We start from the raw sequence: 99,350 nt of genomic DNA on the forward strand, positions 1-99,350 counted from the left end.
CTAAGTGTTCAATGACCTCATCAACGGCTGGGCCTGGAGTATCACCTGACTTCTTAGTCGCAATCATCGAGACGCTCGAAGCGGATGTGGGCTGGCCTGGGATAAGCGTCAATTGTATGGCTACCTCAACACAGAAGACTGTGAGCGCTGTCGGCAAGCAGCGGCAGTTGATCAGCAGGCGCAACGAAATCTTCGGGAACTTGAGCGTGCGAAATCAGTCGCCGAAACAACAGGGAACGATCCTAACGTGGAGGTGCTAGAATAGTGAGCCCAAACAAGCACGAACCGGATCCCTCTGACGCTCTTGGATTTGACAGGGTGATTGGTCTCGATGATCAAGTTCTTGGCGTCGAATACGGCAATCAAGGATACCGCCCAAAACAGGAAGCTACCGATGGTGACCACCCACCTATCGACGACCTCCACGAGGTACTCCTTGAAACCAGAGATAATCTTCAACAGCTCGAAGAGCAACTCCCAGACCCGCTGACGCTCACGGACTCGATCAATGAACTAAACGAGACTGCAGCTGCCTACAGTCATCTCGAGTCAGATAATCAGTAGAAAACTAGGAAGACGTACTCTGTCGCAGAAGTGGTCAGGCAGTCGACACGGATCAGCGAGGAAATGAAAGTCGGCTTTGAGAGCGGTCGTTGAGAAGGAGTTGACTGAGAAGGTGCATCACTATTGGGACGTTACGAAAACGATGTTGGGCATTGTCAGGTTTAGACGCGGAGCAACAACACATTCCACTTGGTAATAGCTCTACGAATTAGTTTGCCAAGTGAATTGTACTTCTGGCATAGGAATCACCACGCTTATTGAACTCTCAACGGGATTGTTGACTATGAATACCATCGTGAGAGGGGTGATTTCGGTCGTGCTTGCGTTGTTTCTCGGGTTTTCAATCTCATTTACCGTCAGTCTAGATCCGACGGGAACTACACCGATAATCCTTGGACTCGTTCTGACCGGTGTACTGATCCCAGCCTTCCATTTCGGACTCTGCAGAATTACTTCAGACCAGCAGATTTCTTCCTAATCAGGACACCGTCTAGTTAGCGCGGTTTGAGAAATGAGCAGGTCGTAGAGTTGGTTTGGAATGATGCTCTCAGACCCGCTCAGAAAGGGATATACGGCGGAATTTGATGAATATTGGGGGCGTAAGCCGGATTGTGTTTAGTTTGTAGCATTCCGCCGGACGGCGAAGGCCTATAGTAGCCATTAGAAGTAATTGCTCACTTTTGGAAGAGAGAGTTGATCAAGAGCGGTATCAATCGCTGTTGTGAGTTCAGGAAGTGAGTCAAAGAACCGGTTGCTAAGTGCTGATTGAAGTTGTCTCCAGCACTCCCCGACCGGATTTAGTTCAGTGAATACGCCGGTAACCTCACGAGGGCGAGGTCGTCACGGGCCGCTAGGTCCGTGACGGCCGACGCCTGAAAATACGGCGCTCCATCCAGCACGATGATCAGATCATCTTCGAACTCTTTGCATAACGCAAGAATGAAATGTTTTGCGTGGGCGGCGGTAACGTACTCTTCGAATCGAGAGAAAAAGCGATCACCGTCCTCGGTGATCGCGCCCAACAGACACGTCCAGTCGCGTTGCCCAGACAGTTCGACGGACGGCCGCGTGCCGCGTGGAAACCACGCGGCACGCGGCTCAACTTGCACGAATTTCTTGGTTTGATCGATACAGACTACTGTGTCGTCCATCTCCCGCCGCTTTTTTTGAGTTCCTCACGGAACGTTTCTTGCTCCTCAGCATCTGATTCGGCGGCTGTAGGACGTGGTTTTTGGTAGCTCAATCCCGCTTCTTTGAGCAACCGTCGGCAGCTCGGGATTGAGTACTCGACATCGTAGGTCTCGTCGAGATACTGCTGGACGAGCGCCGGCGTCCACGCCGGCGCGTCTACCCCAACTTCTTCGGGAGATTCGTGGACTGTTTCTTCGAACTCTTGTTGCTCTTTTTCTGAAAGCTTTCGCTTTCTCCCAGATCGGTGAGCATCAGTAACGGCCTGCTCAAGCGACTCGTCAGTGTCGAGTCGCTTGATCCAACTGTAGATTGTTCGTCGGCCGGTGTTGTGCCACTCGGCAAGTTCGGTCTGCGTGACGCCGTTTTTGTACGCAATTGCCGCTAATAGCCGTTGTGTTGGCTTTTTTCCCTCGACGTTGTCGAGTGCGCCGTGAAGTTCTTCGACGGAGATCTCGTCGAGATGGTCCATTACAAACAGTGACAAACGATGGGCGGAAAATTCTAACGGTTACTATAGAGTCACGATTCTGCGGTTGATAGTTTGATATGATTGAAAGACTGACTAATCGCTGATCAGGTGGCGGATGTCGCGACGATTACGCCGACCGCCGCTGGCGAGTATATCGTGGATTCCCGCGAGGAGTTCCTCGCGAGCGAGGTCAAGCCGTTGAAGCAACAACTTGAGGCCACGTATGAAACGTTCCAGCAGGAACACGAACGGGAGCTCGCCGAGGCAGTCGACGAGGCAGCCGCACCAGAGGACCTCTCGCCCGTCTACTACAAGGTCACAATCGTTGTCCTACTGTTGTTGGTCATCACAGGCTTTGGCTGGGGGTGATCTAAGCGTGGCAAACGACCCAGGAATCCACGACCGGCTGAATCGCGTCGAGGAAATCGTTGGACAACTCGATGTGGACAAGTATGATCTGGATGAATGGACGGCGCTCTACGAGGAAGGCCAGCAGCTCCTCGATGAAGTTCGCTCTCTTCTTGATGATGGAAGTGGAGACGTTGTTCAAATAGAGTAGCACGGTTTTATTTTGAAATTTCATTCTTATGTAGAACTGTGGAAAGCTCCGATAACGAGACAATCAATGATTGACTCGGTGGATTCGCCGGCTAGAGTGAGCGAACGATGCCGAAGGTGTGAGCGGCCTGTTCCAAGCCCTGCTTGGACAGGCCACGGAACTTCCGCAGCCACGGCTGGACGAACGAAAACAGGCACTCCGCTTGGTTAATGTGGATGCCTTCGGGCGATACGTACGTTTCTTTGTGTACGACCGTTCGGTGGTCACGCTCCATCTCTCGGTAGGCTTGGTGGTCGTCGGTCCAGACCTCTCTCAGTGGCTGGGAAAGTTCTTCAGCCTCCTGAATTACTGGTTCAAGATCGCCGCTGTAGTCGATGCCGAGTTGGCCACGAATCACGCGAAGCGAGTCGCGGCACGCCGCGACGAGCGTCAACTGATCACCGTGATGCCTTCGCCAGCGTGATCGGCCAGACTGGGACAAGCCGCCGCGAGAACGGCTGTTCCGCGGCGGCTCTCCTTTGTAGCCCGAACAGACCTTGCCTGATTCGTCTACTTGTGTCGGTCCGTCTATGGTCTGGTCAAGCAGACTCCAGACGACGGGGAAGCCGCGCTGAACCGCGGCTTCCACCTCTCGAATGGCCGTATGAACAGTTCTGTAGGCCCGACCGAGGAACGGCGCGATCTGGTTGATACTGAGCAACGTGTCCGCGTAGAGCGTGAACGCGAGAAGCACCTCTCCTGCGGTGAGGTGCTTCTCGTGGAATGGCGTTCCGTAGGTGAAAACCGGCTTAAAATTGCAGTCACGGCACCAGATTCGGTCGAGTTCCTCCCACGTCACAATGCTCTGGTGGCCGCACTGTGGACAGGACATACTCTCCCAAAATTCCTTGAGTCGCCGCTCGATGCCCGCATCGAGCGACTCCGTATTGATTTCCACGACGCCCAGCTCAATCAGCTGCCGAAACATCGTCCCGAACGCTGGCTGAGCAGAAGACATATCGCCAAATTAGCCTCGGCTCAGTGTAACTATACGGTCTTTCCGCAGCTTTGCATAAGAGCGTGAGATTTTAACCAACACATAGATGATAATACCCAATTCGTTGGTTAAGTCATATCGGGGGATCTGCGAAGATTATTCCGAGATGATTTCTATACCTAATCCCAATCACTAATAACCAAAAAATATTTATCTATTTTCAAGATAGTCAGCAAATATGTGCCGAAACTCAGCCGGTGCATACCCATACCCGCATGTATGATTACGAGGTCAGTCACCATCGAGGACATCGATGGTCTGTACCTGATGTGGAACGACCACATCAACGCCTCAGCCCTCTATCGCCGCGCCCTCCGCGAGGAAATGGAATCCGCGTGTTGACCCCGATAAACTTCGCGACCTCTTCAAACGGGCCCGCGAGCAGGGCTACATGCTCGACAAGATCGCAGAGGACACCAACCGGTTCGATGATCCAGTCGCTCGTCGAAGAGCAGCAGAACCAGCCAACAGCTGGAGACGCCACAGATGATTGACCCGCTATGTCACAGGACAAGACTCCCTCCGACCCTGAGCGTAGCACCGACACCAAGTCACTGCTGACCGGGAAAATCTCTCGGCAGGCAGCACTCACCGTCGTCATCCTGAGCCTGTTTGCTGTCCAGCCAGTCGCCGCCCAGAGTAACGCCGTCTGTAGCGCAGATAACCTCCCAAGCATGATTGAGGGGTTCTTCCAGCTGACCACCGCGCTGGGAATCGTCGGCCTCGCCATCGTCTGGCAGGCCGACTCCCTTATTGAGATGTTTACCCTCAATCCCGAGCAGAAGAAGGGCCTCAAGCGACACAAGCGCTCCGCGATGAAGTCTGCGGTCGTCCTCGTCGTGCTCGGGCCGCTGTATACCGTTGCCGGGTCGATGATGGGCCTCCCGCTGGCGCAGTGCGTCGACCTCGTCCCCTGGTAAGTACCCTACAATCCCCGTTGCGAGTCCTATGAACCATCGAGAGCTCTCTGTGCTTATGGTCGGCTTGCTTGCGACGAGCCTAGTCACTGGTATCGTCGCCGCTGACCCGCCGAGACCAGGGACGGAGGGGAACGGGCTAACCGAGAACGAGTCGGCAACGCTGTGGTCGCGTGATGTGGATAGCTACATCACTCAAGAGGAGTACCGCCAGCGCTACGGCGAGAACCGCTCTGCTGTTCATCAGGTCGCCAACGGGACGGACGTTACGTTCAAACGGCCGCCCGCGACCGCGGCGACGTGGACGCGAAACGACTTTGAGGACCTCGACGCCGGCGGCCCAGATACGTCCGTGTATCCGCCGCATGCGGACCTCGAGGACGGCGTCTTCATCGAAGACGCACACGCCACAATCTTCGCAGTCCAGCCCTCGACGCGGGGGCATCTGGAATCCGGAGAGACACCGTTATACATCGCTCCGGATGGGACGATGCGCGGGTTCGTTGACTACCACGTTCGCGTGCCCAACGGGAGTTCCTCCGGCAACACGACTATCTCGTGGTCGCTCACGGAGCACGAGATCGAAGAAGTCCAGTTGAAGAAGAACGGGGAGACCATCGCGACGCAGGACGGGACCCATACGCCCGCCCTCGATTACCAGATCAAAGATGACTGGAGCGCGAATCTCACGCTTGAAGCGGAGATCAGCGTCCGTCTGAAGAAGACCACCCGAACTAACCAAGGCAATCAGACGGACGTGGATATCACTTATCGGACGGAATCACGCAACGTCTCGGACGCGATCGATGTCGAGATCTACGACCTCTCGGCGTATCCCTACTACGCCGTGTACCCCAACGGCGACGCCGGCGTGGCCATCTTCCAGTCGCGGCCGTGGCAGGGGTACAAGCTCACAGAGGACGGCGAGACGCGGGTCCGTGGCATATGGCGGTTCTACACTGCTCGGAACACCAACTGGGATACGCTCGTTCGGTCGAACCGGACAGATAGCGCCACCATCGAGTCGGATGCGATTCCCGTGTACGTCCACGCATATCCGTCTCGCATCGGGCCGCGTGCCGAGCCGGTTCGAGATGGCCCTGAACTCATCGAGACGTGGGGGACCGACCGCCCGTCGCCGGTCGGCACCATCGGGGAGAACATCAACATCGACATCGTCAACCAATCGTACACGACGACGTACGGTGTCGCCGTTCAAGCGGAGACCGTCGACCGTGAAGCACTTCACGTTGCGGGTATCGTCCGTGGCGTGAACGCCTCGATCATCGAGCCGGACGGTGGCTCCGAGCGACAGCTCCGTCGCAGTAACCTCACCGTTGAGGTACTCGAGCAGAACCAGTCACAGGCGACACTCCGGATTGAACTGCGGGACAATCAGACCGGCGCTCCCATCACGCTCGACGATAGCCGCCAGTACCCGATTGGCGGAACCACCCGGAATGGGTATATCACCGTCGCAGATCAGCGCGTTGAGACCAACGAATCGGGCGTGGCAATCGTGACGATCGATGAACCGGGGATCTACACGGCCCGCTACCATCCGGGTTCGTGGCTCGGCCATAATCCCGCGTACGTGAGCGATTCCGCGACGGCCCGCTGGCATCCACTCGGAACGATTGAAGGCTGGTTCGCCCTCATCTTTGAGGTCGGCTGGCAGCTTCTGCCGTTCTTCGTGATGTTCTACGCTGGCAAGCGCCTCCTGCGGATGCTCGGCCCAGAAGACATCTTCCAGCAAAACCCATGACTCAGGATAATCCCCACCTCAGTAGACGGACCGCCCTCCAAACAGTCGCCGGCGCCGCTCTCGTGAGCGTGGCCGGATGCCTCAATAACGGCGATTCCCCGAGTAGCGGGAACTCTACCCCGTCTGATGAAGAGGGAATCATCCAGCAAGTCACCGTAGAGGGGACAGAACTCGTCATTGAATACACGTCAGAGGAGGGAATCGATCAGATCAACCTCGTCCAGCCGAATGGGGAGCTGTGCGGTCAACGAGAAACCGCTGCTGGGTCACAACAGGTCTCCTTCGAGATCGGAACGTCCTACAAGCCTGGAGAGTATACTGTCGTGGCTCTCAGCGGTGAAGAAACGATAGCTGAGAGTTCCTCACTGATTCAGCCGGAAATTGGAATTCAAGATGTCGGTCTTTACCGGAATAACCCGGAGAAGTCGTGGGATGAAGTCTACGGAAATACTGAGACGGATCGGCTAAAGAACGGGGAAGCGTACGTCACCGTCGAGAACACCGGAAGCGGACCAGAAGCGGTTATTGAGTTGATTTTCTCTGGTGATGTACCAAACCCGGTTGAAGATCCCAGAGGTGGCGGGATGTATGAAACCGAGCAGGTGGTGATCTCACCGGGAGAAACTACCGACCTGTTCAGTAGTTCGTTCCCGTTTGGTTCCGAATCTGAAGAGGGAATGGGATGCTCTCCGGACGGAAACAGCGGCCAGTTCACCGTCACAGTCCGAACCCAAGTTGGCGGCGACCAGATACCGAAAACCTTCGATGTACAGTACTCCGGATCCACGGAGATGAGTGACTGCAAGGTTTCAATCACGGAGGCCTAACGATGGTGGATCTGATAGATATCGTTCTTGAAGGGTTCAAAGACGTCGTTAATTGGTTCATCGGTCTGTTCATGGACGGGCTTCGGTCGGGGTATCAGACGCTGACCGAAGAGATGTTTGGCACTCCAACTCCCCAGACTGACGGGACGTTCATTTTCGGAGAACCAAGTAACGCCCCTTGGCCAGCAATCCAAGAAGGGCTCATTGGCGGCGAGATCATGTTGATCGCTCTGCTGCTGCTCGTGATGAGCGTTCAGGGTCGACACACCATCCGGATCTTCAATATCGGGAGTGCGTACGAGGCTCGAAAGACCAAGAAGACTGCCTGGGTCGGTGCTTTCCTGATTATTACCTGGTACTGGATCGGAGCGCTCGCACTCTACCTTGTCGATGGGTTCACGATTGCCCTGATGCCGGAGCTGTCCTCGCTGGGCTCTGCTATGCTGCAGTTCATAACGGGGTCGATTACCAATCCCGGTCTTGGTCTCCTGTTTGCCCTAATTGGAGGAATTTCGATGTGGGCGTTGGAGGCGCTGTTCTACATCCGGCAGATTCTCCTCTACGTCTACCTGTACGGGATGCCCATCGCGTTCGCCATTGCGTATGGCAATATCCCTGTCCTCTCTGATGTCGCGATGGGATTCAGCAAACGGTTCGTCCCGTTGGCCATCCTACCCCTGCCTGCAGCGATAGTCCTCAAGGGATACGACTTACTCTACTCTGGAGGGGCGTTGACGCCGGGAACAGCGTTCCTCAAGTATCTCGTCGCGTCTTCACTTCCACTCGTTGCGCTCTATGTCACGTGGAAGACGTTCAAATACGCGACTCCGCTGACCGCGAAAGTTCTCGGCGGTGCAACCAAGGGAGCGGCTCTCATCGGCGGCGTGGCTGCTGGAGCATACATCGGCGGCGCCGGCGTCGCGACGACCGCCGCCCGGTGGGGCCCGAAAGCCGCCGCCGGACACGCCGTTGCCCAGAAGGCAGCGGCCCGAGGTTCGAACAGCGACGAAGATAGCGGGACGCCGTCCTACCGGCGGACCGAGAACGACCCTGGAAGCTACTAACAATCTATGTCCACCGATCAAGACGCAGCCGCACGGCGAATCATGGACCAGTTCGGTGAGGAGAGCCGCATTCCCTACCTCAACATCGAGGAAGGCGACGTCGGCGTCCTCATCGCCTTCCCGATCGTTGGCCTGTTCATTGCCGGGGTCACCGGCATCGAATCACTCGCCCTCCCGTTCGTCGCAGGGGGCTTCGGGTTCGGCGTCGCGATCGTCTACGTCTCACCCGACCACCTCAACGCGTGGACGTGGACGAAGGACGTCTATCGTTACGTCAAGCGTCCCCAGATAACCTTCAGCGCCCCCGAAGAGGCCGACAGTACCACCAACGAGACGGAGCGGAATGAGGGCGGGCTCGCGAACTACACGCCGTTCAAGCCTGACGAGCGAACGCAGGACCTCACGAACATCGAACGGGCGTGGCCAGGGGCTGGCGCGATCCAGCGCGCCGACGGGACGATGGAGGCGTTCATCGAGATCGACCCGGACAACATGGACTTCGCGATGTCCGATGACTGGGCCCAGCTCCAGGACGCCGGCGAGGAGTTCGCCAACAAGGAACTCGACTCCAAGCTCAAACTCCACGCGACAACCCGCTCATTTCCGGTGGAGCAGATCACGGAGAACATCGAAGACCGCCTGAACGACGAGGACGTCAAAGAAAATCCGATCTTCCGGGAACTCCTCGAAGAGTATCGAGAGACGCGGCCGAAAGAGATGCGCGACCGTGGAATCCAGCAGGTGCGGTACTACATCGGCGTTCAAGTCACTCCCCTGGAGGTCTATGACCGCTTCCGAGACGAGGGGACGCCGGCCGAGAAGCTGACGCAGTTCCCCGTCATCGGGTTCCTGTTCAACCCGTTCGTGACCCGCCGAGAGGACCTCACGGACGTCGAGCGCCGCGCACAGATGTTCGAGAAGCTGGATAGCCGGGTCAACGACGTACGGTCGGAGTTCATCCAGCAAGCCTCAGGGTGGTCGGCTCGGCGGCTCAGCACGGTCGAGCTGTTCGTGTTGAACATGGACTTCTGGAACGGCCGCGAACACGATTACGACGAAGCCGAGCGCGTCGTTCGCGAACAACCGATTATCGGCCATTCGCGCCGGGAGGATGCCCACGATGCGTAACCTCGTCCTCCAGACGAGCAGCGGAGCCGTCGCCCAGCTCACGGAGTGGCTCACGAATCCGACCTCAGCTGAAGGGGCGGCCCTCTATATTCTGCTCGCGGTACTGGTTGGGATCGGCGGGAAACTCCTCTGGGACTGGTACACCGAAGACGACGAGGAAGAGGTCGAGTTCTCGGATCTCCTCGAGGAGGAGACCATCGAACAGGGCGCGGCCGAACGCCAGCTTCTCGACGACATCGCCGAGTCACACAAGACGGTGACTGCGCCGGCGGCGATCGAGTGGGAGACGCGTGCGGCACGGGTCGGCGAGCAGTGGACGACGACGCTGTACATCGCTGACTACCCGGACTACCCCAACGACGGCTATCTCTCCGAGCTCTTCGAGATGACCGACGTGCAGTTCGACCTGACGGCCCACATCACGCCGAAGAACCAGGAGCGGGCCCGGAACGAACTGCAGGATATCGCTGACGACCTCCAGGTCGACGCCGACCTCGAACAGAGCGTCCGGAGCGCCTACCTGCAGGAACGTGCCAACGAGGCCGCAGCGACGTACAAGGCTGTCGAGAACGGCGCGAACGTATTCGACCAGGGGATGTTCATCACGGTCAGAGCCGACGAGAAGGATGACCTCCAGGACGCTGTCCAGAAGGTCAAGAGCGCGCTCCGTGACGACCCCGCGAACCTCACGCCAAAGACGGCGATCTGTCGGCAGGACCTCGCCCTTCAGTCCGCCGCGCCCATCGGCGACAACGAGTTCGGACGTTCGTCGATTGCACTCGGCGGCGCCGTCGGCGCGTTGCTGTCCTCGCCGCACAACGCGACAATTCTCGAGGAGGGCGGCGTCGAGTTCGGGATTCACAAGGACAACCAGAGCCCGGTGGTCATCGATCCGTTCGCTCGGGACAACGGGTACGCGATGTTCACCGTCGGCGATACCGGGTCGGGGAAGTCGTTCAGTTCGAAGCAGAACTTCATCCGCTCCATCGAGCAGAGCAAGGACCGTATCGGCATCATCCTCGAGCCGTTGAACAACTGGGCCGGCGTCTCGGAGGCGCTCGATGCCAAACGGATCACGGTCGGCGGGACCCTCGGCCTGAATCCGCTGGAGATCCGGGAGACGCCCGAGCACGTCCAGCGGGCGATGGGTGAGGATGCCAGCCCGTTCAACGAGAAGCTCGACGACGCGATGAGCTTCCTCACGAACTTCTTCGCGCTCCGGGGCATCTCGCTTGGCGACCGCCGGACGACGCTGGAACTCGGGCTCAAGCAGGCGTACAAGCGCAACGGGATCACCGACGACATCTCGACGCACGACAACCCGAGCCCGACGATTCGGGATATGATGGACGTCTTCGAGGATATGGTCAACGACCCCGAGGAGTTCGTCGTCCGGTCCGACGAGGAGGCTGGGAAGATCAAGGAGGACGCGACGTGGCTCCTCGACCAGCTCCGTCCATTCGAGGCGGACGGCCGCCACGGGAATCTCGGCCAAGAGTCGGACTTCGACATCCGGGACGAGAAGGTCATATACCTCGATCTCGCCCAGCAGGAGGGTAGCGTCGACAGCAGCACGGCGTTGACGATGCAGTTGCTCATCTCGCTGGTGTACGAGCGAGCGAAGGTCTCGGACAAGGAGGTCGTGTTCTACATCGACGAGGCCCGCTACATCATGCAGGACGCCGCGAGCCTGGCGTTCCTCGAGACGGTGTTCCGCCACCACCGGCATCACGACCTCTCGATCCGGCTGGTCACCCAGACGGTTGACGAGTTCTTCGAGCACGCCGAATCAGAAGCCATCTTGGACCAGTGTGCGGTCAAGCAGTTCCATCGCCTCGACGGGATGGACGAGGAGTGGGCCGACGAGTTCGGCTTGAACTACGCGCAGATGCGGTTCGTCCAAGACGCTGTTCCCGGCAACGAGGACGCCGGCTTCTCCGAGGCCCTGGTGGGCGTCGACGGTGAGTGGCGCGGCATCCAGGTCAAAGCGATGCCCAAAGAGAAGCAGGTCATCGACTTCGATCCGACCTCCCAAGTTCGGTCTTCACTGCCCGGCGCCGGCGATGAGGCCGTCGATACCGAGATGGAGGAGTTCCAGGAGGAGCTCGACCATCGAGCAACGAACGGAACGAACGAAACGAGCGAACTGAACGAGAAATCAGACGCCGTCGAAGCTGAGCCAGACGGCGGGTCTACGGAGGGGACCAACGATGGCTGAGTACCTGTGCGTCACACCGACATCCGAACGACTCGATTCGGAGAGTATCCCCCGAGTTCTCGACAGCCTCCACAAACTGACCACGCCCGGCTCGTCGGGCCTCGGGGCGAAGCTGAACCCGCTCCACAGTGAGACACCACCTCGATTCGAGTTCCTCGCGATCAGCGATGGCCCGGATGACCCGGTGGAGTTCTTCTACGGGGCCGACGCGCACCTCGATACGCTCGAGAAGCGCCTCCGCTCCATCTATCCGGCCACGTTCGACATCGAGCGCGTCGACGTCGATGTCGCCGCCCGGCTCATCCAGCCAGTCGAGTTCACACCGCAGGAATTCGGCGACCACTACGAGGCCGGGCGGCTGCAGTACGAGTTTGGCCCGGCAGAACAGTACGACATCGTCGACGAGGAATCAGTGGACGCCGAGTCAGCCGAAACAGACCCCGTCGTCGACGGCGGTACGGCATCCACGAGCGTCCCCGATCATCACGTAACTGTCGGGGACCCAGCCCTCGAACTAGCGCCGCCCGATGCACTTCCAGACGACGAGGAAGAGCGACGGGCCATCGAGAAGCCAACGATGACACCGGCAGGAACGATTCTAGCTCGCCCGGCCCAAGACGCTGTCTCGCCGCTCGGTGTCCGGTGGTGTGGCTCCGCGTCGCGGAAGCAGGACTGGATGACCTCGCTGACGCCGTTCACGGCAGAAGAAACGGACGGCGACCTCTCGTCCGTCGACGAACCCGGCGCGGCGCTGGCGTCGCTGATCGACCACCTGATGGAGGCGACAGCGCCGACCGCGTTCCAGGTCGTATTCCAGCGGCGTGCCAGCTGGCAGTCCGACGCGGAGGTGCGGAAAGAGGACCTCGTCGACGGCCGCGACACGTTCTTCCAGGAAGTCGTCGGGTCATTGTTCGAGGTCGAGGAGCAACGGAGCGATCAGGACGACCGGCAGCTCAGCGAGGGCGTCGAGAAGCGGATCGAGTACATCGACGCGAAGAACGCCAAACGGTCGTTCACGGTCAACATCCGGGCCATCGGCGTCCCCATCGACGATACCCACAACGACCTCGATGGCCGGATGGATTCGCTTCTCCCCGTGTTCGACCCGCTTGATGGCCCGTTCTACGAGGTCGAGGGACAACGCCTTCGGGACAGCGGCTTCCGTGAGAAAACGAAGGAGAAGAAGGCACGGGGCGCTCTCCAACGCCTCCTCAATCGCGAGTTGACGACGGGTCGGGGGAAGACCCGCCCCGAGTTGGTCCTCTGTGGGACGGAGCTCGCGAACTTCGTCCTCGTCCCCTCTTCCGAACAGTTGACCGTCGAAGGGACGCGGGGAACCAGAGCCGAACAGCAGAGCCGCAATCCGCTTCCGTGGCCGAATCCCGACCTGATCCAGCAGTTCCAGGAGGGGATGGAGATCGGGTACGCCCTCGACGAGAACGGTGAGCCACGGCCGGACCCGATCCGGATCCCGCCGGACCTGTTGCCAACGCATTATGGGCGGTTTGCGTCGACTGGTGGCGGGAAGTCGAAGGCCATCATCAACGACGCGCTCTCGCTCCGCGAGTCGACTGGTGGCCCCGTCGTCCTCGTCGATCCGAAGGGGGACGGAATGTGTGAGAACTACCTGCGCTGCCACTACGATCGGTTCGAAGGCCTCGACGACGTCTACCACTTCCGCGTCCCGGAAACCATCCCTGCGTTCTCGTTCTTCGACATCCGTCCCGCGCTCGAGGCCGGTCGCAACCGTGAGGACGCGATTCAGGACAAGGTCGACCACTTCCACGACATCCTCCGGATGATTATGGGCCGCGAGCAGTATGGCCAGGCGTTCGTCGCGAACGAGATCCTGAGCTACCTGATCAAGGCGCTGTTCGACGAGGAGTACGGGAGTGACGTGTTTGGGCTGGACGACCTCTTCGCCGCCGCGCTTCGAATGCAGCGCGAGCAGACGATTCCCCCGGTCTCTGCGGACAACCAGAACATCGAGGAATCGCTGACTCGCCACTTCGCGAAGGACAACCACCAGTTCCAGGTATCGATGGACGCGGTCGGGAACCGCCTCGACAAGCTCAAAGAGGACGCGCACCTCCGGCGGATCTTCAGCCACGTCCCCGAGCAGAACGACGCCGGCGAGTACGTCGACAACCGCTTCGACTTCCGCGAATTCCTCGATGAAGATGCCACCATCATCTTCGATCTGGGCGACCTTCGCCCGGAGGCACAGCGAGCGATTACGCTGCTCCTGTTGAGTAACCTCTGGGACGCCGTCCAGGTGCGCCGACGCGACGGCCAAACCGATTACGAGAAGCTCACGAACCTCATCATCGAGGAGGCCGCACCGGTGGCGTCGACGAAGCTCGTCTCCGAGCAGCTACTGCCGCAGGGCCGGTCGTTCGGCCTGAGTATGGGGCTCGTGATGCAGTTCCCAGAGCAGGTGCGGAACCGGAACGAGCGGGCCTACGACGAGGTGTTGAACAACATCAAGACGAAGCTCATCGGCAACATCTCGATCGAGCGTGATCTCGCGGAGTCGCTTGCCCACGAGGACCTCAGTCCGACCGAACTCCGTAACCGAATCAACACGCTTCCGAGCGGCGAATGGATCGCCCAGCTCCCGAGTCCCTCGTTCGGAGAGACTGGGCCGCCGCCGTTTTCACTGAAACCGCTCCCGATTGCGCCGGGGCATCCAGAAAGCGACCAGCCGCTCACAGAGCCCCAGGAAGACCATTTCGAGTCCGTGTCCCGGCCACGGATGGTCAAGCGGACACAGGCCCAGTATGGGCTAGCAGAGGCGACTGAGTCGAACACTGCTTCGGAGGAGACTGGCTGGGGGAGTACGGGAGCCGACACGACAGGCTCGACTGCCGACGGCGATGCAGCAACCGACCCGACGCAATCCGCGTTCATCAGTGAATCGACGACCGAGGACGCATCGACATCAACTACGCAGCCCGAGACGGACAGTGCCCGAGGTGCAGACGAGTCAGAGATGAGCCCCCTGTTCGGGCAGGCTACCGAGACGAACGGGGAATCAGCTGGTGACCAAGCAGCGGAGCCGAAGAACGGGGCAACGCCCGTTCAGGAAAGCAGCGTGCCCGTTCCCGATGATGAGCTCCGACAACGCGGGCTCAGTCGAGACGACGTCCGGTTCCTGAATCGCGTCCTCGATGTGATGAACAGAGAAGACGACGAGTACACGCTGCTGGACAGGATGAGCCAGCTTCGGGACGAATACGAGGATCTCCACATAGAGCGGCTCACGGAGCAGGACCTCCTTGAAGCGGACTCCGCAGCAGGTCGCAAGTACTACACTGTCCTCCCAGACGGTCGAGACCTCCTCGGGAGAGAATTGAAAGCGGGCCCAGGAGCAGGCGATCTCGGCGAGAAAACGCCACACAAAGTGGGCGTCCGCCTCCTCGAGCAGTGGCTCCAGCAGCGGAACGACGTCGTTCGCGCGGAACCGTACTACGAAACCGACGACGGCACGGTACTGGACGTGGCCGGCTTCAACAAGGACGGCGATCTCCTCTGGGCTGGCGAAGCAGAGCTCGCAAGTAACAACCGGCACGCCCCGGTCGAGGATTACGACAAACTCAGCGCGGTGGACGCCGAGGCGATCTGGGCCTTCAACAATCGCAAGACGGCCGTCGAAGTTCTGGACAAGCTGTCTGACGCGGATCGGATCGAGGAGAGCGTCAGCGGACGTGACGCACGGTCGTTCTCGACGATCCAAGACGCTGTGGCGGACTTCGATACAGCGGGGATGACCACCGTTCGAGCGTTCAAGAATCTCGACCAAGAGGTCAGGCAATGACGTGGCGACAGGCTACTCGTGAGGAGATCTACGCCTACTACGCCGAGGAGTTCCCGCGCTACATCGGCGACCTCCCCGAGTTCATCTCGGTCGATGGGCCAAAGCAGTACGCCGTGGCCTTCCGAGATCCCCATCCGGTTCGTAAAGACGAGGTACCTGACAAGGACTTCATCCGGCGGGATACGTGGCAGACAGATAGATCCGGGGAACGAACGACACCCGAGTTCGGCAGCTTCGAGAACGTTGTGGAGTTCATTCGCCACCCTGCCAGAAACGATCCACTTGGGCGCAGCGAATTCGCGCTTGCTGATCCGGAGGTACTGGAGCAGCCGGACCCACGGCCCGACGCCGTTTACTACGCGCTGGATCACTGGGAGCGACCGTGGGTCCTCCTCGTCGATATCGACGCCAAGGAGATCGCTCGAGAACGAGCCGCGGATGCCGTCTCGGACGACGTCGACGATCGAGATGAAGAGGCGGTTCTTGACGCCGCCGGCATCCTCGACGCCGAGCCAACCGGGTATCCGTACGCCTTCAAAGACGTTGACCGCGCCATCGAGTACGGGTTCGAGGTGCGAGACATCTTTGAGGACGATTTCGACGCCGAGGAGACGATGGTCGTGTACAGCGGGCAGGGCGTCCACGTCTACCTCCTCGATACGGACACGGCACACAGGTACGATGAACAGAGTCGCGAAGTGTTGAACGACCTCCTTCTCGAGACGTACGACATCCCGATCGACCCCGTCGTGACGGCCGACCGCCGGCGGGTCGCCCGCCTGCCCTACTCGCTGCACGCCGACGTCTGTAGCATCGTTCAACCCATCGAGAGCCCGGAGTTCGACGTTCGGTCGGCGACACCCGAGGTGATCGACGAATGAGTCCGAGTACCCCCACCGACGACGAGGGAATGGCGTATCGAGTTGCGGCACTCCCGCTGGAGTACGGTGAGACCCGCATCAACCAGCTGTTTACGCGTGGTTACAATCGATACGTCGTCGACGGCGAGGACCAGCCCGAGGACCTCGTGAACGACATCGAGCGGTTCGGGACAGCGGCGTTCAAAGAGCAGGTTCGTGCCGACGCCACCGAGGAGCCGTTCGTCGACGAGCCGGGCACGCTCGCCGTGCTCGCGACGCTGAGTGCGATCTGTGTGAAAGAACACCCGAAGTTCGAGCACGCGTCGCCCCGGAACATCCAGGTCCTCTACGACATACGGGAGCTGTACGTCAACAATCTCGCCTCACTCATCCGCGCCCACGGTGATGGCTCGCTCCAGCAGGACATCGCCGACGTGCTGTACAGCAAGGAGCCCGGCGAGGATGGCCCACACCCTGGTCGGGTCTGTACGGACATCACGGAGATGCCGGAGTTCGGGGATGGTCTCTACCTCGAAATCCCGATGGCGGCGGCGTCACGGAAATGTCTCGTTCGGGAGGACGAGGCGTCGACGGGGAGTAACGATGGCGGGGAGATACTGACGCGAGTGAAAGACAACAAGCTGTACGTCCCGGTCGGTGATTTCGACAGCAAGTATCGGGACTATGCTGAGCGGGCGTTCAAGAAGCTCCTGCGGGTGCAAGAAGACGGGCTCTCCGACGATCAGCTGACGTGGCTAACTACGAACGAGTCGGCGATTACGGAGCGGATCGACCGCTTCCTCGAGACCGGCCACCACGAGCGGATCTGGCGGAACTGGGACCGTGGCGAACGGACGATCCGCGTCCTCCGCCGGGCCCTAAGTGACGCCCCGGACGACGTCGCGCAAAAGGGTGAATTTCACACGGCGAAAGAACTCTATCGAGCGGTTGCGGCGTACGACGCTGAAGATGACTGGGAATCCTCTGTAACGGACTGGATCTCGAGCCCGAGCAGTCTCGCGAAGACGCTAGCCGACCATGAGTCCCACTCGGCCGTCACGATTGACCGCGACGGGCGCGTCAATACGTATCGAATCGGGCGAGCCGGGACTGGCGCCGAACAGATCGAGGTGCGAGAGATCGAGGACCTCTTCGAACTCCCCTGTATGGCGAATATGGAGGAACGGCTACACGAGAAGAAGCCCGTCCGGAAGGACCTCTACAACTTTGCGCGGATGGTGATGTGGCTCCCCCAGTATCAGGACAGCAGCCTCAACGAGATCGTCGCGGACCTCAAGGACGTCTTCTCTCGGTGGCCGTGGTACGACGGGCAGGAGACCGAATACCAGGTTCGCTACGAATTCTCGAACACAATCGACGGCGACACGCCGTTGCCGATGAACTGCGATAACGACGATCTACAGCGCTACTGTATCGGCCAGGACCAGTGTCCCTACTCGATCTGGGGGAGTCTCCCGTTTCCGGATGAGATGTACGAGCAGGTTGAGGAGGAATCAGCTGGCCCCGCTGAGCAGTTTTAATAGACAGATATTATGCCCTATGCCATTGGAAAACCATCTATGGAATGTGCCGACTGCGAGACTTCTCTTGATGATTTTATGGTTGACCAGTATGAGTTGGGTCGCCTCGATCTGGCCCTTTGCTTCTCGTGTTACCTTGCCCGCGACGAAACGGCGTTCGACTATAGTGATTATGAACCGTCAGGGCGGTTCGGGAACCACAATGACGTCGTCAAGACCGCGCTTTCACAGAATAATGAGTTCAAAATCGAACTCCTGATAGAAGGCTACGAAAGCCAAGGGATAGTTCTGTTTGCCTCCACACGGAGCGATGCAGACTCGCTCCTCAGCACTATTGCTAATTCAGAGCTAGGCGATTATATATCTCAGACTGCTGTGTTGCCTCTTCGTGAAGTCTATTCCGAGGAATATCAGCAGCTTTGCTGGAACGCAGCCAACTGGAGATACGACCCATATAGTACAGCCCGAGGAAGGGGCCCAGCTAGTGTCTCTGTCGTTCAGGGAATTCCGTGTATTGTGGATGGATACCGATATCTTGGCGATGAAGCTGAGAGTGTGATTTTTGATGGACTCCTTGAGGAATATCTGAGTGAAGTGGATATCAACCAGCTCGATTCTCTAAGTGATGCGAGGGCTGCTGCTGAAGACTGTTTCCCGATTGTCTCCGAGCTCGGTCTATCCTTCCCGATCCGTGTCGAGAAGTATTTCCGTCGAAACCCAGATTTGTTATCAACTCATTTTGCAACGCTAACTAGTGATGACTCTCAATACATTCCTCATAAGCGGACATCTCTTGACGAGTTGAAACAGCTCTATGAAACTGGAGTTGAGGAGGCGGCGACTGCTAAGGAGGAAATACTGGCATTATTGGAAATGGCAGAGGGGGCTGCATCGAAGGATATTGCCAACGTTGTTGGCTGCTCGGATAGCTATGCCCGCCGGTTCAAATACGACCCTGAAAAAGAGAGAGCCGTCGAGAAAGCCTGGTCACAATCTGCTCAGGAAGAAAAAGTCTCGCCTGGAACGAGAGACAGGATCATTAGACGCGACGGTTCGTGCCTCCGATGCAATCGGGAGGAAGAATTAACGGTACACCATATTCTCCCGATTTCAGAAGGAGGTGAATCCTGTGATGAGAATTTGGCCACTCTTTGTGAACCGTGCCATAAGGAAGCCCATGGGGGATCGTACTATCCCCCCACAACCGAATACGACGGAGATGATGGGTTTGAATCTTGGTTGAACCAATAGCATACAGAGTATTTCGATAGTAGAGCGGTAATTTGTCTGTGCCTTCTTTCAGAGGTGGAAGGCCTCAACATGATAAAGATATCTAGACTATTATTCTTCTGCTGACTGTAGTTTGATTCTGCCTCCTTGAAGCACGTCGAGCCGTTTCAGAGCCTAATACACCCAAAACCACTCGGTATAGGTGATATCAGACCTCCTGACTGATTCCAAAGAGAGACTTCCTATACCAAGGTTGTAGGGCTAATCCATCTATGTCAGATTCAATCCCCTATTTTGAGGGAGTAGAACCCTCCGTCGAGCAATTTTTCCGTCTCACCGCAATCTATAGTCTTTGTCGAGGTATTTTCTACCGCCTCAAATCGGCCCGACGGAGTTCTTCTCCGATTTGAGACCGTCATATTGTCTTGCATATCGCCGTTTTCGTCCAAAGAAAGAGGCGATATGCAGTGTGCGAAGGCCGCCGGCTCTCTCAGGCCGAGGGGCCATCACAGGGGTAGCGGAACTATAGAAGTGTCAGAGTTAGAGCATAGGTTGACAGGGTGTGTTTCGGTGGTGTCTATCGCCCCCACGAGGGGGTGGCGGGGCGCATCACGTGCCCCCGATAGACGATGGCTTCGGAACAACGCAGAAGGGAACGAGCAGTGGATCACGCAGCAAGTACCCTCGACGGTCACGCGCCGTGGGCAGACCTCGAGGTGGTGGTCCCGACCGACCGAGATCACGCGTCGGTCGTTGCCCTCGTGGAGTGTGCTCTCGTCGAACTCACGCACGAGGCCGTGGGCGCCGTCTTCGTCTCACGGCAGGTCGGGCGGTCGACGCGGACGCAATACGTTGCAGCCGACGACGTCGGCGAGCAGTTCCAGAAACGGCACTTCGACGACCGGCTGGGCTGGCACGAGACCACCGTCCCCCGAGGAACCGTTCGCGACGAGCTCATCGCCCAACTCACACAGTCGCCCTCGACGACGGCGGAACAATTAGGTGAGCGAGCAGCTGGCGAGCCGGATACCTTCGTCGTGAAGCCAGTTCGAGATCTTCGAACCCCGTAGCGGCTAGACTTAACCAACAGTCCCGGCCCAAACCGGCACCGTGTTGGTTAACGTTGAGGGTGGGTCCACTCCCTCGTCCCCGCCCGCCGCCCTGATACTCGAGTGAGTGAAGCCTGGCGGCCGGTCGACTCGAATGGCCGTCGCGACGGGTTTTATCGGGCCGCTGTTCGTCGAGAGCGAGTATGGTCGTCGTCGAGGAGGTCACCAAGCTAAGCGAGCGCCGCACCCAAACCTCGTCCGAGGCGTTTCCGGATGAGTCGCTGGCGTCGATTCAGGCGGCCGTCGAAGCCGTCCCAGCAAGCGTCTTCGACGGCTCGACGAAGCACACGGAGGTCGGCGCGTTCGATGCCGCAATCGCTGACGGGCTCTCGCAGTACGAGTACGAAGGGGACGCCGCCGGCGGCTACAACCCGAACTGTAAGCTCTGGTCGCATCAGGGGTTCAACTACAGCGTTGACCTCTACGACGCCGACGCTCGCATCGCCATCGAGGTCGAGAAAAGCGAGCGGAAGAACGTCAGCGACGACCTCCTCAAGTTCCAGAAAGGGTACCGCACCCAGAAGGATGGCCGGCCGAAAATCGAGTTCGGCTGTCTGGTGGTGCCGGTGAACTACCTTGGNCTCAAGTTCCAGAAAGGGTACCGCACCCAGAAGGATGGCCGGCCGAAAATCGAGTTCGGCTGTCTGGTGGTGCCGGTGAACTACCTTGGCCGGCATAACCTCTACCAGCACAGTCTGACGAAGCTCGACTTCATGAAGGGCGTCTTGTTCATCGACGATGTCGCCGTCATCGGCTATCGCGACCCCCGACCGGACTGACGCTTCTCGCGCAGACTGTTTATCGGCGCCGGGAGGCGTGCAGCGCGCGACAGTGTGCGCGCCGTGACTCACCATGCCTGGTCCCGATCCTCACGACGACACGAGTCGTGACTACGAACAGTTCGAAAAAGCACAGCTCGCCCAGGACCGCGACGCCGCCGGCGTCGACACGGCGGACATCGACGACGCGACGGCCCAACGGCTGGTCAACGACCTCGTCGACGCGGAGGTCGTCACTCCGGTTCCCGAGGACCACGTTCTGGTTCACGAGCCGAGCGGCGCCGCATTCGACTCTTCGACGCAGCTGGCCGTCTTCCACCGTGGCTGGACGGCCGGCCGCGACGCCGACGCGGAGGGAGAGTGATGCAGCAAACGCTCGTCGGCTGTGCGTTCTGCGACGCTCCGCCCGGTACCGAGACTGGCGAGGCCCATACCTGGGGGCAAGACGAACGGGTTACCCACCCGATCTGCGTCGACTGCGCGATTCAGGCGGAGCCGGATCCCGACGAGCGCGATCACGTCGCCTGTGACGGCTGTGGGCTGGTCGTCGACACGCTCGCTGCGCTCACGCGGTTCCGCGTGGAACTGGGGCACCTCGAAGGCCCGTTGCAGCTGTGCGCCCGCTGTAGTCCGGGCGGGCTCGCGACGTACTGGACGCGTGACCTCGAGGAGCATCTCGTCACGAGGCCGGCGGAGTGACCCAAACACTCTTTACTGATTCGCTGTAAACTGTAATCAAGAACGANGTACTGGACGCGTGACCTCGAGGAGCATCTCGTCACGAGGCCGGCGGAGTGACCCAAACACTCTTTACTGATTCGCTGTAAACTGTAATCAAGAACGAACCGTGTCACGCACTTCAAACCGGGCCGACGGCGACATTGTTCGCGACTTCCTCTCGGTCGCGGACCTCCTCGAGGAGCCACAACTGGCTCAGTTGTATGCGTACCTCGCTCGGGAGGGCGAGGCGACGGTCCAGGACGTGATGGACGACCTCGAACTTGCCCAGGGGACCGCCTACAGCTACGTCAACCGGCTCGTCGACGCCGGTGTCGTCGACGTCACCGACGACGGGCAGCCTCGTCGGTACGCCGCCCGCCCGATCGACCTGACCGTGACGGCGGCTGCTGGTGACCGTGAGTACACGATCACGCCGGCGCTCATCGACGCTGTCGGCCGTCGCGAGACGAACGCCGACATCGACACCTACATCGACCGCCACGGCGTCGCCGGGCTCGCGACGGCGCTCACCTACGCCGTCGCTCGGGAGCGCGGCGAGGTGACCCACCGGCTGATGGCCGAGGACCTGGACATCTCGCCGCTGGCCGCGGAGATGATTCTGCAGGCGCTGCGGCCCGTCGTCCACGAGCACTACGACATCGAGGAGACTGGGGCATCTCTAGATGAGGTGAACGTCGGCGACGGCGACACGGTCGACGACGCGTGAGCCGGCTCCACATCGCCGACACCGGCCTGTTCGTCGCGATGGGGCAGCCGTCGAACAGTCGGTACCAGGCCGTTCGGGGGTTCGCTCGCCGGAACGACATCACCTTCGTCCTTCCCGAACGGGTGTACGAAGAGTTGACCGTCGACGACCCCGATGTCGAGAAAGTGCCGATTGACACCGCGATCGACGAGGGCTGGGCGACGGTTGCGGCGCCGCTCGAGTTCTCCGAACCGGTTGTCTCGCGGGTAATGGACGGCGTCTAGCGGTACATCGCGAACGCCGACGACCGGCCCGCAGACGAAGTTGAACGGGCGGACGCTGCCCTCGCCGCCCTCGCTGCCCAGCATCTCAGCGCGGGGACGGCGACCAAGGTGTACATCTACACAACCGATTTCGCGGCCGGCGAGGGGGCCGAAACCGTCCTCGCGAGCGAGGGGTACGGGGACTCGGTGACGTACGTGAACGGGTTCCGGTTCATCGAGGACTTGGTCGCCGGTAACAGCTGACTGGTTGCTAATCTGATTCGGTGGGAGAGGACCCTCGAAAGCCCTCGGCCGCTCGATGTCTCCCGACCACCGCTGCGCGCCTCGTGCCTGCGGTGCTTGCGGGGTCGGGGGACGACCGAGGCGGCCTCGCCCTTTCTGAGTCCGCCAGGACGGTAGATGGCTCACCGAGCGACGTAGCCGGCTGAACAGGTGTGTACGTAGCGGCCCGCCCCGCTCGCCGCTGCCGCCCTCCGCGTCGCTCGCGACCGACCATTCCGGGCTGCCTGCCTGCAGTAGCGGGCGGGCTGCCGGGCTAAAGTGCATGTGCCCTCGGCGCCAGCGGGTATCCCCGTCGGTTGCGCCCCTCGCGGGCTTTCGCGTTCCAGCGCTTGGTGCCGCCTGCGCTGTCGCGCGCCACACCGCGGCGCGCGTTCTCGGCGACAGTCGCACTGGACACGGACCCGCAGTCCGGGCCGGACACGAGCGGGCATATCCCGCTGGTCGCTCGCTCCGGGCGGGTCGGCGCGCGGTGCTGGTTGGGGCCACCTCATGCAGGCGCGCTCTCGCTCGCGCCCGGTAGGGCGCTCGCGAAGGCGCGAGCGAGAGCGCGCAGATGGTTCTGTCGGTCGTTGTCGTCGGAAAANCACCTCATGCAGGCGCGCTCTCGCTCGCGCCCGGTAGGGCGCTCGCGAAGGCGCGAGCGAGAGCGCGCAGATGGTTCTGTCGGTCGTTGTCGTCGGAAAACCGCGATGTTGGAGCATCGCGGTGTCGGCGCGTGAGCGCCTTCGGAACTTGGTGAAGTTCCAATGTCAAGTAACAGCTCTAGTAGCAAGGTCGTTACGGTGGATGAACAGGCATTCGAGAAAGCGGGCGGTCAGGCGGTCGATGAGGACGGCTTCCCGGTCGTCGACGAGACGCCGGAGTTCGAGGCCGCGGTCGAGCAGGAGACGCAGGCGAAGGTGGATGCGAACCACCCGGACGGGATCACGGACACGAGCGAGGACCGGATTCACGGTGTCACCCTCGAACAGGAGGAGCGCATTCGGGCGCGGGAAGCCGAACTGGAGCGCATCAGTGCCCCGGCCGAGCTGGGAACGCAGGACGGTCGCGAGCAGCGCACGCGGGAGGTCGCCGCGCAAGGGAGCACGAAGCGCCGGCGGAAGTTTCAAAAGCGTGCCGCGAGCGTGGACCCGATGGCCGACCCCGAACGGGATGATCCCCGAGCGGAGCTCTCCCAGAATGAACTGGCGACAGTGAATACGGAGGCAGACCGACTCGCGACGCGGTTGGATGGCTGGTCGCGTGCGGCGGTCAGTCGACGCCTAGCCGAAGCGGTCGTCGACGGCACGGACATAACGAGTGCGGTCGTGCGGGTGTTCGAGGAGTTGCAGACGGCCCCAGGGGGCACCGTGCCCATCGACGCCCTCGAGGACGTCGATCGCGGCACGGTCACGATCGAAGGCCGTGTGAAGACCCTCTGGGACAGTGATTCACCGGCCATCCAGCAAGTCGGACTGATCGCGGGCGAGAGTGGGCAAACGAAGGTGACGATCTGGAAGGCATCGGACGCGCCGTGGATCGAGGAAGGCGAGAAAGTACGCATCCACGAAGCGGCCACGAACTGGTACGAGGGCCGGGTCTCGGTGGCCGTGACGGGGTGGAGCATCATCCACTTCCCGGAGCGCGGCCGGTGGTGGGAAGCATAGCCAGTCGGAGCTGCCTTCTTTTTTGCTGTGTGCCGGACCGACCCAGAACCCACCGCCCCACCCTCCGCTCCGTGCTCGCTCCTACCGTCGCTGCGCGCGCAGCCACGACCTTACGCACCAGTCCAACATTTATCCGGGAAACCGCGGGAAGGGATGCGCGACCCGAGCGGGTTTATCGAGCCCCAGAGGGGTGCGGGCGCGACAACATCGCGCTCTTGAATCAACCATGTCCAATGATTCGCATGAGTACGTCTGTGAATTCTGTGGGGAAGACTTCGAAACAGGGAGCAAGAAAGCCGGACATATCTCGTGGTATCACCGCGATGATCGCCAAGAAGAGGACTTGATAACCGAACTCCAACGGCTTGCCACCGAGAAAGGGCATCCGCCGGAGATGAGTGAGATGGACACCGAGGGAGAGTACTCGCGAAGTACGTATCTGAGCCACTTTGGAACGTGGAATGACGCGCTACGGGCAGCAGATCTCGAAGTCAAACGCCCCACAAACGTCCCAAAAGACCGGATCATCGAAGCCATTCAGGCGCTTGCTGATCAGCTCGGCCATCCACCAACGGTCGACGAGATGAACAACCACGGAAAGTACTCGCGGAAAACTGCCAGCAAGCGGTTTGGTAGCTGGAACGACGCCCTACGGAGTGCTGGATTCGAACCACACAACGAGGAAATCCCACGAGAAGAACTTCTTGCAGAAATTCATCGACTCACTGAGGAGCTCGGTCACGTCCCAGCGATTGCTGATTTAGACGAACACGGCCAATACTCGATCAAGGGCTATCTTCGGGAGTTCGGTGGGTGGGATGCAGCAATCACGACGGCAGGTTACGAGCCACATACCCCGTTTCGTGGCTCTGACCATCCGCGGTGGGTCGGTGGCAAAGAGCGGGAGTGCTTGTGGTATGGGCCAAAATGGAGTCAGCAGCGTGAACGAGCGATACAACGAGATGGGTTCGAGTGTCAGCGACCGAACTGTGACCACACACGAGCAAGCCACCAAAACCAATACGGACGTGACCTCCACGTCCACCATATTGTCCCGCTGCGGTCATTCAGAGACGAAACCGGTGAGATTGACTATGAGCAAGCGAATGCACTCGATAATGCAGTCACGCTCTGTATTGAGCATCACGCTCGATGGGAGCAGATCTCACCACTACAGCCTGATGTTCGACATTCATAGACAGCAACCACGTTAGAACTCCCCCAGACCCTTGGTCCATATCTGCGATTGACTTGTGGTGAATCTACATCTGGAGATGTTTTTCCGCCCTCAGGAGGCCTGGAGGGCAATCTGTTTCGTCCTCCGGAACTCGTTATGAACGACCAGCATTCAACGACAAGCCGTGAGCGGCTACGAATGCATCTGATACAGGCATTAACCCGTGCAGAATCGGACGCTGTCCAGCAGCACCTCAAAGCCGCGTTAGAAGAATGGAAGCGGCAACCACCGACGCCGCTGCAGGAGTGCCCGGTCTGTGGGAAAGTCGGGTTGCCGGAACGAATTCAGCAGCATCGGTGTAGGTCGAGAACATAGATCATGCAGATTCTTAGTCGCTGTAATCCGCCATAGAGACCTGCTTCCCGCCCTGCTTCTCCAAATACTCTTGAACAGTAATTTCGCGGAGATGGTCTTCCACATCATAGAGCTCGGAGATTTCTTCGCGACTGAACGAGTACTCGTATTTCCCGATGTCGTCGCACGTGCCTCTATGCCGAAGGTATTCCAGAGTCTTCCTCACCATTTCAAGATCCATATCTCGATCATAGTAGTGAGGCACCCTACGAGGAGTCATCTTCACGGTCTCGTTGTGTTTGAACTGCTCCGGCAGGATGACTTGGGCAAGCGATACTGCCAGGCTCTCAGGTTTGATCTCTCCGGTTAGAAGGAACTCTTTGCTCGGTGTCGGAGGCAGGTTGATCCCGGTGGAAACGATACTGTGGAAGGAGTCGTCTTGTGCTAATCCGTCTTCGAAGCGGAGTTCTCCACCTCTGCTTTGAGATAGAATACCGCATTTGTCCTTGATGTCGTCATAGATATCGGCACCCGGTCCACCTGCTTTAGCTGACTCTACAGCGTCTTTATCGAAGACAAGATGGTGTTCGAAATGATTGAGGTCACGGGTGGAGAGATTAACTTCCCCTGCTCGACCTTTCTTCCGGATGAAGTCCTCGACAGCCTCCAAGTTCAATCGTTGGTAGGCTTCTGCTCGGCGGCGGTGTTCTTCGGTGACTTGGTTGTCAGGTTCTACATTGACGAAGATGATAGTGTCGCCGCTGTAGAACGTAAATTCTGGCCGTGTGAACACGTCGTTCCGGTTGTCAGGAACGGGTAGAAATGGGCCGACGAGTTTGAAACCGCGGGACGCGATCCCTCGGTTGCTGGTATCGCTTTTTATGGCTGAATGGAAGAGGTTCAGGGCGTTAATTTTCTCTTTTTGTTCCAGCCATCCCATGGTTAGACTGAGATCTTCTCCGAGTGCTTCTTCACCTGATAGTTAGTGCTGAGTTCGTTGTGGATAATGGAATAGAAGTCGCTGAGGCTGTCAGCTGTCGTGGTTGCCTTAGCATGGAGTAGGATGTTCTTGCCTTGTATCGTGATTTCGAAGGGTTCGTTCCGCTCTCCGTCGAAGACGAAAAAGTTGCCTTCTTCCCACTCTGAGAAGTCGTACCGGTGTTTTTTGTCGAGGATGTTTTCTCGAAGCCCCGCCACTAGTTGCTCGAACGACGGGGATTCCTGGTCCGGATCTGTTTTTTTATTCGGTATGTGTTCGACGAGTTCGACAGTGGTGTAGCCTTCAATAGAGAATCCGCCGTCGACGGCTACTGAATCCGGGGTGTCATCGTCGGCGGGTTCAGGAGCGTCTTTCGAGTCCTCTATATCGTAGTCGGAGATCTCCTGAATAGCTTGCTCGTCCTTGTAGGACAGTTTTCTCGGAGCGTATTCGACTTCGAAGTTCTCCTGGTCCTTTTTGACGTACTGGTTTGTGAGTTCTAATGTGGTGTCGTTCCCGAAGCCGGGTTCCGACTGTTGGACTCGGGGGATCGATCCATATCCGTCCCGGTTGGCTGTTCCCTCGATTCTCGGGCTGTTCGTTTTGTTGAACTCAAGACGGGTGGGTTGAACCCCGTAGTCTTCTTCCAAGTCCGTGAGATAATGTTGTTCTCCGCCGTGGAGCTGAATGCTCATATCCCGATCGTCGAAGACGGTGTCGTATTTTGCGGTGAATCCGTCTACGTCGCCTTCGACTTTGTTGACGATGTCGACGAGGTCTTCTGAGGAGAGAAAGACTCTGTCCAGCGAGGGGAGGTACCGGATCAACTTCTCGACGGTTCGTTTGGTCCAGTGACGTCGTTCGACTGTGAAGACCCGAAGGTAGCTATCCTTGAGGTAGAAGATGAAGTGATCGTGCCGGTCGTATTCCGGTGTGCTGATCCGGACGTAGGAGGTGTCCTCGTTCAGTTTTTGTTCTTCGAACAGATGTTCCTCAAAGAAGGTGTATTCGTAGTCTTTCAGGGATTCATCTCGGAGCTGGGTTTCCACAATCTCTTCTAGATTGCCGAGTTCGTATTCGTGGCCGCGGGCGATGAAGAACTTCAGCTCCGGGGTTTTCGTCGTTTTCTGCTCTTTTTCCTCAGATATCTCTTCGTCGGTGCGTGTTACGAAGTCCACAAGCTCCCCGACGATGGTGTCGATATCTTCACCGGTCAGGTTTTCCAAGTTTGGTTTCATAGTGGTAGGAGGGCTAACCTGTGGTTTTTGTGGTATTTGGGGAGGGAGTGCGGACTGCCATTAGGCGAGACTCTTTCCGCTGGGGTCAAAAAGATGCATGATGGCTTATGGGGGAGGGTATGACGGGTTTTCAGGCTTTGATGGTGTCGACTTTGTCTGATTCTTTGGAGTTTCTGACGGCTCTTTCGTTGGCGGCTGAGGACAGTTTTAAATCCGCGTCTCCGTTGGATGATTTGATGGTGTAGATTGTGAGGTCGATTTCTTTCTGGTTGCCTTTGGCGTCTTTGTAGTGGAGTTGTGTTGCGATTTCTATTTCGTCGATGTCGTCTTCTGTTTCGAAGATGTCGTCGATGGAGTCTGCGATGTCCACGGGTTCGGATCGACCGTTCTTTGTATCGGTAACTTTCGCTGGGATGGAGAACTCGACCTCGTCTTCTTCGGGGGATATGCTGCCGCCGGATCCGGAACTCCACCATACTCCGTTTTCTGTTCTTCTGAGTGGGTCGCTGTGGTTCGTGTAGCGTTGGTTGTCGGTGTCGTAGGAGATCAGAAAGTGGAGTTGGAGGTCTGTTGCTAGGGAGTCATCCGTCTTCAGTTAAGCAAGAAACCGTGTAACTGCGGTGGCTTATCGGGACATCTTTCGGAAGGAATGAGGAAGTCCAGTCTGNCATCCGTCTTCAGTTAAGCAAGAAACCGTGTAACTGCGGTGGCTTATCGGGACATCTTTCGGAAGGAATGAGGAAGTCCAGTCTGTGCACGACAAGGACTCCTCATCTCGAATTATGCGTCGGCTCACTACACTGTTTCCCTCTGAGTTCCTCAAAGAGCACGCCGAGGAACTCGGCGTGGTCGAACGTGACCGAAAGCTTCAGATTCCTGCCTTCGTCTGGACATTCGTGTTCGGCTTCGCCGCAGGCGAAAGCCGAACACTCGCCGGGTTTAGACGCTGTTACAACTCGACTGCCGATGAGACGATCTCACCGAGTGGGTTTCATCAGCGGTTGACTCCGACGCTTGCGGAGTACCTCCGCGACCTCGTCGAGCACGGTCTCGACGAGGTCGCTGTTCCCGACGCTGTTGACGCTAATATCGACCGATTCAGAGATGTAATGATCGCCGATGGAACGGTGTTGCGGTTGCACGAGTTCCTTTCCAACGAGTACGAAGCCCGCCACGAGGAGCAGGCTGGAGCGAAGCTCCACCTGCTCCACAATGCCACCGAGCAGACGATTGAACGGATCGATACTGCTGACGAGAAAGCACACGATAGCACGCTGTTCAAGACAGGGCCGTGGCTCGAGAACCGCCTCATGCTGTTCGATCTCGCCTACTTCAAGTACCGCCGGTTTGCGCTGATCGACGAGAACGACGGCTACTTCGTGAGTAGGCTAAAACAGAACGCGAACCCAATGATTACGTCGGAATTACGGGAATGGCGCGGCCGCGCCATTCCCTTAGAGGGCAAGCAGCTCCGAGCTGTTCTCGACGATCTCGACCGGAAGTACATCGATGTAGAGGTCGAAGTCGAGTTCAAAAGAGGACCGTACAACGGGACGCAGTCGCTGGATACGAAGCGGTTCCGCGTCGTCGGCGTCCGCGACGAAGACGCCGACGACTACCATCTGTACATGACGAATTTGGTGAGAAAAGAGTTCTTCCCGGCTGATTTAGCACAGATCTACCGATGTCGGTGGGAAGTTGAGTTGTTGTTCCGTGAGCTGAAGACGCAGTACAACTTGGATGAGTTCAACACGAGCGACGAACACGTGATGAAGATCTTACTATACGCAGCACTGCTGTCGCTGCTTGTAAGCCGCGAGTTATTGGATCTGGTGACTGAGCAGGCGGATGATGAGCTCGTGTTTCCGACAGAGCGCTGGGCGGCGACCTTCCGGTCGCACGCCCAGCTTTTCCTCCACAAACTCGGTGAGTATCTCGGCTACTCACCCCCGCCGCTGCTTGAACGACTGACCGAAGACGCTCAAAAGATCCACAAGCAGCGACCGATCTTACAAGAGACGCTCGCTACCGCTACACAACCGAGGTGTGAGTCTTAACTGAAGACGAATGNAAGATCCACAAGCAGCGACCGATCTTACAAGAGACGCTCGCTACCGCTACACAACCGAGGTGTGAGTCTTAACTGAAGACGAATGGCTAGGGAGTTCCCGCGGTTGACTACTGTGAGTTCGAGTGCTTCGGTCTCGGAGGTTTCGGGGTCGGTGCTTTGGTCTTCGATGGTTTGCTGTGTGACGCCGATGAGCGGGGTGTATCCGGCATCCATGATGTGTTTTTGCTGGTCCATCAGGATTCGTTGCCGGTCTTGGGTTCGGAATTGTAGGAGGTAGGCGAAGAGTAGGCCGGCAGAGAGGATTAGTGAGGCGAGTCCGTCATTGGTGCTGGCCCAGGATGTGACGCCATTTACGAATTGTTCTCCGGCATAGGCGGCGAGGTCGATTGCTATGGCGGTGAGGAAGATGAGGCCGAGGAGCTCGACCCAACGTGTTTTGATGAAGCTCCAAGCTTTTGTTCGAAGGGTATTGGAGCTGTCATTGTCCATTCTTATCTACATCGGTTCCTTCTATCGAGAATATAATTTTCGGAGTAGTTATTCGATTCTGTTGTAGAGGGGGGGACAATAGTGACTCAAGAACTATCGCCTGAGCTCCAATCCAGCTGAACCGAGGCCCGTACGCAATAGCGTTTATTGACCCCTAAATGGGCGAGGGGCTCGCTGTACTGGCGGGTTCCCTGAACACGGTGAGAACGATGGCAACCAGAGACATCTACGAGAGCGGATTCGACGAAAACGTCCAAACGGAATCGAGTGCGAATCAGTGTCCCGAGTGCGACGGCCGAGTCACCACGAACGCGGTCGAAACGGTCTGCGAGGACTGTGGCCTGGTCATCGACGAACAGCGTATCGATCACGGGCCGGAGTGGCGGGCGTACGACGACGAGGAGCGCGAGCGAACGGGTGCTCCACTCACTGCGGCCCGCCATGATCGCGGCCTGTCGACGGAGATCGGTCGCGGTACCGACGCGAAGGGGAACGAGATCTCTGGGCAGAAGCGACGGCGACTCACGCGGATGCGTCGTGAGCAGACCCGTGGTCGCTGGCGGTCGAAAGCAGAACGGAATCTCGCACACGGGTTGGGCGAAGTGCGTCGGTTGGCGAGTGCCCTCGAGCTCTCCGATTCGGTTCGCGACCAAGCGTGCCAGCTCTTCCGGAGCGCCCAGAACGAGGATCTGCTTCGTGGCAGATCCATCGAGGCCATCGCCGCGGCCAGCGTGTACGGAGCCTGCCGGTGTAACGGCCGCTCGCGGTTAGTGGACGACGTCAGCGAGATGGCCCGCGTCGCGGAGTCTCGAGTCACGAACGCGTACAAAACGCTGAACGAAGCGCTGGGCCTTCCCGCTGAGCCCGTCTCCCCCAGCATGTTCGTACCGCGCCTCGCCTCGGACCTCGAGTGTCCGGACGAGATCCGACAGCGGGCCCGGGCCCTCGCGGAGGAGGCCGAGGAGCGCGGCGTCACGACGGGCGTCCATCCGGCTGGGTTCGCAGCGGCCTGTCTCTACAAGGCCGGTCGCGAGGAGGGCCGATGGCTGACGCAGTCCGAGGCCGCGGACGTGGCGAACGCCTCGAGGGCGACTGTTCGGGCACACCGGGATACGTTGGAGGAACAGGTCGCCTGACGCAGTCCACTGTCTCTCCGTCTGTACTGCACATCGTTCTATCCACGCTACGATTTAAACACGAAGACGAGCCATGTTCTCTGTAGACAGCTCTATGAACGGTCGTTACTCCGACTTTGAGGAACTGCGGCCGACCGGCGAGGCGTCCCACATTCCGGACACGAGGCTGGACGACGGGTGTGAGGGTGCCCCTCGGCGGGAACGCGTCGCGACGAGCTCTGGTGGCTACCCCGATGCGCCGACGGTAACCGACGGCGAGTGCCAGTCGTGTGGGGAGTCAGTCCCAGACGGCCAGACGAAATGCCGGTTCTGTCTCACCAACCATCTCGGAAGTGACGCCACTAGCACGAACGAGTCAGCATCGACGACGTTTCTCGGCATCGTCCACCTGGTCGTCGAGTCGACGACGTTCTACGGCGCCGTCGCGAAGGGCGGCGCCGCTGCGAACCTCCTCTCCGCCAACGAGGCGGATCCGTCCGTCGACGACTACACGCTCATCTACGACCTCGACGAGGCGCCGGCGCGCCAGCTGGTCGAGCAATGGCCCTCACTCCCCGATGCGGTACAGGTGTCGTCAGAGGAGGGTGAGCGGCTTCTCAGTGCTGCCCGTGACCGGGCTGGGTGGCACGGGCAGGGAGCGTCGGAGCGTCAGGATCAGGCCCCGACGCGGCTCTACGACCAGCGGGGGGACGGCATCCGCGACGCGTCGCGGCTCACTGACATCCTCGACGACGCCGACGACGCGGTGTGGCTGGTTCCAGCGATGGCGCTGACCGAATCTATTGGCGAGGCTGCGGCTGATCGCCAAGTGTCGTCGGTACCGACTACGCAAGAACTCGACTGTCAAACCTGTGGACGGGCGACCGACCATCGATTCAAGACCCACGAGTCGGTCCCGGATGAGGCCTGGACGGGACAACCCATCTGGGAGTGCCAGGTGTGTGGCTCGGCTCGCTACGGCTCCAGTCTCGAGTAGGGCCAGTGCTAGCCGTCGATTAACCAACACCCTGCGAGGAGTGTCGAGGTCCGTTGGTTAAGGCCGCGAACTCCTGCAAGCCAGACGCTGGTCTCGATGGGGAGTCTTTCCGCGCCGGCGAGCGGTGAGGCGCTTCCGATGGAGCAAGAGTTCAAACAAGGGTACCAGATGCATCGTATACTCAGCAATCTCAACCGACTCGACGTCGACCGGTTGGACGCCGCGGATCGAGAGCGAGTCGAGACCGCGAGAGACCTCTTGGAAGAGGTGAGCCTTCTCACGCGGCCGGCCGACGGAGCCGGGGCGGACGCCCACGCAGACTCCTAACTGGAGGCGCCGACCACGCCTCGGGAGACACCTCTCGCGTCTGTTTTTCGCCCCCGACAGGGGTACGGGGGCGACCCCGTGAAGTCCAGACATGGCGACACTGCAAGCTGCGACGACGTCGACCGGCGCGATTGTATCGGATCCACAGGCAATCCGCGAGCTCTGTGAGAGCTACTGCTTTGGGACGCTCGACTGGGAGGTTACCGAAGAGGGAGAGCTCACCATCTGGGGGTACGATGACTTCGAGGTGTACGAGGCGCGGGAGAACGGCCTCCCGGACTACGAGGGCGGTATCGTGACCCACGAGTTCTTGCGAGAACTCGCCGGCCACCTCAAAGCCGACGAAGAATTCGATATCCAGACGGCGGGGTTCACCAAGTGCCGCTTCCCAGTCCTGGCCAAGCGGTACGTCGTTCGCGAGGGCGAAGTCCTCCACGCGGACCTCGGTTCCCCCGACCCGATCGACGAGTAGCGTTGTTCGTCCCCCGGAAGGGGTGCGGGGCGATCCAGTTGCGGTCGCCCCGTGAGGTGATTGCTCGATGGGACACCGCGCACTCGTTGCGTACGAACGTACAGACGGACAGTACACGCTCCACTACAGCCATTGGGGCGCAGCGAACCTGAAGCTCAAGCACCGAATCTCGGCTGAGTCGCCGTTCGGTGGCGACGACACCGACTCCAAGTGGGCGAAACAGCTCCTCGCAGAGCTGGCCGATGGCCTCGAGGCAGATGCGGTCGACGGCTACCTCGCCGAAGAGGATCGACCGTCGACGGTCGTCGAGCCGAAGCCCCGCGCCACCGGGCTCACCCTCGACGAGATCGTCGCTGACCATCTCGACTACCTCCACCACGAGGCGTTCTTCGTGGTGTCGACGACGTTCGAAGTAACCGCCTATCGGACGCTGTGGTTCGGGCTGCAGTACGACTCGGAGACGGTCGAACAGGGAGAGACAGTCGGGAACGGCGCGCTCGCGACGGTGCGCTGGTACGACGGCGAGCCGGTCGGTGACGGCCACCTGCAGGGGCAGTTCGCGGCCCTCAAAGACGTCGTCGGCGATATGCTCGACAAAGGCGTCTTCACGTCGTCGACGGCGAGACAGTACCTGAAACGGAAGCTGGCCGAGCGAGTCGGAGACCAACAGGAGCTGCTCATTCCGACCGGGGAATCACCCTTCGAGAAGGCGAGTCTGAACCACTCCTAGTTCGATCTGTTTCGTGGCAGCTGCTGTTTTTCAGGGGACAGAATGGGTGAGCCCCACGTAGGCTCGTGAACAATCACGAGTGGCGTTCGACCACAGACACCCCTGAGATCGGGACAAATCCCAACGAACTGCGCATAAACCCGTAAGTCACTTTCGTGGACCTCCGCGTCCAGGGTAGAGGGGGCCTCGGTAGGAGATGGATGTCAATACGTTTCGTTTGACGAGGTCAAGGGGATTACCCAATTCAGGAATATCGACACTATTGGACTAAGAGGGTAGATTTTCAAGGATTATTTGCTGAAATAGCTACTCAGTTTACTTGCAAATGTGCTCTCGCAGTTAGTTAGTCACATCTTGTCGGTACGAATCTTTTGAGGAACCCATTGAGTCAACATATGCTGTGATATCAGTAGAATGAGCAAGATAGAACCGATGAAAAGCAAGAAGCTCCCGAGTACGTAGGCGAGGCCAGTTGCGACCAGAGAGAGAATAATAGTCGAAATCACGACTTTTAATTTCGACGAATTATATTGATCACTTAGTTCATCGTACTGCTCTCGATTAGCAGGAAGGCGATATCCTTTTTCGTATCCCGCTTTGAGAGCATCAGGCACGACATGGAAGCCTTCGATGTCGTATGGGCTTGAGACGACTTCTATATTGCTGGGTGAAGCAGCCCACTCTGTTCGGCAATCGCCACAGCGTGAGACTGCTATCGTTACATCACCGTTGAAGTATGACAAATTTGTATTATTGAGTTCTTCGCCACAGACTGGGCAATGATCAGGCCGATTAGCGAATGGCTTGGACTTTTCCTCAATATAGGATATCTCATCACGAATTGTTTTCAGAAGATCAGCAACGATGTCTTCGACAGTGTCGATGTACTTCTCAGCAGTGTTTTCCACGTCACTACTAATCACGTCGAGATCAGCGATATCGGCATTCTCGATTGTTCGAGCATCCTTAACACGGATTGATAAATCTCGATAGGATCGAACTGCGTCGATGAATTCAGACGCCTCATCGAATAGTTTTCCGTAGTTATTTGATGTCTCAGATGTAGTGGTTTCGCGGGTTGCCATGACGTGCTCCTCGAAAGACCCCAGTTCTCTATTTACGCTCTCCTCTGCCTCTGAAAAAGCTGCCTGGAGTTGATTAGTCTCGTCTTCGTCATCAAGCGTAGCGAAAAATTTTGCGTGTTCGGCTAATTCTTCCAGATTATCAGCGACCAACTCAATAGTGTCAACACTTTCAACAAGATGGTTCCCGAGATCCACTTCGTCAGATACTGCATAAGGGTAGTTAGATTCTGAGAGGGGGAAAGAAAGCGAAGAAGAATGATCAGGCTGCGTATTAGTATTGGAAGGGGCCATGTTACTACCGTGAATTGAGTTGTGGCACTCCTTACAGACCGTTATGAGGTTACTTTTGTTGTGAGTGCCACCTTTGCTCTTCGGGACGATGTGGTGAGCGTGAAGTTCGGCATCTCCGACTTGGCCGCCACGGGCACCACAGTTTTGGCAGGNTTTTGTTGTGAGTGCCACCTTTGCTCTTCGGGACGATGTGGTGAGCGTGAAGTTCGGCATCTCCGACTTGGCCGCCACGGGCACCACAGTTTTGGCAGGTGTACTCGTCACAACTGTAGACATCCTTTCTTCGAGTATCCCAATCCGATGGGTACTCCTTTGTCATCATGAAGTACAATCTGAAGGAAGGCTATATTTGGTACGATCCTGAAATATCTGATAACGCTCCTACTCTGATGGCTCTCAAACGCTGAAGAGCTGTCAAGCCAAGCCTCGTTGAAACCACTGCCTGCGGCATATGACTTACAGACTGTCGTACGTATTGGATGCGCCGAGTGTGTAATGAGAACGTGATGTTCTTTGGCCGGTGTTCGATACACAGCGCAAATACAGCGATGTCCGAGAGTCAGCCATGGTGGAATACAATAAGTGGCAACAAATCGGCGAGCGAATTGATGTCCGACATATTGGGATCGCGCGTCTCCCGAGCCTTCTACAAGCCGCTAAGCCATTTCGGAAACTGCCGCATCTAGAGTCAGCATTAAGAATAGCATCGATAGAAGCGCTATATCTCTATCAAGATGCGCTGAAGTCGGAGAACCATGAACGATAGCATTCCGATGATCGTAGAAATCTTGATATGGTGGAATGATGTCCCCTGTCTCTATTCCGTCATACCCTGCGTTGTCGTAGGCCTTCGCGAACGCCTTTACCTTATCTGACCGTTCATAGTATCCATCAGAGTTGGTGGAGAAACCAAAGTAGTCACACAGCATCGACATAAGCCCGTCCTGCACACTAATGAAGTAGAAAGTGGCTGCACCGTAATCTGCATCTCTGGTATGTTGTCGGCCAGCCTTGAGTCGGTCAAGGTATACATTTAAATCGCTATATCCACCGGATTCAAGCTCATCAATCAAACTGTCTGTTGAGTTCTTAGCGAATTGTTCCGCTATGGGAGTGACCGTTATTTCGCTAGGGTCGTAATCTTCCGGCGACTCCAACCCGTCAATATCGTTTACGATGACTTCTGCAACTTCCTCAAGATACGACTCAACCGCATTATAGAGGCTTCTCCAATCAATAGAATCTCGAATGGTCTTACGGGAGTCTTCAACGGCTTCCGCAGCCTCATACATACTAATGAGCGTGTCTTCTGAGAGGTTGACTTCTAAATCAACTTCAGTAAGAGCTTGTGTGGCGGCAGATTCAGCCTTGTCGACTATCGAGGAGCTCGTTTTCTCCGAGTTATCTCCATCATCTAGGGGCATATCTTGCTCGTCAAAATCCACCGACGTAGAAGTACCGGTGAAAATACGTTCAAATATTATTTAAATCTGTTAGTATATCCTAGCGATTGAACGCTACATTACGCCCCTCTCGAGTGTATGATTTGTTGAATATATTTTCTATACTGAACAGATCTACCACAACGTTCCGGATTTGAAACCTATTACATGAGAGAGTCTGAATTATCCGTTTCTTCAGTAGTCGTCTATCCGCACCAGCAAGAGAATGGCGCGCGTCGGTGACTGTACCGACGGGCGTTGGAGTGGTTCAGATGCATATAGTCATCTACGCGCTCGTCGAGACACCGACAAAAAACGAAGCACTGGCTGCGGGGAAAACGGTGTTCAATCGATTAGTCGGCGTTGAGCCGCATTCCTGCGCAGTATTCGACTATTTTGTGACCTTCGACGAGGAGGATACGTCCGTTGCGGGGAAGGCGCGATGGGGAGAGTTGCCGACTGCAGCCCCAGTCGACTCCGACGACGGCCAGGATCTCCTCGAGCGTGGCTGGGAGGCGACGAAGGAGGAGTTCGAGCGCAACCTCGAACGGGTGAAAGAGGCCATCGAGGAGCTCTCCAACGAGGGGATCATGCGCGACGAGGACCTCACGCGGCACGCCTTCCACCAGGTCGGTGCGTACGACGGCCCGACAATCTTCCTGTACACCGAACACGGCACCGGCATTCGCCACCGTGGACAGCTGGACCGACTCCTCGAGGAGAGTGAAGAGCTCTGGATCGTACCCGCTGACGTCCACTTCTGATAATGCCTCCCATCACCAATTGGCGACGCGAGAGCCGCTCGCCGACACTCGCGTATCGGAACACCGAGACCGGTGCGCGAGCCGTGCTGCATCGTGCGCCGGACTCCTACCGGTACAAGTGGCGCGGGGTGATTCTCGTCGACGGCTACCCGGTCTGGTCGCGGGGATACGAGACGAAGGATGCGACATCGTTCCGTGACGAGCTCCGGGAGCGGCCCGCACCGGACCTCAACTGCCCGGAGTGTCCGAACGACGACGTTCGCGTCGGCGAGAAGGCGGCAGACGGGGCGAAAGTCCAGCGGTGGTACGACTGCCCTAACTGTGGGTACGAAGCCCCCTCACGCATCGTCTACGGCGCCGAACGGTGAGTGAATGAGCGCTGGGTGCTGTTTTTCGGCCGGGCACGAGGTGGTGGCCCGGGACAACCGGGTTAGTCAACCAATGAGTCTCGAAGTACTTGACCGACACAGTGAGGCGCTGTTCGAGTTCCTCTGGTGCCCCGTCTGCGGGCAGGAAGTCTTCACTCACATCCCCTTCGAGGGGGTGTTCTGCAAGAACTGCAACACCCAGGTCGAACTCCAGGAATCCCGAGAGACACGCGGCTACGAGGNGTCTTCACTCACATCCCCTTCGAGGGGGTGTTCTGCAAGAACTGCAACACCCAGGTCGAACTCCAGGAATCCCGAGAGACACGCGGCTACGAGGAGGCCGTGCTCGCCTGCTTCGATACAAGCACGACCTGGAACCTCCACGTCGACGAGAAGCTACGTCGCGACCTGCCTGATGAGTCGGCCCGCGTGAAGATCCTCGGCGCACCGGGCGCCTACAAGGTCGACTGGTGGAGTCCAGAGCCCGGTGAGGACTGGAAACCTGTGGAGCGTGGAGAGTTCGACGATGTCGAGGAACCATCTGAGGTGTCGCACCTGGCGTAGAGCGCGCGTTAGGGCGGTGAATTTACGTCCGACACACGTCGCAGGACCCGCATCCACGAGGGATTCGCTCGTCGAAGTAGAGACGGCGCCACCGAGCAAACTGATCCGCATATGTGTCCTTGCTGTACGGGAATTGGTACAGATTGACCCCGTCCGGCAGGTCTGTGATTTCGGGCGCGTCTACACCGGGGAATCCGTTACGAAACACGAGATCTTCTGTTTTGGACACCAGCTCAGGGGCAACTGTGGATGGGTCCGAGGCCTTCAAGAAGTAGAGTGATGGGATGAACTCTTTCGGGTCGAAGAATCCGTTTGCGTGAAGAATCCACCCACAGAGCCACAGATACGCCTTCTCACTGGAGAAGAAGACTCCGTAGTGGTTGTCCGATTGCCGGCGTTTGTACACGAATACGGGGAGACCATAGCTGAAGCCGACCCGCGTTGGTTCTGCGTGGATATAGCAGTCCTCACGGTCGATATAGTGGACCAGCGGAGCTTGACACAGCTTCCCCGGGTGTTCACCAGTACCGATCTGCTCCCATAACTCCGAAACGGAGGCCACGTCCGCGCTTTCGTCCTCGAGAGTCGTATCATCGATTGCACGATGAACGGGCACAGCAGACTGAATCTCCTCGGGGAGATCGTCGCTGGATAGCTCCGCTGTCTCTCGGTCAGGGAGTGTCCGATAGAAGTGTTTATAGAAGCCCTCACGACGCCGCTTGTCAGCGAGCGTTTCGCACCGGGCGCAGTCTTCGATGAACATCGCTGGCACCACCCGGTCTGGATTCTCGGCGGCCTCCTCGTACAGACTACGCTGTCGTTCGGCCCGCCTGGCAATCTCATCCGGATCGGGGAGCGGTGAGCTCCTCTCAGACTCCGATGACATACGCATACCTTTGGGCTGGAACAGCATCAGTTTCCGAGCAAGGACCCCCTCCGACTGCCTTCTTGCGAATTTCGGAGTGCGTTTTTAACCGGGTTTAAGTTGTCCAGTAACAGCCATTCGTCGAGATCCCAGAGACCCCACTCGATTCAGGAGAGGTTGTTTCTGCGCCGGCGATGGGTGCCGGCGCACACGCGCCGGCGGTGATCGATGTCGACACGAAGTCAACTCCGATTCATCCAACGGAGCGAGTCCGCAGACGAACAGGCCGAAACCGACCGCATCGCACAAATCTACCGACACTCGGACGGCTATCCCGACAGCGTCCTCCGTGACCTTGTCCAGCTGAAGGAGTTGCTCGACGAGACACGAACAGAGCGTGGGCCTGCGTACGCCGCTGCCCAGTTCCTGTTCCTCGACACGCTCTCGACGATGACCCTCTACGTGGATGAAGGGCGTGACCGGAGCATCCACGCTGACCAACCCTCGGATCTCCTCGACCCGGACAATATGGGGCATCTCGACCAGCCGCTGTTCCTGCTGGGACACGGTGTCGAGAATCCGGCCGACGGCATCCACGGCGACGAAGAGTACCTCTACGTCGTCGAACTCCCGACCCGGAACCCGTTCGAGGACCCCTCCGAGTGGACCGTCAAGGTGAGTGGTCACTCTGCGTTCCCGCGCTGGGATGGGCCGACCGACGAGGCCTTCGAGCGGGCTAGCTGGCAGTTCGAGGGGGCGTTGACGGCCGCTCTCGACGAATGGCTCGCTAAACCTGCGTAGGAAATGGTCTGATCGGTACTTCTGGAATTCTCGAAGGCAGTGAGTCTTCGAGAATATTTCAGAGATTGTCCATAGTCACGTCTAGAGGGCGTCCAGACAGTCTGTTAGCGTCGTGTAGGTCTGTTCGACTTTCCCGATCGTTCTCCCCTTTCCCAACCCCTCGCCAGTGTGCTGGATTATCAATTGCGAGTGAGCAACGGAGTTTCGCAACTCGGTCAGATCGTCGAGCTGGCTCGACGCTCGGTGATCGCTCGAAAAGCCACATGCGTCCCAGCAGGCCTCGATATTGCTGATGATCGTCGCAAGCGTCGAGAACTGGGCGTAATGGATTTCATCGAGTTCGATGTTTGATCGGCGGGCGTCTGCGTGTCTCTCTTCGATATCTTCTACCACATTCGGATCGAGGGGTACACGTTCCTTCCAGTGGGGGGCCTCGTCAAGAATGAGCTCACGGAAGCGCTCTTCGAGTAATGTGATGCGATCGAAGAGGTGGATCATCGCGGGCGATGTGTTCAGATCGGCACGCGTTAGGATACCCGTCAGCCGATTCCGTCCGCCCAGAAAGTAAAAAGGCTCCTCGTAGAGTGCCGAGAGTACCTCATCGAACGTGGCGTCGGTACTGATGACCTCCTCGAGTGTTACTGGGTTCGTATGCGCTGCAACTTGATCGTCGGCCGCTACATCCTGCAGGTGTTCGAGTTCCACGTATCCGACAACTGTCTCACCGTCGATGACAGGTGCAACATCATATCCCTCCGAGTCAAGCCAGTCAGTGGTCGCATTGACCGTGGCATCCGGTGATTGTGACGCAATCGACCGCGTTGCGAGATTACCCGCGGTACAGACGTAGAGGTCTCGTCCCATTATCCCAGCCCCCGGCTTCACAGCGAATAATCCTTTGGCCAGCACAAGATATAAATAGAAGTAATTAATTAGTATGATTTGATGATCGTAGGGAATTTTTTGATGCGGGCGGATATCTCGACTACGGGGACGCGGCTCCGTTGCTGCCGGTGGAAGAGCTACAGGCGAGAGTTTACACCCACCGAGATGCGGAGTGTGCGCTCGGAGACGCACCATCCAATTCCGTGCTCGCTATCAGACCAACGGGGTTGGCGAGCAGCTACGCGTTGACTCAGCGGCCACTAACGGCAATCGAGGTCGCATCGCTGGATGACGGGCTTCGGAACCAGATCGGCGAAGCCGTCGATGTCAATCTGGCGCAGTTCGAACTCATCCAGGTTGGGAGAGCGACGACACCAGCACAGAACCGGAGTCTCGCGGAGTTTTGACGGCTACCGACGACATCTAGATCACCCCGAGTATGACGAAGAGGCCGATGACGAGCAGCAGCGTCGCGACCACGCTTCCCCCGGCCAGTATCTTGTTCTCCATCGCCTTCTCGTGGAGCGGCATGTCGGCGTACTCCTCGCGGAACGCCTCCAAGTTCTCCTCGTCGTAGAAGTACTTCGTCTTCAGCGCGAACCGTTCGGTGATTGCACAACCCGTACAGATCGGCTCACCTTCCAGCCGCTCCGTTTTGATGTGACTGGAGCAGGCGATGGCCCCGCAGTTCGGACAGTAGGTGTACGTCCTGTCGCCGCCGCTCATGTCACAGTGGACGCACCGATGGATGCCGTCCTTAGCGGTCACCCGTGACGGGCCTGCCACGTAGTACTCATAGGGGTAGGTGTACTCCTGGATGTCGGTGGTGTGCCGAACCTCGGGGAGGTACACTGGTTCGATCGACTGGACGGAGATATCCGAGCGGTTCGGCTCACAGGTTTTGTTGTACGTGACGTTGTTGTCGCCGGTGTAGGTCACCGTCGTCGTGTGGTGCTGCTGGAGGCGCTCGACGGCCCACTCCTTGTACTCCGTTTGGGTCTGCCCGAACCGGCGCTCCTCGACGTCGTCGAACACCTCTCCGAACTGCTCGGTGTCGAGGTCAACCGTCGCGTGGAGGTTCTCGGTGACCAGCGTCGCTACGTCCTCGTCGACGACCTGCGGCTGCCCGCGCTCGGCGTGGGCAACGAATTGCGTCCGGTCGTTGATCCGGTGAATGACGCCTACCGACGTCTCGAAGACAGCGTTCGTGTCCGCGGTGACCGCGACCACCGGGCGGAACGACACCGACGAATGCGGTTCTGGAAGGTCGGCGGCTTCGATGTTTTCGATGTCGCGGAACGCCTCCGCGACGGCCGCGTCGACGTCGGCGGCCGGGTCGTACGGGCGGAGCGTCTCGTCGCAGAGAATCTCGATGCGCCCGTTATAGAGGTCGAGGCCGATCTCGTCGGCGATCTCCCGGAGGTCCTCGCCGTCGAGCAGCTCGATTGGGTGTGGGTCGTCGTTCTGCTGGAGGCGGTTTGCGTACTCCTGAGCCGGGTTCGTGAACCGGCCGGTCGTGACGACCATTCCGCGTTTGGGGCCGTCGAAGTCGAACGTCGCGATCGCCGAGTGGAGCTTCTGGACGACTGGCCGCCCGACCGTCCCCGTGTGCTTGCACTCGACGATGATCGCGCGCCGCCTGCCGTCGACGATCTCCTCCATGATGACGTCGCGACCCTCGTCAGCCGTGCGGTCGGCCTGGCGGACGTTCTCGTAGCCGAGGTTGCGGAACACGTCCTCAATCACGTCCTCGAACTCGAACCCCGAGAGATCGTCCAGTACAGCCATCCTCAATTATGTGGACAGTACGTTGCAACTGCCAAATACGTTGNAGAGATCGTCCAGTACAGCCATCCTCAATTATGTGGACAGTACGTTGCAACTGCCAAATACGTTGCCGAACGCTACGCCGTCCTGTTTGTCGCTCCCTGAAGAGTGCGGGAGTCACCGAACCGACGTACGCTGACGTGTACAATTACGACACCGATCTCGACGGACACGCTGAGACTATCTCATGATCGCGTTTTCGAATGTGGCGCCGAAAAATCGTGTGCAATGGCACCAATTCTTGTGAAGTTTACCTCTCAAAATATTCAACCGAATTGCACTCTTCGGTGTGTGATGCCGCTTCCTTGTGACGCAAGGCCCTCTCCGTGCACCATCACGGGATACCTATACAGCCAGCAAGCCCGGCCGAGGACCGTCTCCACAGCGAAGTATCGCTGAACGACACATCCACTGAGGTGCCCTCAACGCGCCTCACCTCCATCCACGCATGCCGCCCACGATTGTCCTGATCCTGATCGCCGTCTTAGTGGTTATCGTACTGGCCCACGGATACCGCACGCTGACTGCGTTGCTCGTTCTTCGGTCTCTCCCGTCAGGCGATGCCGACACGCCGTCATCAATCGTCGACGGTGGGTCAGTTGCCCTTACGGGAGAGTTGACGGTCGAAGAACCGGTTGAAACAGCTGCCGCGGCCGTAGAAGACGCTGACCGGCCTGTTGGTACATATCTTTGGCAGAGTCGGTTCTCGGACAACTCCAACAGTGACCTCACAATCGAAGACTGGGGGTGGAAGCGCCAGCATTGGCACACGTTCGCCTCAGGCATCGAATGGGGTCGGTTCGGTGTTGACGCTGGGAGTCAGACGGTTCGTATCGATCCGTCGTGGCTCCGAACCGCACTTGACGCCGAACGACTGGAGGAGTTGGAAATCGGCGGCATCAACAAGCATGACCGGCTATCCGTGTATCTCTGGGACTCGTGGTACACTTATCTCCGGAATCGCATTGAGCATCGATCCTTCCGACGGTTTGCAGGATACGTGCAGCGACACAACAATGAGATTGATTTGAATCGCTATCTGCTGGAGGCGCGTCCGCTGCTGGAAGGTGACGAAGTGAGCGTTAGCGGTGAGATACAGGTTGAGCAGGGTGAACCGGTTCTCCGCGGGACCGACGACGTGCCGCTGTTGCTTTCCGACAAAGGATTCGACGGGCACCGACGCTGGCTCAAACGACGAGTGCTGCGGAAAGCGGCGTTCATAACTGGGTTGCTTGTCGTCGCCGTGAGTCTCTGGTTCGAAGTCTACATTCCGCTGGGGGTACTGATCGTCAGCTGGCTCCTCTATGGGGCCTACAACTTTGTACAAGATGCCGGAACCCTTCTGGAGTGGATACGGAGCTAACACGCTATCGTGGATATAGAAACTGTACCAACACAGAGAGACAATCAGGGAAGCCACCGATATGAACTGGCGAATCGCTCTCGGTGGATTCGTGCTCAGCGCGGGATTCATCGGCGGATGGGTCGAGTTCGGTACTGTCGGTGGTGCACTCTTCTCAAGCCTTCTTCTTGCTGGGCTGTTCTTGGCAGACTGGATGATCGACAGGTTCGTCTATGGGATTTGACCTGCTCCGACGGCTCACCGGGAACCTACTTGCGGATTCACTGGTTCTTGTAACTGCTGTGTCATATGGGTTCAGAGTCGCGGTTACAGCGGTTCACACAGCGATTCTATGTTGATAATGGCGAACATCAAAACGATCTCACGGACTGCCGATACCAGCTGAGCGCTCTCACGGCGTCGTCGGGAGCGCCCACTGCCACGCCGATCGGAGGGTGACAACACCGAATGGGCCACCGAACCCGGCGGCGACCGCCCCAACGGAGGGGGCGGAGTAGGCGAGCCCGGCGACGGCGGCGACACCACAGGCTCCGACCACGGCTATCACTGCGGCGACGCGCCGATCGAGCGGGCCGAACGCCGTCGTCTCGACGGGGAGTTCGAACGCCTCGACGGCCTGGTCGTACTCTCGGAGGTGTGCGACGCTGTAGTCGTACTCGCCCGCAAACGTGGTGATCGAGAACGTTCGGGTGTCGCAGGCGCGGTCGACGAGCTCTCCTTCACACAGCTCGGCGTCCCGGATGTCGTCGATGGGGGTCGCCCACTGGACTGTTTTGGTGAGGTCGTCGTACGCGACTACCGTATCGTCGCGGCGCTGGTACGTCAGCGTGCCGTGGGTGAGAGCGTATTCGATGGCTTTCAGCCCGCCGATGCCGGCTGGTAGGAGGCTGAAACAGACCACCGCGGCGGTGAGCGCCCTTACCGACCCGGCGGTGAGCCCGACCCACGCGAAGAGATATACTGGCCCGCTGCTGACTGCGGCCGTCGCGCCCTGCCAGAGCGCGGTGGCCCGAACAGCACGCCGGCCCGGACGGACCTCGGCTGCCGGTGGCGCGTCCGGAGCCGCCATCGGCGGGAGCGTTCCTTCTCCCTCCTCTGGGTCGAACGCCACCCCGCTGCGGTAGCCGCGCCACTCCGCGAACAACTTCACCGCGACGAACGCGACCAGCGCGCCGGCCGGGCCGCCGCCGATCGCGACTATGAGTGCCACCACGGCCAGCGTGCCTTCAGTCGTCGCGCTCGCGACGACATCTCGGGGCGTGCTCATTTCGTAGCGTCGCGTCCGGAAGTACTCGCGCTCGATGACGCCGATCTGGGAAACGATGAGGAAGACGATGCTCGCCGCCACGCTTGGGTCGGTGAGCGTTGCCGGCACGTCGACGAACCGGCCCAACACGAAGAGGAACGCCCCGGCGAGCGAGACGGCAGCCCCGAACGCCCGCAAGGCAAACGGGACGTTCCGAGGGTAGATCGGGGGGAGCGCGTCGATGATCGCGACGCTCCCGCGCCGGCGGTTGAGGTCGCTCGGGCCGACGGAGACTCCGCCTGACTCGTCGGACTTGAGCGGGTTGTCCTCGTTGGGACGCTCTAGCTCGTCGTAGTTCGGCGGGCGGCGCGCGAACAGAGCCTTCACCCCAGCAAACGGGACGGTGACGACCAGTTCCATCGCGTAGACGACCGCGAACGTCTGTGCGCTCCACCCGAGGTGGAACACGCCGACCAGCGGGACGACGTTTGTCGCGATTGTCACCAGAAACACGGTAGACGAATCGTTTGATGGTGGCTCCATCGATTTATTATTCATTGAGATAAGCCTCCTTACCCGTTTATCCTCTGTTTTAGAGCCTCTGTGACGAAGCAGTCGTCCACGTGGAGACGAATCAATCGCCCTCAGCTCCCTTGTCGCGTGTATCCCCAGTAGAAGAACAGCGAGATGAACAGGAGAGACAGAACTCCCGTGAACAAACTTGAGATGAAGTTTGATAGAGATAGGAATGCTGTAGCGTCTGCTATTGAGTAAGCGATCCAAGCAACGGATGCGACCAGCACAAACAGTAGTTTCGACCGTGGGAGAGTCTCACGAGAGTAGCCGCGTATGCCAAGCACAATCATCACGATCCCGAAAGCTACCATTACGAAGTGGAATTCGGGACTCTCGATCCAACTCAGCATGTGTCCGCACCTCGATCTATTTTCGTATACGTTGAGGAGATCTTCTGGGGAGATACATCACCGTGTCGGCTCAGAAGATGACGAATCTAATAAATAGTCGTTCTCATTTATCATCTACCCCACTAATAACTTGGAACAGGTCTCGCCGCCCGTATTCCCACACCGCGATGTAGAACAGGAACCCAGTCACGAACATTCCCGTTCCGATCCCAGATGAATCAAGTGTCGTAAGTATATCCTGGGCGGCAAAGGCACCGACCAACGCCGACGCCACGCCGACACCACAAACTGTTCCGAGGGCCCCGAGACGAACTCGGGTACCGTCCACGAGGTTTTGCCCGGCCTGATACACTAGTCCAAGACCGGCTAGTCCTGCGAGCGCGAGTGCAATCGTCTGTAACGACGGCACGACAAGCCCCCCGAGTACGGTGACGAAGCCACCGATGGAGACACCCGTAGCGACCCGGCCAAGCGTCCTGACGCGACTGAGCCCCGAGAAAGCCGTCACCTCGGACGGACTAGCTGTGCCCTCGGTTTGATGGGGCTTACCGTCAGTAGTGTGTGATACCCGCTGGCCGACGTGAATGTAGCTGCCAGACCCATCCGGTTCCGTCCAGCCAGTCTCTTCGACGATATCTACCTCCGGCGTGTCCACGTCAACGCCGTCGAACCGGACTGGTAATCCCGCCGAGATCTCGAACGTCGGGTGATCCTGGAGCTGGAAGTGGAGGTGTGGCTCTGCAGAGTTCCCCGAATTCCCACACCGGCCGATCTGCTCGCCGCGCGTCACGCGATCCCCGGGTTTGACCTCGATACTGCCCGGAACAAGGTGAACCAGATTGCTATACTCGTCTTCCGCGTGCCGGATCGTGACGGCGTTCCCGGTCACACTCCGTTTGAGCGGATGCGACCATCCACCGGCTCGCCCGAGCTCCGGGTCATCGTCGTGAACATCGAATACGACACCGTCGGCCGGTGCGAGGACCGGTTGGTCGTAGCAGTAGTAGTTCTCGATGCTCGTATCCGTACCTGCTGGACGGCTGCGCCCCTCTTCGTCTGTGATCACGAAGTCGTAGGCGTAGCGCTGGGTCGCCGGAAACCACGAGTGGGAGTACTCTTTGATCGAACTCCCGTTCACGACTGTCCACGTCCCCTCAACGGGCAGTCGATAGTTCGTGGCCTGGTCGTACGTTTCTGGGTCGGGAAGCGAACCACCGTGTCTCCCGATAGCGACGAGACTCCCCAGCAGTTGCATCGCGTCCTGGCGAAACAGGAGTGGATTGAAAACCGACAGTGGGATACCGAGCAGAAACGCGACGTGCCCTCGCCATCCATTATCCATTTCGAGCCAGTCTCGCGGCCCCTCGTCATCGGTACCGACTCCGAGCGATTGCTTGGTGTCGCCGAGCAGCATCGACACGAACGGCCAGAGTGTGAAAAACCAGAACAGGTGGAACAACTTGAGTATCTCAAGCTGGGAGAACAGATTCCCAAGGATTCCGATTAACCCGAGCAGCGTCAGGGAAAACGGACTGATCGACTGGATCCGCTCGCGGAGACGCGAACCCAGCGACGGTGATGAAGCTTGATTCGACATCCGTAGGTACTGCGTAAGAAATGGGTATTCAGGTGTGTAAGCATTCTGTGAGCCCAACTTCACAAGAACAATTCACACACGTCGCGGAGGGGAGCACTCAATGGCCCCACCGTTCAACGAGTCTGTATGACGACCAGTGAACACGGGGGAGCGGCGTCAGAGGAGGCGTTCGCGTTGCTCGGCCACAAAATCAGACTCGACATTCTGCGCGCGTTTTTCGAACGATACTCGCCAGTGGATCCGGATTCACGGTCGGACGTACGGGAGCAGCGCACGCTTTCGTACGCCGAACTGATGGCAGCAACGGATATGGAAGACAGCGGGAAGTTTAACTACCACCTCGATAAGCTGCGCGGCGTCTATATTGAGGAGATAGCGGAAGGATACGTTCCGACGGCGAGCGCTATCGCGCTCTACGAGGCAGTCATTGCGAACCGCCCAACAGAGTCGATACCGACCGACTTCGATATTGAGGAGTCCTGTCCGAACTGCGGGTCCAGGCTCCGAGGGAAGTACGAACAGGAGTTTCTCACCGTCGAATGCCCCGCGTGTGACCTGTTCTGGGGAGCTACATACCGGTTTCCGAAAAACGGGCTCGCTGTCCGCGAGGGCGAGGGGATCTACAAAGCACTCTACGACCGGATGATGCACCACGTCGGACTGGCTCGCACGGGGCAATGCCCGTCGTGTGCTGGCATCACCAGCGTTACTGTGCCGCGGGAGCGGCTCGATGAGGACTCGACACCGACTGCGGAGCTGACCTGTGAGACGTGCTCGTGGTTCATTACTGTCGATATCGTCAGTGCACTCCAGTTCGAACCACAGGTGACGAAGGCGTTGATCGAACTTGGTGTTCCGCTCAGTAAGTCGAGTAGCATGCGAGCGACGGAGCAAGTGCTCCCTGACGTAACCGGTTGGGTCAGCTCCGACGATCCGCTCTATGCCACAATCAGCATCACGTATGACGACGCTGTCGCTGAGATTACTGTTAGTGACGAACTCAAAATCTGTTCTGCTGCCGTTGAATAACCGGCTTGGTGGCCGTCTGTCAATCCAGTTGCAACTCCGGAATTATTAGAAAGTTACCGAGACAGCTCTATTAAAACGCTCGTCGGCTAATAAGTTCTGATGGAGGATATCGGTAAGTTGATCCTCTGAATTCAGCACGGCTCGCAGAACTATTCTACGAACGGATAGAAACATTCGTAGTACGTTGGTAGTAATCGAGCAGTTTCCGGCTTCCTGTAGGCTATTTATCGGGCTGAAATTCAAGTACGATCTCGGGTCGATAGCGTTTATTGCCCCCGAGGGGGGTGCGGGGGATTCACTCTCCGTCACCGATCCATGACCGAATCAGAGCACCCTTGGCGAGACGAATCGCTCCTCTACAAACTCTACTGGGAACAGGAGTTGAGCACGGTCAAGATCGCGGACGAACTGGGATGTACACAACAGACGGTCTCAAAGTGGATACAGAAGTTCGACATCCCTTGTCGGGACGCACGCGAGGCGGCTCCGAACCGACGACAGCATCCCGCCGTGTTCACCGACCGTGGCTATGTCATCTGTGCGACGAACTATCGTGGGACGACAGATTCCGTCGGAATCCACCGGCTCGTAATGTTAGCAGAACGCGGGTTCGACGCTGTCGCGAACAAGCACGTCCATCATAAAAATGGCGTCCGGTGGGACAACAGGCCAGAGAATCTCGAACTACTCAGTCGCTCCGAACACGCCGAACGACACGGCTTCGGGTCGAGATCAAGCCTACTGACCACGAGTGGGACGTCTCTGATCGCGAGCGGGACGAACGGGGGCGATTCAAATGACGACGGCGTACGGCGGCCGGCGTCGACGAGGAGAGCTCGTTGTCACTCGCCTTCCAGAAGATGAGGAACTCACCCCCGACCGCAGTCCCAATATCGTCAATCACAGCCCGAACGGCTTCGAGATCGGGTATCGGGGCAGTGGGCCCGCCCACCTCGCGTGCGCGCTCCTACTCGACTACTATGAGGATGAGCAGTTCGCCCGTGAGCACTACATCGCGTTCCGGAATCAGGTGGTCTCGCAGCTGGAGTGCAATGGGGCCGCGGCGTGCTGGCACCTCACCGGTGAAGAGATCGACGCCGCGATGGCGACCCTTACCGACGACGTCGTTGCGCTCCCCGACGGTGGACGGCCGTCACCGACGCTCCCCGAGAACTGGCGAACCGTCTCTCGCCCGGACCAGCGGGTCTTCCAGCGCGCTGATCGCGACCACTACATCGTACTCGGGGATGGAAGCGACGAGTGGCTGGTCGTGCTCTGCAGCCAAGGCGACCGTGCATATCCTACCCCGCTCGCACATCGAACGGTTGCCAAGGAGGCTAACGTGGAACGGGTAATCCGGGAACTCGCAGAGGAGAGCAACGATCTCATCGAACCTCCGGAGGGGGAGCACTGATGGAGACGCTTCGACTGGCGCGAGCCACCCATCAGCTCCTTGAACGTGGTGTCGAGGCGCTCGAGAAAATCGGGCGCGAACTGGAGCGATACAACGACCGACAGGAGCGCACCGACGACACCGACTCGTGACCCAAGCACAGTAACCGTCAGAATTACCAGACTGTTCTGGTAATCAAATAGCAATCTAATATGGAGATCCCCACGGACCGTTCCGAATACCTACCCGATTTTCCTTTCAAAGCGACACGGGCTATCCTCGTCATTCTTGGAGTATGTCTACTCGTCTATTCAGTTCCTGTCACAGGAGCGTTCGACCAAGTCGATCCTGTAACGCGTTCAACGACAGTGCCGCTAGAGTATACTACTACAGGTGGTGAAACGGAGTACGGGGCTTTCGATATCCAAATCACGACTCCAACAACTGGCATTGCCACAAACGGAAGCGTCCGGATACGGATGCAGACCGGTTGGGGGAATCCATATGCCAACACAGAGAGGCCACCAAGGGCGCCACTTGAGGTTGCCGTTGTCGCCGCACCTACATCTTGGCGGCCCGAACGGGCGGCTAGAGAGGGGACAGTCCTCTTTGCGAACCGTCCACATACGACCAAGGAGAATATGCCACGTTCGAACGGGTTCTAGACTTGCCAGCGTCAATCGCACCGAACGGGATTGGACCTACGGAGGCGACGTTATACTATTACGCGGCGTCAAATGCTGGAACTACTCGTTTTGAAACACTTCGGACCTACACCGTCTATCGACCATTCTGGGAACGCCCACGGGCATGGGGATTGTTCGCAGCAATAGTTCTCTTAGGTACAACACTACCGACGTTCAGCCAGCCGGTTCGTAATCGTCTCGCTGAACCGGTGAAACGCTACGCTGATCGACAATGGCGCCAAGATCTTTGTTCGAGAGCACAGACGCTCGACGACAAGTTCGACATAAATGCTTCAGCCGAGGAAGAATCACCGGTTGTACAGTCTATTCAAACAGCCCCACGTGAGAATCTCCAGGATTGGAGCCAACGGCTTGAACAGTTCGCAGTATTGAAGCAGACGCTCTCGAGATTATCCTTCGAGGAGTTACCGGTTGCAAGAACAGAGGTTCAGTCACTCGCAGCCCAGACGTGGACTGACAACGATACCGCAACCGCGAACGATCTAAATGACGTGCTTACGGGGGTTGACAGTGGCTTTGAAGTTAGAATTCGTGGCCAAAGATATGATGGAGCCAAGCTGCTTGACCAACCCCTTGCTAACTTTCCATCCTCGAAAGACGACCAGCTTGAACAGGCTGCTGCAGATATTAATCGATTCGAGGAAGCACGAACAACCGTCGAACTATGGAGTCAGCCCAGTAGTAGTCCGCCAGACTCGGGGAAAAGTAAGCTGGCTGTTCGTGTCGATAGCCAAGTGGTTGAGCCAACAGCGCTCTGGGAACGTCTTGATACCATCTTGACTGTAGGAACTCTCGAACAATTCTGCGAGCAAGCAAAGGCCGTTGAAGGTTTCGCAGCCCAGACCGAACCACTTCGAAGCAACAGTGGGTCGTCTCATCCCTTATCAGCTGGCCAAGCCCAGGCGACAACTATCGAGAACGCCCGTAATGCGGTTCAGGAAGGAGATTCAGATGGCACCGAGAAGGCGATGGTGAAGGCCGAAGCGTGGGTCGCCGAGCAAGAATTGGCAGAGATGTTCACAACTACTGACCTGACGCACAGTTCTATCGATCCGACTGAGGTGCAGAATCGTCTCGACCAAGCCCGCGCTACTGACGACTACACTCACATCAAATCAATCAGAGATGAAGTAATGGCTCAACTTGACTCGACGTGGCAGCCATCGGATCTGCTTTCGTTAACGCCAACGCAGTTTGAAGAGGTTCTGGGGCAGCTCTATCAAAAGAAAGGATACGACGTCCAAGTTACACAGCAATCGGGAGATCGAGGAATTGACGCTATTGCACGCAACGGCCAGCGAACAATCGCTATTCAGGCCAAACGCTACGATCCTAATGGAGCCGGGAACGTGTCTGGTCCAGAGGTTCGAAATGCGATTGGCGCGACAGTACAAGAAGGCGCAGATGTCTGCGTTGTCGCAACATCGTCTGGATTTACGCAGGACGCTAGGCGGGCTGCTATGGAAACAAAGGGTGTAGAGGTACAGCTACTGTCTGGACGTAATGTAATACAAAAACTCTCAGAGAGTCAAATTCCAAATCCGACGTAATTTCTCTCTTTTTGGGAAGATGAAAGTATCTGATCGAGCCTATTGTCGCATATTCTATAGTAACAGCTGGAAGGTGACAGCGACGACGAGTCACAAGGTTCGTTAGCCGGCGCGCGAGCGCTTGCGAGTATCGAGCGCATCAGCGACGACCTGCACAAGAAAGTCGAGCAGTTCGGAGAACGCGAGAGCGCGCTTCGCGAACGGTTTTAAGACGCGATGGCTTGATGCCGCGACGGTGACGTAGTAGTCTGTTCTGTCTTTCTCGCCCTTGAGAGGCGGAGGGCTACAGAGATGGAATAGTCCACAATCAGCGACGGGAGTGACGACGAATTGCCACCTGAGAAGCGTCTTGAAGCATCGAATTACCGATTGGTCAAGGCAGGGATCGCGACGATCCCGGATATGGAAATCCTCCAAGAGTGCGTTGCCTACGAGAACGCCCACCAGAATCGAACGCAGATTCTGCGCCGGCTCAAGTGGAAGGGCGAAGAGTAAGCTCTGTTCTTAACCAACACATTCCGCGTTATTTCTCCTATTGTTGGTTAATCTGCTGTGCCTCGGTTTTTCGGGCCCCTGAAAGGGTGTGGAGCAGCCAGCATCGATAGGATGACGCATCGCAGACCTTAGAACGGACATTCAAATACCGAACCGGGACCAAACTGAGTGACTCAACTACTCAGAAATCATGGGCAAGAAGCTGTACTCAGATGATGAACTCCTCAACCGACTCCAGAAGTTCGCTGAGAAACTCGGTCGTCCCCCTTCGCAGAGTGAGATGGACGATTCAGGACCTCATGCTTCGAAGACGTACGGAAATCGGTTTGAGTCGTGGAATAACGCACTGTTGCGGAGAGTCCCAGCGTCGCCGAGTTCGGATACTCGAGAACGCGAGAGTGGACGTCACCCGTATAGCGGTGACACTCATCAGCAACGAGGAGGTGGTCATCAGTATTCGCGTCGCGAAGCGACGTCTCGAGGTAGTCGTCTTTGACCGCCGAGTTAACGATGCTGACAAGGATCCGGCAGTCCTCATGCGAGTCTTTATGTCCATCACCGGCCCAGCCTATATCCGAGAGCGGAGCGTTCAACTTATCGACAAACTCCCGAAGCCGGCACTGCTAGATTGAACCCTTCTGTGTGAGTGCTTCGACTGGCGGTTGATTGTCGAGTGCTTGATGACTGCGGTGGTGGTTGTAGTAGGCGGTGTAGGCAGTCAGCCAGCGCTCGGCGCTGGCTGACTGCCGTTCCATGTTTCGTGGAACCGTTCGATTCGCATCGTATAGGTCTGAAAGAGCTTTTCAATGATGTTGCGGTCAGTGTAGTTGAGATCGCCACTGAGATTAGTTCGGGCAAGGGCAGTCAAGTAGCCCATCCCATCAACGAGAAACTCCGCGTCTGCGACGCGGTGTTTCTCTTTCAGCTCCTCTAAGAACTGTTCAGCGGGATCTCGGCCCCTGTGCTTCGAAAGTCGTGCATGGAGCACGACTTTCGAATCGACATCAATCGCAGCGTAGAGCCACGCTTTCTCTTCGTTCCCGAGTTGAATCTGTTTCTCATCGACCGCAACACGGTCCGGTTCTGCTGTGACGTCTTGCTCGTAATACTCAGCGTAGGCTTGGTACCAGTGCTGGATCGTGGCTCGGCGTCGTTCGACGCCGAACCACTCACAGAGGTCTCGACACTCTGCTAACGAGGCCGCTCCAGCATGGACAGCGCACGCCAGCCTGATCAGCCAGGCTGGCGTGCGCGTCCGATCACTATCCAAAAATTCCACATCAGACGAACCCGTTACATCAACGTGGAGTTCTTCGAACAGCATGTTCCCACTTCCCTCGAAGAACTCCGCTCAGTTCAACCTCAATCTAGCAGTGCCGTTCTTTGGAAGAGTCTGTGGTGCTGCCAAACAGCCGCCGGTAGTCTGAAGTACATGGACTTCGAACAAGTGATTATGACTGCTGACGATCGAATTCGTCCTGACGGCGTGATCGATGCGTTGGATCCGCCACCAACAGACATCATGGATGAGGAAACGCTCGAGCCAAAGGCGCTGGCCCAGAATGCGCCGAAGCTCGAGATAGTGATGCAGCTGCTCAACCAGCCAGCACTCGCCCGTGTGTACGTGTATGTCTGCTACTGGGGGCCGGTTTCACCGCCGGAGATCATGGACGCTCTCGAGCTCTCAAAATCGACGGCCTATGAATACGTCGACCGGCTGGTTGACTTTGGGCTCGTTGATCGAGATGAATCGACGCGTCCGCAGCAGCTGACTGCTGAGCCCCTCATCATTGTCGAGCAGTACGCGCCGATCGTGATCACACCAACAGTCCTGCATGCGCTTGCACTACAGGAGGTTGACGACGATATCGACTACTTCTTGGACCGTTACGGAACTGGAAAACTCATCGCTGCACTAAGGGGTTCAGGGCTCCATTTCGCGGGGAAGACGACCCAGCGGATGGTCGCCACCGATATCGATGTTCGAGAGACTGAGGCGATGATGATCATCTATGCGCTCCAGCCTGCACTCGCTGTTGGGAGAGAACACGACCCGTTCTTCGAGTATCTGTTTCCCGATGTCGCCGACCAGATGGAACTTCCTGATCTCGACGGTGCAGATGGTGCCCCAGCGAAGTCAGAGCCGCACGAGTGAGTCTGTTCGATGGGTCACGCAAATCCACTATCGGCTGAGAAGGATGTCCTTGTCGATGCGAACATCTTCTTCGCGATCGGTCACCCTACTAACCCACAATACGCACGATTCCGGAGTGCTGTCCGTAACGCGGGCGTTGTGGTGAAACTTCCACAGCGTGTTATCGGGGAACTCGGCGGCTCAGATACAGAGCGCGTACGGACAGCCATTGACGAGGGATGGGCTGAAATCATCGATTCACCAGCACCAACAGATGGAGACGCTGTCGCAGCCAGCGACATCGCCATGCGCACTATTGCTGCTGAAACCGACCAGACTGAGCATGAGGTCGAAAAAACAGATGCGATCCTTGCAGGGCTAGTCATCCAATACGTCAGAGACCGCTCAACACGCGGTGTGATCGTCCTCACTGATGATCAGCCTGCCAGAGAGGGTATTAAAAATGCCGTCACTGCACAGGGGTATACCGATGCAATCTCTGTCTACGGATTAGCGGACATCATTGGCGATGACCCAGGCGACTCGATGCGATTAATCTGAGTCGATCCAGTCGTCTCGTGCGTTCTGTACCACCTCCTAATCTCGGAAGGTTCATTACTCAATACATATACATACATTCAAACATGTACGATCTCACCAAATTCCAGCGTGACATCTTATACGTAATCGCCGGCCAAGACGAGCCACACGGCCTCGCGGTCCAAGATGAACTTGAGGAGTACTATGAGAACGAGATCCACCACGGGCGACTGTATCCGAATCTCGACGAGGTCGTCGACAAAGGGCTCGTCGAGAAAGGCAAGGTCGATCGTCGGACGAACTCCTACACGATCACAGCGCGTGGGCAACGCGAACTCGAGGCCCGGCGTGAGTGGGAAAATCAGTACGTCGATGACCTACTCTCGAGTTCGGAGTAAGACGGTTACGACCGCTGATCGTGCATACTGAGTCGAATCCCTCGAGTGTCGTTCCATTACGATCACAGTCTCTGGATGTCGTGAATGGAACGAGAGTCAGCTAGTGGTATAAAGAACTGACTAGTTGGATCTGCTTACATCTACGTACGGGTGGAATAACAAATATCGTCTCGCCTGAATGTCAGGGCCATGGACGACCTCACAGGATTCCAACGAGACCTGCTGTACGTGATCGCGGGCGCTGACCAGCCATCTGGACAGGACGTCAAAGACGAGATCGAGCAGTACTACAGTTCAGAGATCAATCATGGTCGGCTATACCCGAATCTTGATACAGTCGTGAATAAGGATCTTGTCGAGAAAGGACAACTCGACAGGCGCACAAACTATTACGCGATTACAGACGAAGGAGAGCAAGCAATTGAGGACCGGCGTGAGTGGGTATTACAGTACATCGACTGATCGAGATCGGAGTCGATCTAGATTCTTGCTTTGCTCCCTGAATCGGTAAGTACAGTTCGCTCATGCACCGTTTTCAGTAAACAGCTTATGCCAAATCGTATCAAAGACGACAAAGCCTACGAAGATTGCGAGAATGTGTAGGAGAAAGTCAATAACAAGGTGCGTTATGGTGGTGATTTCGCCAGTATAGATGTTGAAGAGAGCGATTACGACCGAAGCGACCACTGCCATCGGGAGATGGGTAGAGACCAAGTCATGGATTTCCATAATTAAATTCGTGTGTTTTCGATCAAATAGATAGCGGTCATCGATACTACTCAGCATCCTATTTCGGTCAATACGCATCTGTAGTGTGCGGATGGGTCACTGAAACAGCTGTGAAGGAGTAGGTCTCGGTAAGTGGCTTGCAACCATCGTTTTTGATAACAGGGAGAAAGCCCCTAGCACGCTCGAGTCCCGCGCCTGGCGAGACGCACGCGTCTCGCTGCCCGTCGCTCGTTTCACTTGCGAAGACCTCGCTGCGCTCCTCACAGGTTCCGGTGCTTGCGTCGGCGGGGTTCCTCGAGCGCGCCAGCCCCTTTTGATCCCACCCACGTGGACTGATCGGGCTGCTGTTGTGTTGGTTGTCCGCTCTTGATATTCGGCCCGCCCCGCTCGCCGCGTGCTGCCCTCCGCGTCGCTCGCAACCGACCATTCCGGGCTGCGGTTCGCTCCTGACGTCGCTCACCGTTCCGGGCTACAGTGAATCTGGTCTCGACGCCAGCATTAAGCGCGTTTTCGGTTGCGCCCCTCGCGGGCTTTCGCGTTCCAGCGCTTGGTGCCGCCTGCGCTGTCGCGCGCCACACTGCGGCGCGCGTTCTCGACGACAGTCGCGCTGGACACGGACCCGCAGTCCGGGCCGGACACGAGAAACGCCTTAAAGCTGGCCGCTCGCTTCGGGCAGGTCGCCGCGCGGTGCTGGTTGGGACACCGCATTCAGGCGCGCTCTCGCTCGCGCCCAAATGGGCGCTCACGAAGGCGCGAGCGAGAGCGCGCAGATGGATCTAGTCGGTCGGTGTCGTCGAAAAACCGCGATGTCACAGCATCGCGGTGGCGGGCGCGTGAACGCCTTCGGAATCGAGGTAGATTCCAATGTCTAGTAACAACTCGAGTAGCAAGGTCGTTACGGTCGATGAACAGGCACTCAAACAGGCGGACAAGCAGGCGGTCTATGAAGACGGCTTCCCGGTCGTCGACGAGACGCTGGAATTCGAGGCAGCAGTCGAGCAAGCGGTCCAAGCAAAGGTGGATGCGAACCACCCAGACGGGATCGTCGACACGAGCGGTGACCGGATTCACGGTGCCACCCTCGAGCAGGAAGAGCGGATTCGAGCACGAGAGGATGAACTCGAGCGAATCAGTGCCCAAGCCGAGATAGGAACACAAGAGGGCCGTGCAAAGCGGACGCGAACGATCGCTGCGGACCAGAACAAAGCGCGGCGTCTCGAGTTCCAGAAACGGGCGGCAAGCGTGGATCCGATGGCGGACCCGGAACGAGCAGATCCCCGGACAGAACTTACTCAAGAGCAGTTGGTGGCCGTGAATAAGCAGTCGATGCGACTCGCGAAGCAGTTGGATGGCTGGTCTCGAGCGGCGATCAGCCGGCGGTTGAGTGAAGCCGTCGTCGGTGGGCAAGACCTGACGAGTGCGGTCGTCAACGTGTTCGAAGAGTTGCAGACGGCGCCTGGACACGTGATCCCAATTGGGAAACTCGAGGAGGTCTCTCGGAAGGAGGTGAGCATCGAAGGGCGTGTCGAAACCCTGTGGGATCCCTCGCACTCGAGCATCGCACAGGTCGGGCTCATCGCAGACGACAGTGGACAGACGCGTGTGACCATCTGGAAGTCATAAGACGCGCCGTGGATTGAGGAAGGCAAGCAGGTGCGGATTCATAAGGCTGCTCGGAACTGGCACGAAGGCCGTGTCTCACTGGCCGTAACCGGCTGGACGACGATTAACTTCCCCGAGCGCGGCCGCTGGTGGGAATAGCCGGGGGAAGCCCCCTTTTTGCTGGTGTGAACGCAGTCACCGCCACCTCCCACCACCTCCACGGTCCGGGCTGCTTACGGCCGATGGCCGTTGTGCTGCCGGGCTTTCGCCACCGCATGAATCTGTTTCATGACGCTGCCATCTCCTGGTGAGTTTCTGTGCCCTACAAGTGGGTGAAGGGTAGTCAGAACTGTTCATTGCCCTTCATGAACACCATGGCTTTCAGAGAGATTTACGAGACAACATTCGACGAAGACGTCCAGCCCGCCTCGAGTGCCAGTCAGTGTCCCAAGTGCAACGGACGGGTGACCACCAACGCAGTCGAAACTCGTTGTGAAGACTGTGGATTCCTTATCGAACCGCAACAATACCAGGCCCAGAAAAGAGTCAATTCCACTTAAATAGAATGCCATTGAGAAAAACTACACAAGTATTGGAATAAGATATTTGCTGGAGTAACAACATAGATTTGGATAATGACAGAATGTGATGGTTGTGGCTCACATGTCACCGAGAACTATTTTCGGGTTTTCGCCGTTGATGGTGATCTGCCAGCGTGTATCCATTGTGCCAGCAACCGTGAAGCTCGAGAAGCAGGACTCCGCCAGCAATAGCGTCTCAGTGGTATCATTTCTAGATCTACTCTCCCGAACTGGGACCTGATCAAGACGTGAGACAACACGATCCATCACCAACCAATGACTGACCGAGATTCTGACTTTGAAGAGCTTCGTCCGACCGGCGAAGCGTCGCATATCCCAGACGAGACACTCAGCGAAGATGATGACGGCGAACCTGATCGACAGCGGATGGCGACGGCTGGATATCCGGACACTCCAACGGAAACAGACTCCGAGTGTCGCTCCTGTGGCGCACCGATCCCAGCTGACCGGACCAAATGCCTGTTCTGTCTCACCAACCATATCGAGAACTCCTCTTCTGAGACAGACAGATCAGCAACAGAGTGGACACTCCTCGGCGTCGTCCACATGCTTGTTGAGTCGTCGACGTTCTACGGCGCCGTCGCGAAAGGCGGGGCCGCTGCGATGCTCCTTGCCTCGAGTGCGACCGAACAGGCTGTCGACAACTGCACGATCATCTACGATCTCGAGGACGAGCCTGCAGCCCAATTGACCGATCGGTGGCCCGTGCTTCCTGCTGCAGCACAGATTACGTCCACTGGCGGTGAGCAGCTTTTCGCAGCGGCCCATGATCGAACAGCGTGGACTGACCAATCAGCGGTGGGTAGCGACTGCGAACCAACAACCTATCTCTACGACGAGGGTGGATCCGGCATTCGCGATGAGCAGCGACTTGCGACGGTGCTCGACAATGTCGGTGATGATGCGTGGCTAGTTCCTGCAATTGCCCTCCAGCAGGCACCTCAAGAACGTGAACCTGAGCATCAAGATAGTGGCATTCCGACCAAAGAACGCCTCGAGTGTCACCAGTGCGGACGCACAACCGATCATCGATTCAGCGGTCATGAATCGGTTCCCGACGAAACCTGGACCGGCCACGCAATCCGGGAGTGCCAGGTCTGCGGGACGCCGCGCTATGGGCCGAGCCCAGAATGACTTGTCCGCGTCAGGGCTTAACCAACAGACGGCGATGGTGCAGCGTGGCTGTTGGTTAACAGAACGGTCGCCCGTGCTATCGTGTCATGTTTGTCTGCGCCGCGATCGGCTGAGGCGCATTCAATGGATCCACGCAACACACCAGGATACAGACTGCATCGTGCACTCAGTCAACTCAACCATCTCGAGGGCGATCAACTGACTGACACAGATAGAGAACGAATCGAGACAGCAACGGCGCTCTTGGAGGAAGTGAGCCATCTCACTCGCTCCCCCATCATTCTAGGCTCTCCATAGACGTTTAAGTCATCCCGAGCCGATTGTGTAGACATGGCCACCGATCTCACCGAACGTGTCCAAGAGATCGCAGAAGCACGAGATGTCGCCGAGTCGGAGATCCTTGAACAGGCTCTGGAACGCGGTGTCGAAGATCTCTGGATCGATCTGGTTCTCTCGCGGTATGTCAACGACGAAATCGATCGGGGAACGGCAATTGACCTCGTTGGGCGAGATCGCGTCAAGCGTGCAGAGCGCGAACTCCAGGTAGTTGAAGACGATGTTCAGTGGGGTCTGAGTGCGTGATCGTCGCGGTCGCTGATACAGGCCCACTCATTCATCTCGACGAAATCGGTGCGATTGACGTGCTGTCAGCAGTCGATGGATTGCTCATCTCTCAGACCGTGTACGAGGAACTCGAGGCAGGTACAGTTCCTCCTGCACTCAGCAATCTCGAGTACGAACTCGTCGAGGCTGATCAGACTGAACTCACAGTGAATCTGAACCTCGATCCCGGTGAAACTGCCGCTCTCGCGGTTGCGTCTGCCGCTCAGCTGTTCTGTTGACTGATGATCTTGAAGCTCGAGATGCTGCTAACGATCTCAGTATCGAAGTGCATGGTTCAATCGGTGTTATCGTTCTCGCGTATCATCGTGACCAACTTACGAAATCAAAAGCAGCCGAGCTAATGCGGACACTACAAACAGAAACAAGCCTATTTATTACGGATTCAGTGGTTGAACAAGGAGTTTCGCTGCTTGAAAACTAATCTTGATTTTATGCGCCGGTAACGGGTGCCGGCGCACTGGGTAAGACCAAGCGAACACTGACCAGAGCGTCGGCGCAGTGAGGTATCCGAGATGCATATGTTAATTTACGCACTGGTAGAGGCATCGACAGCAGAAGAAGCACTGTCAACCGGAAAGACCGTGTTTGACCGACTGGTCGGGCGGAGCCGAATTCTTGTGCAGCGTTCGACTACTACGTCACCTTCGACGAAGAGGACACGACAGTGTCTGGAAAAGCACGGTGGGGCGACCTACCGACAGCTGCACCCGTTACGTCCGACGAAGGTGAAGAACTCCTCGAGCGGGCCTGGGAGACCACAACGGAAACGTTCCAACGCAATCTGAATCGGGTGAAGCAAGCACTCGAGGAACGCAGCGACGATGAGATCATGCGCGATGAGGGCCTCGCTCGGCACGCCTTCCAACAGGTCAGTGCCTCCCGTGGCCCGTCGATCTGCCTGTATGATCAGCACGCGACTGGTATCCGCCATCGCAGACACCTCGATCGCCTCCTCGAGGAGACTGACGAGCGCGAGACGTGCTGGATCGTGCCGGCAGACGTCCATTTCTGAGTAATCATGCCCCGAATCACCAACTGGACACGAGAGAGTCGAACACCCACGCTGGCATATCGAAACACGGTGACTGGAGCACGAGCCGTCCTACATCGTGCCCCGGACTCCTACGCGTACAAGTGGCGGGCAGCGATCCTCGTCGATGGCTATCCAGTGTGGTCTCGTGGCTTCGAGACAAAAGAAGTGACCAGCTTTCGGGATGTGCTTCGGAACCAACCAGCCCCCGAACTCGCTTGTCCTGAGTGTCCGAACAACGACGTTATGCTCGGTCAGAAATCTGCCACTGGTGCGAAGATCCAGCGATGGTTCGACTGTCCTGACTGTGGCTACGAAGCCCCCTCGAAAATCGTCTATGGCGCAGAACGCTAGCAGCAGGTGAGAGCGCAAGCTGTGAAGTGTGCATCACTGCACGGCGGGTACTTTTAGTGGGCAATACTGACAGCAGAGACATGAGCGAGGATGTAGTCAGAGCCGCGTTTCCCGAACTCGAGGTGATCGAAGACGACGATCTTCGAGCGGGTGTTGTCAGTGCGTGGGCGACGGCCATCGAAGAGAACGACATCGACGACCTCACCGAGGTACCGTGGCTGCCTCCAACACAGCGTGCGTTAGGGTTGGAGAACGAACGGCTGGTAAGCCACGTTCGGGACGTAACTGCCTGTGCCGTCGCGCTCGCAGAGACGCTTCTTAAGCGGCGCGAGGTCACGCTCTCAGTGGATACTGTGGTTGCTGGTGCACTCATCCACGACGTGAGCAAACTCGCCGAATTCGACGGGATGGCCGAGACGCCGGTTTACAACCTGCTCGGACATCCCTACTACGGAGTCTACGTCGTTGCAGCAGTGGACCTGCCAGTCGAACTGGCACACATCGTGCTCTCCCATACGAGCCGAACGCCGGTCAAGCCGGCGACGATCGAAGCGGAACTCATCAGGAGAGCCGACGAAGTCGCAGCAGCTGCCATCCGGTCACAGGCAACAGATGACCTTCGGACCGTATAACCGCTGTATTGAACGACCGGTGCTTCCCCCGTACTTACCGTAGCACGTGGTCATCTCTCACTTGCGGAAAACCAGAGAGCAATGCAGTTTTTCGTGCCTCAACAGGGGCGGAGGCGATATCCAATGAGCGATACACCAGAGCAACCCCGAAACTCGAGCGAACTCTCACCAGCACAGCGGCTCGAGGCACCGAACACACGACTCATCAACGCCAGCATCGCGACGATCAACGATATGGAGACGCTTCGAGCCTGCATCGCCTACGAAAACCAACACCAACAACGCGTTCCGATCCTCCGCCAACTCGAGAAGCGGGCTATCGAACTCCGCTCACAGGACGACGATGACTAACTCGATACTGCCAGTGTCAGATTGCAGGACGACCAGGAGGAACCTTGCCAATTCCTTGCCCTGTACGTGATGACGTGAAAGCCGTCACCAGTCATCGCTGTACTTCTGTCCCTGCTCGGAAACTCGTGAGGTCGTCGATACGCTCTTCGAGTGCTTCGATTTCCTGTTGCAGTTCTTCAGCTTCTGTCTCCTCGCTGGCGGCAAGCCGGTCCTTCAAGCCCTGGAGGCGCGACTCCTTGACGTCGTCGTCGACCTCTGCCTTGCGAACGTACTCGCTCTCATCGATCTCGTATACATCGGATTCGGTAAGCGTCGTCACCTCAAGTGCTTCGTCGACCTTCTGGCGATCAACGGTCATGACGCGCTCACGGTCGATCCCTTCTGCCTCGAGCATCGAGAGGACGTCCTCATCGTCTTTGAGCGAGCGGTTACGGCGACTCGTACGCTGGACAGAACCGTACTGACCAGCGACAGGCCGGTCGTGATGGAGGCGTGAGAGAAGCACATCGGCGACCTCCTGGCGAAAGTCGTTGGCGTCACGCTGGACATCCGACAGCAGTGTGTAGAGATTCACCAGTGTGGCCGTCTCCAACTCAGGCAGGTCGGTTACGTCATGGCGCTCGAGTGCATCGATCAGCAGTAGCGCATCCGAGTAGACGTCCAGACCGTCGGGTTCGGTTCGGTCGTCATCGGTGTCTGGTTCGTGTGCTGTATCGGCCAGTTGGGTCGTCGTCGGTCCGTCTGTCTCGGCAATCACACCCGCATCTTCGTCGATCTCGAAGCAGGGATGGACGCTCAATACCGCTGGATACGGGTCAGCATCTGGCGGGAGCCGGTCAAGATCAAACCCATCGTGCGCAGTCTGTATCTGATGATACAGCGACTCGAACTGATCGCGTTGGAGCGGGCGCTTCTCGTTTGACTCGTCAAACTGGACGATAACGCGGTGTTCTTGGGATCTGTGATGTGGACGTGGGAGTGCGACAGTGGTGTGATCAGTGTCGCGTCCGCCGGCAGGTCATCCAGATGCTCGAGAAGCGTGTGCCAACTGACGCTGAATGGCATACACGGAAGTTACGCGCCAACTCGACTAAACCTTGTTCTCGACGGGTGTCAGAGAACTCTCCCATGGTTTGATCCACCGACTGCTGCGGTGAATTGGCCGGTAAGTAGATGTGCTTATTGAGCGGCGAGTATTCTATTAGTCACGAGTAGGGTTCGTGGAAACGTGCTAATACTCTCGGACATAAGTATGTGAATATATCTGGTATATTGATATTGTCCAGTGCACAGAGGGCAGCATCACGAAGTTCGTCAAGCGTTTCGAATAGGCGGTTGCCGCGTGATTGATCGAGTTGTCGCCAGCACTCTTCCGCGGGGTTCAGATCTGGTGAACCCCGCGGAAGGTAACACAGTTCGATCGGAGTATCTTCAACGAACTCTTGGACTCTGTTCGCCGTGAAAGACGTTGTCGAGAGAGATCATATGGGAGTAACGTACTCTTCTTTGAAATATTTTGGCTGACAGTATCAGCTGCAGACCAATAGATCGTCAACGAGTACTGGTTGAAATCCTCCCTCCAGCCAATCACGTTCTCTGAAGAAATCAGGTAAGGCTTGGTGGTGACAGCAGGATAAAAGACGCCTCAGAAATCGTCAAGTGACGTCGGTCGTGGTTCCGAGCCAATCGAGGTCTGGTCTCGTTCGATAGCTGTTGTTGAGTCACTTTCATCTGTACGAGTTTGTTTTTTGCCGCCGAACGCTTCGAGGAACTCCCGTCCAGATGCGGTGAACGGCGGCCGGGCTGGCACCGTTGTATCGCCACCGATCCAGTCTTCGATTGCTTGGACGACTGTTGGAGCGGTTTGTGAACCGATACCCTCGGCGTTGCTGACAAGCCGTTGTTCGAAGCGAACTGAGTTTTCATACTGAACCGCTAACTTCTTGATCGTCGGATGTGACAAATCGATGGTATCGGTCCCCTCACCAAAATTTTGCCAGGCGTTTCGGATTCGATCGTCGAGGATTATTACTCGCCCACGAGCAATGCCTTGGTAACTCGTCAGATGGAGGTCTTCAGCAGTGACGCCGGCATCCATCTGTCGGGCCATCGTCTCTAGCCACTGTGGTGGCGTATGCGACGTTGCTGTGTACAGTTCAGCAAGCGGCCGAATCGCCTCTGCCAGTTGGCTCCCTGTCCGCGAGACGTGTGAAACATCGATATCGAGTGTTAATTGGATTAGTTCGACATCGATTCCTTCGGCCCAGAGCCAACACATCACACCTGCTGTGACACCGGCCTCATCGGTTCCTAGGTCATGGCGCTCAAGGAGCTCGAGAAACTCTGGGCTCTCATTGTCAGTGACCGTCTCGCCGAGATTACACTGGTAGAACATCTCGGCCAATTCAGCGACGATCGTCTCTGGATTAGCGGGGGCAGTTGCTTCCAGTGTTTCAACCAACGATTTGATGGCAACGGGTGGACAGTCAATCCGTGTTGCGTGATCGTACTCGAACGCAGCCGCCCCAAGATCGGTCGTTGCAAGCATCGACTCTGAGGCCATCTCGATGAAGCCATTCTCGACGAGCTCGGTGAGTACGTCACGGACCCGGTCGGCGATTTCGCCACGACCACCCTGTGCTTCGCCGCCGATCATCGGGTTCTCTCCAAGCGGAAGTCGGTCCCGGAGCGCATAGTGGCCATACAAGGTCGACGAGACAAACTCAACTAGAGCGTCGACGGAGTCCCACCCGTTCTGGACTAACTCGATCAGAAGCCATTCGAGGTTCGTCTTTGCACTCTCGAGATTCGTCGTATAGTCAGCGTCCGAGTCCAAGCCTTTCGGATGGCCGAAATGCGAACCGACCGACTCGAGTGACTTTTCCTCAACCGGGGTATCGAACTGGAAGACATCAGCAGCGTCTTCGCGACTGTAAATCGGGTAGGCGTAGGCTTCCTCCATCTTAGAGTCACGCCCAGCACGCCCGATCCACTGGATGTACTCCCACCGCCCGACGAAGTTCCCAAACCGGGTGAGATCGGCAACGATCACTGCCTGGACGGGACTGTCAAAGCCGTAGGCGAGCGTCGTGGTACACGAAATTGCCTGAATCTCACTGTTTTTGACACCCTTTTCCACGATTTGTTTGATGTCGTTCTCGAGTGCCGAATAGTGAAATCCGACGCCCTGTTCCAGACACTTGATCAGATCCTGATGTGTATCCGTCAGCGTCGTGTCGATCGCATTCTCGATCTTCTCCCGGTAGTCGGTCTCCGGCCGTTTGAAATCTGAATGAGAGGCAATCTGGACCGCTCGCGAGCGAGTGTGATCCGTCGTGAAGTTAAAAATCATAAACGGCGCTTCATCGACCCGCTTGGTCATATGGTCGGCGATGAATTCGCCGTAGGTTTTGTTCCCACTCTTCTCGAGTGGTCGCTCGACGATGGGCACACCACGGTCTTCGGGGCTGATGATTAACTCGGCATCCAGCCACCGGGCGATTTCGTCGGGGTTGCCGATCGTCGCCGACATCGCACAGATTTCGACATCCCGATCCATGGCAATCGCGAGACTTTTTTCAATAGTTGGCCCCCGAAAGCCCGAGTACAATTCGTGGAAATCGTCATAGACGAGGACGTCGACCCGTGAATCAACACCACGGATTGCAGCTTCGAAGTGCGAATCAAACGTCGCGACGATCACATCGGCATACTGGTAGCCGGCTTCATCGCCCCACGTCGCGTTTGTCAGCGTATATCGGTCTGTATCGATCCACTTGTTGAGACTACTGTACTTTCCGTTCGTCAGCTGAACGCTCGGGACGAGATACCCGACGGTCTGTCCTCGCTCGAGTGCCCGTTTGACGACAGCCTCAGCACAGAATGTTTTGCCGTTGCCAGTCTCAGCAACCAAGAGTGTATTCGACTCCTCAAGGCCGCCCTGTTCGAAAAAGGCACGTTGGGTTCCGTTGATCTCGTCGAACAGTTTTGCCTCGAGGAGGGCTTCGATACAGTAGGTTTCTGTCGCTGACAATGAGTCTGGAAGCTCCGCCATTGTGGGGTCTCGTTCTATTTCCGGACTTCTCAGTCTGTCATCAAAAGTATATTGGGTAGGCAATAGTCGATTGTGCTTCTGGACAACATACCTAGGATAAGCTATAATAATATCGAGTAGCTCAACAACTGTAACAGGTATGTCCCTCCTCTTCGACCACGCTCTTTCCAACTTCTCTCCAGAGGCCGGTCACCATTACGAGGTCAAGGCAGGCGATCTTGAATCCACTAGAGAGCGAGTCCCCGTCCAGCGTCCGCTGACTGACGACTCTCTAACTGCTCGAGTCCGTCCCGACTCAAAGCCACCTAACTCTGTACGCACTCCTCACACTGGACAAACAAGGCAGTCTCCCGGCAAAAAGCAGCGACATCTACAACGTCTACGAAATCGCAGCAAAACGGATCGATGCCGACGTAAAAACTGATAGAACCATCCGTGATCGTCTCAGCCAGCTCAAACTCAAAGGTTTCCTCGATGTCGAAGAACACAACAAAGGCCCGAAAGGCGGATCGTACTACCTCTACGAGTTCGGAGACATCCGGCCAAACATGGTAGAAGAAGTACTCCAAGAAATAGACCGGTTGGACGACCTATTCCAGAAAGACATTACCAACTACTGATGCCTACTTACTTCACTGCCTGTCCAACTCCTTCTCAACGTAGTCCTTGAAATCATCCGAATCCAACGCCGACCGCACAAGGCCTTCCAAGAACGCTCTTGCGTAGCACATTGTTGATGTAGAGCCATCTTGCGATTCTGCGGTGAATTGACGAGGATAATCTGGACGATAAGCGATCAAACGGCCGGTTTCTGTTCCACCCCTTCTTTGGAGGATTGTATCAACAATTACCGACGGAAGAGTGTCTTAGTTATCGCCAAGCGGCACCAACGGCGCCAATGGCACCGACTGCAAGGGCGACAAACACACCAATCACGAATATTGGCTTAAAAACACTTGCAAGAGCGTTCGGGTCGCCGCCATACATTGTAATGCTGACTGCACCGACGATGAATAATCCCAAAAGGGCTGACAGACCTGTTGCTGCTGGATTTCCCATACGTATATATCAACGTCAATGACTTAAATCTAGTCTTCACTTTGTACGCGGGGTCTCTCGAAAAGCTAGTGACGAGTCCGACAGCGGAGGGGAATCGCTGCCGGGATGATCGGATTGGGTGGAAGTGTCGCGCTGTTGGGGACGCGACAGTGACATGTCGCCACGCCAACTCTATGAGTCTTCTGGCGGCGACTTTCACTCGCAACGTGGTGTGTCTCGAGGCTTGCCACCACAACGGCTATGCGTCACTAGTCGAAAGCCGTGTGTGGCGCTCGCGGTGGGGTTCAAACGTTTGGTCGTCAACCGTTCTGGCAACCTTGCACCGCCGACTGTAGCAGTCGAGGGTCGATTCTAAACTTTGTTCGTCGTGAGTATCCTACTATTAGTTTCCCGAATCCGATTGTCTGGATAACGTATAAGTGTCCAGTATACAGAAGATGGAACACACGACACAGAACACCGTTGCGAGGGCGGTGTTCAGATAAGATTGAAGGAATGAGGCGTCACGTTTTCAAAGTGGTCTATGCCCGAAAACGCACGCCTCAGTCCTAGTATCGGCCAAATTGACTTGGATTTTGTGGAGCGAGAGGAAACACCGCGGCTGTTGATGAATCTCAGTATTCAGCTCCATCTTGCTGGACTCTCGCTTTCGAATACTGTTAGAGTTCTCGAAATATTCGGTGTTAAACGGGCTCGGTCGACTGTTCATAACTGGGTTCACAAGGCAGATCTACAGCCCAATTCCTGCCGGAATCCGGATCACGTTGCAGTTGACGAGACGGTGATCCGGCTCGTCGATGAACAGTATTGGCTGTACGCAGCCGTCGATCCAGCGTCTAATCAATTGCTCTATACAAAGCTTGAACCGACGAGAAACAAGGGTATCGCTAGTGCATTCTTTACGGAATTACGCGAGAAACACGATGTTGATGATGCTGTGATTCTCGTCGATGGAGATAAGTCACTGAACTACGCCTGTCAGCGACATAACCTCGATTTCAGATACGAACGACATGGAAATCGGAACAGCGTCGAACGTGTCTTCTGTGAGATAAAACGTCGAACTATATCTTTCTCAAACTGCTTTAGCAACGCTTCCGTAGAAACTGCTGATTAGTGGCTCAGATCATTCCAGCTAATCTGAACACGACCGTTCCTCGGCACCCAGCACGTTCGCCACCGTCCACATGTTGTACATCAGGATAGCGAACTTGAAGTAGAACATCCGGGTCGCCAGTCGGGGCGATCCCGACTGTGCCAAGAAGTCGTGCTTGAGCTTCCGGTAACTCGTCTCGACACCCCAGCGGTTGCGGAAGTCGGTGGCCAGCTTCAACGGGTCGACGTCGTCGTCATCGAGCGGGATGGTCGTGTAGAAGATAATCCAGTCGTCGGTCGGATCATCGGGTTCACCCTGCCGAAGCCGAGACCGCTTCTGGGACTTCACGGTGAACAACCAGTGCTTCTCGTTGGTGATCCCGCCGAGGCCGTGGGGCACCGCTTCGACCTCGCTCTCTTTGGCGACAGCGAGTCGCTGGAGGACCTTGATCTTCCGGCCTTTGTCCGGGGCCTGGATGATGAACTCCGTTCCGGTGGACTCGAGCGCACGGACGGAGTCAGTGGTGTAGAACCCACTGTCCAAGTAGGCGCGGTTGAACGACATCACCTGCGCGGCGTACCGGAGCAGCCGGCGCACGAGCGTTCCCTTGTCGGTGTCCGCCCGCGTCGGGACGGCCCGCATCGTCATCAGCGTGTTCGTGCCGACGAGAGCGAGCGTGGTGAACTGCCACGAGTAGTAGAAGTTCCGCTGGGGCTTCGTCTTTTGGATGTCCCGGCTGGCGTCACCCTGTCCGTACCACACCAGTCCGTACTGTCGATGGCGACTTCGTTGGTGTCATCGAAGTACTCGTGCTCGAAGGCGATGTCGAACAGCGCGTCGTTGGCTTGCCGGAACATTCGCGTGACGGTGGCCGGGTCGAACTTCAGAAGCTGGTGCCGGACGTTACTCGGGTCGACCGAGTTACCCTCACCGACCCACGACTTCAGTTCCATGTTCTCGCACGCTTGGTTCATGTGGATGTCGTGAATCGCCGCGCTGACGAAGATCCGCAGCAGGAAGTCGCGTTTGAACTTGATGCTGTCGTCGCGGTCGAAGCTGAGGTGTCGGAAGACCTCGGCCCGGAGTTCACGGCTGAGCTTCTTGATGTACGGCGGCTTTCGTTCCTCGGTGTCCGGCGAGGGCAGCTCGGGGAACTGGCCTGCTTCGGAGACTCGGACCACTTCGTCGTTCTCGTCGAGGTCGCTGGGAAACCAGTCGGTATCGACGAACGCGCCGCGGGCGAAGTGGTAGAGTTCCGTTTGACTCTCGTCAGGTTCGTCGTCGCTCATTCGTCGCAGACCGCCTCTCGGAGTTCCTCGTACAGATCGGGGTGGTTTTCCTTCAGAATCTCAGCATCCGTCTCAAGTTCACCTATCCGCTGCCGCACGCGAGAAGCAGACTCGTACCGCTTGCTGTCGTCAACATCTGCTTCACCGCTGATGCGTTCTCGGTCAGTCTTTGTCATGATCGCTGTGACTCCCATACCGCCATTCGTTGGTGGCATACGACTTAGACATTAGGTTATACCGCCATAAAGGTTAGCCCATAACACCACATTAGCTTATGGCCTAACTTTTATTGTCGCGGCGATACATGTCTCTGGTAAGAAGCGCGGGACATCGGTCAGAAGTTGGCCGGGGCGTGTTTGGACCACGCCCGACCGCGCTTCGGGACAACCGAAGCATGTCAATGAAGACATCCGCCGGACTTCAGGATTCCGGCACGAAAGCCGAATCGGACGCTGAAAACACCGAAGCCGACCTCGATCTCTCGGAGCTGATCGAGAATCACGAGAACACCGACTGGAGCGACGTTCCAGGCATCAGCGCTGCGGAAGCAGGCGCGTGGACGGCACGACTGATTGAGGCGCGCGACCGCGTCCAGGAGGGACTATGATGCAGCGACGTCAGTTCCTCGCCGTGGCCGCCGCCCTCGCCACTCTCCCGCAGGCCGCGACTGCTGACACGGGTCGCGCCGAGGAAATCGTCGAGGAGCGGAACGTGACCGACGACGGTGACTACTCGGTCACGGACTGCGGCTCCGTTCCTGGCGGGCTAAACAACGTCCACGTCACGGCAGATATGAACGATGGCCCGCTCGAAGTCGAGGGCGTCCACGAAGAAGGTGGCTGGAGCGGTGTCGGACTCCGGTGGAGGTCCGGCCCAATCGAGAGCGGTACCGGACTCAATCCCGACGACGCCCGCGATTTGGCAGCTCGGCTGGTGGTCGCTGCGGAGGCAGCGGAGGGGAAGTTCGATGACTGACGACCCTGACAACGATCAGGTTCGGGCGTTCGCGGAGGTCGGTCGGGACCTGCTGTCCTTCGAGTTGGAGACAGCCGCTGACGATCTCTACTACGAATTCCGGAAGGCCTCGAAGAAAGCCCGGAACGCTGACCGAATCACCGAGACTGACGCCCGCCGACTCGCCCACGCGATGGAACGCGCCGACATGTTCGTCGATGCGTTCTACGACGTCTGTCCCGAGGCCGACCGACCGCCCACCATTGAGGACTTGGTGTCGGTCGAAGAACTTCAACAGATCACCGCGCGGAGTCCGGTAGATGATTCCGATGAGTGACAACGTCGCTGTGAGGCACTGTCTAGTTGAGGGCGTTTGAGAAGCGAGCAGGTCGTAGCGAGAAGTAACCATGCAACTCGCAGACCTGCTCAAAGAGAGCTTAGGCGTGCATTGTGATGAGGTTTGGGAGAACGAGCGCACCCCGAACACCCTGACGGGTGTCGGGGTGCGTCTGCATTCGATGGGATTGTCAGTTCGGGAGGTCGTCGCAGTGCTCGACTTACTCGGTATTGACTGTTCTCACGGCGCAATTTGGAACTAGACACACACGCTTTCGGAAGCTCAGAGCGACCCGCCGACGGCAGAGCCGTCGCGGGTCGCGGTCGATGAGAAACAGATTGAGGTCGACGGCGAAAAGAAATGGCTGTACGCCGCGATCGACACGGAGTCGAAGCTCTTGCTCGAAATTGACGTGTTCAGCCGCCGCGGGATCAGTCCCGTGGCGGCGTTCTTGCATCGACTTACTGAGAAACACAAAACCGACGAGACAGAGTTTCTCGTCGATGCTGGCGGCTACCTGACTGGCCTCGTTCGTCACGATCTGAACGGTCAGCTCAACTACAGTGTTCGAAACTACGTCGAAAAGTGGTTTCACACGCTCAAGATACGGGTTGACCGCTTCCATAATTCGTGGGTGGGCAGTCAAGCGAGCGTCCGCGAATAGCTTGCACAGTTCATGCACTACTACAACCACCAGCGACCCCATCAGGCACTCGATGGACGGACGCCAGCTGCGGAGGTGCTAAACTAGACAGTGCCGTTAAGTTTAATAATATAGTTGGTGAATTATGTAATGTAGTCATTGAAACACCAATACAGAAACCATGAAGCGCGGACAGCCTACGCGCCGAGATGCACTCAAACTCGGCGCACTCGGTCTCGGAAGTGTAGTTAGTACGAGCAGTGTCGCTGCAGATGGCCTTACACCACCTTCCGATCCGAATGCCGACCCCAAAAGTACCCAGGATTCCGACACATACACTGGTTCTGACATGTACGGTGAGGGTGATTTCCGAGTTGGACTGGGTACCGACATCACTGCTTACGCCCCGGCTTGGAAAGACAGCTTCAAGGAAGAAGGTCAGTGGGAATACGACTTCACCATCGAAGGGACCACAGCATGTAGATTCGTTGATGATGGAGAGCCGATTGAGGACGAGAAGAATGAAGCAATGTGGTGGCAAGAAACGAAGCTGAGCGGGGCAAGTGACGTCTACAGTCGAGAAGATTCTGACTGGGTCGGCTCCTCACCCAGCGATCAGACGGGCGACTTCGACTATTCTGCCTATGCTCTCGCCCGTGACGGCATCACGCTCGCCCTCACCGCACTGAACCCCGCAATGGGTAGTCTCAAACTCGGGGCGAGCTACTTCCTCATGGACATGGTCAGCTGGCTCTCTAAACAGGATGATGACAGTAGTTCCATCTACAGAAAATGGGACTATGCTCCGACGAACGGGCCAGAGTGGGCAGACTCCTCAACCTTCCTGCTCGCTCGCGACGAACTCGAACCGGGCACTTCAGAATCATTCACAGTCCAGAATACCGCTATTGCCTTCCCAGAATACCCGGTCATCACCGAGTTCGACATTTCGTTCACCGTACCACCCTCTCCAAATACCCTCTCCACTGAAGAGATGGAAGAGTTCGGTATTCAAAAGATCAAACCTAATCAGTCCGGACTTAGCCCGAACGCCTCGCCAGAGCGGGATGAAGGGGTCTACGTTGCCGATCCGAAGAAGACGATGAAGGTTTCGCCGGTCAGTGATCCGAAGGTACCTGACCGAGTCTACGAGGAAATCGAAAAAAAGCGCGAGGAGCTATACATCTAACTACACCGAACGAGTCTCCTGTTATCCACCCTCTATTTGTCTGCCTAAGTCATGATCTGAAGTGACCCCGAAGAACCCCAGTGGCTATTGAGACGAAAACGGTGCTGGAACCCAAGACGAATCCGGTTCTCCATTTCGAATCAGCTTTAGTTCCGAACGAGTCACACTTTCCGTGTCAATCTCAGTTGGAGAATTCATCAGAATGCTCACTGACTGAGTGGAGGCCTCTTCATCTAATATACTATCCCTTATTACCGCCTGTGTATACTCGTCGTTAGTGACTTCCCATCGGATCCGCACCCGTAGTTCGGATCCTTCTGGTTTCGAGAGTTCGGTAACGGCAACCAATCGATCCGGTTCAAGTTGGTATGCCTCAGCGTTCTCGATACTAGCCTCTATCTCAGGCTCTCTACGCACCCACTGACAGCCAGCCAGACCAGCTATGATCCCCGTACTGCCAGCAGCAAGGATTTTCCTTCGGGTGACGAGATTATCTTCGAACATGGCTGAAGTGCTTCTTCTACTTATCGAATGTCATTTATGAAATCATATGAGAGTAACTCTTCTACCGTCTCTGTTGCAGACTCACCATAGCAGACTAATCGATCTGGAGGGCACTGTCTAGTTAGCGCGGTTTGAGAAGCGAGCAGGTCGTAGAGCTAGAGGAAATCGCAGGCGAACAGAGCGTCTACCTCCCGCCGGGATAACTTCGCGACCGGTTTTTCGTGCCCCCAGAGAGGGCGAGGGCTCCTTCGAAAGCTCTCAGAGGTGACTTCCAGTGAGTCACCAACAGAGTCCCGACAACGTCTCGATCGACGAGATCCCAGTCGATATCAATAACACGCAATCAGCGGAGGTCGATTCCGCCGACGTCCCCGACGAAATCGAATCCATCACCCGTGGGCTCGCCGGTGAGCAGCCGCCGACGAATCCCATAGTGGTTCTCAAAGCGGCTCGGTGGTGGTACATTCACGGCAAGGGCGGCACGGATCCCGCCTTCCAGTGGGCCATCGAGTGGGCGCGTCACCTTGCGACCGACACGCCTAGCGATGTCGAGCGGTTCGACGAGTTCCTCGAGTACCTCGTCTCGGTTGGCTTTGCGGACGAACGTCACGAGCTCCGCTGACCGACAGAGCGGTTTTTGAACGCCCCTGAGGGGTGCGGCGCGGTCTGAACAGACGCAGTCGCCGTGNAGCTCCGCTGACCGACAGAGCGGTTTTTGAACGCCCCTGAGGGGTGCGGCGCGGTCTGAACAGACGCAGTCGCCGTGAATTCGATTCGGTGAACACGATGTCCATGACCAGAGACTCGTCGGTCTCCTTCGACCAGACCGACACGCGATCCGACGAGATGAACAGCACCATCGAACAGTGGATCGACGACCTCGTCGCCAGCGTCGACGACGCGCAGGCCAGCGAAGAGTTCCAAGAGTGGCTCGATGTCCAGAGTCGTTTCCACGACTACTCGTATCGGAACACGCTCCTCATCAAGCGGCAGTGTCCCGAGGCGAGCCGGGTGGCGGGCTACCGGACGTGGCAGGAGGAGTTCGACCGCCACGTCACGGAGGGCGAATCGGCCATCTGGATCTGGGCGCCGATTATCACCAAGCAGTGCCCGGAGTGCGAGAATTCGCCGAGCTACCACGAGAACAGTGACTGTGAGTACGACGAGACGCCACCCGAGGAGTGGTCCGAGGGCCTCGTCGGATTCAAGCCCGCGCCGGTGTTCGATGTCTCCCAGACGGAGGGCGAGCCGCTTCCCGACCTGGACACGGAAGCGACCGGCGACGCCGGCGACCTCGTCGACCAGTTGAATGCCGTCGCTGACGATCTCGGCGTGACGGTGCGAATCGTTCCAGCCGAGAAGTGGACGCGCGGTGAGGCGAAGGGCATCTGCGAGCAGCTGAGCCTCGTCGACGTCCAACCGCTCGTCGAGGTGCGAGATCGGGAGAACGAGGCCGACCTCGCGCGGACGCTGATTCACGAGTACGCACACGCCCTGCTCCACTTCGACGTCGACGACGACACCGAACAGTCGAAACGCGAAGTCGAGGCCGAAGCCGTCGCGTACGTCGTCGGGCGCCATTGCGGGCTCGACACTAGCGGGTCGGCGTTCTACCTCGCTGCGTGGGAGTCGGACGATACCGAGGTCGTTCGCGAGCGCCTCGGCCGGATTAGTCGAACGGCAGAAGAACTCATCGACGTTCTCGAGGACGAATCCCCGTCCTCACTCAGTTAACCAACGTGGTGATGGATTCCTTCCGCTCTGTTGGTTAAGTTTTTCAGCGCCCCCGGAGGTGCGGAGGCGCGTTCTGACCTCCGTTGAATGATGACTGAACCCGATCTCACGACGGTCCTCGAGGAAGCAGAGCACGTTGCCGAGCAGCACGACCAAGTCGCTCGTACGACAGACAACCAAGCCCACGAGTACCTCCGATACGCGGTTCTTCGGGTGCTCGAAGGCGAGGCGGACCAACTCCCAGCAGACTGGACGCCGATCGACGGCGTGACCGTCGGCTACGGGAGCGACGACGCGATGTTCGATAGCTGGGGCTCCAGCGAAGACTGGTGGGAGAGTGTCCCGCCACAGGAGGCGTGTACCCGCTTTCGGGTGTTCTTCCCGGACGACCACCAGACGGTCCCCCGTGACATCGTCGACGTGATGGCCGCGCTCGGTGCCTAGCGAGTGTGGACCGGGAGCGCAGCGGCGTGCGGCTCCTACGACCATCGCGAGCGCCGTGAGGTCCATTACCTGTGGTCGGGAAGGCCATCCGGTCGAGGAAGTGCTCCACGAGCGGCTCAGTGGCCCTGCGGAAGCCGTCGCTCCCGACGGTGGCCGAACGGGTGACGTTCGCGACCGAATGGTCGTCGACGAGAACGCAGAGTCACAAGACAATCTCGAGCCCCGCACGAAGCGTGCCATCGCCGAAGCGATGGATGTCTCACTCCTCTCGAAAGGTGGCCGCTACGAGGTACAGTCCGCGTCCGGCAACAGGTACGAAGTCGATGTCATCGACGAATCGTGTACCTGTCCCGACTGGCAGCAGCGTTCTCCCGAAGGCGGATGCAAGCACCTGCGTCACGTCGATCACGAGATCAAACGGGGCCGCGTTCCCCGCCCAGATGGCCGCCTTCCGGCTGACGCGAACTGATTTCGGTTAACCAACAAACCATCCGTTTTATCGCTGGCGTTGGTTAACGCACACAGCCACTATCCTGCCCGCGGTCACGGGAGGTCTTCTGTTACGTCGACGAGGTCCTCCTCGGTCTGCCAGCGATACAGCCGTCCCTCCCGGTCGAACAGCTCAAAAACACCGTCCTACATCCAACCGAAGGGGTGCTCCTCGTCCTCGTACTCCCGTTTGAGGACGTGGCTCTTCGCGAAGAACTCGGTCGTGCCGACGAGCAACCCTTGTTCGACGAGGAAGTCGCTCGGTTCCTTCTCGGCGACACCGACGAGGTAGGTCACGATATCACCGATCAGGCAGAGTACGAGAATTCCCCTCGCCCGGACGACGCGTAACCCTTACAGAATTAGCTCCGTCTCAGTACTCGATTACCGTTCGATTTCGTACTCACCCGCCAGCTCTTGGAACTCGTCCCACGCCGGGAGCCGGTCGTCGTCGACCTCGCCGTGCGTCTCGAGGTAGCGAAGCAAGGCGTCGATTTCGTCTTCGAGGCCATACTTCGCCGCCTGCTCTCGGAGGTCCGCCTCGTCGACGTCGACGTGGCTGAGTAGAAGGAGACAGTACGAGCGGTGGCGGCTCCCGTCGTCGATTAACAGCGTGTGACAGCAGAGCTCCGCCGGCGAGACTGCGTCGAGGTCCTGGGAGTAGACGTAGTAGCGGTGGCCGGTGAGCAGGAACTGGAGGCCGAAGGCCGCGAATCGAGCGAGGCCAGTTTCGTGGAACGCCTCCGCGTCGATCTCCGTCTTGGTCTGAGTGAGGAATTCGTCGTAGTCCTCCCAGAGAATCGTGCCCTTCGGGGCGACGGCTTCGAGGCGTTGACGATGCAGATGGTGTGCGAGTTCACGGGCGAACTCGTGGAGGCGGTCGAAATCGGCGTTGAAGTCATAGCGGCCGTCGGCCGTCCCGACGAGACCACGGTCACGAAACCGCTTGAGGACGCGGTTGACCGTGTTGCGGTAGTTGTCGCTCCGGTCGGCGATCTCGGAGACGGTTCGCGGCTGGTCGAGGTAGTACAGCACCTCGAGTGCCTTTCCGGTCAGCAGCTCGGGGAACTCGATGTGGGAGTGCTGGCGGACGAGGTCCCGATAGAGTTCGACGGCTCGAGCATCCGACGGGACGACTCGTTTTCGACGGCCGTCGCGTTCCGTGTAGACGAGTCCCTTTTCGACGAGGTCGCGGACGGCACGAGAGAGGTAGCTCTCGGTGTGGTCGAGCTTCGTCGCTAGGTCGGAGATCGTGTCGCCGCGGTCGACCGTGGCGAGGACCTCGAGTTCGATGCGCCGGAGCACAGTGTAACATAGTACGAAACTACTATATAAAGAAGTTTCGAGTAGTGTTACAGCCAGCAGGCACGAGGACCTTTTTCACCGAGTTAACCAACAAAACTATGGATTCGCAGCCGTTGTTGGTTAACACGAGAGTAGCCGATGTCCTACGACCCCCCGACCCCACCGGCGAACCTCCCGACAGAGATCGTCAACACGCTCAACGAGTCGGACCCGGAGCGGCTCCGAGACGTTGCTACGTATGCAGAAGCGCTCGCCGAGCACAAGGAACGTGAGGCCCGCCTCGAGGAGTCGGCAAATCAAGAAGAGGTCGAAGAGCGACCAGACGACCTCCCGGACGATGTTCCTGCCAAAGCGACGATCACGATCAAGAAGATCAATGACAACCGCTACTACTACTGGCAGTGGCGGGACGGCAAATCAGTGAAGTCAAAATATAAAGAGCCGGTCAACCCGAACGAATAACTTCGGGCATTCATCAGTGATGACGGTTGCTGATGGTCGGCGAAAGGCCGAACCATGCCCGTTGAAGTCGAGTGTGATTTCTGTGGTGAGACAGTCTCAAGACCGCCGTCGGTAGTGGAGCGGGCAGAACACTACTTCTGTGATAAGATTTTCACCATATCCGCAAGTTCACCATATCCGGCCATTCACGGAATTCGGCCAAGATGAGATCGAAGCAGCGCATGACCACTCAAATTTGGTCTCGCTCTGTGAGCCCTGCCACAGTCGGTGGGAGGGTATCCCGATCTGTCCGAAACTGATCTGATAGATACCCCGTATGCGAAATGATTCCACTGGAGTGTCAAAGTACACTCCGTGTGCGAAGTGATTTTGCCGATGGCGTTGAGTCAGTACACCCCGTGTGCGATATGATTTCGGTCTCGCCTTGGGGGTCACCCCGTGTGAGAGATGAATTGACTGATGAGTCGAAGGGAGACACCCTGTGTGCGATATGAAATCTTGCGGGGTGTTGGCAGACATACCAATTATCCTTGCAGTACTTCCGACGGAAACCCCCCCCGTGTGCAAAATGAATTCGGTGCCGGCGTTACCGACTCTTCGCGTCAGTTCCCCTCGAAGAAATCGTCTATCTGTGCGTTGACAACAGACCGAATCAAGTTCTTGTCGTGTTCTACCTCTTCGAGTCGGATGTCGGCCTGAAGCGTCTCAGCGACCACTTCGGGATCGTCGATGAACGTGTATTCTTTATGAACACCACTCCCATACCCTCGCCCTCGTTTCTCAGACGTGACGAAATTATAGGTCTCAGCCTCGCTCATATATCGGAGATAAGAGTCCCGTGACTTTTCGTCAGCATCCAGCAAATCGGTGAGATACTGATACACTCTGTACGCAACTGTGCTGGGAACGGCATTCAGGTTACGCTGGGAGTGAACCGGAACGATTGCCGTGGCGTAGAGTGAGAGCTTCTTTTGTGTGGAGAGGCCTTGCATCTGAGTCAACGTCCGGTCACGCTCGGCTTCCTTCTGAGCGTCACGGACGTGCTCTTCAGTGACCGTATCCTCACCCTTGCGGTCTGCAATCTCGCCGGCCTTTCGGAACAGGTCGATCGCTTTCCGCGCGTCACCGTGATCCTGCGCAGCAAACGCCGAACTGAGTGGAATGATGCCGTTTTCAAGGACATCGTCTTGGTACGCGTCGCGACGTCGCTCAAGGATCGACTGTAGCTGATTCGCATCGTAATCAGGGAAAACGACATCCTGCGGATTGAACGAACTCTCCGCTCGGCCGTCGAGATCCTCCATAAATCGAGGATCGTTCGTGAGCGCTGCGACGGAGACATGGCCTTCGATCCGACCGAGTTGTGATGCTCGAGACAGCTGGTAGAGCAGCTTTGAATATGCTGGTTCGTCGTTTGGATCCCGCTGCCTGCCAACCAGAAGATCGACCTCGTCGAGAATGATAATGACCGAGTCGAAATTATGGCTTAGAATCTCGTAGAACCGATTGAGCTTCTGGTCTGTCGAGATTCCACTCTGAGGGATGTCAACGTCAACGCCAGCTTCGTCAGCTGCGTTCTTTGCCAAGCGATAGACAGCGCGGTCGTGCGACTTGATCGTCTGGCAGTTAATCTTAATGACTCCGAATCGATCACCCTGTGCATTCGCAAGTTCGAGGACCTGCTGACAGACTGCGTTGATGATGAGTGACTTCCCGGTCCCCGACGGGCCGTACAGGAGCATATTGGGTGGGCGATTCCCTTGCAGTGCCGGTCGTAGGTAGGTGATGACGTCGTCTAACTGGTCATCGCGACCGACGATCCGATCCTCGTCGATGACGGCATCCGGGTCAAGAAGTCCCTTATCTCGAAAAACAGAGTTCTGAACCCCCTCCTGAAGACGGCCTTTGATAGATTGTGAGAGAGATTGTTGATCGTCGCCGTCAGCCATGTTTGCGCAATTAGGTCGAAACTATAAATAAATATGGACACCGTGTGCGAGGTTAAATCAGCCGAATTCAGTTGATAGAGGTGTTTTAGAAGAGGATATCCGGTAGAAAACAGTAACCGCGGGCGAAATCAATTGGTCGTGACGACACCCCGTGTGCGATATGAAATGCCGGATAGCTCGTTGAGCAGCCGTCGATATCGAATCGAGTCAAAAGAGGTCGAAAGATGAAATACGACGTATTCTCGGTCTAAATAATCCGAGATATTCCTCGACGATCTCAAGTGAGTTCAGATCGGGTCGGTAAATCACCCCCACACCCCGTGTGCGATATGAAATCGGGAAGATGACGGGAGGGGGTGCTCGAGGTGAGTGACTGCAAAGCACCTGGAATTTGCCGATTTCACGGAGTAGAGGCCTCTAGAAGGGATATATTGAGATGACTGTGTTTAAGAGAAACCTTTACATGTCTGCTCTGTCAACTGGATCCGTACTGGACCTAGAGACGGTCGAAACAAAACAGTGTATTTCGTGATATGACTGTGCTCGTCCGCGGCTTGGCTCCCTCGTGGGCTGGACGGCTTCGTTGGCTCTACGTCTTCTCGTAGACTCTCTCATCAATTTCCGAGTTGTTCTGCTGGTCCGTCCCTGCCTACCCTCTCACCAAATTCATATCGCACACGGGGTGTGGGGGTTCGCCATCGTAGGAACCACGATTAACCAACAGCTCTACCTCAATCGACTCCTGTGTTGATTAATCTTGTTTTCAGTGTTCGCGAACGCCGTCAACTCCGACACTCGTGTCTCCGCGAGTTCTCGACGAACCTGATGAGTTCCGTCTCATAGTACGGCGTATCGTACGACTCGATTTCCTTGTGAGCCAATTCGACCCGTTCTCGGGACCGCTTCTCGTCGTCAACGACCACGTACTCGATGTCCTGTCCAGGGTGGACAGCGAGGTTCTGATCGCGAGCTCGCTTCAGCGCCGCCACGTTTTGCGTGTTCTGCATGTACCCATCGAGTGGCTTAGAGACGCGATTCCGTTCAACGAGTTTTTCAACCGGCACCGTCCCAGCGTGGAGCCGATTGACGGCGTCCTTAGAGACAGTCTAGTATGGCGTCCGGAGATTGAGTCACATCGAGCCGATCGAGACAGTCCTGCTGGATGTCCTCGATGAACGGTGGAGTTGAGCTCTGCCGGGCTTCGATGCCTCTGATCTTGCAGTCGTCTTCGTCGGCGACTTTCCCGAAGTACTTCGTCAGCGCGCTGGCGTCGCTCTCTCGTTGCGGCACGAACGCCACCCAATCGTAGTGGACTTCGTGTTCGAGCCGAATCTCGACGCGCTCCGTGATCTCTGTTGCGAGCGTCTCGAGGTCCTCGCAGTCATCGTCGTCGGGGTCTGGGTTCACCCAGATGGAGTCGACGATGCCGTGAACGACCCGCCAGCCGCCGGCTTCCAGCCGCTGTTTCGCCGTCAGCAGAATCTCGCGAGCGAACGCGTTGATTGCCTCGTGGCACTCGATGCGACGAACTTCGCGTTGCTGAACCCTTGATAGCCGAAGCAGGCGACGAGGATCCACTTCAGCGCTCCCGACCGCCCCTCGAGCTCCGCCAGTCGGTCCTCGTCGGGATCATCCTGTTCCTTCTCGCGACGGATGGCCGCCTTGATTTCGTTGCGGGCGTCAATGATCGGCTGCAGCACGTCGACGAGGTAGCCACGGTCGTCACAGATTGAGTACCCAAGGCCGGGGACGTCGTCGCGGTCGCTGTGGCAGTCACACCGGATAACGTCCGGCGAGAGGTTTCGGGTACAGATGATGTTCGGGTACAACGAGGAGAAATCGAGTTCGTGGACGTTCTCGTGGAGACCGACCTCGGGGGCAAAAATGAAGCCGCCGCGGTCGGCGTCGTGGAGCGTCCCATCGGCTTGTAGAACTCGTGGCGCCAGGAGTTCCACGGGACGAGGACGCCGCGGTCGTGTGCCTCACAAATCTGGATCGCTGTGAGCACGTTCCCGATCGACGCCCACGCGAGCTCCTGGACGGGCTTTTTCGAGCGCGACACGAGGTCGAGGACGCCGTCGAGGTTCGTCTCNGGATCGCTGTGAGCACGTTCCCGATCGACGCCCACGCGAGCTCCTGGACGGGCTTTTTCGAGCGCGACACGAGGTCGAGGACGCCGTCGAGGTTCGTCTCCCCGTAGAAGAACGTGTTCGACTCGTCGATGATCGCCCGGCCGGGCACGTTGTACCGCGCCGGCGAGTGGCCAACGCGACCGTAGCTCGAATACGTCGACCGACTCGCCAGCTGCTGGTAGTCGACGTCCGGCCACCGATTCAGCGAGAAGTCGTCGACGCCGGTGGCCGTCGCCATCTCGTGGAGGGTCGGGACGATCTCGCTCGTCGAGCAGACTAGGACGTCCGGATCGTGTGCATCGAGCGCCCCCTGGACGGCGGTCAGGAGATCCGTCGACGACCCGGTGACGGTGTCGCCGGCGACGGACAGTTTCCCGTAGATGTCGTCGCTCATTTCGGTCACCGGAACGCTGAGCCGGAGCGTCGACAGCTCGCTTGCGGGTGTCGGATCGGCGCCGGTCTCCAGACAGTACCGGAACTCTCGCGAGAAGTCGACGTTGAAACAGGCGAGATCCCCGACTGGATAGTCCGACAGCTGGCGCGCTTGCCGGGCGAGTGTGGTGACGCGGTCGATGTGGGCGACGTCGACGGCGAGAACGGCCACCTCGTCGCGACGGAATCCAGGACGCTGCGTCACCATCTCGGTCGCGATGACGTCGGGGTGCTGATCATAGATCGACCGGAGCGGAGTGAGGTCGATGTCGGCGTCAGGGCCGCGAGCAGCGACGTAGAACCGTGGGTTATAGTCGTTGCGCTCGGTCGCGACGGCGCCGTCGGTGGTGGCGTCCCACTCGAGGACGCGCCCGTCATCCAAGAAGTTGATAGTGAACGGCATCAGGTATTCAGATCCTCCAACATCCGACAGAACGGTTGAGGAGCAGATAAGCCGTGGCGTGTCGCTTCCGAATTTCAAGAAAGGAGTGTCAAGAACACAAACCAGAGCGTATTTTATTCTTTTAGCCCCTTACTCTTTGTTTCTGATGATCTCTGGAATTCGTCATTTCACATTAACCAACGTCTCCGACGGATAGGCGCATATGTTGGTTAAAGTAACGATGATGCCTTGATCTCAGAGAAACTCGGGATCGGGAAGCAAACCTGTACTCAAACAGCCGCTGATCCAGAATAGCTGGCGGTGCCGTACAAACAACTTTTAAGACAAGTCAAGCTGATTCTTTGTCCTTCGGCTCCATTATTTCCTCATGGTATTCTAAGAACTGTTCAGCATGTTCTTCAAGCTCTTTTTCATCCATATACTCCTCAAGATTGAACAACGGCTTGGTCCGAATGATTTCTTGAACAGTAAACCGTAGAGACTGGAAATCTGATTCTGAAATCGACTTCTCCTTGATCGGATTTTCGTCATCGAATTCAGAATAGTAGACACAATAAATTCCGAGGAAGCAGTAGAACTCTGTGATCTCATTATCTAGGAACACTGGACGACCGTGTGACCCCTGAACCACGTCGTGCTCCTGTGTTTCCCACTTAGTCCATCGAGGAGGATTTCGGTTCGAGTTCTGAATGGCAAAATAAACATCACTCATATCACCTAGTTCACGGAAAAAGCGTTTGAGCTTCCTATCGTAGATTTTCTTGAACTCTTCCTTGTGCTGGTGATCTTGCTTTGCTACTGAATAGGAGAGAGATGCAGCACTGAACAGCAACTGTTTGATCTCGCTTTGTATCTCGTCGCCGATCTCTATCCGGCTTTGGTCTCTGGATATGCTAGGAATCTCCCAGATTCGGATGAAAGTACGGGCGTCCTTGACATCTAACGCGTACTTCAACATTTTATGAATTTCTTCTAACAGGGAGAACGAGTAGCCTTCCTCCCGCATTCGGTTCACATCGAAGGAGTCGAAATTATCGCAATCTTTCTGAACAGCGTCAGTGAAGACTATATTTAGAGATTGGGCGAGTTCGTCGATTATTCCAGCTGCGAACACTTCCGGGAGTTCGGACTTTCGGGAACAGAGTTCGAATACAAATCCTGAATAAATGTAAATAAAGTTTCGAAATGGCGGTTGTAGGTCGTTTTTCAAAGAATAGTTGGTGACTGAATTGAGAACCTTTGCTGTTTCCAAAGCCTGCTCTCGGTCTCGCTCCTGTAAACATTCACTGAACACACTGAGGAAAATCCTCTCCAAATTATAGAAGGGCGATTCCAATTCGAAGTACCTTCCATATTGGAAGAGAGAATCTTGCTGCTCCAATTCAGTCAGCACATGCATCATCACATCTCCGTAATTCTTCACAAACTCCGAAAACGAGCCAAACTCCCCGTTTCGAACCGTATTAACACCTTTTCTCTCGAGGTAATCCACAAATTCGTACGGATCTTCCAGGTAGGGAGGCCACGGCGGGGAAGAAGAAGTCAATATGCACTGGTCAAGTTCTTCTTTAACACTCTCTAAATCGATGTCAGTCAAATCCTGAGATGTGTCGACGATAATAGAGTATTGCTCTGCATCTTGGTTGAGCCGCACTTCCGATCTCACCGTCGTTTCTTCCCCAACAATACTAGACTCTCCTTCTGCCTCTTGCAAAGTCTCAAAAAGCTGGTATAGCGCATCGGTGTACTGACGAGGCTTGATATCAGATACGTACTGCTTTTTGTCTAAGTCGTCTATCGTAATGCAATCGCTCTCAGAAGGACCGATTCCATATCTGAAGTTCACCAAATCAATTTCATCGGACAGCTGGTCTCTAATTACCTTACTTGACTGGTGAACCTTCGCATCGCTCTCGATTTTCCGCGTGATGTGTTTTTTCAGTAATGAGTAGGCATATTCGTCTGGTGATGTGTCTAAAATCAGCCTGAGGATGGAATAGTAGACTGCAAGAATCCCCAGTACCGTGATCACGAAGTAAGAAACCGCATAGTCAGCCTCAAGTCCAACAGGTAAATAATTCGAATAGAGATAGGAGAACCCAATTGCAACGGTGCCGAGTAGCGAGAAATACAGAACCGGCTTTACGAAAGATTTCTCGACAAAGCGCTCCAGAACGCTATCAACGTGATTGCTTCTAGTGACGTAGTCCATCAGGAATACAATTACAACAAAGCTGAGCCCGACTATTGCTGCGTGAACCTGCCAGACTATATCCACAGATTCCCATGAAATACTCCCGAAGAAGGTGCTAATAACAAATCCAAATCCAGTGGTCAACCCCAGTAGGATAACTATAGTCAAGCCGGTTCTCCAGGTGTTGAAGAAGGAATTTGCTGCACGCTTCAAATTCGGTATTCCTCTCCACCAGCCGTGTTCTCGTGCTGCTTGAATCCTCAAAGATTCAGGAGAGGGATATACCCCTTTCCACAGAATCAGTTTACGAACAGCGAATATAGATGCACCCAAAAGGATAGCACCTGAGAGGCCGTAGACTACGTATTCAAGATACGGCACATAATCCATTTGCCAAAGAGAAATAATCGTAACTTCTAATCAGTTCTGGTAGCCCTAATCATCCTTCTGGCCTCATACTAGGGGCTCGATTATTCTCGCACCCAATTTGAGACAATCTCACCGATTGTCAGCTGGTCGTTGACTGCGAAGTCAGTCGTCTCGATATCGAACGGTATAGTTCCGATTATCATCGGTCTTCCGAGTCGTGATCGTCATGGCGTGACTTCCTTTTATGGCCTCTTTGGCTCGTTGCGACCGCGGCCTCCAGTTCCTCGAGGCGTTCCTCGTGGTCGTCGAGGCGGCCCTCCTGTTCGAGATCGATGCTGAGTAGTGCCGGCAGCAGCGGGTTCTGGTGGTTCAACAGCCCGCTCGCGTCGGCGTGCTCGCGGGCGTACTCGAACAGCCGGTCGAAGCGCGGCTGGTCGCGACGCCGCAGTGCCCGGCGGAACTCCGCCCAGCACTCTTCGATGGCCCGTACGCATCTCGGTAGGTTGGGGTTCGTGCGTCCCATCGCTATCGGCCTCCTGTCTCGGTCGCCGTCCACGCATCGAGCAAGGGATCCGCGGTGGCCGCCACCGTCTCACCGTCAGCAGTGACGCCCGTCCCGACACCCTCCGGAGTCGGCGTTGACGGCGCCGGCGTCGTCGGTTCTACGCCGACCTGCGTGGCGCGTGCCGCGAGCAGCTGCTGCCAGTATGCGAACGTCGTCTGGTAGTACGCGCCGTCGTCGACGGGATAGACAAGCGTCTCGAAGTCCTCGCCGACGACCCGTGGGCCTATCCGGGTTTGCTCGCACTCGAGGTGGTGGTCGGCGGCCGTCGCGACCGGTGCCGTGAAGTCGTCGCGCTGTGCTCGGGTGACGAGCACTGGAATGTCATACTATTATTTGGCAAATGTTTTTAGGGAGTCTTCGCGGTAGTGTTCAGATAAGCACGTGAGTTATAGTCCTCTTCAGAGACCTTCTACCGAGTGACGAGAATTGACGCCGACCTTTCTCGGCCCAGCCGATAGTAACTGAGTCATCCGTTTTCCGGAATGAGTTGACTCTACCACGCAAATATCAAAGACGACTCTCTCTGATTACTGTGAGTATTATCTGAACAGCGCCTTTGAGAACGGGCCAAGACAAATGAATCGTCGCCAGAGCAGGGGATTCTCAGCCATCGGTGTGACTATCCGTGAGAATTGTTTGCCGAACCGCAACACCGACTGCCTCCCCAAGTCGAGGCGGAACAGCATTACCAATCAAGCGGTATGCGTCCGTCCGGCTCTCAGGGACCCAGTAGGTGTCCCTGAACGACTGTATCCTAGCCGCCTCCCTAGGGGAGAGTGAACGTGCTTCCGTCGGGTGGATGAACATGTGACCGTCTTTCCGCATATGGGCGAGAATCGTTGACGCTGGCTTCGCGGGATTTTGCTTCTTGTACTTATCCGAGAATACGTCATCGCGGTATGGCTGGAGTCTGGTGCTCACCTGACCGATGTTCCACCCGACGCCATGACCCAGCAGCTTGTATATTGAGAGGTCGAGATGATTGTGCCAGCGTGCGTCATGGTTACGGAGCGGCTGATCCTCCCAGTCCTCGCCATCTGGGACGTTTCGGGCCCATTCCTGATACGGCGAAACGGGAGGGAGCGTATACTCAGTTGCTTGGTTCGGTGGCATCTCCCCATCGGGGGAAATCGGCGGCAAGTCCATAATCGCGTCTGCGACGGTGAGGTAGGGAAGTCTGTACTCCCGATCAGGCTCAAAGGGAGGGAGGACAGAGGACAAACCAGTTTTGAACGTCTCTTGAGATTTATCAGTGCTGTCCCTCAGTTCGGGACGAATCTGCATTTGCTGATCTTTCTCTCTGTCGGTCGGCTCTCGGTGGGTGTACCATCGGGTGAGCTCTGGCAGAGCCTTTCCTATTTGCCGGCCGATGAAGAAGAGCCGTTCTCGATGCTGGGGAACGCCGAAATCCGCAGCATCGACGAGGAACTTGTCTACAGTATAGCCAAGACCCTCCATTTCCTCAATTATTACCTCTGTAACAGGAACTTCCTCACCAACCGGGGACTGCTCGACCTCCTGTTCTTCCCCGATCGGGAGAGACTCTTGGACCGTATCTGACTCGACAGTGACTGTGTCAGTCAACATCCCAGGGACGTTCTCCATGACGAACGCCCGTGGCTGGAAATGCTTGACGTACCGGAGAAAATCAAGATACAGAACGTTCCGATCGTCCTCGTCGACGGAGCGATCCTCGAGAGAGCCGAGTTTTGAACGACCGATTGTAGAGAACGATGGGCAGGGTGGTCCCCCCGCAACGAGATCAAGGTTGCCCGGCTCGATATCGGGACCATCCTCTGCAGGGTCGGTCTCACGGATATCTGCCTGAATAGCGTAATCACCGTGGTTCTCACGATGGGTTTCAACGGCAGACTCGTCATAGTCGACCGCCCAGCGTACATCGTAGCCGGCCCGTCGGAGCCCTTCAGAGAGCCCCCCAGCGCCACAAAAGAGGTCGATCGCAGATGGCCCCGAATCCATTGTGCGAACGAAAGGGCGGGAATGGGGAAAGTCGTTTGGAACTGCGATCAGTTCTTGAAGGCATCGACGACGACGGCCATATTCACGAGGTCGGGTTCATCGGGAACGACCTGTTCTTCCCCATCAAGCCGGGCCATCTCTGCATTTTTCTTATCTCGTAACTCAGCAACCTCGCTGCGGTGCTTTGCGAGTACTGCGCTCATATCTTCGCCTGCACGGTCGCGCTTTTCGAACTGCTCGATCCGTTCTTCGAGATCTTCAATCCGGTACTCGAAGTAGTTCTTGGCGTGCTCTCGACGAATGCGGACCTCTCGCTCTCGGTCTGTGCGTGCTTCTTGTGCAAGGTCGTCGATGAGCTCCCAGGCCACATCGTCTGCTTTCGAGACGAGCTGTTCAGCCTGCGCAGTTACAGTGCCAAGTGAGGGATGTCCGTCGATAGCTGATGAGGGCAGCCCGCCCGTAATGTGGATGTTCTCGGTCTTGGTCGTACCATCAGGGGTGACGTAGACCTGTGCGAGTTTCTCAGTCACTGTATCACCGCTCCCCGAGAGATAGCCAATCCGGTAGTGACAGAGGAGTCCAGGTGTCTTCAGTTCCTCTCCTCCGGTGAGAACGGCCGTCTGTCCACCAACTGCATCCGTATCCAGACAGTACGCCATCATTGCTTGGACCACGGGGTGGTCGAGCGTGATGAACTCCAGATTCTCGTCTGCAAGCGCGTTCTCCCGGTCGAAGGTTGCACCGTCATATCGACTCGCCACATTCTCACTGGTAATCCGGTCAGGAACAACCAGATCAAACACGTCATCACCGTCTTTGGCAGGACCGGGACGAACGTTTTCGAGGCCACCGCCGAACTCTTGGCAGACGGTTCTGACGAGATATTCGACGTCTTCGTCGCTCACCGTATCAGCAGCACTCTCTTCGACGATGTCGAGGATATCTCGGTCTTCCTTGCTCAGGTCAAACTTATCGCGGATGAGGAGTTCCTCGTCGACGCGCCGGACAGCCTCTTCTTGGTCCTCGGCGATGGCCTCAAGATCGTCGACGACAGCATCAGGGCTCTGGCCGGTCGCGAGTGCAGACATAATCTGCTCTTCGAGGTCGATGTCTTCGAGTACGAGCCCGAGGACGTCCGAGCTCATCCCGAGCGTTTCCTCGATCTCGTCGATTTTCTCGAGAAGCCGCTCGAGGATGATGCTCTCACGTGTGTCCTTGAAGAACAGGTTCCGAATCTCGACAGTCTCCTCCTGCCCGTAGCGGTGGAGGCGTCCAATACGCTGATCGATCCGGGTCGGATTCCAGGGTAGGTCGTAGTTCACCATGATGTGGGCGAACTGTAGGTTCAGCCCTTCTCGAGCAGCGTCCGTTGCCAGCATCACGTTCGCTGGTCCCTCGAACTTCTTGAACTGCTGCTGGCGCTGGGATTGGGAGAGGTCGCCGTAGATTTCTGCGATGTCCCTGTCCCCGAACACTCGTCCCTTGAGGTACTCGAGCGTGTCTGTGTATTCGGTGAAGATGAGGATTTTCTCGTCAGGATCCTCTTCCAGAATTCCCTCGACGTATTCCCGCAGTCGTTCTGCCTTCGAGTCCACTTGAATGGCCTTTGCTTGGTTGTAGAGGTCACGGACTATCGAGAGCTCTTCTTCGATCTTTTCGGGGTCACCAGAGGCAACGGCACCGCCAAGCTCCTCTTCGACGTGCTCACGCTGTGCCTCTGTGAGCATCTCGGGATCCTCTCGATACTCATCGAGCAGGCTCTTCGTGACTGGAGAGAGATTTCCTGGGTCAGCACCACCTGCCTTGATCGACTCCATCCGGTTGCGTAGAGATTGCTGAATCGCGTAAATTGAGGAGACAAGACGCTTCTGGTAGAGGACCATCGCAAACCCCCCAGCGTCTGTCTCTTATACACATCTNAGATGTGTATAAGAGACAGACTCGGTGATGTATTCCGTGACGTCGTCGTAGAGCTGCCGTTCCTCTTCTGTGAACCCGACCGGGAGTGTCTGAATGTTTTTCTCGGGGAACATCGGCGACCCGTCCGCCTCGTACATCTCGTCCTTCAATCGACGGATCATCAGGTCTTGCAGTCCCTCTTTGTCAACGTCGTGCTCGTCGCGGAAGCGATAGGGGTCGAGTAACGAGATCATGAAGTAGAACTGATCGCGCTTCCCGTTGTGTGGAGTCCCAGTGAGGAACAGAAGTCCGTCAGAGGTTTCGGAAACTGCCTCACCGACTCGGTAGCGATCCGTCTTGGTGCTCCCACGCTTCCCATCTCGACGTGCCGTTAGGTGGTGGGACTCGTCGAAAAGTGCGATGTCCCAGTCTTCCTGGATGTTCTTCAGGGCCGAGCGCATGTCCTCCTGCTTGGCGAAGTCGATGGAGGTGATAATGCGGTCCTCGTGTGACCAGACGTTCTCAGCAGGATAGGCGTCTTTTTTGGCGTCGACGTAATCGCGGTCGTAGATAACGTAGTTCGTGTCGAACTTTTCCCTGAGTTCTTCCTGCCACTGGGTTGTGAGCGGAGCCGGAGCAACGATGAGGACACGGTCAGCTTGACCACGGGCAGCGAGTTCCTCGATGACGATCGCAGCCTCGATGGTCTTTCCGAGTCCGACCTCGTCGCCGATGAGGTAGCGATGGTCGTAGGAGGTGAGGATCTCGTGAGCGGCCTTCACCTGATGAGGGGCGATGTCGATTCGATTGTTTTCCAGTGCGACGAAGCGATCTTGCCGATGGGCGAGATCTAGTTCGGCCGCCCGAGCACGAAGGTTGAATCGCTGTGGGTCGTCGAATTCACCCTTCTCGAGGAGGTCGTCACTGCTGTCTATCAGGTCAACTACTGCAGCAGGGAGCTTCTTTGAGTCATCGTCATCAGGGAGGATGTGGAGTAGACACTGGCCCGATGGTCGATGGTTGACCTTGACGAGTTCGCCTTCACCGCCCGCAAAGCTGACACGGTCCCCAATATCAAACCCGCACGTGCAATCAGACACTATCGATTTCAGATGTGGCGGCCAGAGTTAACTTCTCGCAAATTAGTTACCGTGCTCTCGAAGAGGACCGATCCGTGTTTTAATTTCTTCAACTTCAGACTCAGTCAACCGGTCATAGGCGTATGTATCAAGAGACCCATCCGGCTCTGCGATGATCAGATAATAGTTTGTGAATATGATGAAAAAGTGGTAATCGAGAGCATTGAAATAATCGAAGTACTGAGAAGTGATGTCCATCGAGGTTACAGAATTCCTCTCATGGTTAACATCATGCCTCTCACCCATCCACGTGCTTGCGAGTATACGGATTGAGTCGGTCGCTCGTTGCCGGATCACGAAATCAGCGACAAACCGGTCAAGCTCTGAGGATTCCTCCGGCTCCAGATACACCCGATGCTCAGTTCGGTCAGAATCATAGCCTACTTTCTCGAGAAAGTAGTGCAACCAGATTCGAGCTTTTCCATTCCCCTCTCCGCGCTTTCTACCGTGTAATCCGCAGACGGCCCGAAGGCATATTGTTCAAGGAATGCTGCGATATTCTGGGAATCTGAACTCATTACCGAATATATGAATCCATAGACCCAAATATATTGACGGGTTGCTGAGATGGGAGATGGACCTGACCCTAGTACCGCGATTGAACGGTCATTCGCTACTAACCATGCAAATACATTTCAAGCACTGGTGACCAGAGTGACGGTATGCAGCGCGCGTTCCGCGTTGGCGAGGCCTATCGGGACACGGGAAGCTTCAGGAGCCCGGAAGACCAGTTTCTGCGGTGGATCCGCTGAGTAGCGGAATCAAAAACACAGGTGGAATCCGCGACCTCGGTGCGGATCGCTCGGAGACGCCCGCAGCCCTCTTTCTCGTCTCGAACGATGCTGGAGTCTCCCAGCACGACGACCCTTGGGAGGATACGCTGGCAATCAACGTGGGGTACGTGAGCTACTGGGGCGACGCGAAGAAGGGCCTCCGGTACGACGACTCAGCGCAGAACAGGAAGATCAAGGATGCGTTCGACAGGGCGGCCTCGGGACGACGTGAGGAGGTACCTCCCGTACTGGTGTTCCGGAAGCCCGAGAGCGGCGTCGTTGATTTCTGTGGTCTTTGCGTCCCGGATTACTTTGAGGTGCACACCTATCAGGACGATTCGGGAGAACAGATACCGAACTACCGCTTTCACTTCTCCATTCTCAACACACAAGCCGTTCCAGTCTCGTGGCTTCACAAGCGTGCGCAGACGAACAACGACGACTAGGCGCCCGAAGTCTGGAAGCAGTGGGTCAGGGAAGGAGAGGTCGCCCAGTGGCCGACTGGCGAATTCCTCAATACGGAAGAAAAGGTTCGGCGCTATGAAACGACCGAGACGGCGGTAAGTAACGCGTTCCGGGAAGAGACGTTCGAACGGTACGGGCATGCCTGCGCGATGACCGGTATTCGTGAGGAGTCGCTGCTCGACTTGGCGCACATACTACCGCGGAGCCAGCATCCCGACCTCGCAGAGCACGCGGAGAACGTGCTCGTGCTGAATTCACTCCATCACCGGGCGTTCGACGCCGCGCTGTTCACAGTCGATAGTGAGTATCGGATTCGGACGAGTCCATCTTTCGAGCCTGCACATCCATTTCTTCGTGAGACGATCACCGAGAAAGAGGGCGAGTCGATTGCCTTCCCCCCGGACGTTCAGGTACGAGAGGGATTCCTCAAGGAGCTGAATTCCGGCCTGTCGTGGTTGTAGTGTTGTGGCAGACGCAAGTCAGTCCTCAGCGACCGCTTCCTCGATGATCTCGATCTCTTCGTCAGTCAGGTTGTAGAGGTCGTAGACGATCTCGTCGATAAGCTGGTCAGTTTTCTCAATCTTCTCGTCGAGTTCGTCAGCGCGTTCCTTCGTCTCGATGTAGCGCCGGAGATCGTCAGTCACGTCGTCCGGGTCGGGAAGATTCATCCCCTTTAGACGGTCGATCAGGGTATTAGTCTTGGTGGCGTTGTCCCGAACCCCGCCGATTTCCTCCTCGACGGCGACAGGGACGAATGCCTCGATCAGCGTGGCCTCCTCCTCGCTCAGGTTCGTGAGCGTGAACGCCTCGAAGAACTCCGTCTCAGTGTAGCCATAGGTGTCGGTCTCGAAGTCGTCCTCGTCTTCGGGCTTGTAGCGCGCTGTCGCCTCGATGGTGACGGATGAACCGTCACGCTTCGTGCGGGCGCGTTCGATCTGGAGTTTCTTGTAATCGTCGGCGGTAGCGTCGAGGTACTCGGTGTTAGTGGGCTGGAAGATGCCGATATCGGGGAGATTTGGGCCCGCTTCGTAGTTGCCGAGATAGTCGAGGAGTTTGAGATTGAGTTGGTCCTTGTATTGATGGTAATACTTCATTTCATTGGCGAGCTTAGCTGCTCTTTGACGGGCTTTATCCCCTTCATTTGGATTTACAACTGGGAATTTTTCCATATACTGTGACCGAAACTCGTAATAAACGTCGTCGCCCGAACTTCCTTCTAATTTAGCCAAAGTCTGTTTTAGATAGAAAGAAGAGAGAGTGCTATTTAATACAGCAACAAGGAATTGATCGTCACTAGGTATAAAGAAGCACTTGTCATTTACATAAAGTGGTTCTTCATGAAGCGCGAAGCGCGTTTCAGGTGCAATAACAGGATATAAAATTTTGTTGCTCTCGAAAAACTCGAAGTACGCTTCTTGCGGTTGTTGTAGTTCGTACCATTCCTGCTCAGTAGCTCTTCCTTCTAGTTTTTGTTTATACTGCTCAAGATATTCTTCTACATGCGGGTATTTTGAAATGTCTATTCCATGCTTCGTATATATCAAGTAGATCTCGTTATTATGGGTATGGTATCGCCTGATGTCCTGTCCCTTTGCAAGAGGCCGAATAATATCTGCGTTTTGAGCGTCCTTTCTAATAAGGGAATCTCGATCGTCTCCATCAATAATAAACGCCTCGTTCAATCCAGTAACTATTCCTCGACCAACCTGACCAGCATCAATTGAGTCAACAAGGGACGTGCCGAGGTTCTCAACTTTGTCCATTATCTTGGAAACACTATGTCGGACCAAGCGCCAGTTCTCCCCTTGTACATCCTTAGCCGACACATTGTATCCGGCCTCAGAAACTTCAGAAGAGAGAGAGTCGAAGTCTAATCGGTTGATTTGAGCGTATTGAAGCATTTCATCGGAGTGACTGTGGTTCTCTGAAATGAGTATCGCAGACCGTACAGTAGCATCAGGGAATACAGGGAGACCTCCGAAGTCAATAATTGACTGAATGTTTGTCTTGTTCCCCAAGAGTGATCGGACTGGTTTTCCATAATTCGAGCGAAGGAATTTATTCGAAACAATTGATCCATATCTACCACCCTCGTTTAGAATATCAGTTGATGTTTCAATGAAATAGATATAAAGGTCTGACCGGGCGGCATGTGTGACGTAATTGTTTGCTAAGTAGTTCTTTGCTCGTTTGAACTCTTCCATCCGTACATACGGCGGATTCCCGATTACCGCATCAAACCCTGTATCCGATTTCCGCTCGCCGTTTTGATCGTAGAACGCCATTGGGAACTCCAGTTCCCAGTGGAAGAAATGTTCCTCTTCGGCCATCGCTTGGGCGCTCTTGAACCAGTCCTGCTGCTCTATTTTTTCCCACGCATCGCTGTGGAGCGCGCGAGCCATCCGCTCGTCGGCGTCGTCAGGGATATCGAGGCCGAACGCATCGGCGGTGTGGACGTTGGCCATCGCGAGGAGTCTCTTGTACAGGGGGTCGTCACGTACGTCGTCGTAGACCGCCTCCATCTCCTTAGCGTCCTCCAGCGTTTCGTTGTCGATGTTGAGCAGGTCTTGGAAGCGATCGGTGACGTGCTCCATTGCGCGTTGGCGTGTGTGATCGAACGACTGCTGGAGTGTTAGCTGTCCGCCTTCCGTGGTGTTGTCGTCACCGTCGGTCAGCACGTCCTCGATGTCGCTGCCGACGAGCGAGTTGCCTGTCTTGAGGTGATGATCGAGGAACGCGAGCGGCTGCTCAGCCGCGAGCGTCCGTAGCCAGAGAGAGACTTTCGCCAGCTCGGTCGCGAGCGGGTTAACGTCGACGCCGTAGATACAGCGTTGTGCGACCTTCCGGCGCGCCCAGTTGATGTCCCGTAGTTCCCCTTCCTCGGTCGTTGGCGCTCGTACCTCGGCATCCTCGGAGTCCATCGCCTGCCGGTCCTGCTTCTCTTGGGCGTCGATGATCTCCCGTGCGAGGTAGTCTACCGCGTTGACTGGGAAGTGGCCACTTCCCATCGCGGGGTCCAACACAGTGAGATCGAAGATCCGTTCGGCAAACTTGTCGGCAAACCCACCTTCCCGGCTGTGAGTCGTGTCCGCACTCTGGGACATGAGGTCCTGCCGTATCTCGTCGACCAGTGGCCCGAGCGTCTCGTCGACGATGTACTCGACGACGTACTCGGGGGTGTAGTACGACCCTGTGGCCTTGCGCTCCCCATCATCGGTTCGAAGGTATACTTCGTCCTCCTCAACGGTGATATCGTCGTCCTCCTCAGCGGGGGTGTACTCACCATCGTCGACAGTTAACGGCTCGTCGGCCACGTCAAGTTTGTACTCTAGCAGCCCCTCGTAGATCGATCCGAGGTTCCGCTCGTCGAGCGAGGAGTAGTCGACGAATACCTTCCCCTTGCCCTCGTCGGCCTCGTGGCGAGTGAGGAGTTCGATTACCTCCGCAAGATAGGCGTCGCCAGCCTCGTAGTTCGAGAGGAACTGCGACTCGACGCTATCGTCCTCGTCTGGGTTCGTTCGGAATAGACCACCGTTGTACGCTGGGATGTAGAGGTCCTCTTTCGGAATACCCTGCCCGTGGCTGCCCTCGTCGATCAAGACGAAGAGTTCCTTGAGCCGGTCCCAGAGATTTGTTTGCCAGGTCTGATAGTGTTGCTGGGTCGCGTCACGGTTCTCGACGACCGTCTGTTTCAGTTCGTTCAGACTGTAGCTCCCGCTGTAGATCTCGTTGTCCGTGGGGAGCAGGTTCCGTCCCTCGCTTTCGGCATAGAGGACGAAGATGAGCCGGTAGAGGTAGATGAGTGAACTGTCGTGGATTAGGTCGAGATCGCCCTCGTCGAGGTCATCGTTCGTGTCCAAGAACCCCTCCGCGAGCACACGGATGGCCTCGTAGATGTTCTCTTGCAGGTCCTCACCGAGTTCCTCAGCGAAGACGCTCGACTCGTCGTACACGTCGTCGAGGAAGCAGTCGCCGGTCTGGTCGGGGAGGAACGCCCCCTGCCGGAAGAAGAGGTAGAACTCCTTGAACGCTTCAAGATCACCATCGCTATCGACGATGTTGAGGAGTTTTGGCAGATCGATCTCGTAGTAGGAGTCCAGTCGGTGACTCGTCGGCCCGTAGTAGAGCCGCCACTTCTCGCCGTTCGTCAGGACCGCCCACTGAGTTGGTGTTTCCTGGAGATAGCGGTGGATCTGATAGCTCGGGTTCTCGAAGTCGCGTTTTTCCTCTCCGCGTGTGTCGAGCTTTCGTCCCCATCGCTTTGCATCGGCGACGGCGGTCGACTCCTCGTAGAAATTCTCGCGGTCGAACGCAGCGTCGGCCGCTTCCTCGCTCGGGAAGAAGCCGTAGTCGGGCCGCCGGGCGTTTCGCATGACTGTCTCCTCAATCTCGAACGGAATACCGAGGATGTCGAAGATTGGCCGAATGAAGTTCTTCTCTAACTGTGCCTCGTTGTAGTCGTCAACGCGCTCCTGTTTCTCGGCCCAGAGGTCGCTGATCTTCTTGAAGGCCACTTCCACATCGTTGTCTGGAACGTTGTTCCAGGGCTCTGTGTCTCGGAGGTGGTCGTCGAGATAGTGGTTCGAAAACAGGTCGCGGTTCGTTCGGTATGTGCTGGAGTCTGTCATTTGGTGTCTAAAGGGGGATGATACGACAGCGAAGCTATACCGTAGCCGCTATCTCCCAGACATTTAATACTTTTCTACGAGCGTGAACCACGACGCTATCTGGCGAATTAGATGTCTCGCTAGCTATGAAACCCCGAATGCTGAACCGTATGAAAGTAACCCCTCAGATATCGACACGAACCGCACCTGTAGAGTCAAGGAGGAAGGTACAGAGCTCTCGGAAGGGTGTAACCTTCGCACCTTCGAGAAGCACGCCGAGTTCGAGGTACCGATCGAAGCCATAATCGGTGACGTTAGCGCTCCCGACATATGCAGCTCGGGAGTCGAACAGCATCACCTTCGCGTGGAGGGTAAACTGCGGGTTCTCCCCACCTTGCGTTCGCTCCTCAATCGGGGTGCCGTCGTGCCAGACCGTGTAGTCGACGAGTGAGACGCGTGAGGCAACCTCCTGCTCCGCAACGCGGTCCATGAACGACTGGATGACGTGGTAGTTGTGTGAGTCTGTATCCGACAGATAACGCGTGACGATTGTCAGTTCCACCTCTCGTTCGAGTGCATCGAGGAGCACGTCGGCGAGACGGCCGAAGCCTTCCCCCTCGAAAAACGGGGAGAGCAGAATGATCTCGCTGTCACAGCGTTTGATCTGGCTGGCCAGCGTCGAGAGGAGTCCATCCATCCCGAACGAGGCGGCAGTCGTGCCGCTGAATGCGGGATCGTCAGGGAATGTTATCAGTGGCGTTACTGTTGTCGTCGGGACTCGCTCCTGATGGGCCGCCAGTATGCGAATTGACTCTTGGGCACGCTCGAGAACTTGGCGGGTTCGCTCAGCGTCGACCCTGAAGCGGGTTTCCACCAGGTCCGTTTCGTAGGACTC

Annotated in this window: 87 protein-coding genes and 19 pseudogenes; 69 read left to right on the plus strand and 37 right to left on the minus strand. The window is 57.0% G+C overall.

Annotated elements, in window-relative coordinates; translation table 11 throughout:
* Positions 1 to 264: 264 nt before the first annotated feature.
* The gene (locus C486_RS20465) at positions 265 to 564 is read left to right on the plus strand and encodes a hypothetical protein (protein ID WP_083866047.1); all 300 of its coding nucleotides are present in this window, start codon (positions 265 to 267) and stop codon (positions 562 to 564) included.
* 660 nt (positions 565 to 1,224) lie between these two features.
* Here the strand turns inward: C486_RS20465 and C486_RS20475 are convergent.
* Positions 1,225 to 2,224: pseudogene (locus C486_RS20475) on the minus strand (IS630 family transposase).
* Between the two features lie 156 nt (positions 2,225 to 2,380).
* Between C486_RS20475 and C486_RS16150 the strand changes: the two are divergent.
* Positions 2,381 to 2,593, plus strand: a complete 213-nt coding sequence (locus C486_RS16150) for a hypothetical protein (RefSeq protein ID WP_241432522.1) — start codon at positions 2,381 to 2,383, stop codon at positions 2,591 to 2,593.
* A 7-nt stretch (positions 2,594 to 2,600) separates the two neighbouring features.
* On the plus strand, positions 2,601 to 2,783 hold the full coding sequence (xseB, locus tag C486_RS20480; RefSeq protein WP_008457976.1) for an exodeoxyribonuclease VII small subunit: 183 nt from the start codon (positions 2,601 to 2,603) through the stop codon (positions 2,781 to 2,783).
* A gap of 26 nt (positions 2,784 to 2,809) precedes the next feature.
* On the opposite strand, the pseudogene C486_RS16160 reads toward xseB, so the two are convergent.
* A pseudogene (locus C486_RS16160) lies at positions 2,810 to 3,780 on the minus strand (IS1595 family transposase).
* Between the two features lie 258 nt (positions 3,781 to 4,038).
* Between C486_RS16160 and C486_RS16165 the strand changes: the two are divergent.
* From C486_RS16165 to C486_RS20495, 19 genes and pseudogenes are all read left to right on the plus strand, one after another.
* Positions 4,039 to 4,313: pseudogene (locus C486_RS16165) on the plus strand (hypothetical protein).
* 6 nt (positions 4,314 to 4,319) lie between these two features.
* Positions 4,320 to 4,739, plus strand: coding sequence for a hypothetical protein (locus C486_RS16170; protein WP_008457982.1), 420 nt, complete (start codon positions 4,320 to 4,322; stop codon positions 4,737 to 4,739).
* A 28-nt stretch (positions 4,740 to 4,767) separates the two neighbouring features.
* Positions 4,768 to 6,501 (plus strand): hypothetical protein, encoded by a 1,734-nt coding sequence (locus C486_RS16175; protein ID WP_193787477.1) that lies wholly within the window; start codon positions 4,768 to 4,770, stop codon positions 6,499 to 6,501.
* A complete protein-coding gene (locus C486_RS16180; RefSeq protein ID WP_008457986.1) occupies positions 6,498 to 7,328 on the plus strand; it encodes a hypothetical protein in 831 nt (276 codons plus the stop codon). Before C486_RS16175 ends, C486_RS16180 begins: the two co-directional genes overlap by 4 nt.
* 2 nt (positions 7,329 to 7,330) lie before the next feature.
* Entirely contained in the window at positions 7,331 to 8,392 is a 1,062-nt protein-coding gene (locus C486_RS16185) for a hypothetical protein (protein WP_008457989.1), read from the plus strand.
* A gap of 6 nt (positions 8,393 to 8,398) precedes the next feature.
* On the plus strand, positions 8,399 to 9,520 hold the full coding sequence (locus C486_RS16190) for a hypothetical protein (protein ID WP_008457991.1): 1,122 nt from the start codon (positions 8,399 to 8,401) through the stop codon (positions 9,518 to 9,520).
* The gene (locus C486_RS16195) at positions 9,504 to 11,738 is read left to right on the plus strand and encodes a VirB4 family type IV secretion system protein (RefSeq protein WP_008457993.1); all 2,235 of its coding nucleotides are present in this window, start codon (positions 9,504 to 9,506) and stop codon (positions 11,736 to 11,738) included. Before C486_RS16190 ends, C486_RS16195 begins: the two co-directional genes overlap by 17 nt.
* Positions 11,731 to 15,555 carry a hypothetical protein gene (locus C486_RS16200; RefSeq protein WP_008457995.1) on the plus strand — a complete coding sequence of 1,275 codons (3,825 nt, stop codon included), beginning with the start codon at positions 11,731 to 11,733 and terminating at the stop codon, positions 15,553 to 15,555. The genes C486_RS16195 and C486_RS16200 overlap by 8 nt, the downstream gene beginning before the upstream one ends.
* Positions 15,552 to 16,436 carry a DNA primase-like protein gene (locus C486_RS16205; protein WP_008457997.1) on the plus strand — a complete coding sequence of 295 codons (885 nt, stop codon included), beginning with the start codon at positions 15,552 to 15,554 and terminating at the stop codon, positions 16,434 to 16,436. Before C486_RS16200 ends, C486_RS16205 begins: the two co-directional genes overlap by 4 nt.
* Positions 16,433 to 17,956 carry a primase-associated protein gene (locus C486_RS16210; protein WP_008457998.1) on the plus strand — a complete coding sequence of 508 codons (1,524 nt, stop codon included), beginning with the start codon at positions 16,433 to 16,435 and terminating at the stop codon, positions 17,954 to 17,956. The genes C486_RS16205 and C486_RS16210 overlap by 4 nt, the downstream gene beginning before the upstream one ends.
* A 39-nt stretch (positions 17,957 to 17,995) precedes the next feature.
* Positions 17,996 to 19,207: an HNH endonuclease gene (locus C486_RS22040; RefSeq protein ID WP_206536978.1), complete on the plus strand. Its 1,212-nt coding sequence runs from the start codon at positions 17,996 to 17,998 to the stop codon at positions 19,205 to 19,207.
* A gap of 608 nt (positions 19,208 to 19,815) precedes the next feature.
* On the plus strand, positions 19,816 to 20,256 hold the full coding sequence (locus C486_RS16215) for a hypothetical protein (RefSeq protein WP_049910636.1): 441 nt from the start codon (positions 19,816 to 19,818) through the stop codon (positions 20,254 to 20,256).
* 182 nt (positions 20,257 to 20,438) lie between these two features.
* Positions 20,439 to 21,074 (plus strand): hypothetical protein, encoded by a 636-nt coding sequence (locus C486_RS16220; RefSeq protein WP_008458003.1) that lies wholly within the window; start codon positions 20,439 to 20,441, stop codon positions 21,072 to 21,074.
* Positions 21,075 to 21,147: 73 nt separating this feature from the next.
* Positions 21,148 to 21,438: a hypothetical protein gene (locus C486_RS16225; RefSeq protein ID WP_008458005.1), complete on the plus strand. Its 291-nt coding sequence runs from the start codon at positions 21,148 to 21,150 to the stop codon at positions 21,436 to 21,438.
* Positions 21,438 to 21,773, plus strand: a complete 336-nt coding sequence (locus C486_RS16230; protein ID WP_008458006.1) for a DUF7558 family protein — start codon at positions 21,438 to 21,440, stop codon at positions 21,771 to 21,773. Before C486_RS16225 ends, C486_RS16230 begins: the two co-directional genes overlap by 1 nt.
* 148 nt (positions 21,774 to 21,921) lie before the next feature.
* Positions 21,922 to 22,521 (plus strand): DUF7437 domain-containing protein, encoded by a 600-nt coding sequence (locus C486_RS16235; protein WP_008458008.1) that lies wholly within the window; start codon positions 21,922 to 21,924, stop codon positions 22,519 to 22,521.
* A pseudogene (locus C486_RS16240) lies at positions 22,518 to 23,027 on the plus strand (hypothetical protein). Before C486_RS16235 ends, C486_RS16240 begins: the two are co-directional and overlap by 4 nt.
* Before the next feature lie 785 nt (positions 23,028 to 23,812).
* Positions 23,813 to 24,712: a hypothetical protein gene (locus tag C486_RS16245; protein WP_008458010.1), complete on the plus strand. Its 900-nt coding sequence runs from the start codon at positions 23,813 to 23,815 to the stop codon at positions 24,710 to 24,712.
* A gap of 226 nt (positions 24,713 to 24,938) precedes the next feature.
* The gene (locus tag C486_RS20495; protein WP_008458012.1) at positions 24,939 to 25,910 is read left to right on the plus strand and encodes a homing endonuclease associated repeat-containing protein; all 972 of its coding nucleotides are present in this window, start codon (positions 24,939 to 24,941) and stop codon (positions 25,908 to 25,910) included.
* Positions 25,911 to 26,277: 367 nt separating this feature from the next.
* Here the strand turns inward: C486_RS20495 and C486_RS16250 are convergent, their stop codons facing one another.
* The 3 genes from C486_RS16250 to C486_RS16260 form a co-directional block, all read right to left on the minus strand.
* On the minus strand, positions 26,278 to 27,183 hold the full coding sequence (locus C486_RS16250; RefSeq protein WP_008458015.1) for a hypothetical protein: 906 nt from the start codon (positions 27,181 to 27,183) through the stop codon (positions 26,278 to 26,280).
* 2 nt (positions 27,184 to 27,185) lie between these two features.
* Positions 27,186 to 28,460, minus strand: coding sequence for a hypothetical protein (locus C486_RS16255; protein ID WP_008458017.1), 1,275 nt, complete (start codon positions 28,458 to 28,460; stop codon positions 27,186 to 27,188).
* Between the two features lie 130 nt (positions 28,461 to 28,590).
* Positions 28,591 to 28,830, minus strand: coding sequence for a hypothetical protein (locus C486_RS16260; protein WP_008458019.1), 240 nt, complete (start codon positions 28,828 to 28,830; stop codon positions 28,591 to 28,593).
* Between the two features lie 412 nt (positions 28,831 to 29,242).
* Between C486_RS16260 and C486_RS16265 the strand changes: the two genes are divergently transcribed.
* On the plus strand, positions 29,243 to 30,517 hold the full coding sequence (locus tag C486_RS16265; protein ID WP_008458021.1) for an IS4 family transposase: 1,275 nt from the start codon (positions 29,243 to 29,245) through the stop codon (positions 30,515 to 30,517).
* 38 nt (positions 30,518 to 30,555) lie between these two features.
* Here C486_RS16265 and C486_RS16270 read toward each other — a convergent pair whose 3' ends face one another.
* Positions 30,556 to 31,020 (minus strand): hypothetical protein, encoded by a 465-nt coding sequence (locus tag C486_RS16270; protein WP_008458023.1) that lies wholly within the window; start codon positions 31,018 to 31,020, stop codon positions 30,556 to 30,558.
* Positions 31,021 to 31,229: 209 nt separating this feature from the next.
* Between C486_RS16270 and C486_RS16275 the strand changes: the two genes are divergently transcribed.
* From C486_RS16275 to C486_RS16295, 5 genes are all read left to right on the plus strand, one after another.
* Positions 31,230 to 32,156 (plus strand): transcription initiation factor IIB, encoded by a 927-nt coding sequence (locus tag C486_RS16275; RefSeq protein ID WP_008458024.1) that lies wholly within the window; start codon positions 31,230 to 31,232, stop codon positions 32,154 to 32,156.
* 94 nt (positions 32,157 to 32,250) lie between these two features.
* Positions 32,251 to 33,132, plus strand: coding sequence for a biosurfactant protein 1 (locus tag C486_RS16280; RefSeq protein WP_008458026.1), 882 nt, complete (start codon positions 32,251 to 32,253; stop codon positions 33,130 to 33,132).
* Between the two features lie 138 nt (positions 33,133 to 33,270).
* A complete protein-coding gene (locus tag C486_RS16285; protein ID WP_008458028.1) occupies positions 33,271 to 33,459 on the plus strand; it encodes a hypothetical protein in 189 nt (62 codons plus the stop codon).
* Positions 33,460 to 33,550: 91 nt separating this feature from the next.
* Positions 33,551 to 33,931 carry a hypothetical protein gene (locus C486_RS16290; RefSeq protein WP_008458029.1) on the plus strand — a complete coding sequence of 127 codons (381 nt, stop codon included), beginning with the start codon at positions 33,551 to 33,553 and terminating at the stop codon, positions 33,929 to 33,931.
* A 67-nt stretch (positions 33,932 to 33,998) separates the two neighbouring features.
* Complete coding sequence (locus tag C486_RS16295) at positions 33,999 to 34,661, plus strand: DUF6735 family protein (protein ID WP_008458031.1); 663 nt, start codon at positions 33,999 to 34,001, stop codon at positions 34,659 to 34,661.
* A 347-nt stretch (positions 34,662 to 35,008) separates the two neighbouring features.
* Here C486_RS16295 and C486_RS20505 read toward each other — a convergent pair whose 3' ends face one another.
* From C486_RS20505 to C486_RS16305, 3 genes are all read right to left on the minus strand, one after another.
* The gene (locus C486_RS20505; protein WP_241432531.1) at positions 35,009 to 36,127 is read right to left on the minus strand and encodes an HNH endonuclease; all 1,119 of its coding nucleotides are present in this window, start codon (positions 36,125 to 36,127) and stop codon (positions 35,009 to 35,011) included.
* Positions 36,087 to 36,359 carry an HNH endonuclease gene (locus tag C486_RS22860; RefSeq protein ID WP_394295336.1) on the minus strand — a complete coding sequence of 91 codons (273 nt, stop codon included), beginning with the start codon at positions 36,357 to 36,359 and terminating at the stop codon, positions 36,087 to 36,089. The genes C486_RS20505 and C486_RS22860 overlap by 41 nt, the downstream gene beginning before the upstream one ends.
* Before the next feature lie 334 nt (positions 36,360 to 36,693).
* Positions 36,694 to 37,461, minus strand: a complete 768-nt coding sequence (locus C486_RS16305) for a hypothetical protein (protein ID WP_008458033.1) — start codon at positions 37,459 to 37,461, stop codon at positions 36,694 to 36,696.
* A 290-nt stretch (positions 37,462 to 37,751) separates the two neighbouring features.
* Here C486_RS16305 and C486_RS16310 point away from each other — a divergent pair, with 290 nt between their 5' ends.
* The 3 genes and pseudogenes from C486_RS16310 to C486_RS16320 all read left to right on the plus strand — a co-directional run bounded on the left by C486_RS16310 (position 37,752) and on the right by C486_RS16320 (position 39,175).
* Positions 37,752 to 38,243 carry a hypothetical protein gene (locus C486_RS16310; RefSeq protein ID WP_008458035.1) on the plus strand — a complete coding sequence of 164 codons (492 nt, stop codon included), beginning with the start codon at positions 37,752 to 37,754 and terminating at the stop codon, positions 38,241 to 38,243.
* Positions 38,244 to 38,245: 2 nt separating this feature from the next.
* Positions 38,246 to 38,611, plus strand: coding sequence for a DUF7568 family protein (locus C486_RS16315; RefSeq protein WP_008458037.1), 366 nt, complete (start codon positions 38,246 to 38,248; stop codon positions 38,609 to 38,611).
* A gap of 73 nt (positions 38,612 to 38,684) precedes the next feature.
* Positions 38,685 to 39,175 (plus strand): annotated as a pseudogene (locus tag C486_RS16320) (DUF7567 family protein).
* A 22-nt stretch (positions 39,176 to 39,197) separates the two neighbouring features.
* Here C486_RS16320 and C486_RS16325 read toward each other — a convergent pair.
* The gene (locus C486_RS16325; RefSeq protein ID WP_241432523.1) at positions 39,198 to 40,061 is read right to left on the minus strand and encodes a hypothetical protein; all 864 of its coding nucleotides are present in this window, start codon (positions 40,059 to 40,061) and stop codon (positions 39,198 to 39,200) included.
* A gap of 207 nt (positions 40,062 to 40,268) precedes the next feature.
* On the opposite strand from C486_RS16325, the gene C486_RS16330 reads away from it, so the two are divergent.
* A complete protein-coding gene (locus C486_RS16330; RefSeq protein ID WP_008458043.1) occupies positions 40,269 to 40,841 on the plus strand; it encodes a hypothetical protein in 573 nt (190 codons plus the stop codon).
* Between the two features lie 81 nt (positions 40,842 to 40,922).
* Here C486_RS16330 and C486_RS16335 read toward each other — a convergent pair whose 3' ends face one another.
* Positions 40,923 to 41,750, minus strand: coding sequence for a CBS domain-containing protein (locus C486_RS16335; RefSeq protein ID WP_206536979.1), 828 nt, complete (start codon positions 41,748 to 41,750; stop codon positions 40,923 to 40,925).
* A 104-nt stretch (positions 41,751 to 41,854) separates the two neighbouring features.
* On the opposite strand from C486_RS16335, the gene C486_RS16340 reads away from it, so the two are divergent.
* On the plus strand, positions 41,855 to 42,133 hold the full coding sequence (locus tag C486_RS16340; protein ID WP_206536980.1) for a hypothetical protein: 279 nt from the start codon (positions 41,855 to 41,857) through the stop codon (positions 42,131 to 42,133).
* Positions 42,134 to 42,149: 16 nt separating this feature from the next.
* Here C486_RS16340 and C486_RS16345 read toward each other — a convergent pair whose 3' ends face one another.
* Positions 42,150 to 43,514 (minus strand): restriction endonuclease, encoded by a 1,365-nt coding sequence (locus C486_RS16345; protein WP_008458047.1) that lies wholly within the window; start codon positions 43,512 to 43,514, stop codon positions 42,150 to 42,152.
* 487 nt (positions 43,515 to 44,001) lie between these two features.
* Between C486_RS16345 and C486_RS16350 the strand changes: the two genes are divergently transcribed.
* Together C486_RS16350 and C486_RS21400 are read left to right on the plus strand one after the other, a co-directional pair.
* Positions 44,002 to 44,916, plus strand: a complete 915-nt coding sequence (locus C486_RS16350; protein ID WP_008458049.1) for a hypothetical protein — start codon at positions 44,002 to 44,004, stop codon at positions 44,914 to 44,916.
* 61 nt (positions 44,917 to 44,977) lie between these two features.
* Positions 44,978 to 45,139 (plus strand): hypothetical protein, encoded by a 162-nt coding sequence (locus C486_RS21400; protein WP_160164304.1) that lies wholly within the window; start codon positions 44,978 to 44,980, stop codon positions 45,137 to 45,139.
* Positions 45,140 to 45,222: 83 nt separating this feature from the next.
* On the opposite strand, the pseudogene C486_RS22865 reads toward C486_RS21400, so the two are convergent.
* From C486_RS22865 to C486_RS16365, 3 genes and pseudogenes are all read right to left on the minus strand, one after another.
* A pseudogene (locus tag C486_RS22865) lies at positions 45,223 to 45,317 on the minus strand (IS5/IS1182 family transposase); the annotation flags it as partial.
* On the minus strand, positions 45,308 to 46,705 hold the full coding sequence (locus C486_RS16355) for a DUF6498-containing protein (RefSeq protein WP_193787480.1): 1,398 nt from the start codon (positions 46,703 to 46,705) through the stop codon (positions 45,308 to 45,310). The gene C486_RS16355 and the pseudogene C486_RS22865, both read right to left, overlap by 10 nt.
* 486 nt (positions 46,706 to 47,191) lie before the next feature.
* Positions 47,192 to 48,685: a M23 family metallopeptidase gene (locus C486_RS16365; protein WP_008458055.1), complete on the minus strand. Its 1,494-nt coding sequence runs from the start codon at positions 48,683 to 48,685 to the stop codon at positions 47,192 to 47,194.
* A gap of 126 nt (positions 48,686 to 48,811) precedes the next feature.
* Here C486_RS16365 and C486_RS16370 point away from each other — a divergent pair, with 126 nt between their 5' ends.
* The 7 genes from C486_RS16370 to C486_RS22875 all read left to right on the plus strand — a co-directional run bounded on the left by C486_RS16370 (position 48,812) and on the right by C486_RS22875 (position 54,355).
* Positions 48,812 to 49,714 carry a DUF7351 domain-containing protein gene (locus C486_RS16370; protein ID WP_008458057.1) on the plus strand — a complete coding sequence of 301 codons (903 nt, stop codon included), beginning with the start codon at positions 48,812 to 48,814 and terminating at the stop codon, positions 49,712 to 49,714.
* 591 nt (positions 49,715 to 50,305) lie between these two features.
* Entirely contained in the window at positions 50,306 to 50,578 is a 273-nt protein-coding gene (locus tag C486_RS22870; RefSeq protein ID WP_394295338.1) for an HNH endonuclease signature motif containing protein, read from the plus strand.
* Positions 50,511 to 51,128: a DUF6166 domain-containing protein gene (locus C486_RS16375; RefSeq protein ID WP_008458059.1), complete on the plus strand. Its 618-nt coding sequence runs from the start codon at positions 50,511 to 50,513 to the stop codon at positions 51,126 to 51,128. The genes C486_RS22870 and C486_RS16375 overlap by 68 nt, the downstream gene beginning before the upstream one ends.
* Positions 51,128 to 51,259, plus strand: coding sequence for a hypothetical protein (locus tag C486_RS22615; protein ID WP_008458061.1), 132 nt, complete (start codon positions 51,128 to 51,130; stop codon positions 51,257 to 51,259). The genes C486_RS16375 and C486_RS22615 overlap by 1 nt, the downstream gene beginning before the upstream one ends.
* 743 nt (positions 51,260 to 52,002) lie before the next feature.
* The gene (locus C486_RS21140) at positions 52,003 to 53,364 is read left to right on the plus strand and encodes a restriction endonuclease (RefSeq protein WP_152419188.1); all 1,362 of its coding nucleotides are present in this window, start codon (positions 52,003 to 52,005) and stop codon (positions 53,362 to 53,364) included.
* Between the two features lie 306 nt (positions 53,365 to 53,670).
* Positions 53,671 to 53,859, plus strand: coding sequence for a hypothetical protein (locus C486_RS16385; RefSeq protein WP_152419189.1), 189 nt, complete (start codon positions 53,671 to 53,673; stop codon positions 53,857 to 53,859).
* Positions 53,860 to 54,049: 190 nt separating this feature from the next.
* On the plus strand, positions 54,050 to 54,355 hold the full coding sequence (locus C486_RS22875) for a homing endonuclease associated repeat-containing protein (RefSeq protein WP_394295339.1): 306 nt from the start codon (positions 54,050 to 54,052) through the stop codon (positions 54,353 to 54,355).
* On the opposite strand, the pseudogene C486_RS22880 reads toward C486_RS22875, so the two are convergent.
* Positions 54,264 to 54,452: pseudogene (locus C486_RS22880) on the minus strand (hypothetical protein); the annotation flags it as partial. The gene C486_RS22875 and the pseudogene C486_RS22880 sit on opposite strands and share 92 nt — an antisense overlap.
* A gap of 30 nt (positions 54,453 to 54,482) precedes the next feature.
* A pseudogene (locus C486_RS16395) lies at positions 54,483 to 55,180 on the minus strand (IS6 family transposase).
* A 132-nt stretch (positions 55,181 to 55,312) separates the two neighbouring features.
* Here C486_RS16395 and C486_RS16400 point away from each other — a divergent pair.
* From C486_RS16400 to C486_RS16455, 13 genes and pseudogenes are all read left to right on the plus strand, one after another.
* The gene (locus C486_RS16400; RefSeq protein WP_193787478.1) at positions 55,313 to 56,014 is read left to right on the plus strand and encodes a DUF7437 domain-containing protein; all 702 of its coding nucleotides are present in this window, start codon (positions 55,313 to 55,315) and stop codon (positions 56,012 to 56,014) included.
* A 9-nt stretch (positions 56,015 to 56,023) separates the two neighbouring features.
* The gene (locus C486_RS16405; protein ID WP_008458072.1) at positions 56,024 to 56,554 is read left to right on the plus strand and encodes a hypothetical protein; all 531 of its coding nucleotides are present in this window, start codon (positions 56,024 to 56,026) and stop codon (positions 56,552 to 56,554) included.
* 83 nt (positions 56,555 to 56,637) lie between these two features.
* The gene (locus C486_RS16410) at positions 56,638 to 56,931 is read left to right on the plus strand and encodes a PadR family transcriptional regulator (protein WP_008458075.1); all 294 of its coding nucleotides are present in this window, start codon (positions 56,638 to 56,640) and stop codon (positions 56,929 to 56,931) included.
* 189 nt (positions 56,932 to 57,120) lie between these two features.
* On the plus strand, positions 57,121 to 57,393 hold the full coding sequence (locus C486_RS16415; protein WP_008458077.1) for a PadR family transcriptional regulator: 273 nt from the start codon (positions 57,121 to 57,123) through the stop codon (positions 57,391 to 57,393).
* Positions 57,394 to 58,524: 1,131 nt separating this feature from the next.
* Positions 58,525 to 59,421: pseudogene (locus C486_RS16425) on the plus strand (DNA-binding protein).
* A gap of 476 nt (positions 59,422 to 59,897) precedes the next feature.
* Positions 59,898 to 60,035, plus strand: a complete 138-nt coding sequence (locus C486_RS22950) for a DUF7563 family protein (protein ID WP_449289194.1) — start codon at positions 59,898 to 59,900, stop codon at positions 60,033 to 60,035.
* An 84-nt stretch (positions 60,036 to 60,119) separates the two neighbouring features.
* On the plus strand, positions 60,120 to 60,998 hold the full coding sequence (locus C486_RS20535) for a biosurfactant protein 1 (protein ID WP_083866054.1): 879 nt from the start codon (positions 60,120 to 60,122) through the stop codon (positions 60,996 to 60,998).
* 330 nt (positions 60,999 to 61,328) lie between these two features.
* Positions 61,329 to 61,580, plus strand: coding sequence for a hypothetical protein (locus C486_RS16435; RefSeq protein WP_008458085.1), 252 nt, complete (start codon positions 61,329 to 61,331; stop codon positions 61,578 to 61,580).
* Positions 61,577 to 62,043: pseudogene (locus C486_RS22885) on the plus strand (nucleic acid-binding protein). The gene C486_RS16435 and the pseudogene C486_RS22885 overlap by 4 nt, the downstream one beginning before the upstream one ends.
* A 91-nt stretch (positions 62,044 to 62,134) precedes the next feature.
* Positions 62,135 to 62,634, plus strand: a pseudogene (locus tag C486_RS20540) (hypothetical protein).
* A 6-nt stretch (positions 62,635 to 62,640) separates the two neighbouring features.
* On the plus strand, positions 62,641 to 63,006 hold the full coding sequence (locus tag C486_RS22045) for a DUF7568 family protein (protein WP_008458090.1): 366 nt from the start codon (positions 62,641 to 62,643) through the stop codon (positions 63,004 to 63,006).
* Between the two features lie 80 nt (positions 63,007 to 63,086).
* Positions 63,087 to 63,638, plus strand: a complete 552-nt coding sequence (locus tag C486_RS16450; protein WP_008458092.1) for an HD domain-containing protein — start codon at positions 63,087 to 63,089, stop codon at positions 63,636 to 63,638.
* 123 nt (positions 63,639 to 63,761) lie between these two features.
* Positions 63,762 to 63,989 (plus strand): hypothetical protein, encoded by a 228-nt coding sequence (locus C486_RS16455; RefSeq protein WP_008458094.1) that lies wholly within the window; start codon positions 63,762 to 63,764, stop codon positions 63,987 to 63,989.
* Between the two features lie 91 nt (positions 63,990 to 64,080).
* Here C486_RS16455 and C486_RS16460 read toward each other — a convergent pair.
* The 3 genes and pseudogenes from C486_RS16460 to C486_RS16465 all read right to left on the minus strand — a co-directional run bounded on the left by C486_RS16460 (position 64,081) and on the right by C486_RS16465 (position 68,043).
* A pseudogene (locus C486_RS16460) lies at positions 64,081 to 65,054 on the minus strand (hypothetical protein).
* 140 nt (positions 65,055 to 65,194) lie between these two features.
* Positions 65,195 to 65,452, minus strand: a pseudogene (locus C486_RS20550) (transposase); the annotation flags it as partial.
* Between the two features lie 182 nt (positions 65,453 to 65,634).
* Positions 65,635 to 68,043 carry a DEAD/DEAH box helicase gene (locus tag C486_RS16465; protein WP_008458097.1) on the minus strand — a complete coding sequence of 803 codons (2,409 nt, stop codon included), beginning with the start codon at positions 68,041 to 68,043 and terminating at the stop codon, positions 65,635 to 65,637.
* A gap of 329 nt (positions 68,044 to 68,372) precedes the next feature.
* Between C486_RS16465 and C486_RS20555 the strand changes: the two genes are divergently transcribed.
* A complete protein-coding gene (locus C486_RS20555; protein ID WP_394295340.1) occupies positions 68,373 to 68,663 on the plus strand; it encodes a hypothetical protein in 291 nt (96 codons plus the stop codon).
* Between the two features lie 250 nt (positions 68,664 to 68,913).
* Here the strand turns inward: C486_RS20555 and C486_RS21150 are convergent, their stop codons facing one another.
* Positions 68,914 to 69,102, minus strand: coding sequence for a hypothetical protein (locus C486_RS21150; protein WP_152419190.1), 189 nt, complete (start codon positions 69,100 to 69,102; stop codon positions 68,914 to 68,916).
* A 523-nt stretch (positions 69,103 to 69,625) separates the two neighbouring features.
* Between C486_RS21150 and C486_RS20560 the strand changes: the two genes are divergently transcribed.
* Positions 69,626 to 70,219 (plus strand): IS6 family transposase, encoded by a 594-nt coding sequence (locus C486_RS20560; RefSeq protein ID WP_083866055.1) that lies wholly within the window; start codon positions 69,626 to 69,628, stop codon positions 70,217 to 70,219.
* A gap of 18 nt (positions 70,220 to 70,237) precedes the next feature.
* Here the strand turns inward: C486_RS20560 and C486_RS16475 are convergent, their stop codons facing one another.
* Genes C486_RS16475 through C486_RS16485 form a run of 3 tightly spaced genes read right to left on the minus strand, consistent with a single transcriptional unit; the run spans position 70,238 to position 71,681 of the window.
* Positions 70,238 to 70,960, minus strand: coding sequence for a transposase (locus tag C486_RS16475; RefSeq protein ID WP_160164305.1), 723 nt, complete (start codon positions 70,958 to 70,960; stop codon positions 70,238 to 70,240).
* Entirely contained in the window at positions 70,846 to 71,487 is a 642-nt protein-coding gene (locus C486_RS16480) for a hypothetical protein (RefSeq protein ID WP_008458106.1), read from the minus strand. Before C486_RS16480 ends, C486_RS16475 begins: the two co-directional genes overlap by 115 nt.
* On the minus strand, positions 71,484 to 71,681 hold the full coding sequence (locus C486_RS16485; protein WP_008458108.1) for a hypothetical protein: 198 nt from the start codon (positions 71,679 to 71,681) through the stop codon (positions 71,484 to 71,486). The genes C486_RS16480 and C486_RS16485 overlap by 4 nt, the downstream gene beginning before the upstream one ends.
* A gap of 206 nt (positions 71,682 to 71,887) precedes the next feature.
* Between C486_RS16485 and C486_RS16490 the strand changes: the two genes are divergently transcribed.
* The 8 genes and pseudogenes from C486_RS16490 (at position 71,888) to C486_RS16530 (ending at position 77,761) form a co-directional block, all read left to right on the plus strand.
* The gene (locus C486_RS16490; RefSeq protein WP_008458109.1) at positions 71,888 to 72,094 is read left to right on the plus strand and encodes a hypothetical protein; all 207 of its coding nucleotides are present in this window, start codon (positions 71,888 to 71,890) and stop codon (positions 72,092 to 72,094) included.
* The gene (locus tag C486_RS16495; RefSeq protein WP_008458111.1) at positions 72,094 to 72,462 is read left to right on the plus strand and encodes a hypothetical protein; all 369 of its coding nucleotides are present in this window, start codon (positions 72,094 to 72,096) and stop codon (positions 72,460 to 72,462) included. The genes C486_RS16490 and C486_RS16495 overlap by 1 nt, the downstream gene beginning before the upstream one ends.
* Positions 72,455 to 72,778, plus strand: coding sequence for a hypothetical protein (locus C486_RS16500; protein WP_008458112.1), 324 nt, complete (start codon positions 72,455 to 72,457; stop codon positions 72,776 to 72,778). Before C486_RS16495 ends, C486_RS16500 begins: the two co-directional genes overlap by 8 nt.
* A 70-nt stretch (positions 72,779 to 72,848) precedes the next feature.
* Positions 72,849 to 73,529, plus strand: a pseudogene (locus C486_RS20565) (IS6 family transposase).
* A 241-nt stretch (positions 73,530 to 73,770) separates the two neighbouring features.
* The gene (locus tag C486_RS16515) at positions 73,771 to 74,610 is read left to right on the plus strand and encodes a hypothetical protein (protein WP_008458115.1); all 840 of its coding nucleotides are present in this window, start codon (positions 73,771 to 73,773) and stop codon (positions 74,608 to 74,610) included.
* Positions 74,611 to 75,388: 778 nt separating this feature from the next.
* The gene (locus C486_RS16520; protein ID WP_008458119.1) at positions 75,389 to 75,736 is read left to right on the plus strand and encodes a hypothetical protein; all 348 of its coding nucleotides are present in this window, start codon (positions 75,389 to 75,391) and stop codon (positions 75,734 to 75,736) included.
* 164 nt (positions 75,737 to 75,900) lie between these two features.
* Entirely contained in the window at positions 75,901 to 76,848 is a 948-nt protein-coding gene (locus C486_RS16525; protein WP_049910641.1) for an ArdC-like ssDNA-binding domain-containing protein, read from the plus strand.
* A gap of 90 nt (positions 76,849 to 76,938) precedes the next feature.
* Positions 76,939 to 77,761: pseudogene (locus C486_RS16530) on the plus strand (hypothetical protein).
* A 74-nt stretch (positions 77,762 to 77,835) separates the two neighbouring features.
* On the opposite strand, the pseudogene C486_RS16535 reads toward C486_RS16530, so the two are convergent.
* Positions 77,836 to 78,102: pseudogene (locus C486_RS16535) on the minus strand (hypothetical protein); the annotation flags it as partial.
* A 63-nt stretch (positions 78,103 to 78,165) separates the two neighbouring features.
* Positions 78,166 to 79,086 (minus strand): helix-turn-helix transcriptional regulator, encoded by a 921-nt coding sequence (locus C486_RS16540; RefSeq protein WP_008458125.1) that lies wholly within the window; start codon positions 79,084 to 79,086, stop codon positions 78,166 to 78,168.
* A 138-nt stretch (positions 79,087 to 79,224) separates the two neighbouring features.
* On the opposite strand from C486_RS16540, the gene C486_RS16545 reads away from it, so the two are divergent.
* Together C486_RS16545 and C486_RS22890 are read left to right on the plus strand one after the other, a co-directional pair.
* Positions 79,225 to 79,548, plus strand: coding sequence for a hypothetical protein (locus tag C486_RS16545; protein WP_008458127.1), 324 nt, complete (start codon positions 79,225 to 79,227; stop codon positions 79,546 to 79,548).
* Positions 79,549 to 79,687: 139 nt separating this feature from the next.
* Positions 79,688 to 79,852, plus strand: coding sequence for an HNH endonuclease (locus C486_RS22890; protein ID WP_206536982.1), 165 nt, complete (start codon positions 79,688 to 79,690; stop codon positions 79,850 to 79,852).
* Positions 79,853 to 80,150: 298 nt separating this feature from the next.
* Here the strand turns inward: C486_RS22890 and C486_RS16550 are convergent, their stop codons facing one another.
* The 9 genes and pseudogenes from C486_RS16550 to C486_RS21405 form a co-directional block, all read right to left on the minus strand.
* Positions 80,151 to 81,497 carry an orc1/cdc6 family replication initiation protein gene (locus tag C486_RS16550; protein WP_008458129.1) on the minus strand — a complete coding sequence of 449 codons (1,347 nt, stop codon included), beginning with the start codon at positions 81,495 to 81,497 and terminating at the stop codon, positions 80,151 to 80,153.
* An 809-nt stretch (positions 81,498 to 82,306) separates the two neighbouring features.
* Positions 82,307 to 84,464: pseudogene (locus C486_RS22895) on the minus strand (type B DNA-directed DNA polymerase); the annotation flags it as partial.
* Positions 84,465 to 84,792: 328 nt separating this feature from the next.
* Positions 84,793 to 87,048, minus strand: a complete 2,256-nt coding sequence (locus tag C486_RS16560) for an MFS transporter (protein ID WP_152419191.1) — start codon at positions 87,046 to 87,048, stop codon at positions 84,793 to 84,795.
* A gap of 178 nt (positions 87,049 to 87,226) precedes the next feature.
* Positions 87,227 to 87,550: a hypothetical protein gene (locus C486_RS16565; RefSeq protein WP_008458132.1), complete on the minus strand. Its 324-nt coding sequence runs from the start codon at positions 87,548 to 87,550 to the stop codon at positions 87,227 to 87,229.
* Between the two features lie 2 nt (positions 87,551 to 87,552).
* Positions 87,553 to 87,918: pseudogene (locus C486_RS16570) on the minus strand (hypothetical protein); the annotation flags it as partial.
* A gap of 277 nt (positions 87,919 to 88,195) precedes the next feature.
* Positions 88,196 to 89,572 carry a DNA cytosine methyltransferase gene (locus C486_RS16575; RefSeq protein WP_008458136.1) on the minus strand — a complete coding sequence of 459 codons (1,377 nt, stop codon included), beginning with the start codon at positions 89,570 to 89,572 and terminating at the stop codon, positions 88,196 to 88,198.
* 47 nt (positions 89,573 to 89,619) lie between these two features.
* Positions 89,620 to 92,571, minus strand: a pseudogene (locus tag C486_RS22900) (helicase-related protein).
* 42 nt (positions 92,572 to 92,613) lie between these two features.
* The gene (locus C486_RS16585) at positions 92,614 to 92,961 is read right to left on the minus strand and encodes a hypothetical protein (protein WP_008458138.1); all 348 of its coding nucleotides are present in this window, start codon (positions 92,959 to 92,961) and stop codon (positions 92,614 to 92,616) included.
* Positions 92,962 to 92,990: 29 nt separating this feature from the next.
* Entirely contained in the window at positions 92,991 to 93,128 is a 138-nt protein-coding gene (locus C486_RS21405; RefSeq protein ID WP_160164306.1) for a hypothetical protein, read from the minus strand.
* A gap of 221 nt (positions 93,129 to 93,349) precedes the next feature.
* On the opposite strand from C486_RS21405, the gene C486_RS22050 reads away from it, so the two are divergent.
* Entirely contained in the window at positions 93,350 to 93,829 is a 480-nt protein-coding gene (locus tag C486_RS22050) for a hypothetical protein (protein ID WP_206536983.1), read from the plus strand.
* A gap of 168 nt (positions 93,830 to 93,997) precedes the next feature.
* A complete protein-coding gene (locus C486_RS22055; protein WP_206536984.1) occupies positions 93,998 to 94,309 on the plus strand; it encodes an HNH endonuclease signature motif containing protein in 312 nt (103 codons plus the stop codon).
* An 18-nt stretch (positions 94,310 to 94,327) separates the two neighbouring features.
* Here C486_RS22055 and C486_RS16595 read toward each other — a convergent pair whose 3' ends face one another.
* Together C486_RS16595 and C486_RS16600 are read right to left on the minus strand one after the other, a co-directional pair.
* Positions 94,328 to 98,476, minus strand: coding sequence for an Eco57I restriction-modification methylase domain-containing protein (locus C486_RS16595; protein ID WP_008458140.1), 4,149 nt, complete (start codon positions 98,474 to 98,476; stop codon positions 94,328 to 94,330).
* A 163-nt stretch (positions 98,477 to 98,639) separates the two neighbouring features.
* A partial coding sequence (locus C486_RS16600) for a phospholipase D-like domain-containing protein (protein ID WP_008458142.1) occupies positions 98,640 to 99,350 on the minus strand: 711 nt, incomplete at its 5' end.

The organism is Natrinema gari JCM 14663, from assembly GCF_000337175.1.
In the GTDB taxonomy this organism is placed as follows: Archaea; Halobacteriota; Halobacteria; order Halobacteriales; family Natrialbaceae; genus Natrinema; species Natrinema gari.

What these genes read in the sequence shown, in the direction of transcription:
- C486_RS16170 (WP_008457982.1), top strand. Translation starts at nt 4,320, where the DNA reads ATGTCACAGGACAAGACTCCCTCCGACCCTGAGCGTAGCACCGACACC.
- C486_RS16175 (WP_193787477.1), top strand. Translation starts at nt 4,768, where the DNA reads ATGAACCATCGAGAGCTCTCTGTGCTTATGGTCGGCTTGCTTGCGACG.
- C486_RS16180 (WP_008457986.1), top strand. Translation starts at nt 6,498, where the DNA reads ATGACTCAGGATAATCCCCACCTCAGTAGACGGACCGCCCTCCAAACA.
- C486_RS16185 (WP_008457989.1), top strand. Translation starts at nt 7,331, where the DNA reads ATGGTGGATCTGATAGATATCGTTCTTGAAGGGTTCAAAGACGTCGTT.
- C486_RS16190 (WP_008457991.1), top strand. Translation starts at nt 8,399, where the DNA reads ATGTCCACCGATCAAGACGCAGCCGCACGGCGAATCATGGACCAGTTC.
- C486_RS16195 (WP_008457993.1), top strand. Translation starts at nt 9,504, where the DNA reads ATGCCCACGATGCGTAACCTCGTCCTCCAGACGAGCAGCGGAGCCGTC.
- C486_RS16200 (WP_008457995.1), top strand. Translation starts at nt 11,731, where the DNA reads ATGGCTGAGTACCTGTGCGTCACACCGACATCCGAACGACTCGATTCG.
- C486_RS16205 (WP_008457997.1), top strand. Translation starts at nt 15,552, where the DNA reads ATGACGTGGCGACAGGCTACTCGTGAGGAGATCTACGCCTACTACGCC.
- C486_RS16210 (WP_008457998.1), top strand. Translation starts at nt 16,433, where the DNA reads ATGAGTCCGAGTACCCCCACCGACGACGAGGGAATGGCGTATCGAGTT.
- C486_RS22040 (WP_206536978.1), top strand. Translation starts at nt 17,996, where the DNA reads ATGGAATGTGCCGACTGCGAGACTTCTCTTGATGATTTTATGGTTGAC.
- C486_RS16215 (WP_049910636.1), top strand. Translation starts at nt 19,816, where the DNA reads ATGGCTTCGGAACAACGCAGAAGGGAACGAGCAGTGGATCACGCAGCA.
- C486_RS16225 (WP_008458005.1), top strand. Translation starts at nt 21,148, where the DNA reads ATGCCTGGTCCCGATCCTCACGACGACACGAGTCGTGACTACGAACAG.
- C486_RS16230 (WP_008458006.1), top strand. Translation starts at nt 21,438, where the DNA reads ATGCAGCAAACGCTCGTCGGCTGTGCGTTCTGCGACGCTCCGCCCGGT.
- C486_RS16245 (WP_008458010.1), top strand. Translation starts at nt 23,813, where the DNA reads ATGTCAAGTAACAGCTCTAGTAGCAAGGTCGTTACGGTGGATGAACAG.
- C486_RS20495 (WP_008458012.1), top strand. Translation starts at nt 24,939, where the DNA reads ATGTCCAATGATTCGCATGAGTACGTCTGTGAATTCTGTGGGGAAGAC.
- C486_RS16250 (WP_008458015.1), bottom strand. Translation starts at nt 27,183, where the DNA reads ATGGGATGGCTGGAACAAAAAGAGAAAATTAACGCCCTGAACCTCTTC.
- C486_RS16255 (WP_008458017.1), bottom strand. Translation starts at nt 28,460, where the DNA reads ATGAAACCAAACTTGGAAAACCTGACCGGTGAAGATATCGACACCATC.
- C486_RS16265 (WP_008458021.1), top strand. Translation starts at nt 29,243, where the DNA reads ATGCGTCGGCTCACTACACTGTTTCCCTCTGAGTTCCTCAAAGAGCAC.
- C486_RS16270 (WP_008458023.1), bottom strand. Translation starts at nt 31,020, where the DNA reads ATGGACAATGACAGCTCCAATACCCTTCGAACAAAAGCTTGGAGCTTC.
- C486_RS16275 (WP_008458024.1), top strand. Translation starts at nt 31,230, where the DNA reads ATGGCAACCAGAGACATCTACGAGAGCGGATTCGACGAAAACGTCCAA.
- C486_RS16280 (WP_008458026.1), top strand. Translation starts at nt 32,251, where the DNA reads ATGAACGGTCGTTACTCCGACTTTGAGGAACTGCGGCCGACCGGCGAG.
- C486_RS16285 (WP_008458028.1), top strand. Translation starts at nt 33,271, where the DNA reads ATGGAGCAAGAGTTCAAACAAGGGTACCAGATGCATCGTATACTCAGC.
- C486_RS16290 (WP_008458029.1), top strand. Translation starts at nt 33,551, where the DNA reads ATGGCGACACTGCAAGCTGCGACGACGTCGACCGGCGCGATTGTATCG.
- C486_RS16295 (WP_008458031.1), top strand. Translation starts at nt 33,999, where the DNA reads ATGGGACACCGCGCACTCGTTGCGTACGAACGTACAGACGGACAGTAC.
- C486_RS16305 (WP_008458033.1), bottom strand. Translation starts at nt 37,461, where the DNA reads ATGCCCCTAGATGATGGAGATAACTCGGAGAAAACGAGCTCCTCGATA.
- C486_RS16310 (WP_008458035.1), top strand. Translation starts at nt 37,752, where the DNA reads ATGCATATAGTCATCTACGCGCTCGTCGAGACACCGACAAAAAACGAA.
- C486_RS16315 (WP_008458037.1), top strand. Translation starts at nt 38,246, where the DNA reads ATGCCTCCCATCACCAATTGGCGACGCGAGAGCCGCTCGCCGACACTC.
- C486_RS16325 (WP_241432523.1), bottom strand. Translation starts at nt 40,061, where the DNA reads ATGTCATCGGAGTCTGAGAGGAGCTCACCGCTCCCCGATCCGGATGAG.
- C486_RS16330 (WP_008458043.1), top strand. Translation starts at nt 40,269, where the DNA reads ATGTCGACACGAAGTCAACTCCGATTCATCCAACGGAGCGAGTCCGCA.
- C486_RS16345 (WP_008458047.1), bottom strand. Translation starts at nt 43,514, where the DNA reads ATGGCTGTACTGGACGATCTCTCGGGGTTCGAGTTCGAGGACGTGATT.
- C486_RS16350 (WP_008458049.1), top strand. Translation starts at nt 44,002, where the DNA reads ATGCCGCCCACGATTGTCCTGATCCTGATCGCCGTCTTAGTGGTTATC.
- C486_RS21400 (WP_160164304.1), top strand. Translation starts at nt 44,978, where the DNA reads ATGAACTGGCGAATCGCTCTCGGTGGATTCGTGCTCAGCGCGGGATTC.
- C486_RS16355 (WP_193787480.1), bottom strand. Translation starts at nt 46,705, where the DNA reads ATGGAGCCACCATCAAACGATTCGTCTACCGTGTTTCTGGTGACAATC.
- C486_RS16365 (WP_008458055.1), bottom strand. Translation starts at nt 48,685, where the DNA reads ATGTCGAATCAAGCTTCATCACCGTCGCTGGGTTCGCGTCTCCGCGAG.
- C486_RS16370 (WP_008458057.1), top strand. Translation starts at nt 48,812, where the DNA reads ATGACGACCAGTGAACACGGGGGAGCGGCGTCAGAGGAGGCGTTCGCG.
- C486_RS22870 (WP_394295338.1), top strand. Translation starts at nt 50,306, where the DNA reads ATGTTAGCAGAACGCGGGTTCGACGCTGTCGCGAACAAGCACGTCCAT.
- C486_RS16375 (WP_008458059.1), top strand. Translation starts at nt 50,511, where the DNA reads ATGACGACGGCGTACGGCGGCCGGCGTCGACGAGGAGAGCTCGTTGTC.
- C486_RS22615 (WP_008458061.1), top strand. Translation starts at nt 51,128, where the DNA reads ATGGAGACGCTTCGACTGGCGCGAGCCACCCATCAGCTCCTTGAACGT.
- C486_RS22875 (WP_394295339.1), top strand. Translation starts at nt 54,050, where the DNA reads ATGGGCAAGAAGCTGTACTCAGATGATGAACTCCTCAACCGACTCCAG.
- C486_RS16400 (WP_193787478.1), top strand. Translation starts at nt 55,313, where the DNA reads ATGACTGCTGACGATCGAATTCGTCCTGACGGCGTGATCGATGCGTTG.
- C486_RS16405 (WP_008458072.1), top strand. Translation starts at nt 56,024, where the DNA reads ATGGGTCACGCAAATCCACTATCGGCTGAGAAGGATGTCCTTGTCGAT.
- C486_RS16410 (WP_008458075.1), top strand. Translation starts at nt 56,638, where the DNA reads ATGTACGATCTCACCAAATTCCAGCGTGACATCTTATACGTAATCGCC.
- C486_RS16415 (WP_008458077.1), top strand. Translation starts at nt 57,121, where the DNA reads ATGGACGACCTCACAGGATTCCAACGAGACCTGCTGTACGTGATCGCG.
- C486_RS22950 (WP_449289194.1), top strand. Translation starts at nt 59,898, where the DNA reads ATGACAGAATGTGATGGTTGTGGCTCACATGTCACCGAGAACTATTTT.
- C486_RS20535 (WP_083866054.1), top strand. Translation starts at nt 60,120, where the DNA reads ATGACTGACCGAGATTCTGACTTTGAAGAGCTTCGTCCGACCGGCGAA.
- C486_RS16435 (WP_008458085.1), top strand. Translation starts at nt 61,329, where the DNA reads ATGGCCACCGATCTCACCGAACGTGTCCAAGAGATCGCAGAAGCACGA.
- C486_RS22045 (WP_008458090.1), top strand. Translation starts at nt 62,641, where the DNA reads ATGCCCCGAATCACCAACTGGACACGAGAGAGTCGAACACCCACGCTG.
- C486_RS16450 (WP_008458092.1), top strand. Translation starts at nt 63,087, where the DNA reads ATGAGCGAGGATGTAGTCAGAGCCGCGTTTCCCGAACTCGAGGTGATC.
- C486_RS16455 (WP_008458094.1), top strand. Translation starts at nt 63,762, where the DNA reads ATGAGCGATACACCAGAGCAACCCCGAAACTCGAGCGAACTCTCACCA.
- C486_RS16465 (WP_008458097.1), bottom strand. Translation starts at nt 68,043, where the DNA reads ATGGCGGAGCTTCCAGACTCATTGTCAGCGACAGAAACCTACTGTATC.
- C486_RS21150 (WP_152419190.1), bottom strand. Translation starts at nt 69,102, where the DNA reads ATGGGAAATCCAGCAGCAACAGGTCTGTCAGCCCTTTTGGGATTATTC.
- C486_RS20560 (WP_083866055.1), top strand. Translation starts at nt 69,626, where the DNA reads ATGCCCGAAAACGCACGCCTCAGTCCTAGTATCGGCCAAATTGACTTG.
- C486_RS16480 (WP_008458106.1), bottom strand. Translation starts at nt 71,487, where the DNA reads ATGAGCGACGACGAACCTGACGAGAGTCAAACGGAACTCTACCACTTC.
- C486_RS16485 (WP_008458108.1), bottom strand. Translation starts at nt 71,681, where the DNA reads ATGGGAGTCACAGCGATCATGACAAAGACTGACCGAGAACGCATCAGC.
- C486_RS16490 (WP_008458109.1), top strand. Translation starts at nt 71,888, where the DNA reads ATGAAGACATCCGCCGGACTTCAGGATTCCGGCACGAAAGCCGAATCG.
- C486_RS16495 (WP_008458111.1), top strand. Translation starts at nt 72,094, where the DNA reads ATGCAGCGACGTCAGTTCCTCGCCGTGGCCGCCGCCCTCGCCACTCTC.
- C486_RS16500 (WP_008458112.1), top strand. Translation starts at nt 72,455, where the DNA reads ATGACTGACGACCCTGACAACGATCAGGTTCGGGCGTTCGCGGAGGTC.
- C486_RS16515 (WP_008458115.1), top strand. Translation starts at nt 73,771, where the DNA reads ATGTACGGTGAGGGTGATTTCCGAGTTGGACTGGGTACCGACATCACT.
- C486_RS16525 (WP_049910641.1), top strand. Translation starts at nt 75,901, where the DNA reads ATGTCCATGACCAGAGACTCGTCGGTCTCCTTCGACCAGACCGACACG.
- C486_RS16545 (WP_008458127.1), top strand. Translation starts at nt 79,225, where the DNA reads ATGTCCTACGACCCCCCGACCCCACCGGCGAACCTCCCGACAGAGATC.
- C486_RS16550 (WP_008458129.1), bottom strand. Translation starts at nt 81,497, where the DNA reads ATGGCTGACGGCGACGATCAACAATCTCTCTCACAATCTATCAAAGGC.
- C486_RS16560 (WP_152419191.1), bottom strand. Translation starts at nt 87,048, where the DNA reads ATGGATTATGTGCCGTATCTTGAATACGTAGTCTACGGCCTCTCAGGT.
- C486_RS16565 (WP_008458132.1), bottom strand. Translation starts at nt 87,550, where the DNA reads ATGGGACGCACGAACCCCAACCTACCGAGATGCGTACGGGCCATCGAA.
- C486_RS16575 (WP_008458136.1), bottom strand. Translation starts at nt 89,572, where the DNA reads ATGGATTCGGGGCCATCTGCGATCGACCTCTTTTGTGGCGCTGGGGGG.
- C486_RS21405 (WP_160164306.1), bottom strand. Translation starts at nt 93,128, where the DNA reads ATGAGTTCAGATTCCCAGAATATCGCAGCATTCCTTGAACAATATGCC.
- C486_RS22055 (WP_206536984.1), top strand. Translation starts at nt 93,998, where the DNA reads ATGACCGGTATTCGTGAGGAGTCGCTGCTCGACTTGGCGCACATACTA.
- C486_RS16595 (WP_008458140.1), bottom strand. Translation starts at nt 98,476, where the DNA reads ATGACAGACTCCAGCACATACCGAACGAACCGCGACCTGTTTTCGAAC.